The sequence below is a fragment of the Pseudomonas fluorescens genome (assembly GCF_000968015.1).
GTDB classification, from domain to species: domain Bacteria; phylum Pseudomonadota; class Gammaproteobacteria; order Pseudomonadales; family Pseudomonadaceae; genus Aquipseudomonas; species Aquipseudomonas fluorescens_W.
Window position 1 is genome coordinate 1 of sequence record NZ_LACH01000001.1, and the last position, 115,343, is coordinate 115,343.

104 protein-coding genes, 2 tRNA genes and 1 pseudogene (1 of these 107 running past the window's edge) are annotated in these 115,343 nt (G+C 59.1%); 58 read left to right on the top strand and 49 right to left on the bottom strand.

From position 1 onward, the window contains the following. Positions 1-105: 105 nt before the first annotated feature. The 3 genes from VD17_RS00005 to rpmE all read right to left on the bottom strand — a co-directional run bounded on the left by VD17_RS00005 (position 106) and on the right by rpmE (position 2,602). Positions 106-1,374 carry a malic enzyme-like NAD(P)-binding protein gene (locus VD17_RS00005; RefSeq protein ID WP_046052135.1) on the bottom strand — a complete coding sequence of 423 codons (1,269 nt, stop codon included), beginning with the start codon at positions 1,372-1,374 and terminating at the stop codon, positions 106-108. A gap of 182 nt (positions 1,375-1,556) precedes the next feature. Next, on the bottom strand, positions 1,557-2,345 hold the full coding sequence (locus VD17_RS00010) for a thermonuclease family protein (RefSeq protein WP_046052326.1): 789 nt from the start codon (positions 2,343-2,345) through the stop codon (positions 1,557-1,559). A 26-nt stretch (positions 2,346-2,371) separates the two neighbouring features. Beyond that, the gene (gene rpmE, locus VD17_RS00015; protein ID WP_008080648.1) at positions 2,372-2,602 is read right to left on the bottom strand and encodes a 50S ribosomal protein L31; all 231 of its coding nucleotides are present in this window, start codon (positions 2,600-2,602) and stop codon (positions 2,372-2,374) included. Positions 2,603-2,957: 355 nt separating this feature from the next. Between rpmE and VD17_RS00020 the strand changes: the two genes are divergently transcribed. From VD17_RS00020 to VD17_RS00065, 10 genes are all read left to right on the top strand, one after another. Further along, positions 2,958-5,177 carry a primosomal protein N' gene (locus VD17_RS00020; RefSeq protein WP_046052136.1) on the top strand — a complete coding sequence of 740 codons (2,220 nt, stop codon included), beginning with the start codon at positions 2,958-2,960 and terminating at the stop codon, positions 5,175-5,177. Positions 5,178-5,397: 220 nt separating this feature from the next. Then, the gene (gene argS / locus VD17_RS00025) at positions 5,398-7,134 is read left to right on the top strand and encodes an arginine--tRNA ligase (RefSeq protein WP_046052137.1); all 1,737 of its coding nucleotides are present in this window, start codon (positions 5,398-5,400) and stop codon (positions 7,132-7,134) included. Between the two features lies 1 nt (position 7,135). Further along, positions 7,136-7,843 (top strand): SPOR domain-containing protein, encoded by a 708-nt coding sequence (locus tag VD17_RS00030; RefSeq protein ID WP_008149545.1) that lies wholly within the window; start codon positions 7,136-7,138, stop codon positions 7,841-7,843. Between the two features lie 253 nt (positions 7,844-8,096). After that, positions 8,097-8,627, top strand: a complete 531-nt coding sequence (gene hslV / locus VD17_RS00035) for an ATP-dependent protease subunit HslV (protein ID WP_007899242.1) — start codon at positions 8,097-8,099, stop codon at positions 8,625-8,627. A 55-nt stretch (positions 8,628-8,682) separates the two neighbouring features. Next, on the top strand, positions 8,683-10,023 hold the full coding sequence (hslU, locus tag VD17_RS00040) for an ATP-dependent protease ATPase subunit HslU (RefSeq protein ID WP_008149543.1): 1,341 nt from the start codon (positions 8,683-8,685) through the stop codon (positions 10,021-10,023). A gap of 144 nt (positions 10,024-10,167) precedes the next feature. Then, positions 10,168-10,545, top strand: coding sequence for a gamma-butyrobetaine hydroxylase-like domain-containing protein (locus VD17_RS00045; RefSeq protein WP_008149540.1), 378 nt, complete (start codon positions 10,168-10,170; stop codon positions 10,543-10,545). Positions 10,546-10,802: 257 nt separating this feature from the next. Next, positions 10,803-12,482 (top strand): class II poly(R)-hydroxyalkanoic acid synthase, encoded by a 1,680-nt coding sequence (gene phaC / locus VD17_RS00050; RefSeq protein ID WP_046052138.1) that lies wholly within the window; start codon positions 10,803-10,805, stop codon positions 12,480-12,482. A gap of 137 nt (positions 12,483-12,619) precedes the next feature. Further along, on the top strand, positions 12,620-13,474 hold the full coding sequence (phaZ, locus tag VD17_RS00055) for a poly(3-hydroxyalkanoate) depolymerase (protein ID WP_046052139.1): 855 nt from the start codon (positions 12,620-12,622) through the stop codon (positions 13,472-13,474). Positions 13,475-13,588: 114 nt separating this feature from the next. After that, complete coding sequence (gene phaC / locus VD17_RS00060) at positions 13,589-15,271, top strand: class II poly(R)-hydroxyalkanoic acid synthase (protein ID WP_046052140.1); 1,683 nt, start codon at positions 13,589-13,591, stop codon at positions 15,269-15,271. A 27-nt stretch (positions 15,272-15,298) separates the two neighbouring features. Continuing rightward, positions 15,299-15,919 carry a TetR/AcrR family transcriptional regulator gene (locus VD17_RS00065; protein ID WP_046052141.1) on the top strand — a complete coding sequence of 207 codons (621 nt, stop codon included), beginning with the start codon at positions 15,299-15,301 and terminating at the stop codon, positions 15,917-15,919. Positions 15,920-16,184: 265 nt separating this feature from the next. Here VD17_RS00065 and VD17_RS00070 read toward each other — a convergent pair whose 3' ends face one another. From VD17_RS00070 to VD17_RS00080, 3 genes are all read right to left on the bottom strand, one after another. Continuing rightward, positions 16,185-17,003, bottom strand: a complete 819-nt coding sequence (locus tag VD17_RS00070) for a phasin family protein (protein ID WP_046052142.1) — start codon at positions 17,001-17,003, stop codon at positions 16,185-16,187. 10 nt (positions 17,004-17,013) lie between these two features. Further along, complete coding sequence (locus tag VD17_RS00075; RefSeq protein ID WP_033055346.1) at positions 17,014-17,436, bottom strand: phasin family protein; 423 nt, start codon at positions 17,434-17,436, stop codon at positions 17,014-17,016. A 243-nt stretch (positions 17,437-17,679) separates the two neighbouring features. Next, positions 17,680-17,955, bottom strand: a complete 276-nt coding sequence (locus tag VD17_RS00080; protein ID WP_046052143.1) for a polyhydroxyalkanoic acid system family protein — start codon at positions 17,953-17,955, stop codon at positions 17,680-17,682. Positions 17,956-18,110: 155 nt separating this feature from the next. Between VD17_RS00080 and ubiE the strand changes: the two genes are divergently transcribed. The 11 genes and pseudogenes from ubiE (at position 18,111) to VD17_RS33000 (ending at position 26,296) form a co-directional block, all read left to right on the top strand. Then, entirely contained in the window at positions 18,111-18,881 is a 771-nt protein-coding gene (ubiE, locus tag VD17_RS00085) for a bifunctional demethylmenaquinone methyltransferase/2-methoxy-6-polyprenyl-1,4-benzoquinol methylase UbiE (protein WP_007948968.1), read from the top strand. Continuing rightward, complete coding sequence (locus VD17_RS00090; protein ID WP_046052144.1) at positions 18,881-19,504, top strand: ubiquinone biosynthesis accessory factor UbiJ; 624 nt, start codon at positions 18,881-18,883, stop codon at positions 19,502-19,504. Before ubiE ends, VD17_RS00090 begins: the two co-directional genes overlap by 1 nt. Further along, positions 19,501-21,105 (top strand): ubiquinone biosynthesis regulatory protein kinase UbiB, encoded by a 1,605-nt coding sequence (gene ubiB, locus VD17_RS00095; RefSeq protein ID WP_046052145.1) that lies wholly within the window; start codon positions 19,501-19,503, stop codon positions 21,103-21,105. Before VD17_RS00090 ends, ubiB begins: the two co-directional genes overlap by 4 nt. A gap of 79 nt (positions 21,106-21,184) precedes the next feature. Then, a complete protein-coding gene (gene hisI, locus VD17_RS00100) occupies positions 21,185-21,586 on the top strand; it encodes a phosphoribosyl-AMP cyclohydrolase (protein ID WP_046052146.1) in 402 nt (133 codons plus the stop codon). Then, positions 21,579-21,911, top strand: coding sequence for a phosphoribosyl-ATP diphosphatase (locus VD17_RS00105; RefSeq protein ID WP_008047820.1), 333 nt, complete (start codon positions 21,579-21,581; stop codon positions 21,909-21,911). The genes hisI and VD17_RS00105 overlap by 8 nt, the downstream gene beginning before the upstream one ends. 25 nt (positions 21,912-21,936) lie before the next feature. Next, positions 21,937-22,209, top strand: a complete 273-nt coding sequence (locus VD17_RS00110) for a twin-arginine translocase TatA/TatE family subunit (protein ID WP_033055338.1) — start codon at positions 21,937-21,939, stop codon at positions 22,207-22,209. A gap of 10 nt (positions 22,210-22,219) precedes the next feature. Then, positions 22,220-22,663 carry a Sec-independent protein translocase protein TatB gene (gene tatB / locus VD17_RS00115; protein ID WP_046052147.1) on the top strand — a complete coding sequence of 148 codons (444 nt, stop codon included), beginning with the start codon at positions 22,220-22,222 and terminating at the stop codon, positions 22,661-22,663. Then, on the top strand, positions 22,660-23,454 hold the full coding sequence (gene tatC, locus VD17_RS00120) for a twin-arginine translocase subunit TatC (protein WP_046052148.1): 795 nt from the start codon (positions 22,660-22,662) through the stop codon (positions 23,452-23,454). Before tatB ends, tatC begins: the two co-directional genes overlap by 4 nt. Beyond that, entirely contained in the window at positions 23,451-24,158 is a 708-nt protein-coding gene (locus VD17_RS00125; protein WP_046052149.1) for a 16S rRNA (uracil(1498)-N(3))-methyltransferase, read from the top strand. Before tatC ends, VD17_RS00125 begins: the two co-directional genes overlap by 4 nt. A 221-nt stretch (positions 24,159-24,379) precedes the next feature. Next, positions 24,380-25,438, top strand: a pseudogene (locus VD17_RS32995) (methyl-accepting chemotaxis protein); the annotation flags it as partial. Positions 25,439-25,582: 144 nt separating this feature from the next. Then, a complete protein-coding gene (locus VD17_RS33000) occupies positions 25,583-26,296 on the top strand; it encodes a methyl-accepting chemotaxis protein (protein WP_440130551.1) in 714 nt (237 codons plus the stop codon). A gap of 157 nt (positions 26,297-26,453) precedes the next feature. On the opposite strand, the gene VD17_RS00135 is transcribed toward VD17_RS33000, so the two are convergent. From VD17_RS00135 to hutC, 21 genes are all read right to left on the bottom strand, one after another. Further along, positions 26,454-27,188: an amino acid ABC transporter ATP-binding protein gene (locus tag VD17_RS00135; RefSeq protein ID WP_046045596.1), complete on the bottom strand. Its 735-nt coding sequence runs from the start codon at positions 27,186-27,188 to the stop codon at positions 26,454-26,456. Then, complete coding sequence (locus VD17_RS00140) at positions 27,181-28,140, bottom strand: amino acid ABC transporter permease (RefSeq protein WP_046052151.1); 960 nt, start codon at positions 28,138-28,140, stop codon at positions 27,181-27,183. The genes VD17_RS00135 and VD17_RS00140 overlap by 8 nt, the downstream gene beginning before the upstream one ends. Before the next feature lie 129 nt (positions 28,141-28,269). Further along, positions 28,270-29,067 (bottom strand): transporter substrate-binding domain-containing protein, encoded by a 798-nt coding sequence (locus tag VD17_RS00145; protein ID WP_046052327.1) that lies wholly within the window; start codon positions 29,065-29,067, stop codon positions 28,270-28,272. A gap of 208 nt (positions 29,068-29,275) precedes the next feature. Next, on the bottom strand, positions 29,276-31,846 hold the full coding sequence (gene mdoH, locus VD17_RS00150; protein ID WP_046052152.1) for a glucans biosynthesis glucosyltransferase MdoH: 2,571 nt from the start codon (positions 31,844-31,846) through the stop codon (positions 29,276-29,278). After that, positions 31,839-33,695 carry a glucan biosynthesis protein G gene (locus tag VD17_RS00155; protein ID WP_046052153.1) on the bottom strand — a complete coding sequence of 619 codons (1,857 nt, stop codon included), beginning with the start codon at positions 33,693-33,695 and terminating at the stop codon, positions 31,839-31,841. The genes mdoH and VD17_RS00155 overlap by 8 nt, the downstream gene beginning before the upstream one ends. A gap of 321 nt (positions 33,696-34,016) precedes the next feature. Continuing rightward, complete coding sequence (gene dtd / locus VD17_RS00160) at positions 34,017-34,454, bottom strand: D-aminoacyl-tRNA deacylase (protein WP_008149496.1); 438 nt, start codon at positions 34,452-34,454, stop codon at positions 34,017-34,019. Beyond that, on the bottom strand, positions 34,451-35,422 hold the full coding sequence (gene pip, locus VD17_RS00165; RefSeq protein WP_046052154.1) for a prolyl aminopeptidase: 972 nt from the start codon (positions 35,420-35,422) through the stop codon (positions 34,451-34,453). Before pip ends, dtd begins: the two co-directional genes overlap by 4 nt. Positions 35,423-35,535: 113 nt before the next feature. Further along, positions 35,536-36,456: an alpha/beta hydrolase gene (locus tag VD17_RS00170; RefSeq protein ID WP_046052155.1), complete on the bottom strand. Its 921-nt coding sequence runs from the start codon at positions 36,454-36,456 to the stop codon at positions 35,536-35,538. Further along, entirely contained in the window at positions 36,456-37,403 is a 948-nt protein-coding gene (locus tag VD17_RS00175) for a choline ABC transporter substrate-binding protein (protein WP_046052156.1), read from the bottom strand. Before VD17_RS00175 ends, VD17_RS00170 begins: the two co-directional genes overlap by 1 nt. A 268-nt stretch (positions 37,404-37,671) precedes the next feature. Beyond that, entirely contained in the window at positions 37,672-38,475 is an 804-nt protein-coding gene (hutG, locus tag VD17_RS00180; RefSeq protein ID WP_046052157.1) for an N-formylglutamate deformylase, read from the bottom strand. A 10-nt stretch (positions 38,476-38,485) separates the two neighbouring features. Beyond that, positions 38,486-39,691, bottom strand: coding sequence for an imidazolonepropionase (hutI, locus tag VD17_RS00185; RefSeq protein ID WP_046052158.1), 1,206 nt, complete (start codon positions 39,689-39,691; stop codon positions 38,486-38,488). A 17-nt stretch (positions 39,692-39,708) separates the two neighbouring features. Beyond that, positions 39,709-41,118 (bottom strand): amino acid permease, encoded by a 1,410-nt coding sequence (locus VD17_RS00190; protein ID WP_008149483.1) that lies wholly within the window; start codon positions 41,116-41,118, stop codon positions 39,709-39,711. A gap of 125 nt (positions 41,119-41,243) precedes the next feature. After that, positions 41,244-42,776: a histidine ammonia-lyase gene (gene hutH, locus VD17_RS00195; protein WP_046052159.1), complete on the bottom strand. Its 1,533-nt coding sequence runs from the start codon at positions 42,774-42,776 to the stop codon at positions 41,244-41,246. Positions 42,777-42,907: 131 nt separating this feature from the next. Further along, entirely contained in the window at positions 42,908-44,431 is a 1,524-nt protein-coding gene (gene hutH, locus VD17_RS00200) for a histidine ammonia-lyase (RefSeq protein ID WP_046052160.1), read from the bottom strand. A 169-nt stretch (positions 44,432-44,600) separates the two neighbouring features. After that, on the bottom strand, positions 44,601-45,431 hold the full coding sequence (locus VD17_RS00205) for a quaternary amine ABC transporter ATP-binding protein (RefSeq protein WP_052962672.1): 831 nt from the start codon (positions 45,429-45,431) through the stop codon (positions 44,601-44,603). Further along, positions 45,428-46,279 (bottom strand): ABC transporter permease, encoded by an 852-nt coding sequence (locus VD17_RS00210; protein WP_033055315.1) that lies wholly within the window; start codon positions 46,277-46,279, stop codon positions 45,428-45,430. The genes VD17_RS00205 and VD17_RS00210 overlap by 4 nt, the downstream gene beginning before the upstream one ends. 70 nt (positions 46,280-46,349) lie before the next feature. Next, complete coding sequence (locus VD17_RS00215) at positions 46,350-47,318, bottom strand: ABC transporter substrate-binding protein (RefSeq protein WP_033055314.1); 969 nt, start codon at positions 47,316-47,318, stop codon at positions 46,350-46,352. A gap of 69 nt (positions 47,319-47,387) precedes the next feature. Continuing rightward, positions 47,388-48,860, bottom strand: coding sequence for a purine-cytosine permease family protein (locus VD17_RS00220; protein ID WP_046052161.1), 1,473 nt, complete (start codon positions 48,858-48,860; stop codon positions 47,388-47,390). 145 nt (positions 48,861-49,005) lie between these two features. Then, positions 49,006-50,694, bottom strand: coding sequence for a urocanate hydratase (gene hutU, locus VD17_RS00225; RefSeq protein ID WP_046052162.1), 1,689 nt, complete (start codon positions 50,692-50,694; stop codon positions 49,006-49,008). A 463-nt stretch (positions 50,695-51,157) separates the two neighbouring features. Continuing rightward, the gene (locus VD17_RS00230; protein WP_046052163.1) at positions 51,158-51,727 is read right to left on the bottom strand and encodes a HutD/Ves family protein; all 570 of its coding nucleotides are present in this window, start codon (positions 51,725-51,727) and stop codon (positions 51,158-51,160) included. A 10-nt stretch (positions 51,728-51,737) separates the two neighbouring features. Further along, positions 51,738-52,448: a histidine utilization repressor gene (gene hutC, locus VD17_RS00235; protein ID WP_177326944.1), complete on the bottom strand. Its 711-nt coding sequence runs from the start codon at positions 52,446-52,448 to the stop codon at positions 51,738-51,740. Between the two features lie 146 nt (positions 52,449-52,594). Between hutC and VD17_RS00240 the strand changes: the two genes are divergently transcribed. Beyond that, positions 52,595-53,959, top strand: coding sequence for a formimidoylglutamate deiminase (locus VD17_RS00240; RefSeq protein ID WP_046052165.1), 1,365 nt, complete (start codon positions 52,595-52,597; stop codon positions 53,957-53,959). A gap of 118 nt (positions 53,960-54,077) precedes the next feature. Here the strand turns inward: VD17_RS00240 and VD17_RS00245 are convergent, their stop codons facing one another. Both VD17_RS00245 and VD17_RS00250 read right to left on the bottom strand, forming a co-directional pair. Then, positions 54,078-54,647: a lipocalin family protein gene (locus VD17_RS00245; protein ID WP_046052166.1), complete on the bottom strand. Its 570-nt coding sequence runs from the start codon at positions 54,645-54,647 to the stop codon at positions 54,078-54,080. Between the two features lie 31 nt (positions 54,648-54,678). Continuing rightward, on the bottom strand, positions 54,679-54,933 hold the full coding sequence (locus VD17_RS00250; RefSeq protein WP_046052167.1) for a lipoprotein: 255 nt from the start codon (positions 54,931-54,933) through the stop codon (positions 54,679-54,681). A gap of 30 nt (positions 54,934-54,963) precedes the next feature. On the opposite strand from VD17_RS00250, the gene VD17_RS32080 reads away from it, so the two are divergent. Next, positions 54,964-55,116, top strand: a complete 153-nt coding sequence (locus VD17_RS32080) for a hypothetical protein (protein WP_185753080.1) — start codon at positions 54,964-54,966, stop codon at positions 55,114-55,116. Between the two features lie 79 nt (positions 55,117-55,195). Next, positions 55,196-57,088 (top strand): methyl-accepting chemotaxis protein, encoded by a 1,893-nt coding sequence (locus VD17_RS00255; protein ID WP_221174426.1) that lies wholly within the window; start codon positions 55,196-55,198, stop codon positions 57,086-57,088. 135 nt (positions 57,089-57,223) lie between these two features. Here the strand turns inward: VD17_RS00255 and VD17_RS00260 are convergent, their stop codons facing one another. From VD17_RS00260 to VD17_RS00280, 5 genes are all read right to left on the bottom strand, one after another. Then, a complete protein-coding gene (locus VD17_RS00260; RefSeq protein WP_046052169.1) occupies positions 57,224-57,826 on the bottom strand; it encodes a DUF924 family protein in 603 nt (200 codons plus the stop codon). 3 nt (positions 57,827-57,829) lie between these two features. Further along, the gene (locus VD17_RS00265; protein WP_033055301.1) at positions 57,830-58,840 is read right to left on the bottom strand and encodes a class 1 fructose-bisphosphatase; all 1,011 of its coding nucleotides are present in this window, start codon (positions 58,838-58,840) and stop codon (positions 57,830-57,832) included. A gap of 239 nt (positions 58,841-59,079) precedes the next feature. Continuing rightward, on the bottom strand, positions 59,080-60,453 hold the full coding sequence (locus VD17_RS00270; RefSeq protein ID WP_046052170.1) for a DUF3999 domain-containing protein: 1,374 nt from the start codon (positions 60,451-60,453) through the stop codon (positions 59,080-59,082). After that, positions 60,450-64,022 carry a DUF2339 domain-containing protein gene (locus VD17_RS00275; RefSeq protein WP_046052171.1) on the bottom strand — a complete coding sequence of 1,191 codons (3,573 nt, stop codon included), beginning with the start codon at positions 64,020-64,022 and terminating at the stop codon, positions 60,450-60,452. The genes VD17_RS00270 and VD17_RS00275 overlap by 4 nt, the downstream gene beginning before the upstream one ends. Before the next feature lie 185 nt (positions 64,023-64,207). Next, positions 64,208-66,658, bottom strand: coding sequence for a glycogen/starch/alpha-glucan phosphorylase (locus VD17_RS00280; RefSeq protein ID WP_046052172.1), 2,451 nt, complete (start codon positions 66,656-66,658; stop codon positions 64,208-64,210). Positions 66,659-66,912: 254 nt separating this feature from the next. Between VD17_RS00280 and VD17_RS00285 the strand changes: the two genes are divergently transcribed. Beyond that, entirely contained in the window at positions 66,913-67,356 is a 444-nt protein-coding gene (locus VD17_RS00285) for a YkgJ family cysteine cluster protein (protein ID WP_046045571.1), read from the top strand. 217 nt (positions 67,357-67,573) lie between these two features. Here the strand turns inward: VD17_RS00285 and typA are convergent, their stop codons facing one another. Together typA and thiI are read right to left on the bottom strand one after the other, a co-directional pair. Then, positions 67,574-69,394: a translational GTPase TypA gene (typA, locus tag VD17_RS00290; protein WP_046052173.1), complete on the bottom strand. Its 1,821-nt coding sequence runs from the start codon at positions 69,392-69,394 to the stop codon at positions 67,574-67,576. Positions 69,395-69,533: 139 nt separating this feature from the next. Continuing rightward, a complete protein-coding gene (gene thiI / locus VD17_RS00295) occupies positions 69,534-70,988 on the bottom strand; it encodes a tRNA uracil 4-sulfurtransferase ThiI (protein ID WP_046052174.1) in 1,455 nt (484 codons plus the stop codon). Positions 70,989-71,319: 331 nt separating this feature from the next. Between thiI and glnA the strand changes: the two genes are divergently transcribed. The 5 genes from glnA to ntrC all read left to right on the top strand — a co-directional run bounded on the left by glnA (position 71,320) and on the right by ntrC (position 76,904). Continuing rightward, on the top strand, positions 71,320-72,726 hold the full coding sequence (gene glnA, locus VD17_RS00300; protein WP_008149440.1) for a glutamate--ammonia ligase: 1,407 nt from the start codon (positions 71,320-71,322) through the stop codon (positions 72,724-72,726). 302 nt (positions 72,727-73,028) lie between these two features. After that, the gene (locus VD17_RS00305) at positions 73,029-73,538 is read left to right on the top strand and encodes a DUF4124 domain-containing protein (RefSeq protein WP_046052175.1); all 510 of its coding nucleotides are present in this window, start codon (positions 73,029-73,031) and stop codon (positions 73,536-73,538) included. After that, positions 73,535-74,155 (top strand): DUF4124 domain-containing protein, encoded by a 621-nt coding sequence (locus tag VD17_RS00310; protein WP_046052176.1) that lies wholly within the window; start codon positions 73,535-73,537, stop codon positions 74,153-74,155. The genes VD17_RS00305 and VD17_RS00310 overlap by 4 nt, the downstream gene beginning before the upstream one ends. Positions 74,156-74,385: 230 nt before the next feature. Next, on the top strand, positions 74,386-75,471 hold the full coding sequence (gene glnL, locus VD17_RS00315) for a nitrogen regulation protein NR(II) (RefSeq protein WP_046052177.1): 1,086 nt from the start codon (positions 74,386-74,388) through the stop codon (positions 75,469-75,471). Beyond that, entirely contained in the window at positions 75,468-76,904 is a 1,437-nt protein-coding gene (gene ntrC / locus VD17_RS00320) for a nitrogen regulation protein NR(I) (protein ID WP_046052178.1), read from the top strand. Before glnL ends, ntrC begins: the two co-directional genes overlap by 4 nt. Before the next feature lie 553 nt (positions 76,905-77,457). Here ntrC and VD17_RS00325 read toward each other — a convergent pair. Then, positions 77,458-77,898 carry a hypothetical protein gene (locus tag VD17_RS00325; protein WP_046052179.1) on the bottom strand — a complete coding sequence of 147 codons (441 nt, stop codon included), beginning with the start codon at positions 77,896-77,898 and terminating at the stop codon, positions 77,458-77,460. Between VD17_RS00325 and VD17_RS00330 the strand changes: the two genes are divergently transcribed. Beyond that, on the top strand, positions 77,897-78,352 hold the full coding sequence (locus tag VD17_RS00330) for a tRNA (cytidine(34)-2'-O)-methyltransferase (protein ID WP_008068783.1): 456 nt from the start codon (positions 77,897-77,899) through the stop codon (positions 78,350-78,352). The two genes, VD17_RS00325 and VD17_RS00330, sit on opposite strands and share 2 nt — an antisense overlap. A 114-nt stretch (positions 78,353-78,466) precedes the next feature. Here VD17_RS00330 and secB read toward each other — a convergent pair whose 3' ends face one another. From secB to VD17_RS00345, 3 genes are read right to left on the bottom strand one after another with little or no spacing between them, the layout of a single operon-like run. After that, complete coding sequence (secB, locus tag VD17_RS00335) at positions 78,467-78,952, bottom strand: protein-export chaperone SecB (RefSeq protein ID WP_007897410.1); 486 nt, start codon at positions 78,950-78,952, stop codon at positions 78,467-78,469. Between the two features lie 41 nt (positions 78,953-78,993). Continuing rightward, positions 78,994-79,248, bottom strand: a complete 255-nt coding sequence (gene grxC, locus VD17_RS00340; RefSeq protein WP_008149430.1) for a glutaredoxin 3 — start codon at positions 79,246-79,248, stop codon at positions 78,994-78,996. Position 79,249: 1 nt separating this feature from the next. Further along, positions 79,250-79,663, bottom strand: coding sequence for a rhodanese-like domain-containing protein (locus VD17_RS00345; RefSeq protein ID WP_046052180.1), 414 nt, complete (start codon positions 79,661-79,663; stop codon positions 79,250-79,252). Between the two features lie 153 nt (positions 79,664-79,816). Here VD17_RS00345 and gpmI point away from each other — a divergent pair, with 153 nt between their 5' ends. The 5 genes from gpmI (at position 79,817) to VD17_RS00370 (ending at position 86,372) form a co-directional block, all read left to right on the top strand. After that, complete coding sequence (gene gpmI / locus VD17_RS00350; protein ID WP_046052181.1) at positions 79,817-81,346, top strand: 2,3-bisphosphoglycerate-independent phosphoglycerate mutase; 1,530 nt, start codon at positions 79,817-79,819, stop codon at positions 81,344-81,346. A 243-nt stretch (positions 81,347-81,589) separates the two neighbouring features. Then, on the top strand, positions 81,590-82,888 hold the full coding sequence (locus VD17_RS00355) for a murein hydrolase activator EnvC family protein (protein WP_046052182.1): 1,299 nt from the start codon (positions 81,590-81,592) through the stop codon (positions 82,886-82,888). Positions 82,889-82,919: 31 nt separating this feature from the next. Continuing rightward, on the top strand, positions 82,920-84,239 hold the full coding sequence (locus VD17_RS00360) for a S41 family peptidase (RefSeq protein ID WP_046052183.1): 1,320 nt from the start codon (positions 82,920-82,922) through the stop codon (positions 84,237-84,239). A gap of 1 nt (position 84,240) precedes the next feature. Continuing rightward, on the top strand, positions 84,241-85,032 hold the full coding sequence (locus VD17_RS00365; protein ID WP_046052184.1) for a divergent polysaccharide deacetylase family protein: 792 nt from the start codon (positions 84,241-84,243) through the stop codon (positions 85,030-85,032). A 146-nt stretch (positions 85,033-85,178) separates the two neighbouring features. Further along, positions 85,179-86,372: a trypsin-like serine peptidase gene (locus VD17_RS00370; RefSeq protein WP_259674520.1), complete on the top strand. Its 1,194-nt coding sequence runs from the start codon at positions 85,179-85,181 to the stop codon at positions 86,370-86,372. Positions 86,373-86,375: 3 nt separating this feature from the next. On the opposite strand, the gene VD17_RS00375 is transcribed toward VD17_RS00370, so the two are convergent. The 7 genes from VD17_RS00375 to VD17_RS00405 all read right to left on the bottom strand — a co-directional run bounded on the left by VD17_RS00375 (position 86,376) and on the right by VD17_RS00405 (position 92,191). Next, positions 86,376-87,131, bottom strand: coding sequence for a substrate-binding periplasmic protein (locus VD17_RS00375; RefSeq protein ID WP_046052186.1), 756 nt, complete (start codon positions 87,129-87,131; stop codon positions 86,376-86,378). Positions 87,132-87,209: 78 nt separating this feature from the next. Further along, positions 87,210-87,980 (bottom strand): imidazole glycerol phosphate synthase subunit HisF, encoded by a 771-nt coding sequence (gene hisF, locus VD17_RS00380; RefSeq protein WP_046052187.1) that lies wholly within the window; start codon positions 87,978-87,980, stop codon positions 87,210-87,212. Between the two features lie 9 nt (positions 87,981-87,989). Continuing rightward, positions 87,990-88,727 carry a 1-(5-phosphoribosyl)-5-[(5-phosphoribosylamino)methylideneamino]imidazole-4-carboxamide isomerase gene (gene hisA, locus VD17_RS00385; protein ID WP_008149420.1) on the bottom strand — a complete coding sequence of 246 codons (738 nt, stop codon included), beginning with the start codon at positions 88,725-88,727 and terminating at the stop codon, positions 87,990-87,992. A 42-nt stretch (positions 88,728-88,769) separates the two neighbouring features. Continuing rightward, the gene (locus VD17_RS00390) at positions 88,770-89,027 is read right to left on the bottom strand and encodes a DUF2164 domain-containing protein (RefSeq protein WP_046052188.1); all 258 of its coding nucleotides are present in this window, start codon (positions 89,025-89,027) and stop codon (positions 88,770-88,772) included. Further along, the gene (gene hisH / locus VD17_RS00395; RefSeq protein ID WP_033058292.1) at positions 89,028-89,666 is read right to left on the bottom strand and encodes an imidazole glycerol phosphate synthase subunit HisH; all 639 of its coding nucleotides are present in this window, start codon (positions 89,664-89,666) and stop codon (positions 89,028-89,030) included. Then, a complete protein-coding gene (gene hisB / locus VD17_RS00400; RefSeq protein WP_003218037.1) occupies positions 89,666-90,259 on the bottom strand; it encodes an imidazoleglycerol-phosphate dehydratase HisB in 594 nt (197 codons plus the stop codon). The genes hisH and hisB overlap by 1 nt, the downstream gene beginning before the upstream one ends. 267 nt (positions 90,260-90,526) lie before the next feature. Continuing rightward, positions 90,527-92,191 (bottom strand): OFA family MFS transporter, encoded by a 1,665-nt coding sequence (locus VD17_RS00405; protein ID WP_046052189.1) that lies wholly within the window; start codon positions 92,189-92,191, stop codon positions 90,527-90,529. A gap of 220 nt (positions 92,192-92,411) precedes the next feature. Here VD17_RS00405 and VD17_RS00410 point away from each other — a divergent pair, with 220 nt between their 5' ends. From VD17_RS00410 to VD17_RS00430, 5 genes are all read left to right on the top strand, one after another. Further along, on the top strand, positions 92,412-92,816 hold the full coding sequence (locus VD17_RS00410) for an acetyl-CoA sensor PanZ family protein (RefSeq protein ID WP_046052190.1): 405 nt from the start codon (positions 92,412-92,414) through the stop codon (positions 92,814-92,816). Positions 92,817-92,894: 78 nt separating this feature from the next. Further along, positions 92,895-95,111, top strand: a complete 2,217-nt coding sequence (locus VD17_RS00415) for an AsmA family protein (protein ID WP_046052191.1) — start codon at positions 92,895-92,897, stop codon at positions 95,109-95,111. After that, a complete protein-coding gene (gene mutY, locus VD17_RS00420; RefSeq protein ID WP_046052192.1) occupies positions 95,108-96,175 on the top strand; it encodes an A/G-specific adenine glycosylase in 1,068 nt (355 codons plus the stop codon). Before VD17_RS00415 ends, mutY begins: the two co-directional genes overlap by 4 nt. Further along, the gene (locus VD17_RS00425; protein ID WP_008149405.1) at positions 96,172-96,444 is read left to right on the top strand and encodes an oxidative damage protection protein; all 273 of its coding nucleotides are present in this window, start codon (positions 96,172-96,174) and stop codon (positions 96,442-96,444) included. Before mutY ends, VD17_RS00425 begins: the two co-directional genes overlap by 4 nt. A gap of 103 nt (positions 96,445-96,547) precedes the next feature. After that, positions 96,548-96,623 (top strand) — tRNA-Phe (locus tag VD17_RS00430). Positions 96,624-96,701: 78 nt separating this feature from the next. Here VD17_RS00430 and VD17_RS00435 read toward each other — a convergent pair. Beyond that, positions 96,702-97,151 carry a hypothetical protein gene (locus VD17_RS00435; protein WP_046052193.1) on the bottom strand — a complete coding sequence of 150 codons (450 nt, stop codon included), beginning with the start codon at positions 97,149-97,151 and terminating at the stop codon, positions 96,702-96,704. Positions 97,152-97,412: 261 nt separating this feature from the next. Here VD17_RS00435 and VD17_RS00440 point away from each other — a divergent pair, with 261 nt between their 5' ends. From VD17_RS00440 to vapC, 6 genes are all read left to right on the top strand, one after another. Further along, positions 97,413-98,471 carry a PDDEXK nuclease domain-containing protein gene (locus tag VD17_RS00440; protein ID WP_046052194.1) on the top strand — a complete coding sequence of 353 codons (1,059 nt, stop codon included), beginning with the start codon at positions 97,413-97,415 and terminating at the stop codon, positions 98,469-98,471. A gap of 69 nt (positions 98,472-98,540) precedes the next feature. Further along, positions 98,541-99,515, top strand: coding sequence for an alpha/beta hydrolase family protein (locus VD17_RS00445; protein WP_046052195.1), 975 nt, complete (start codon positions 98,541-98,543; stop codon positions 99,513-99,515). 37 nt (positions 99,516-99,552) lie between these two features. Beyond that, a complete protein-coding gene (locus VD17_RS00450) occupies positions 99,553-99,969 on the top strand; it encodes a hypothetical protein (RefSeq protein WP_033058308.1) in 417 nt (138 codons plus the stop codon). Between the two features lie 6 nt (positions 99,970-99,975). Further along, on the top strand, positions 99,976-100,428 hold the full coding sequence (locus VD17_RS00455) for a hypothetical protein (protein ID WP_033058309.1): 453 nt from the start codon (positions 99,976-99,978) through the stop codon (positions 100,426-100,428). A 186-nt stretch (positions 100,429-100,614) separates the two neighbouring features. Beyond that, positions 100,615-100,845, top strand: coding sequence for a type II toxin-antitoxin system VapB family antitoxin (vapB, locus tag VD17_RS00460; protein WP_046052196.1), 231 nt, complete (start codon positions 100,615-100,617; stop codon positions 100,843-100,845). Continuing rightward, positions 100,845-101,252, top strand: coding sequence for a type II toxin-antitoxin system tRNA(fMet)-specific endonuclease VapC (gene vapC, locus VD17_RS00465; protein WP_046052197.1), 408 nt, complete (start codon positions 100,845-100,847; stop codon positions 101,250-101,252). Before vapB ends, vapC begins: the two co-directional genes overlap by 1 nt. A 76-nt stretch (positions 101,253-101,328) precedes the next feature. Here vapC and gabP read toward each other — a convergent pair whose 3' ends face one another. Continuing rightward, complete coding sequence (gene gabP, locus VD17_RS00470; protein ID WP_046052198.1) at positions 101,329-102,720, bottom strand: GABA permease; 1,392 nt, start codon at positions 102,718-102,720, stop codon at positions 101,329-101,331. A gap of 563 nt (positions 102,721-103,283) precedes the next feature. On the opposite strand from gabP, the gene VD17_RS00475 reads away from it, so the two are divergent. The 11 genes from VD17_RS00475 to VD17_RS00525 form a co-directional block, all read left to right on the top strand. Then, complete coding sequence (locus VD17_RS00475) at positions 103,284-104,057, top strand: ABC transporter ATP-binding protein (RefSeq protein ID WP_046052199.1); 774 nt, start codon at positions 103,284-103,286, stop codon at positions 104,055-104,057. 13 nt (positions 104,058-104,070) lie between these two features. Next, complete coding sequence (locus VD17_RS00480) at positions 104,071-104,817, top strand: ABC transporter substrate-binding protein (RefSeq protein ID WP_046052200.1); 747 nt, start codon at positions 104,071-104,073, stop codon at positions 104,815-104,817. Between the two features lie 78 nt (positions 104,818-104,895). Further along, positions 104,896-105,591 (top strand): ABC transporter permease, encoded by a 696-nt coding sequence (locus tag VD17_RS00485; protein ID WP_046052201.1) that lies wholly within the window; start codon positions 104,896-104,898, stop codon positions 105,589-105,591. Continuing rightward, positions 105,588-106,277 carry an ABC transporter permease gene (locus VD17_RS00490; protein WP_033058324.1) on the top strand — a complete coding sequence of 230 codons (690 nt, stop codon included), beginning with the start codon at positions 105,588-105,590 and terminating at the stop codon, positions 106,275-106,277. The genes VD17_RS00485 and VD17_RS00490 overlap by 4 nt, the downstream gene beginning before the upstream one ends. Beyond that, complete coding sequence (locus VD17_RS00495) at positions 106,258-107,487, top strand: methyltransferase (protein WP_046052202.1); 1,230 nt, start codon at positions 106,258-106,260, stop codon at positions 107,485-107,487. Before VD17_RS00490 ends, VD17_RS00495 begins: the two co-directional genes overlap by 20 nt. Before the next feature lie 298 nt (positions 107,488-107,785). After that, positions 107,786-109,027 carry a nucleoside deaminase gene (locus VD17_RS00500; protein ID WP_046052203.1) on the top strand — a complete coding sequence of 414 codons (1,242 nt, stop codon included), beginning with the start codon at positions 107,786-107,788 and terminating at the stop codon, positions 109,025-109,027. A 130-nt stretch (positions 109,028-109,157) separates the two neighbouring features. Next, positions 109,158-109,233 (top strand) — tRNA-Thr (locus VD17_RS00505). Positions 109,234-109,404: 171 nt separating this feature from the next. After that, complete coding sequence (locus VD17_RS00510; protein WP_046052204.1) at positions 109,405-110,727, top strand: tyrosine-type recombinase/integrase; 1,323 nt, start codon at positions 109,405-109,407, stop codon at positions 110,725-110,727. 1,171 nt (positions 110,728-111,898) lie between these two features. Then, entirely contained in the window at positions 111,899-113,434 is a 1,536-nt protein-coding gene (locus VD17_RS00515) for a class I SAM-dependent DNA methyltransferase (RefSeq protein ID WP_046052205.1), read from the top strand. Then, on the top strand, positions 113,427-114,995 hold the full coding sequence (locus VD17_RS00520; protein ID WP_052962673.1) for a restriction endonuclease subunit S: 1,569 nt from the start codon (positions 113,427-113,429) through the stop codon (positions 114,993-114,995). The genes VD17_RS00515 and VD17_RS00520 overlap by 8 nt, the downstream gene beginning before the upstream one ends. A 14-nt stretch (positions 114,996-115,009) precedes the next feature. After that, positions 115,010-115,343 carry the 5' end (the start) of an AAA family ATPase gene (locus tag VD17_RS00525; RefSeq protein ID WP_046052206.1) on the top strand. Its footprint extends 1,250 nt past the window's final position, so 334 of the gene's 1,584 nt are visible here — the first part of the coding sequence; the start codon lies at positions 115,010-115,012; the stop codon falls past the right edge of the window.

Sequence of the window (115,343 nt, forward strand, 5' to 3'; positions counted from 1 at the left end):
AAAGCCCTGCAAGCGTAAACCTGCAGGGCTGCTCGGTCAGGCTGCCCATCTCATTAAGCCCCGACTCGCAAGAGCCGGGGCCTTTGATTGAAGCGCTACAACGACTTAGCCGTTGAACACGTCATCCACGCTTTTCAGCGGGTAGTTCTTCGGATACGGCAGGGTCGCTACGCCGGTCTCGATTGCAGCCTTGGCCACGGCATCGGAGATCACGGTGATCAGACGGGCATCCATTGGTTTCGGAATGATGTACTCACGACCGAACTCCAGTTTGATGCCGCCGTAGGCGTCGCACACTTCCTGAGGAACCGGCAGCTTGGCCAGTTCACGCAGGGCGTTGGCCGCAGCGACTTTCATTTCTTCGTTGATGCGCTTGGCGCGAACGTCCAGGGCACCACGGAAGATAAACGGGAAGCCCAGCACGTTGTTGACCTGGTTCGGGTAGTCCGAACGGCCGGTCGCCATGATCACGTCGTCACGGGTGGCGTGAGCCAGTTCCGGGGAGATTTCCGGATCAGGGTTGGAGCACGCGAACACGATCGGGTTGGCCGCCATGGACTTCAGGCCTTCAGCGCTCAGCAGGTTCGGGCCGGACAGGCCAACGAACACGTCCGCGCCTTTCAGGGCGTCGGCCAGTGTGCGTTTTTCAGTCGCGTGAGCGAAAACAGCTTTGTACTGGTTCAGGTCGTCACGGCCGGAGTGGATCACGCCGGTACGGTCAACCATGAAGATGTTTTCGATGTTGGCACCCATGCTCACCAGCAATTTCATGCAGGAGATGGCGGCAGCACCGGCGCCCAGGCAGACGATCTTGGCGTCAGCGAGGGTTTTGCCAGCGATTTCCAGGGCGTTGATCATGCCGGCCGCAGTAACGATCGCGGTGCCGTGCTGGTCATCGTGAAATACCGGAATGTCGCACTGCTCGATCAGAGCACGTTCGATCTCAAAGCACTCAGGTGCCTTGATGTCTTCCAGGTTGATGCCACCGAAGGTGATGGAGATGCGCTTGACGGTATCGATGAAGGCTTGCGGGCTTTCGGAATCGACTTCGATGTCGAAAACGTCGATGCCGGCGAAACGCTTGAACAGTACGCCTTTACCTTCCATCACTGGCTTGGAAGCCAATGGGCCGAGGTTACCCAGGCCGAGAATCGCGGTGCCATCGGAAATGACTGCAACCAGGTTGCCTTTGCCGGTGTATTTGTAGGCCAGCTCAGGATCGCGAGCGATTTCGCGTACTGGTTCGGCTACGCCGGGGCTGTAGGCCAGCGACAGGTCGCGGGCGGTAGCGGTGGCCTTGGTGAGCTCGACACTCAGCTTACCTGGACGAGGATGGGCGTGATATTCGAGAGCGGCAGTTTTCAGATCAGACATGGGGGCATTCCGCTTTTACTGTTGGACAGACTGGTCAGCGAGGATACGCGCCTCGCAAAATCCCCACAAGACTGACCAGTCACCCCTGTCAAGCGCCCGGCCCTACGACTTTGGGCCAAGAGCCACGGAACACAAGGGATAGACTGTTCACAATCACAATAAAAAATGTCTACAATTTTTTATCACTGCGCCATCTGAAGCATCGCCGGGTCGGTCAATGGCAAAAGCCAGCGCGCCTGCCCTTCTTTCAGCCCACCACGCCGCGAACGGTCCAGCACCCAGCCACGGGCCTCGATCTGCCTGCCCTTCAACCGCTCGAGATTCGCAACATCGAACCGTCCCAGCAAATTGGGTGCAACGCGCAATACAACCGAATCCTGCAACTCGATCCAAACTCCACCGCGATTGCGCTGAACCTTGCTCACACGACCACTTAGCACAGCGAAACCGGAAGTGCTGATCTGATCCGCTTTCAGTACAGGGGATTGACGCCACAACCCGAGTCCGGCCTGACGGGCGCTATGTTCCGCCGCTTGCTGGCAGTCGACCAGATCGACATTCGGCGCGACCGCCACCTGAAAACCGAGTCCTTCAGCGAGCATCTGCGCTTCAAGGTTGGCGCCATCGGCGCTGTAGACATGGGCCAAGGTGCGGCCGTAATGATCTTTGCTCTCTTTACCGGGCAATAAACCGACCCGCCCATCGCTGGCGGCCACCAGAGCCTCCAGACGTTGGCGCGCGACCACCGCGAACGGCTCGTCGGAGCGGCCTTTCTTGCCCAGCTCCGGCGTATTCAAACCGATCATGCGCACGCTGCGGCCATCGCTCAAGCGCAGCGTGTCACCATCCACCACCCGTTGCACCACAACGGGTGTCAGCCCGCTCGGCGCCGGGCAGAAGGCCTGGGCAGCGGAAAGCCAAATCGCAGACACAAAAAAGGCGCCCGCGAGGGACGCCTTTTTCATCAGCAAGGTAAAGCCCATGGGGCTTTGCAACCTTACTCTGCAGCAGCAGGAGCTTTCTTGCCGAAAGCACCGAAGCGGTCTGCGAAGCGCTGTACACGGCCGCCAGTATCCAGAGTCTTCTGCTTACCGGTGTAGAACGGGTGGCACTCGTTGCATACGTCAGTACCCAGTGGCTTGCACAGGTTCGAACGAGTTTCGAACTTGTTGCCGCAGCTGCAAGTTACTTCGATGGTTTCGTACGCTGGATGGATATCGGCTTTCATGGTGTATTCCTCAGGCTAGTGTGCCGCCACTCAACACTATTGTTGAATACCGCACATAATTAGGCCGCGGATTCTACCAGACCTTTGCAATCACGCAAGCTGTCCCTTACACCGACCGTCTGCTAGGCTCCCGGCCCAAAGCGCCGTCCCTGTGGGAGCACTGTGGCGAGGGGATTCATCCCCGTTGGGTCGCGAAGCGGCCCTGAACCTGTGATTACGGTGTTTCAGAAAAACCGTATTCACCTGGTTTGCGACTGCTTCGCAGCCGAACGGGGATAAATCCCCTCGCCACACAGGCTCGCTCCAACAAGTCATGGCCCTGCTGTTTATTTTCCGCTTATCGAGACCCCCCCGCGTGCCCAACGCCATTCTGCGCCTCGCCCTGCCTTCGCCCCTGCGCCGTCTGTTCGATTACCGTGCCCCGGCCGGGGTCCTGCGTGCCCAGTTGCAGCCGGGCATGCGCCTGCGGGTACCGTTCGGCCGACGGGAGATGATCGGGATTCTGGTGGAGGTGACCGATCACAGCGAAGTGCCGGTAGAAAAGCTCAAGCCGGCCCTGGCCCTGCTTGATGCCACGCCGCCGCTGCCGCCAGCGCTGTTCAAACTGTGCCTGTGGACCTCCCAGTATTACCAGCACAGCCTCGGCGACACTTTGAGTTGGGCGTTGCCGGTGTTGCTGCGTCAGGGTGAGCTGGCCGAAGCACGGCAGGAACGCTTCTGGTCCGCCGCGCCCGGCGCCAGCCTTGATGACCCGCGCATCGCTCGTGCCCCGCGTCAACGGGAGGCACTGGCGACCCTGGCCCAACATCCCCACGGCGTCGCCCACCAGTTGCTGAGCAAACTGATGCTGAGCAAGGACAGCCTGGATTTGCTGCTGGCCAAGGATCTGGTGCACGTCGAAATCCGCAAGCACGCCCCCGACGCCCGCCATGAACACTGGCTGGCGCAGCCGGAGCTGCCGCTCAACCCGGAGCAGCGTGCGGCTTATGAGGCGATTCGCGCCGGCTTCGACAGCTATCACGCGTTCCTGCTGGCCGGCGTCACCGGCAGCGGCAAGACCGAAGTCTATTTGCAGCTGATCCGCGAAACCCTCGAGGCCGGCAAACAAGCGCTGGTGCTGATCCCGGAGATCAACCTCGGCCCGCAGACCCTGGCGCGCTTCGAGCAGCGTTTCAATGCGCGCATCGCGCTGATCCACTCGGCGGTCAACGACCGCGAACGCCTCGAAGCCTGGCTCGCCGCCCGGGACGGTGACGCCGACATTATTATCGGCACCCGTTCGGCGCTGTTCACGCCGATGAAGAACCCCGGCCTGATCATCATCGATGAAGAGCACGACGGTTCCTATAAACAGCAGGAAGGCCTGCGCTATCACGCCCGCGATCTGGCGCTGGTGCGCGCCCGCCAGGAAAACATCCCGATTGTCCTCGGCTCTGCCACGCCTTCGCTGGAAAGCCTGCACAACGCCTACACCGGTCGATACGGACTCTTACGCCTGAACGAGCGCGCCGGTGGCGCCAAACAGCCGCGTTTCTTACGCCTGGACGTGAAAAGCCGTCCGCTGGACAGCGGCATTTCCGGGCCGATGCAGCAGGCCATCGGTCAGACGCTGGCCGCCGGCCAACAAGTGTTGGTGTTCCTCAACCGCCGCGGTTTTGCCCCGACCTTGCTGTGTCACGACTGCGGCTGGATGTCCGAGTGCCAGCGCTGCGATGCGCGCATGACTGTGCATCAGCGCTCCGGTGAACTGCGCTGTCACCATTGCGGCTACGTCGAACGCGTCCCTCGGCATTGCCCGAAATGCGGCAAAGTCGATTTGCGACCAGTCGGCGCCGGCACCGAGCGCGCCGAAGAACGATTGGGGATTTTGTTTCCGGACGTCCCGGTGCTGCGGGTCGACCGCGATAGCACTTCGCGCAAAGACGCCATGAATCAGCTGTTCGCGACCATCCAGAAGGGCCAACCGTGCATTCTGGTGGGCACGCAAATGCTTGCCAAAGGGCACCACTTCCCACGGGTGACGCTGGTGTCGATTCTCGATGCCGACGGCGGGCTGTTCTCCGGCGACTTCCGCGCCAGCGAGCGCATGGCGCAGTTGATCGTCCAGGTTGCCGGGCGCGCAGGCCGGGCTGAAGAGCCGGGCAAAGTGATCATCCAGACCCATTTGGCCGACCATCCGCTGCTGGTGCAATTGACTGAACAGGGCTATTTCGCCTTTGCCGAACAGGCGTTGAGCGAACGGCGCTCGGCGGGGTTACCGCCGTTTGCGCACTTGGCGCTGCTGCGGGCCGAAGCGCACAAACCGGGGCAAGCTGAAGGCTTTCTTGATGAGGCGTGCAGCGAGGCTGAACGTTTGCTGGCCGAACAGAACCTGACCGGGATTGAACTGCTAGGGCCGGTGCCGGCTCCGATGGAACGCCGGGCCGGTCGTTATCGTGCGCAGTTGTTGCTGCAAGCGACGGCCCGGGCGCCGCTGCATCGACTATTAAGCAGCTGGTTGCTGGTGTTGGAGCAGATGCCGAGTGGGCGGGCGGTGCGTTGGTCCCTTGATGTCGATCCTGTGGATTTGTATTGATTTAGAGATCGCCATCGCGAGCAAGCTCGCTCCCACAGGGATCTACGGCATTCAGCGAACCAATGTGGGAGCCAGCCTGCTCGCGAAGAGGCCCTAATAGTCACCACATATCCATAACCTGCCCGCTATAGTTGGCAAGCCCGTCTTCGCAACGGATAATGCCCAGTTTTTCCACTAGCGCATCCAGGCGCCGCCGCGCTTGCGGTCGAAAGAGAACACCATGAAAGACACCATTCGCCAGCTGATCCAACAAGCCATCACCCAACTCGTCAACGAAGGTGTGTTGCCTGAAGGCCTGTCGCCGGCGATCCAGGTGGAAAACTCCCGTGACAAGACTCACGGCGATTTCGCCAGCAACATCGCAATGATGCTGGCCAAACCGGCCGGCATGAAGCCGCGTGACCTGGCAGAGAAAATCATCGCCGCGCTGCCGGCTGACGAAAACGTCACCAAGACCGAAATCGCCGGCCCCGGCTTCCTGAACTTCTTCCAGAACACCCAGGCCCTGGCCACTCGCCTGGACGCCGCCCTGGCCGACGCCCACATCGGCGTGCGCAAGGCCGGCCCGGCGCAGCGCACCGTCGTCGACCTGTCGGCACCGAACCTGGCCAAAGAGATGCACGTCGGCCACTTGCGCTCGACCATCATCGGTGATGGCGTGGCCCGGGTGCTGGAGTTCCTCGGCGACGAAGTGATCCGGCAGAACCACGTCGGCGACTGGGGCACCCAGTTCGGCATGCTGATGGCCTACCTTCAGGAAAACCCGATCACCAGCGATGAGCTGTCGGACCTGGAAAACTTCTACCGCGCCGCCAAGCAACGCTTCGACGAATCCGAAGAGTTCGCAGATCGCGCCCGTGGTCTGGTGGTCAAGCTGCAAGCCGGCGACCCGGACTGCCTGGCGCTGTGGACCAAGTTCAAAGACATCTCGCTGTCGCACTGCCAGAAAATCTACGAACTGCTGAACGTCAAACTGACCATGGCCGACGTGATGGGCGAAAGCGCCTACAACGACGACCTGATCAACGTAGTCAACGACCTCAAGGCCGCTGGCCTGCTGGTCGAGAGCAACGGCGCCCAGTGCGTGTTCCTCGACGAATTCAAGAACGCCGACGGCGACCCGCTGCCGGTGATCATCGTCAAGGCTGACGGCGGCTACCTCTACGCCACCACCGACCTGGCGGCCGTGCGTTACCGCAGCGGCAAGTTGAAGGCTGATCGCGCGCTGTACTTCGTCGACCAGCGTCAGGCCCTGCACTTCCAGCAAGTGTTCCAGGTCGCGCGCCTGGCCGGCTTCGTGACGCACCCGATGGACATGGAACACATGGGCTTCGGCACCATGAACGGCGCCGATGGCCGTCCGTTCAAGACCCGTGATGGCGGCACCGTGAAGCTGATCGACCTGCTGACCGAAGCCCAGGAGCGCGCCTACAACCTGGTGAAAGAAAAGAACCCGGAACTGGCTGAAGACGAACTGCGCAACATCGCCAAGGTCGTGGGCATTGGCGCGGTGAAATACGCCGACCTGTCCAAGCACCGCACCAGCGACTACAGCTTCAACTTCGACCTGATGTTGAATTTCGAAGGCAACACCGCACCGTACCTGCTGTACGCGTACACCCGCGTGGCCGGCGTGTTCCGCAAACTCGGCAAGGACTTCAGTGAAGTCGAAGGCCAGATCGTCCTCGAAGCCCCACACGAACACGAACTGGCGGCGAAGCTCGCGCAGTTCGGCGAAGTGCTGAACAACGTTTCCGACAAAGGCACGCCGCACATCCTGTGCACCTACCTGTACGATGTTGCCGGCCTGTTCTCCAGCTTCTACGAGAACTGCCCGATCCTCAGCGCCGACACCCCGGCGCAAATGCAGAGCCGTCTGCGCCTCGCCGCGCTGACCGGCCGCACACTCAAGCAAGGCCTGGAACTCTTGGGTCTGGAAACTCTGGAGCGTATGTAAGTTGGCTGCCAAGAAAAAACCTGCACCCAAGCGTGGCGCCAGCCGTTACCAAGCTCCTGCAAAACAACCGATCCCGGGCTGGCTGTGGATGGCCATCGGCCTGACGGTCGGCGCGTTTATTGTGTTCCTGATGAAGCTGGAACCGGGCAAGGGCAGCGAGAGCGTCAAGCGCGAGAAGATCGAGCAGCAGAAAGCCACCAAGATCGCCGAGGCCAACAAGACTCCGCCGAGCCCGACGCAACCGGTGAAGCCGAAGTACGACTTCTACACCTTGCTGCCGGAATCGGAAGTCATCGTGCCGCCGGATGCCGTGCCGGAGAAAACCCTGCCGACGCCACAAGTACCGGCCATTCCGACGACGCCGGTCACCCCAGAGCAAGCGGCGAAGATCGATACCGCGCGGGCTCAGGCAGCACTGGCCGGGATTACCCCGCCGCCAGCGCCACCGGTGTCCAAAGCGGCGCCAGTGACCAAGTTTTTCCTGCAGGCCGGCTCGTTCCGCAAGGAGGCTGATGCGGACAAGGTTCGGGCGCAGATCATCTTGCTCGGTCAGGCTGTGGCGGTTGAATCCGGCACCGTGAAGGACGAAACCTGGTATCGGGTATTGGTCGGACCGTTCAGCAACCGCGAACAGCTGACCACGGCCCAGAAACAACTGGCCGGCAGCGGGTTCAGCAACTTGTTGTTACAACAACGCCAAAGCCGCTGATCCTCTGCCACCGCAGCTCCCGCAGGAGGCACGAATCCTGTAGGAGCTGCCGCAGGCTGCGATCTTTTCGAGGCTTGCAGGGTGTTCCGTCTTACCCATGAACAAGAGCAAGATCAAAAGATCGCAGCCTTCGGCAGCTCCTACGCGCCTCGCACCGCTCGTCCCCTCTCCCTCTGCGCAGTTGAAATACGCTCCACCACCCCCATATGAGTTGGCATAAGGCATTTTCGCCCCGCTGCGTGGAGACTCTCCCTTGACCACCATCGTTTCAGTTCGCCGCCACGGCAAAGTCGTCATGGGCGGCGACGGCCAGGTTTCTCTCGGCAATACCGTGATGAAAGGCAACGCGAAGAAAGTTCGCCGCCTGTATCACGGCCAGGTGATCGCCGGCTTTGCCGGGGCCACCGCTGACGCCTTCACCCTCTTCGAGCGTTTCGAAGGCCAGCTTGAGAAACATCAGGGCCACCTGGTTCGCGCCGCTGTCGAACTCGCCAAAGAATGGCGCACTGACCGCTCCCTCAGCCGCCTCGAGGCCATGCTCGCGGTCGCGAACAAAGACGCCTCTCTGATCATCACCGGTAACGGCGACGTGGTCGAACCTGAAGAAGGTCTGATCGCCATGGGCTCCGGTGGCGGTTACGCCCAGGCCGCCGCCAGCGCGCTGCTGAAGAAAACCGATCTGTCGGCCCGGGAAATCGTCGAAACCGCCCTCGGCATCGCCGGCGACATCTGTGTATTCACCAACCACACCTTCACCATTGAGGAGCAGGACCTCGCTGAGTAAGCCTGTTTTGGCCACCACGCCACGGCTCACTTTTACCTGAGGACCGCCAATTACTATGTCCATGACTCCCCGTGAAATCGTCCACGAACTCAATCGCCATATCATCGGCCAGGACGATGCCAAGCGCGCCGTCGCCATCGCGCTGCGTAACCGCTGGCGCCGGATGCAGCTGCCTGAAGAGCTGCGCGTTGAAGTCACGCCAAAAAACATCCTGATGATCGGCCCAACCGGTGTCGGTAAAACCGAGATCGCTCGTCGCCTGGCGAAACTGGCCAACGCGCCGTTCATCAAGGTCGAAGCGACCAAGTTCACCGAAGTCGGCTATGTCGGCCGCGACGTTGAATCGATCATTCGTGACCTGGCCGACGCGGCGATCAAGCTGCTGCGCGAACAGGAAATGACCAAGGTTCGCCACCGCGCCGAAGACGCCGCCGAAGAACGCATCCTCGACGCCTTGCTGCCACCCGCACGCATGGGCTTCAGCAACGATGACGCCGCACCGTCGGCCGACTCCAACACCCGTCAGCTGTTCCGCAAGCGCCTGCGCGAAGGTCAGCTGGATGACAAAGAGATCGAAATCGAAGTCGCCGAAGTGACCGGTGTCGATATCTCCGCGCCACCGGGCATGGAAGAGATGACCAACCAGTTGCAGAGCCTGTTCGCCAATATGGGCAAGGGCAAACGCAAGAGCCGCAAGATCAAGGTCAAGGAAGCACTGAAACTGGTGCGTGACGAAGAAGCCGGCCGCCTGGTCAACGAAGAAGAGTTGAAGGCCAAGGCGCTGGAAGCCGTCGAGCAGCACGGCATCGTGTTCATCGACGAAATCGACAAGGTCGCCAAGCGCGGCAACTCCGGTGGCATCGACGTCTCCCGTGAAGGCGTACAGCGCGACTTGCTGCCGCTGATCGAAGGCTGCACCGTCAACACCAAACTGGGCATGGTCAAGACCGACCACATCCTGTTCATCGCGTCCGGTGCGTTCCACCTGAGCAAGCCGAGCGATCTGGTGCCTGAGCTGCAAGGTCGCCTGCCGATTCGTGTCGAACTCAAGGCGCTGACGCCTGAAGATTTCGAACGCATTCTCAGCGAACCGCACGCATCGCTCACCGAGCAGTATTGTGCCCTGCTGAAAACCGAAGGCCTGGTGATCGAGTTCCAGCCGGACGGTATCAAGCGCATCGCCGAGATCGCCTGGCAGGTCAACGAGAAGACCGAGAATATCGGTGCCCGTCGCCTGCACACGCTGCTTGAGCGTCTGCTTGAAGAGGTGTCGTTCAGCGCCGGTGACCTCGCCAGCGCCCACGACGACAAGGCGATCCTGATCGACGCCGATTACGTCAACAGCCACTTGGGCGAATTGGCGCAGAACGAAGACCTGTCCCGTTATATCCTGTAAGCCATACTTACAGCGGTAGCGAACCTGTGGGAGCGAGCCTGCTCGCGATGACGGCGGTACATTCAACCCTTGTGTTGACTGTCACACCGCTATCGCGAGCAGGCTCGCTCCCACAAGGTTCCACACATAACGGAAGTGCCGGTCATGACCCAACTCCCCACCGATATCAAACTGCACAAAGCCTCGAAAACCCTGTCGCTGAAATACGCGTCCGGCGAGGAGCATCACCTGCCCGCCGAGTTCCTGCGCGTGCACTCTCCTTCCGCCGAGGTCCAGGGCCACGGCAAACCTATCCTGCAATTTGGCAAGATCGGCGTAGGCCTGACCAAGGTCGAACCGGCCGGTCAGTACGCACTGAAATTGACCTTCGATGACGGCCACGACAGCGGCCTGTTCACCTGGGAATATCTGTACCAGTTGGGCGTGCGCCAAGAGGATCTCTGGAACGATTATCTTGCCGAACTAAAAGCCGCCGGAAAGACCCGCGATCCGAACGAATCCATCGTCAAGCTGATGCTCTAAATCAGGCCTTTCGCTCATTAGAAGGCATTTTCTAATTCCATCTGTTTGAATGCTCCGCTTCCGGGCCGGCGATTGGCCTGCTTGCGAAAAAAATTAAACTCGGGTAACCAATGGAGCTGGCAAGGTACCTGCAGTGCTCTCTGAACTAAAAAGCAGCGATGCAGAATTAACGGTCACCCGAGTAGTAGTACCTGGCATTGGCTGTGGACTGCACAGCTGAACCCAGGTACTCGTCTCAGGACAATGGAGCGTCGTAGATGAGTAACAAGAATAACGATGACCTGAAAGTTCAGGCCTCGGAAAATACCTTGGGGCTGAATCCGGTCGTTGGACTGCGTAGAAAAGATCTGTTGGGCTCTGCCCGCATGGTGCTGACCCAGGCCATCAAACAACCGATTCACAGTGCAAAGCATGTCGCTCATTTCGGCCTCGAACTGAAGAACGTGCTGTTCGGCAAATCCGCGCTGCAACCGACAAGCGATGACCGTCGCTTCGCCGATCCGGCCTGGAGCCAGAACCCGCTCTACAAACGTTATTTGCAAACTTACCTGGCGTGGCGCAAGGAGCTCCACGACTGGATCGGCGAAAGTAACCTCTCGCCCAAGGACGTCGCACGCGGGCATTTCGTGATCAACCTCATGACCGAAGCCATGGCCCCCACCAACAGTGCGGCCAACCCGGCGGCGGTCAAACGCTTCTTCGAAACCGGTGGTAAAAGCCTGCTCGACGGCCTCTCCCATCTGGCCAAGGACCTGGTGCACAACGGCGGCATGCCGAGCCAGGTCAACATGGGCGCGTTCGAGGTCGGCAAGAGCCTGGGCGTCACCGAAGGCGCGGTGGTGTTTCGCAATGATGTGCTGGAGCTGATCCAGTATCGGCCGACCACCGAACAGGTGCATGAGCGCCCACTGCTGGTGGTGCCACCGCAGATCAACAAGTTCTATGTTTTCGACCTGAGCCCGGACAAGAGCCTGGCGCGCTTCTGCCTGCGCAACAACATGCAGACGTTCATCGTCAGCTGGCGTAACCCGACCAAGGAGCAGCGCGAGTGGGGTCTGTCGACCTACATCGAAGCGCTTAAGGAAGCGGTCGACGTGGTCACCGCGATCACCGGCAGCAAAGACATCAACATGCTCGGCGCCTGTTCCGGCGGCATCACCTGCACCGCCCTGCTGGGCCACTACGCCGCGCTCGGAGAGAAAAAGGTCAACGCCCTGACGCTGCTGGTCAGCGTGCTGGACACCACCCTGGACAGCGACGTGGCACTGTTCGTCGACGAGCAGACCCTCGAGTCCGCCAAGCGCCACTCTTATCAGGCCGGCGTCCTGGAAGGCCGCGACATGGCGAAAGTTTTCGCCTGGATGCGCCCCAACGACCTGATCTGGAACTACTGGGTCAACAACTACCTGCTGGGCAACGAGCCGCCGGTGTTCGACATCCTGTTCTGGAACAACGACACCACACGGTTGCCCGCAGCGTTCCACGGCGACCTGATCGAGATGTTCAAAACCAACCCGCTGATCCGTCCTGACGCACTGGAAGTGTGCGGCACACCGATTGATCTGAAGCAGGTCACTGCCGACATCTTCTCCCTGGCCGGCACCAACGACCACATCACTCCGTGGAAGTCCTGCTACAAGTCGGCGCAACTGTTCGGTGGCAAGGTTGAATTCGTGCTGTCCACCAGCGGGCATATCCAGAGCATTCTGAACCCGCCGGGCAATCCGAAATCGCGCTACATGACCAGCACCGAGATGCCAGTCAAGGCTGAGGAGTGGCAAGAAAACTCCACCAAACACACCGATTCCTGGTGGCTGCACTGGCAGGGATGGCAAGCCGAACGTTCCGGCAAGCTGAAGAAGTCTCCAAGCAGTTTGGGTAACAAGGCTTATCCGGCGGGCGAAGCTGCACCAGGCACCTATGTGCATGAGCGGTAACTGACCCTGTGGGAGCGAGCTTGCTCGCGATAGCGGTCTAACAATCAACTTCAATGTTGAATGTGATGACCTCATCGCGAGCAAGCTCGCTCCCACAGTAAAGAGAGACAGCGACCCAATTCCACAGGGCTTGAAGCATGCCGCAACCGTTCATATTTCGTACCGTCGACCTGGATGGCCAGACCCTCCGCACGGCGGTACGCCCCGGCAAGCCTCACTTGACGCCCTTGCTGATTTTCAACGGCATCGGCGCCAACCTGGAGCTGGTGTTTCCGTTCGTCGCGGCGCTGGACCCGGACCTGGAAGTCATCGCCTTCGACGTCCCCGGTGTCGGCGGTTCGTCGACGCCAAGGCGACCGTATCGCTTTCCGGGCCTGGCGAAACTCACGGCGCGGATGCTCGACTATCTCGACTACGGGCAAGTCAATGTAATCGGCGTTTCCTGGGGAGGCGCCCTCGCCCAGCAGTTCGCTTACGACTATCCCGAGCGCTGCAAGAAACTCGTTCTAGCGGCCACGGCGGCTGGCACGGTGATGGTGCCGGGCAAGCCGAAAGTCCTGTGGATGATGGCCAGCCCACGACGCTACATCCAGCCGTCTCACGTGATTCGCATCGCACCGATGATCTATGGCGGTGCGTTCCGTCGCGATCCAACCCTCGCCGCCAGCCATGCCGCCAAGGTCCGCTCGGCCGGCAAGCTCGGATACTACTGGCAGCTGTTCGCCGGCCTCGGCTGGACCAGCATTCACTGGTTGCACAAGATCCACCAGCCAACCTTGGTACTGGCCGGTGACGACGACCCACTGATCCCGTTGGTCAACATGCGGTTACTGGCCTGGCGGATTCCCAATGCCCAGTTGCACATCATCGATGACGGGCATCTGTTTTTGATTACCCGGGCCGAAGCAGTGGCACCGATCATCATGAAATTTCTCGAAGAAGAACGTCAGCGTGCCGTGATGCATCCGCATCCGGCGCCATTGGGCGGCTAATCGGCCCATTGTCAGTCGGGAAGACGCAGTGCCGCGCAACAATCCGCAACAGCGTCTATGGTGTTCTGGTTCGATGTATCTGTATTTGGCCTGAAGACGAAGGAGTGTTGATTCATGCGCGAAAAACCAGCGAGGGAATATTTGCCCACTCCCGCCGCGTTCATCAACGCACAGAGTGCGATTACCGGCCTGCGTGGTCGGGATCTGTTTTCCACCCTGCGAAGCGTTGCTGCCCATGGTTTGCGCAACCCGGTGCACACCGCCCGACACGCCTTGAAGCTGGGCGGTCAACTGGGCCGTGTACTGCTGGGCGAAACCCTGCACCCGACCAATCCGCAGGACAATCGCTTTGCCGACCCGGCGTGGAGCCTCAACCCATTTTATCGCCGCAGCTTGCAGGCCTACCTGAGCTGGCAGAAGCAGGTCAAACACTGGATCGACGAGAGCAACATGACCCCGGACGATCGCGCCCGCGCGCACTTCGCGTTCGCCTTGCTCAACGACGCCATGGCACCGTCCAACAGCCTGCTTAATCCGCTGGCGATCAAGGAGATTTTCAACTCCGGCGGCAACAGCCTGGTGCGAGGCATCAGCCACCTGGTCGACGACTTCCTGCACAACGACGGCCTGCCCAGACAAGTCACCAAGCACTCTTTCGAGGTCGGCAAAACGGTCGCCACCACGACGGGCTCCGTGGTGTTTCGCAATGAACTGCTGGAGTTGATCCAGTACAAGCCAATGAGCGAAAAGCAGTATTCCAAACCGCTGCTGGTGGTGCCGCCACAGATCAACAAGTACTACATTTTCGACCTGAGCCCGCACAACAGCTTCGTCCAGTTCGCCCTGAAGAACGGCCTGCAAACCTTCATGATCAGTTGGCGCAATCCGGATGTACGTCATCGCGAATGGGGGCTGTCGACGTACGTTGAAGCCGTGGAAGAAGCGATGAATGTGTGCCGGGCGATCACCGGCGCTCGTGAGGTCAACCTGATGGGCGCCTGCGCGGGCGGACTGACCATCGCCGCCCTGCAAGGCCATTTGCAGGCCAAGCGACAACTTCGGCGGGTGTCCAGCGCGACCTATCTCGTGAGCCTGCTCGACAGTCAGATGGACTCGCCTGCGACCCTCTTCGCCGACGAACAGACGCTTGAAGCGGCCAAGCGTCGCTCCTATCAGAAAGGCGTGCTGGACGGCCGCGACATGGCCAAGATCTTCGCCTGGATGCGCCCCAACGATTTGATCTGGAGCTATTTCGTTAACAACTACCTGTTGGGCAAGGAGCCGCCGGCGTTCGACATCCTTTACTGGAACAACGACAACACACGTTTACCGGCAGCCTTGCATGGCGACTTGCTGGACTTCTTCAAACACAACCCGCTGAGTCATCCGGGTGGTCTGGAAGTGTGTGGCACGCCGATCGACTTGCAGAAAGTCACCGTCGACAGTTTCAGCGTGGCGGGCATCAATGACCACATCACCCCGTGGGATGCGGTGTATCGCTCGACCCTGCTGCTGGGTGGCGAGCGACGCTTCGTGTTGTCCAACAGCGGTCATGTACAGAGCATTCTCAACCCACCATCAAACCCGAAAGCCAACTTCGTCGAGAGCACGAAGCTGAGCGGTGATCCACGGGCCTGGTATTACGACGCCAAGCAAGTCGACGGCAGTTGGTGGACACAATGGTTGAGCTGGATTCAAGAACGTTCAGGCGCGCAAAAAGAAACCCACATGGCGCTTGGCAACCAGAACTACCCACCGATGGAGGCAGCACCCGGTACTTACGTGCGTGTGCGCTGACGTTCAACGAACCATTAAGAAGACTGGATGAAAACCCGCGACCGGATTCTCGAATGTGCTTTGCAGTTGTTCAATCAGAAGGGCGAGCCGAACGTCTCCACCATGGAAGTTGCCAACGAAATGGGCATCAGCCCAGGCAACCTCTACTACCACTTCCACGGCAAGGAACCGTTGATTCTCGGACTGTTCGAGCGCTTCCAGGCCGAACTGGTGCCTCTGCTCGATCCACCGGCCGATGTGGAACTTGCACCGGAAGATTACTGGCTGTTCCTGCACCTGATCGTCGAGCGCCTGGCCCATTACCGGTTTCTGTTCCAGGACCTGTCAAACCTCGCCGGGCGCTTGCCGAAACTGGCCAAGGGCATACGCAACCTGCTCAACGCGTTGAAGCGCACGCTGGCTTCGTTGCTCGCTCGATTGAAGGCTCAGGGGCAATTGGTCAGCGATACCCAGGCGCTGGGGCAGTTGGTGGAACAGATCACCATGACGCTGCTGTTCTCGCTGGACTATCAGCGGATTCTTGATCGCGAGGGTGAGGTGAGATTGGTGGTGTACCAGATCATGATGCTGGTGGCGCCGCATCTGCTGCCGCCGATCAAGGTCGCAACCGAGCAGTTGGCGCTTCAATACCTCGAAGAACACGAGTGAATCAGTTGAAACCACCCCTCACCCTAACCCTCTCCCCAGGGGGTAGAGGGGACTGAACAAGGTGTTCTTGGAGCTACATCGACCTGAAAGTCCACAGTCGAACTCAGGATCTGAAAACTCCCCGATCGGCTCCCTTTCCCCCTCTCCCCCTGGGGAGAGGGCTGGGGTGAGGGGTGGATCTTGAAACCACCAATTCCCTCATTGCAAACCACCCAAACGAAAACGCCCGACCTTCACAGGCCGGGCGTTTTCTTGAGCCCTGAAATCAGGACTGACTGGTTGGCGTCGAAGGAGCTGGCGCGACAGTCGGGGTTACAGCAGGGGTCGGCGCAGTAGCGGAGTTCGATGCGCTGACCGGAGCCGGGGTTGCCGGTTTGGCGGCAGCCACTGCTGGTTTTGGTGCAGCCGCTTTCGGAGCTGCCGGCTTTCTCACCGCTGGCTTCTTCGCTGCGGCAGGTTTGGCCGCTGGCTTGGTAGCGGGTTTGGCCGCTGCAGTTTTGACAGCCGGTTTAGCGGCTGGTTTTACTGCTGCTTTGGCCGCTGGCTTGGCTGCTGCAGGTTTCGCTGCGGCAGTTTTGGCCGCTGGTTTAGCGGCAGCTTTAGCCAATGGTTTGGCAGCGGGCTTCGCCGCAGGTTTGGCCGCCGCGGTTTTCGCCGCAACAGGCGCCACCTTGGCACCGGTGAGTTTTTCGATTTGCTTGGTCAGGGTATCGACCTTGCTGTGCAGTGCTTTGACTTCATTTCGGCTCGGTACACCCAGGCGCGAAATGGCGCTGTTCAGACGCTTGTCGAAAGCCCCTTCCAGCTCATCCCACTTGCCCAGTGCGCGATCTTTCACGCCGCTGATGCGCGACTTGGCCGACGAAGCAGAGTCCTTGGCAGCATCGACTTTCTTGCCGACAGCGCTCTTGGTGAGCTTCTCGGCCTTCTCGCCGTCTTTAACCAATGTATCGAAGAGTTTGCTGCCGTCAGTGTCGATCTTCGAGTACACGCCTAAACCAGCCAGCCAGATTTTGCGGGAGTAGTCTTCGACTTTCCCGATCCACGAGCTGCCTTCTTTTTCGGTGTTCTTTTTACCAGCCATCCCGTTCTCCTTAAGATTTACGCGCGACGCGTTCGAGCAATGCCGTCAGCTCATCGAGCTTGGCAGAGAGTGTCTCAACGTCATGTTTAGACGGAATGCCGATACGATTCAAGGTACTTGCGACACGCGAGTCAAAAGCCTTCTCGACCTTGTCGAGTTGAAGTTCGACCTTACCTTTGAAAGTAGTGACTTCACTCTTGGCTTCATCGATCTCGGCATTGGCCGCTTCAAGTTTCTCGGCAACTACTTTTTTGCCTTTCTTTTCAACAGTTTGACCAGCCTTGATCAACTCTTGAAAGTACTCGCTGCCCTCTTGGCCGACCTTGGCGTAGGCACCCAGGCCTGCCAGCCAGATCTTGCGGGCATAAGATTTAACGTCGCTCAGAGCAGTCGTCGAAGCGTCGATTTTTTTCTTCAAAATAACTTTGGCCATGGTGCACCTCACGCGCAGAAGGTTTGAGGAACTGCCCGCGAAAGAGTCGGGCTCAGGCACAAAGTAGTGAGAATAATTAGAAACGGCACCCTAACAACTGACACAAAACCTTGGGCACACCGCAAAACAAATGTGGGAGCGAGCCTGCTCGCGATAGCGGTCTGTCAGCCAAAATTGATGTCGACTGACAGACTGCTATCGCGAGCAGGCTCACTCCTACAAGAGTTGCATCTCACGCGAAAATCAGACCAACGCTTTATCGAGGGCCTTTTCGATTTCCGATTTGATCGTGCCGCTCATGGCCGACATCAACAGGCCAAGTTCGACATCGACCTTGATCGAACTCTCGCCCACATACACCGCGCCTTTCACACCGGAACGCTTGAGGTTCAGAGTGTCGCCAGACCATTGCGGCTCCAGGCCATATTGATCGGACAGTTTCTGCGCCAACTGGTCGGCCTTCTCGCGCGCCGCTTCCTTACCCAGGCCGTGGGAACGCTCAACACTAATACGGGCCATCGAATGACTCCTGCTTTATGAATACTTTCCTGAAGCATCTTGACCGCTACTGCGGCAAAACGTCCCGGTGGTTACCTATCTTACCTGCAGCCTTGCCAAGACAAAGCAGGCCACCGGGATTAGAATGTCCCGCATTCTATTTTGGTGACAGCGATATGACTGATCAGCGCAAAGGCAGCGATGCCGAACCCACCACTCACTTCGGCTTCAAAAACGTTCCGGAAAGCCAGAAAGCGGAAAAAGTCGCTGAAGTTTTCCACTCGGTAGCCGCCAAGTATGACTTGATGAACGACCTCCTGTCGGGCGGCATGCACCGTCTGTGGAAGCGTTTCGCGATCGAGCTGTCGGGCGTTCGCACCGGTAACCGAGTGCTGGACATCGCTGGCGGTACCGGCGACCTGACCAAGAAGTTCTCGCACCTCGTTGGCCCGACCGGCCAGGTCGTGTTGGCTGACATCAACGAATCCATGCTCAAGGTCGGTCGTGACCGCCTGCTGGATCTGGGTGTGGCCGGCAACGTCGAATTCGTTCAGGCCGACGCTGAAAAGCTGCCGTTCCCGGACAACCATTTCGACTGCGTGACCATCGCTTTCGGCCTGCGCAACGTTACGCATAAAGAAGACGCCCTGCGTTCGATGCTGCGCGTGCTGAAACCGGGCGGCCGTTTGCTGGTGCTGGAGTTCTCCAAGCCAACCAACGCGCTGATGTCCAAAGCCTACGACGCCTACTCGTTCGCCTTCATGCCGCTGATGGGCAAGCTGATCACCAACGACTCGGAAAGCTATCGCTACCTGGCCGAATCGATCCGCATGCACCCGAATCAGGAAACCTTGAAGTCGATGATGGTCGAGGCCGGTTTCGACCGCGTGACCTACCACAACATGACCGCAGGCATCGTCGCCCTGCACCGCGGCATCAAACCCTGATGTTGCTGGCCGGCCTGCTCGCCAGCGTTGAACTCGGTCTGAACCGGGTGCTGCGTCTCGACAGCACGGCGTTGCCGCGGCTGGCGCATTTGAGTGGCAAGGTGATTGCCGTCGATTGCCGCAGCCCGGCGCTGCAAGTGTTCATCCTGCCCAGCGAAGAAGGCTTGATGCTGGCTTCCCACTGGGAAACCGGTGCCGACTGCACCTTGCGTGCACCGGCCTCCAGCCTGTTGAAACTGGCCATGAGCAAGGACAAGACTTCGGTCTTGCATGCTCCTGAAGTCGAACTCGACGGCGACAGCGGCGTGCTGCTGGAACTGGCGGCGATCCTTCAGGACCTTGAGCTGGACTGGGAGTATGAACTCTCGCGCTGGCTGGGACCGGTCGCCACGCAACTGGTCGGCGGTCACCTGCGCAGTCGCGCACGCTGGTATCAGCAAGGGTTCGCCAGCCTGAACCAGAATCTTGGCGAGTACCTGGCCGAAGAATCGCGCGCCCTTGTCGGTCAGCGCGAAGCCGAAGCCCGTTTCAGTGAACTGGACCAGATCAAGCTCGATCTGGAACGTCTCGAGGCGCGCTTCGAGCGCCTTTCCCGATCCCTCGACCCAAGCGATAACGCATGAAGCTGCTTGCCGTCCGCCGTTTGTTGCGCATCCAGCGCGTTGTGATTCGCTACCGCCTCGATGATCTGTTGTTCGCCCTGCCACTGCCGTGGTTTCTGCTGGCGCTGCGCTACGCCTTGCCGTGGCGCTGGTTCCCGCGCAAGACGCTGGACCTGAGCCGTGGCGCGCGATTGCGTCTGGCGTTGCAGGACCTTGGGCCGATTTTCATCAAGTTCGGGCAAATCCTGTCCACCCGCCGCGACTTGCTGCCGGAAGACATCGCCGATGAGCTGATGAAGCTGCAGGACCGCGTGCCGCCGTTCGACTCGCAAGTGTCGGTCAATCTGATCGAAGAACAGCTCGGCAAAAAGATCAGCGAAGTCTTCAGCCGCTTCGACGTCGAACCGCTGGCCTCGGCCTCGGTGGCGCAAGTGCATGCCGCGCAGCTGAAAACCGGTGAAGAAGTGGTGGTCAAGGTCATCCGCCCGGGCCTCAAGCCGATCATCGCGCAGGACCTGGCGTGGCTGTTCATCCTCGCCCGCGCCGCCGAAAAGCTCTCGGCCGACGCGCGCCTGCTGCACCCGGTGGACGTGGTCCAGGACTACGAAAAAACCATCTACGACGAACTCGACCTGCTGCGTGAGGCGGCCAACGCCAGCCAGTTGCGGCGCAACTTCGACGGTTCGCCGCTGCTCTACGTGCCGCAAGTCTATTGGGACTGGTGCCGGCCGAAAGTGCTGGTGATGGAGCGCATCTACGGCATTCAGGTCACCGACCTTACGACCCTGGCCGATCAGCGCACCGACATGAAAATGCTCGCCGAGCGCGGCGTCGAGATTTTCTTCACCCAAGTGTTCCGCGACAGCTTCTTCCATGCCGACATGCACCCCGGCAACATCTTCGTCAGCACCGTTAACCCGTGGAGCCCGCAGTACATTGCGATCGACTGCGGCATCGTCGGTAGCCTGACCCCGGAAGACCAGGATTATCTGGCGCGCAACCTGTTCGCGTTCTTCAAGCGTGATTACCGTCGCGTCGCGCAGCTGCACATCGACTCAGGCTGGGTGCCGGCGGAAACCAAACTCAACGAATTCGAGGCGGCGATCCGCACCGTGTGCGAGCCGATCTTCGAAAAACCGTTAAAAGATATTTCCTTCGGTCAGGTGCTGATGCGCCTGTTCCAGACCGCCCGGCGCTTCAACATGGAAGTCCAGCCGCAGCTCGTTTTGCTGCAAAAAACCCTGCTGAACATCGAGGGCCTGGGCCGTCAGTTGTACCCGGACCTCGATTTGTGGAACACCGCCCAGCCGTTCCTCGAACGCTGGATGCGCGAGCGTGTCAGCCCCAAAGCCTTGATCGGCAACGTGCAGAGCCAGTTCGAACAGCTGCCGCACCTGGCCAACATGGCCCGCGACCTGCTCGAGCGCATGTCCCAGCCTCATGCCTACGACCCGCCGCCACCGTGGCACCGCCGCAAGGACGATTGGCTACTGCGACTGCTCGGCTGTGCGCACCTGGCCGGCGGCACCATACTCGCTGCCGGTGGGCCGCTGAACGAACTGGGTCATTGGCCGGCCGGGATCATGGTGGCCGTCGGCTTGTATCTGGTCGTTCGCCGATAGCCAGAGCCCCCGCACGCTGGCACACTGTTTCAACGCCTGCCCGACTAATGAAGTGTCGGGCCCGCTGTCGGAGTCGAAGATGAAAAACTGGCTGGACGAGATCAAGTGGGACGCAGATGGCCTGGTGCCGGCGATTGCCCAGGATCACAAGACCGGGCGCGTCCTGATGATGGCCTGGATGAACCGTGAAGCGCTGGAACTGACCGCTGCCGAGAACCGCGCCATTTACTGGTCACGTTCCCGTGGCAAGCTATGGCGCAAGGGCGAAGAGTCCGGTCACGTGCAAAACCTGCATGAGATGCGCCTGGACTGTGACGCCGACGTGATCATCCTGATGGTCGAGCAGATCGGCGACATCGCTTGCCATACCGGCCGTCAGAGCTGCTTCTACCGCGTCTTCGAGAACGGCGACTGGACAACTGTCGACCCGGTGCTCAAAGATCCGCACGCTATCTATTCCTCAGGACACACCCATGAGTGACACGCTGACCCGTCTGGCCGAAGTGCTGGAAGAGCGCAAAGGCGCCGCCGCCGACAGCTCGTATGTCGCCAGCCTGTACCACAAGGGCTTGAACAAGATTCTGGAAAAAGTCGGCGAAGAGTCGGTCGAAACCATCATTGCCGCCAAGGATGCCGCCATCAGCGGTGACTGCAGCGATGTGATCTACGAAACCGCCGATTTGTGGTTCCACAGCATGGTCATGCTCGCCCAACTGGGGCAGCATCCACAGGCTGTACTCGATGAACTGGACCGTCGTTTCGGTCTGTCCGGACACGCCGAGAAAGCCTCGCGTCCGTCCGCCTGAACAACTATTAGAGAGGAGCAGCGACATGGGCATTTTTGACTGGAAACACTGGATCGTCATCCTGGTTGTTGTCGTGCTGGTGTTCGGCACCAAGAAACTGAAAAACCTGGGCACTGACGTGGGTGAGTCGATCAAGGGCTTCAAAAAAGCCATGAACGATGACGAAAAACCGGCCGATCCGACCGCAACGCCGTCCCAACCGGTACCACCGGTTCAGCCGCAGAACTCGGTGAACCAGCCGCACACCATCGACGTGCAGGCGCAAAAAGTCGAAGAGCCGATCCGCAAAGACGTGTGAGCACTGACTAATGTTTGGTATCAGCTTCTCTGAACTGCTGCTCGTCGGCCTCGTGGCCCTGCTAGTGCTGGGCCCCGAGCGTCTGCCGGGTGCTGCGCGCACCGCCGGCCTGTGGGTCGGCCGTCTGAAGCGCAGCTTCAACGCGATCAAACAGGAAGTTGAACGTGAAATCGGTGCCGACGAGATTCGTCGGCAGCTGCACAACGAGCACATTCTGTCGCTGGAGCAGGAGGCGCGGAAGATTTTCACGCCGACTCAGCAGGAGGCTACACCGGTTCAGCCGGTTGAACCCGTGGCAGAGCAGACGATTCTTGCTCCCGCCGCTGCGCCTGTTGCAGTGGCTGCGGAACCTGCGCCCGTTGTTGCAGCGCCCCCGGTTGAACCTGTTACGCCTGCGGCTGCGCCTGTTGCGTCGGCCCCTCATGACCCAACACTGCCGCCGCGAGCCCCATGAGCGATCTCCCAGAAAACGACCAGCACATGCCGCTGGTTTCGCACCTCACCGAGTTGCGTACCCGCCTGCTGCGCTGCGTAGCGGCGATATTCATCATCTTCGCCGGGTTGTTTGCCTTCACCCAGCAGATCTACACCTTCGTCTCCACGCCGCTGCGCCAATACCTGCCGGTAGGCGCGACGATGATCGCCACCGACGTGTCATCGCCGTTCCTGACGCCGCTCAAGCTGACCATGATGGTCTCGCTGTTCCTGGCCATCCCGGTGATCCTGCATCAGATTTGGGGCTTTATCGCACCGGGCCTGTACAAGCATGAAAAACGCATCGCCGTACCCTTGCTGGTATCGAGCATCATGCTGTTCTATGCCGGCATGGCGTTCGCCTATTACCTGGTGTTCCCGCTGATCTTCAAGTTCTTCGCCGCAGCCACCCCGGCCGGCGTGGAAATGATGACCGACATCAGCAGCTACCTCGACTTCGTCATGACGCTGTTCTTCGCTTTCGGCGTGGCGTTCGAGATCCCCGTAGCCGTGGTGCTGCTGGTGTGGATCGGCGTGGTCGACGTCAAATACCTGAAGAAGATCCGCCCGTACGTGGTCATCGGCTGCTTCGTGGTCGGCATGATCCTGACGCCACCGGACATCTTCTCGCAGACGCTGCTGGCCGTGCCGATGTGGCTGCTGTTCGAGATTGGCATCCTGTTCGGCGGCCTGATCAGCAAACGCGGCGAACATCCGGACGACCAGCAGGCCGACGATCACAACGACCAGCCGCCAGCGACCCAACCGTGAACCTGTTGCTCCTCGAAGAAGCCGATTTCATTGCGGCTGACCGGGTGATCCTGCGCGATCGCCGGTTGACGCACATGCAGGAAGTCCATCGCTGTGTCGTCGGCGACAGCATGCGGGTCGGGCGTATCGGCGGGCTGATGGGCTCGGCCGAAGTGCTGCGCCTGGACGCCGATGAGGCCGAACTGCGCGTCACCCTCGACCAGCCACCACCGGCCAAGCTGCCGCTGACCCTGGTGTTGGCGCTGCCACGACCGAAAATGCTGCGTAGGGTGTTTCAGACCGTGGCGGCCATGGGTGTGCCACGAATCATTCTGGTGAACAGCTATCGCGTCGAGAAGAGCTTCTGGCAAACCCCGTTCCTGGAGCCCGAGGCGATTCGCGAGCAGTTGATTCTCGGCCTCGAACAGGCCCGGGACAGCGTGCTGCCGGAAATCGTCATTGAAAAACGCTTCAAGCCGTTCGTCGAGGATCGTCTGCCGGCGATCACCGAGGGCACCCTCGGCCTGGTCGGCCACCCCGGAAATTATCCACCCTGCCCTCGCGGCCTGGACGAACCGGTGACACTGGCCATCGGTCCAGAAGGTGGCTGGATTCCTTACGAAATCGACCTGCTCGGCAAGGCCAGCCTGCAACCGGTGCAGCTCGGCGACCGCATCCTGCGGGTCGAAACCGCCGTCACTGCGCTGCTCGCACGCCTCTTCTAAACCCAGACACTATCCCTGTGGGAGCGAGCTTGCTCCGGGCGGCGATCCGACGATGGCGGACTGCCAGTTAACCCATGCGTTGACTGACCCACCGCTATCACGAGCAAGCTCGCTCCCACAGGAAAATTCGTCGCCCCAACCAATGTGTGCGCCTACAGGTTCCCGCCCGCCAGCCGATACAGTCCCCATAAAACCAACGAATGGTTCGAGGGAGTTGCAGCATGTACCGATGGCTAGCCGAGAAACTGGGGAACGTCAGCGTCAACCGCAAACTGGGTGTCGGCTTCGGTCTGGTGCTGCTGCTTACCTTGTTGATCACCTTCACCGGCTGGACCGGCCTGAGCGGCGTGATGAGTCGCGGCGATAAGCTGGGGTTTATTGCCAGCCTTAATGACCTGACCAAAGACCTGCGCCTGGCCCGTCTGGATTACGAAATGCGTCGCGGCGAACAAGGCCCCGGTGCGGTCAACGATCTGCTCGGCCAACTCGATACCGGCCTGAAAACCGCGCGCACGTTGATCGAACAACCGGCCGACGTGGCCATGATCGACCAGCAACTGGCCGCCGTCAGTGAGTACAAACAAGCCTTCACGGCCATGACCCAGGCTGGTGCCACCCGCGAAGACGCCCGCGGCAAACTCGGCGCCACCGCCGACAACGCAGTGGCCCGTGTTGCCGAAGTTGAAAAATCCATGCTGCAAGGTGACAGCGTCGCCGATTTCAACAGCGTGATCGACCTGAGCAAACTGATCCAGCAAGCGCGCTTCCAGGTTCGCGGTTATACCTACAGCGGTAAAACCGAGGCCGAGAAACCTGCTCTCGACGCCATCGACAACGCGCTGAAAAACCTCGAAAGCCTGCCTTCCAAACTGCCTGAACAGCACATCGCCAACCTGCAGCAAGCGACGGATTCGTTAAAAGCCTACCGCGCCGCCGTCAGCCAGTTCCGCGACTCTCAGGTCGCCAGCGCCGCAGCCCTCCAACGCATGGCCGATCAAGGCCAGATCCTGCGCGACACCAGCAAAAAACTCACCGTGTCGCAAACCATCGTCCGAGACACCGACGCCGCGCACGCCAAAAACCTGCTGCTGCTGGCCACCGTCCTGGCGCTCGCCTTTGGCATGCTTGCCGCGTGGGCCATCACTCGCCAGATTGTGATTCCCCTGAGCCAGACCCTCAAAGTAGCGGAGCGCGTTGCTGCCGGCGACCTGACCCAAAACCTTATCTCTGAACGTCAGGATGAACTCGGTCAGCTACAGCGTGCCATGCAGAGCATGACCCTGGGCCTGCGCGCGTTGATCGGCGGCATCAGTGACGGCGTCACGCAAATCGCCAATGCCGCCGAAGAACTGTCGGCCGTCACTGAGCAGACCCGCGCCGGGGTCAACAGCCAGAAAGTCGAGACCGACCAGGTGGCCACCGCCATGAACGAAATGACCGCCACCGTTCAGGAAGTCGCGCGTAACGCCGAAGAAGCCTCCGAAGCCGCCGTCGCCGCTGACCAGCAGGCCCGCGAAGGTGACAAAGTGGTCGGCGAAGCCATCGCCCAGATCGAGCGTCTGGCCAAAGAAGTCGGCAACTCCACCGAGGCCATGGGTCATCTCAAACGCGAAAGCGACAAGATCGGCAGCGTGCTCGACGTGATCAAATCCGTGGCTCAGCAAACCAACCTGCTGGCCCTCAACGCCGCCATCGAGGCCGCGCGTGCCGGTGAGGCTGGGCGCGGTTTTGCGGTAGTCGCCGACGAAGTCCGCAGCCTCGCTCAGCGCACCCAGAAGTCCACTGAAGAAATTGAAGAGTTGATCGTCGGCCTGCAAACGGGCACCCAGCAAGTGGCGACCATCATGGACAACAGCCGCAGCCTGACCGACAGCAGCGTCGAACTGACCCGCCGCGCCGGTGGCTCGCTGGAAAGCATCACCCGCACCGTGTCGGCGATTCAGTCGATGAACCAGCAGATCGCTGCCGCTGCCGAGCAACAGACGGCCGTGGCTGAGGAGATCAACCGTAGCGTGCTGAACGTGCGCGACGTGTCCGAACAGACCTCGGCCGCCAGTGAAGAGACCGCAGCGTCTAGCGTTGAGCTGGCACGGTTGGGGACGCACCTGCAGATGCTGGTGGGACGGTTCAAGGTTTGAGGTGATGCGAGGGCCTCGGTTCGCTTGGGACCGAGGTGAAGCGATCGCGAGCAGGCTCACTCCCACAGGGGGCAGGTGTCAGACACAAATTTTGTGTGCTCCACCGACCAATGTGGGAGTGAGCCTGCTCGCGATTGCGGTCTAACAGGCGCTGAAGTTAGAGAACCTGGCGCAAGAAGGCCTGAGCCCGCGGATCCTTCGGTGCATCGAAGAATTCGGCCGGTGAAGCGTCCTCCAGCAATTTGCCGTGATCGAAGAACAGCACCCGATCCGCCACTTCCCGGGCGAAACCCATTTCGTGGGTGACGCAAACCATGGTCATGCCTTCCACCGCCAAGGTTTTCATCACGTCCAGCACCTCGCCGACCATTTCCGGGTCGAGCGCCGAGGTCGGCTCATCGAACAGCATGACCTTCGGCTCCATGGCCAATGCCCGGGCGATGGCCACGCGCTGTTGCTGACCGCCGGACAGTCGCGACGGAAACTCGTTGGCCTTCTGCGCAATACCGACCTTTTCCAGCAACGCCAAGGCCTTGGCCTCGCGCTCCTTCTTGCCACGCTTGCGCACGACTTTCTGGGCCAGGCAGAGGTTTTCCAGCACGGTCATGTGCGGGAACAGGTTGAAATGCTGGAATACCATGCCGACTTCACGGCGGTAGGCATTCACATCGGTTTTCGGGTCGGCCAGTTGCAAGCCGTCGATACTCACCGAGCCCGAATCGAACTCTTCCAGGCCGTTGAGGCAGCGCAGGAAGGTCGACTTGCCGGAACCGGACGGGCCGATCACCACCAGCACTTCGCCCTTGGCCACGTGCGTCGAAACGTTGTCCACCGCGCGAACCACGTGGCCGCGGGTGTCGAAAACTTTTACCAGATCGCGAACTTCAATCACTTTGCGCGAGCCTCCGCTCAAGCCGGCTGGCGATTTTCGACAGCGGCAGGTTGATCAACAGGTACAGACCGGCCACGCAGAACAGGATTTCGAACGGCGAGAACGAGGTAGTGATGACTTCGCGGCCGCTTTTGAGCAGCTCGGTAATGGCGATCACCGACACCAGCGAGGTGTCCTTGACCAGACTGATGAACTGGCCGGCCAGCGGTGGCAGCACCCTTTTGAACGCTTGCGGCAGCACCACGTGGCGCATCGACTGGCCAGCGCTCAGACCCAGGGAGCGCGCGGCTTCGTTCTGGCCACGGGCGATGGATTGCACGCCGGAACGGATGATTTCCGCCACATAAGCGCCAGTGAACAGCGACAGCGCGGCGATCCCGGCGAACTCCCGGGAGAGGTTCATCACCGTGCCGATGAAGAAGTAGAAAATGAAGATCTGCACCAGCAGCGGCGTACCGCGCACCAGTTCGACGTAGATCGTCGAGAGATCGCGCAAGGTCGGGTTGCTCGACAGTCGGCACAGGCCCGTGGCCAGGCCGATCAGCAGACCGAGCACTCCTGAAACCACGGACAACCATAAGGTGGTCCAGAGCCCCCACATCAGCGGTCCGGCGGCCCAATGGCGAGTCACGCCAATCACGTCGCCTTCAGCCACGTCATCACCTTGGGCGACTTGCAGGCTGTTGTCGTCGACGGTCAGGCGCTGCTCGACACCGGCATCATTGCGCAGGGTGACTTCAGCCTTGTCGCCCTTGCGCACCAGTTCGCTGACGGTGGAGATATCGGCGGCACGCTGGGATTCTTCGGCGTGATAGGCGAAGTATTGCGGCACACGGTTCCAGCGCCATTCGTAGGACATCAGCGAGGTGGCGTAATACAACGCGCCAGCCAGGCCGATCAGCACCAGCACGGTTAACACGTGCCACGGCCATTGGGCTTTTTTCTGTTTCATTGCAGGTTCCGGATTTGTGTTGCCTTGGAGGCACTCATCGCGAGCAGGCTCACTCCTACATTGGAATGCGCTCCCCTGTAGGAGTGAGCCTGCTCGCGATTGAGGCGACGCGGTCAGTCTGACCGGCGCTTATTCCATGTCCTTGAGCCAGGCGGTGTCTTTGAACCACTTGTCATGGATGCGATCGTAGGTGCCGTCTTCATGGATCTGGCGCAGGAAGTTGTTGATGAAGTTGATGCTGTCGTAGTCACCCTTCTTCAGACCGAAGGCCAGCGGTTCGTAGGTGAACGGCTTGTCGAGGAACACCAGTTTGCCGGCACCGACCTTGTTCACGGCCACGACGTTGTAAGGCGCGTCGTAGATGAAGGCGTCGGCCTTGCCGTTGACCACGTCGAGCACGGCTTCCTGCTCATTGTCGTAGCCGTGGTAGTTGGCTTTGGAGATGAGCTTTTTGGCCACCATCTCGCCGGTGGTACCGAGCTTGGAAGTGATGCGGTAGTCGGCGGTGTTCAGGTCTTTATAGGACTTGATGGTGCCTTCCAGCTCCTTGCGGATCAGCAGGGTCTGGCCCACCACGATGAACGGTTCGCTGAAATTCAGGCGCAGGTTGCGTTCCTGGGTCAGGGTCATGCCGCTGCCGATCATGTCGAACTTGTCGGTGAGCAGGGCCGGGATGATGCCGTCGTAGCCGGTGGAAACCATCTCCAGCTTGACGCCCATGGCCTTGGTCATGGCTTTTAGGAGGTCGACTTCGAAGCCGATGATCTCGCCGCGCTTGTTGGTCATTTCGAACGGCATGTAGGTCGGGTCCATGCCGACTTTCAGCGTGCCGCGCTTGACCGCGTCATCGATGGCACCGGCGTGCGCCGCGTTGACTGCAACCAATGCCGTGACGCCGACCAGCAGCATCGAGAGATACTTCTTCATCATCAAGTCCCCAAAACCATCGCGTTGTGAGGCGCGCAAACCGCAGATTTTCCTTGGAAAACCGGCAGATACGAACAGAAAGTTGTCCGGGCGCACCAATTCGGGGACGGATGCTAACGCACTCGTTCGTTTGCACAAGGGTTTAAGCAGGAATTGTTGTTCGACGCTGATCAGCGCAAAAAAAACCCCGCTTTCGCGGGGTTTTTTATTAGGCCAACTGAGGCTGCGCACTCAACGGCTTGAGCGGCAACAGCGGCGCATGGGGATCGGCTTTCACCGATTTACGCCACGCCTCCAGCCACTCGGATTGACCTTCGTTCCAGATCTGCTCATGCAGGCGACCCAGTGCTACCGGATCACTGAGCAGTTGCACGCGCTCATTGTTGTTCAGACCCTCAGGCCCGACTTTCAGCGCATGACGCACCCGTTCGATCCTCAACCATTCGATAGGCTCGGCCTCACGGTGGCGTGAAGTCGCCAGCGAGCACGCCAAGGCGTTCTGCTGTGGATCGACCACTGCCCGGACGAAGCCGTCGTTCAGTGCATGCCAACGGTTTTCGTGGGTGTACTGGTCAGTCGCCAGCAGCGCCTGTGGCGGATTGTATTCCTCAGGGATCAGGAACAGGCTCTCGTCACGGGACTTGAGGCCCAGGCCAACTCGACTGGAGATCACCGACACCGGAATCGACAGCATCAACGAACCGACGATCGGCACCAGCCACCAGAGGAAGCTCGGGTTCAGCCAGATCACCAACAGGGCCCAGAAGAAGCCCAGCAAAGTTTGCGGACCGTGGCGCTTGACCGCTTCGCTCCATGGTGTGGAGTCGTCGTCACGTTGCGGCGAGTTCCAGGTCGCGGCCCAGCCGAGGAACGCGGCGAGTACGAAGCGGGTGTGGAAAATCATCCGCACCGGCGCCAGCAGCATGGAGAACAGCATCTCCAGCAGCATCGACAGGGTTACCTTGAACTTGCCACCGAACTCTTTCGCGCCTTTGGCCCAGATCAGGATGATGCTCAACAACTTCGGCAGGAACAGCAGCACGACGGTGGTCGAGAACAACGCGATCGCCTTGTCCGGGTGCCATTGTGGCCACAACGGATAGAGCTGACGTGGCTCAAGGAAGTACTGCGGCTCCATCAGCGTGTTGACCGCCAGCAGCGCCGTCGACAGCACGAGGAAGAAGAACCACAACGGCGCCGACAAGTAAGACATCACGCCCGTCAGGAACACCGCACGGTGCACCGGGTGCATGCCTTTTACCAGGAACAGCCGGAAGTTCATCAGGTTGCCGTGACACCAGCGACGGTCACGCTTGAGTTCGTCCAGCAAGTTCGGCGGCAATTCTTCGTAGCTGCCCGGCAAGTCGTAGGCAATCCACACGCCCCAGCCGGCACGGCGCATCAGCGCCGCTTCAACGAAGTCGTGGGACAGAATTGCACCGGCAAACGCGCCTTTACCGGGCAACGGCGCCAGGGCGCAGTGCTCGATGAACGGCTTCATGCGGATGATCGCGTTGTGGCCCCAGTAGTGGGATTCGCCCAGCTGCCAGAAGTGCAGACCGGCGGTAAACAGCGGACCGTACACGCGGGTGGCGAACTGCTGCATGCGTGCATACAGCGTGTCCATGCCCGAAGCGCGCGGCGCGGTCTGAATGATCCCGGCGTCCGGGGTGGCTTCCATCAAGCGCACCAGACTGGTCAGGCAATCGCCGCTCATCACGGAGTCCGCGTCGAGCACGACCATGTACTTGTAATCACCGCCCCAACGACGGCAGAAGTCGTCGAGGTTACCGCTTTTACGCTTGACGCGACGGCGACGGCGACGATAGAAGATCTTGCCGAAGCCCTTGGCTTCACGGCAGACGTCCAGCCAGGCTTGTTGCTCGGCGACGCAGATATCGGCGTCGTTACTGTCGCTGAGGACAAAGAAGTCGAAGCGATCCAGGTTACCCGTGGCCGCAACCGACTCGAAGGTCGCCCGCAAACCGGCAAACACCCGTGGCACGTCTTCGTTGCAGATCGGCATTACCAGTGCGGTGCGAGCGTCCGTAGGGATCGGCTCGTTACCGGCGCTTTTACCGGAAATGCGGTATTTGTCGTGACCGGTGAGCAACTCGAGGAAGCCCATCAGTGCCGTCCAAAAACCCGCCGACACCCAGCAGAACAGAATCCCGAACAAGATCAGGATGCTGGTTTGCAGTGCATACGGCAGCACTTGCGTAGCCGTCTGCGACAGCGGTTGATGCAGCACTTCGTTCAAGTCGACGAACGACCAGCCCTGATACGGCATGATGCCTTTCATGTACCAGCCGGCGACGATGGTCTGGCCGAGCATCAGCACCAGCAGAATGTAGCGGCGGATCGAACCGACGGTGCGCCAGCGAGCAGCCGGCAGCACACGCTCATCCTTCGGCGGGGCCGGCGGATTGGTGCGACCGGTCAGACGACGCCAGCCACGCACCAGAATATTGGTGCGCCACGGCTCCGGCACGACTTTGGTCCGACGAATCGGCGGGGTTGCCCGCAGGCAAACCCGGCCGCTGGCGTCGAGCACCAGCATTTCAGCGTCGGCCAGTTCTTCGGCGGTGTTCAAGGTCAAACGACGCCCCACCGAAGCTTGAGCAGCCTCGGTCGGCGCGTCGAACGTCGAGGACGACAGGCGCTCATGCAATTCGCTGAACGACTTGCAGCCCGCGAGTTCCGCGCGCTGCTCGTCAGTCATCGGCAGATGCGCCAGATACTCGGCAAGAGTCTCTGGCTGTACTTGAGAATTACTCATCGGCAGGCAACTGGTAGCTCCAGGTCTCGGTCAGGACTTCTTCAGTCGGTGCCGATTCCGGTGTGGCTGGGGCCGCTTCGGCAGCAACAGGCTGCTTGGCGTCTTTGTTGTCCTTGTCCTTGGAAACTGCGGCTGGCTTGGCTTCTACCTGCTTGGTTTCAACCTGCTTGGCCTCAGCTTGCTTGGTTTCCTTCGCTTCCTTGGCTTCCTTGGCTTCCTTGTCCAGCTTCTCCTGCTGCCGTGCGGCAATCTTGTCAGCCTTGGCGACGGAAGAATTGGAGGCTGGAGACGATGCTTTGGCCAGGTCGGCAGTCACGATGTTCTTGACCAGAGCAGCACGCATCTCGGTAGGCTTGCCCGGATCCTTGATTTTCATCCGCAGCGTCAGGCGCCAGCCCTTGGTTTCAGGGTTGTAACGGACGCTGTTCTCGACCAGCTCGGCATTCTCGCCAACGCTGACCTGGCTACGAACGTCCGTATCATCCGGCAATGCCGCAAGGGACGGGCCTTCGAAGTCCACCAGATAAGCAACGCTGCCGTCTGGCTGACGAATCAGGTTGGACTGCTTCACGTCACCCGTGGAGCGCAGGGTCTGTTGAACCCAGGCGCTGTCCGGTGCGTGAAGCGCGGCTTCGTCGATAGTCCAGTGCAAGCGATAAGCGACGTCCAGCGGCTGGCCAGGCTCAGGCAGTTTTTCCGGACTCCAGAACGCAACGATATTGTCGTTGGTTTCGTCGGCAGTCGGAATCTCTACCAGATCGACGGAGCCCTTGCCCCAATCGCCTTTTGGTTCGATCCAGGCACTTGGGCGCTTGTCGTAGCGGTCGTCGAGGTCTTCGTAGTGGCTGAAGTCGCGGCCACGTTGCAGCAGGCCGAAACCGCGAGGGTTCTCGATCGAGAAGTTGCTCACCGCCAAGTGTTTCGGGTTGTTCAGTGGGCGCCAGATCCACTCGCCATTACCGGCATGGATCGACAGACCGCTGGAATCGTGCAGTTCACGACGGTAGTTCAGCACTTTCGACGGCTGATTGGCGCCGAACAGGAACATGCTGGTCAGCGGCGCAACGCCAAGCTTGGTGACCTTGTCACGCAGGAACATCTTGGCCTTGACGTCGACAATGGTGTCGCTGCCCGGACGCAGGGTCAGGCGATAGGCACCGGTAGCGCGTGGCGAATCCAGCAGGGCGAAGATCACCAGTTGCTTGTCACCCGGTTTCGGCTGTTGAATCCAGAACTCGGTGAAACGCGGGAATTCTTCGCCGGACGGCAACGCGGTATCGATGGCCATGCCGCGAGCGGACAAACCATAGGTGTGACCCTTGCCGACAACGCGGAAGTAACTCGCGCCGAGCATGGTCATGATTTCGTCTTGCTTGTCAGCCTTGTTGATCGGGTACAGCACACGGAAACCGGCATAACCCAGTTGTTCGGTGGCTTTAGGATCGAACTTCAAGTCGCCGAAATCGAAACGACTTGGATCGTATTTGATCTCTTCGACGGTGTTAGCTGTGATTTCGTTGATTTTCACCGGTGTATCGAAATGCATACCCTGGTGATAGAACGACAGCTTGAACGGGGTCTTCTGATCGGCCCACTCGGCTTTTTCGGTCAAGAAGCGAATTTTTTGATAGTCCGCGAATTTCATCTCGCGGAACTCGTTCGGCAGGTTACTGCGCGGAGCTTCGTACTTCTGCCCGGCCAGCTCTTTTGCCTTGACCGATACATCATCCAGGTTGAATGCCCAAAGCTGACCGGCGCTGAGCAGGCAGAGCAGTGCAGAGCCCGCTACCAGAGCGCTTCGTAACCGTTTGGCAGACAATTTTGGTGCATTACAGGGACTAACAATCACGAGCAACCCTCGCCGAAAACAGATCAAAAAACCAACGGCCAGTTAAAGTGCCTGTGAGGTGTGCGGCATGAAAAAACCGACCCTACAGACCACTCTTGCCAAGTTGGCGAGCATTGTTCCGACTCCTATGGGGCTAAATGATTCCCCAAGAGGTCCAGGACAAGTCTCTACCTAAGTCAAAATGGACCAACGAACGCTGATCCCCGTAGCGCGCGATTATCTAGTAGGCCGCGTTACAACGCATCAGGGGTAACAAAGTATTTATCGCGAAAAACCCCTGTTTTCAGTCGAAAAGCCCTTAAAAACTTGTTTCAAGCGCTTTCAGGTCTGTAACAGGAAGGTTACCGGGCCATCGTTGACCAGGTGCACCTGCATATCCGCGCCGAATCTACCTGATGCCACAGTGCCATGCACCTGTTTCGCTTTGCCTAATAGATAGTCGAAAAGTTCCTCACCCAGGGCCGGAGGGGCCGCGGTCGAAAAACTCGGACGCAACCCGCTCTTGGTATCGGCGGCCAGGGTGAACTGTGAGACCAGCAGCAACCCACCGCCTACATCCGCCAGGGACAGATTCATCTTGCCCTCGGCGTCACTGAACACACGATAGTTAAGCAGCTTCTGCAGAAGTTTGTCGGCGCTGGCCCGAGTATCCTCGGGCTCGACCGCCACCAGCACCAGCAATCCCTGATCGACGGCGCCAACCACCTCCCCCGCTACCTCGACTCGCGCGCCACGCACGCGTTGCAGCAGGCCCTTCATGCTTCTTCAGGGGCCAGGTCGAGCAAACGACGGGCCATCAGATTAGCGGCGCGAACCAGTGCGTCGGTAATGCCAGGTTCGGAGGCGGCATGGCCGGCGTCACGGATCACCTGCAATTCACTGTTCGGCCAGTTCTGATGCAGTTCCCAGGCGTTGTCCAGCGGGCAGATCACGTCGTAGCGACCGTGGACGATCACGCCAGGCAAATGGGCGATCTTGCCCATGTCGCGGATCAGCTGGTTTGGCTCAAGGAACGCATTGTTGGTGAAGTAGTGACATTCGATACGGGCGATGGACAACGCGCGCTGAGGCTCGGAGAAACGATCGACCACCATCGGGTTCGGGCGCAGGGTGGCCGTCCGGCCTTCCCAGGTGGACCAAGCCTTGGCCGCGTGCATCTGGGCAATCTGATCATTGCCGATCAGGCGCTTGTGGAAAGCCGAGAGCAAGTCTTCGCGCTCGTCCAGCGGGATCGGCGCGATGTAGTCCTGCCAGTAATCGGGGAACAGACGACTGGCGCCACATTGGTAGAACCACTCGATTTCCTGCGGACGGCAGAGAAAAATCCCGCGCAGAATCAGACCGTGCACACGCTCCGGGTGGGTTTGCGCATAGGCAAGCGCCAGGGTCGAGCCCCACGAACCGCCGAACAGCACCCATTTATCAATGCCAAGGTGCTGGCGAATTCGCTCAAGGTCGGCGACCAGATCCCAGGTGGTGTTGTTTTCCAGGCTGGCGTGAGGCGTGGAACGACCGCAACCGCGCTGGTCGAAGGTCACAATGCGATACAGGTTCGGATCGAAATACCGACGGCTCTGGGCATCACACCCGGCGCCGGGGCCACCGTGGATGAATACAACCGGCAAACCTTCCGGCGAACCGCTTTCGTCGACATACAGCGTGTGGGTTTCATCGACGGCCAGATCGTGCCGGGCGTGGGGTTTGATCTGCGGGTACAAAGTCTGCATTGCGCGCTCCGTAAGGGGTCGAGGTCATCCCTGGGGGGACTTCTATTATTCTGCCGTCCGGCATCATAAACCCGAATTACGCCAATGAGCATGCCTTGCAGAGTCAGAGTTTTTCAGCCCGTTTTTTCAGACAAATAGCCGAGCAGCGTTTCATAGAGTGCGTCGACCTCGGCGACCTGCCCCCGAGCCCGCAAACAGCCGTGAACCAACCCCTCCCCGTAATAGAGCGTCGCCGACACACCTGCTGCGTTCAGTCGCTCGGTGTAGAGCATGCCGTCATCGCGCAACGGATCGAATTGCGCGACGGCGATCAAGGCCGGCGGCAACCCACTGAAATCCTCGGCGAGCAACGGCATCGCGTAGGCACTTGGCTGTCCAGTGCCGCGCAAGTACAGGGCGTGATAACAATCCAGGTCGCTGCTGCTGAGCAAGGGAGCATCGATGCATTCGCTGCGCGACGGCAATCGGTGATCACCGCCCAGCCCCGGATAAATCAGCACCTGCGCAGCCGGCAATGGCTCCCCCGCATCGCGCAACGCCAAGCACAACGCCGCCGCAAGGTTGCCTCCGGCGCTGTCCCCGGCCACCAGCGTTCGCTCAGGATCGAGCCGGAATGGCCCGGTCCGTAGCGCGCGCCAGACACCCAGACAATCCTCGAACGCCGCTGGAAACGGATGTTCCGGCGCCAACCGATAATCGACGGCAATCACCAGCACACCGAGCGTCGACGCCAGTTCGGCGCAGATGAAGTCGTGGGAATCCAGGTCCCCCACCACCCAACCGCCGCCGTGCAGATACACGATGCACGGGCAACCGTTGGTCGGTGGCGAAACCGGCGGTTGATAAGACCGCACCGGCACACCGGCCAATTCAAAATCGACCACATAAAGCCCGGCGGGACGTGACGGAGTGAACGCCCGGCACATGTCGCTATAAGCCTGGCGCAGACCACCGAGGCTGCTGTCGGTGCTGTTGAAGCTGACGGTTTTCTCGACGAAAGCCGTCATCTGCTCGGATAACGGATAGGAACTCATCAAAGTTTCAAACGGGTCTGAACGGTCGCCACGCCATCCTTGCCATCAAAACTGGTGACACCCGCCAGCCAGCGCTGCAGATCCTCGGGATGATCACGCAACCATTGTTTGGCAACATCCTGCGGCGTCTTGCGCTCCATGATCGGCACCATCAACTGGCTTTCCTGGGCGGCGGTGAAGGTCAGGTTTTCCAGCAGGCGATTCACGTTCGGGCAGCGCTGGGCGTAGTCCGGGGCGGTCACGGTGGAAACGGTGGCGGCGCCTTCGTTCGGGCCGTAAACGTCTTCGCTGCCGGTCAGGTAGGCGATCTTCATATTGATGTTCATCGGGTGCGGGGTCCAGCCGACGAACATCACGAATTCCTTGCGATTCACTGCCCGCTGAACGGCGGCAAGCATTCCGGCCTCACCCGACTCGATCAGTTTGAAATCCTTCAAGCCAAATTGATTGGTCTCGATCATGGTTTTGATGGTGGTGTTGGCGCCGCTGCCCGGCTCGATGCCGTAGATCTTGCCGCCAAGTTGATCCTTGAATTTGGCGATATCGGCGAAGGTTTTCAGACCTGCTGCTGCGACATACTCAGGTACGGCGAGCGTTGCCTGGGCGTCGGCCAGGCTCGGTTTGTCCATCACCTTCACCTGATTGGCGGTCACAAACGGCGCGATGTTTTTGTCCATCGCCGGTTTCCAGTAACCGAGGAAGATGTCGAGGCGCTTGTCGCGGATGCCGGCGAAGATGATTTGCTGCACGGCGCTGGTTTGCTTGCTTTCGTAGCCGAGGCCGTTGAGCAGCACGTCGGCCATGCCACTGGTGGCGATCACGTCGGTCCAGTTGACCACGCCCATGCGCACGGCTTTGCAGGAAGCGTCGTCACTGGCCAGGACGCTGGTGCTCAGCAGAGCAGTGCCGCAGAGGATTGAGAGACAGCGGGTAAACAGTCTTTTCATTGGGAGGATCTCGTGCGGCAGCGGATTATTGTGGGCCCGGTGTCTTTGTGCACCGTGCCCAGAACATTACGCAGCGTCGAGAGGGTAAAAGCGAACTGTGGCGACCGTGTTTTGCACGGTGGCGACTTCATGGCGAAGTGCTTTACCTGTGGGAGCGAGCTTGCTCCGGGCGGCGTTCCGACGATGGCGGACTAGCAGGCAACATTAATGCTGAATGTCATGGCCTCATCGCGAGCAAGCTCGCTCCCACAGGGTTATGCGCCAGGTTCTAACGTTTGTAGTGCTTCTCGCCCCAGGCCAGCAGCCCTTGCAGCAATTCCTTGAGCACCACCTGCGTCGGCGCCGCCAGGTCCGGGCGATAACGGAACGGCTCGAACTCTTCCATGTACGTGCACTGGCCCAACTCCAGTTGCACCGCATGGATGTTCTCGGCCGGATTGCCGTAATGCCGAGTGATGTGGCCGCCCTTGAAGCGACCGTTCAGCACATGGCTGTAATCGCCGTGGCGCGCGCAGATGGCTTCCAGCTGAGTGGCCAACTGTGGATCGCAACTGGCCCCGTTGAAGGTGCCGAGGTTGAAGTCCGGCAGCTTGCCGTCGAACAGGTGCGGGATGATCGAGCGGATCGAGTGCGCATCGAACAGCAGCGCGTAGCCGAACTCGGCTTTCAGTCGCGCCAGCTCGTTCTGCAAAGTGCTGTGGTACGGCGTCCAGATCTGCTCCAGGTAAGTCGCGCGTTCCGCCGCTGACGGCTCATGCCCTTCGCGGAACAACGGAATACCGTCGAACAGCGTGGCCGGGTACAGACCGGTGGTCGCGCCGACATACAAAGGCTTGTCGTCAGACGGTCGATTCAGGTCGATGACAAAACGCGAGTACTCGGCGGCCAGGGTGCTGGCACCCAGCTCGGCAGCAAATTCGTAGAGCTGCGGGATATGCCAGTCAGTGTCCGGCAGGCTTTTCGCGTCGGGGATCAACCCGGCTTCGACCGTCGGGGTCAGGCGCAGGCCGGCGTGGGGCATGCTGATCAGCAGCGGCACGCGGCCTTGTTTGAAGTTCAGAACCTTATCCACAACTGTTCTCCTAAATGCTCACTTCAACGCCGTGACGCACGACGCGTTTTTCCAGGTCACCGCCCAGCCAATACGACAGGTCGGCCGGACGATCGATTTGCCAGGCGACGAAATCTGCACACTTGCCGACTTCCAGCGAACCGTGGGTTTCAGCCATGCCCAGCGCCGTGGCGGCATGAATCGTTGCACCCGCCAGCGCTTCTTCCGGGGTCATGCGGAAACAGGTGCACGCCATGTTCAGCATCAAACGCAACGACAGCCCCGGTGAGGTGCCTGGGTTGAGGTCAGTGGCGATGGCGATTTTCACGCCGTGTTTGCGCAAAGCTTCCATCGGCGGCAATTGGGTTTCCCGCAGGAAGTAAAAGGCGCCGGGCAGCAATACTGCGACGGTGCCGGACTTGGCCATGGCGATGGCGTCGTCTTCGGTCATGAATTCCAGGTGATCGGCCGACAGTGCGTGGTAACGCGCGGCCAGACTCGAACCATGCAACGACGACAACTGTTCGGCGTGCAGCTTTACCGGCAAACCGAGTTTCTGCGCGGCGATGAATACCCGCTCGACCTGCGCTGGCGAAAACGCCAGGTATTCGCAGAACGCGTCCACCGCATCCACCAGCCCTTCGGCGGCCAGGGCCGGGAGCATCTCGGCGCAGATGTGATCGATGTAGTCGTCGGCACGGTCCGCGTATTCCGGCGGCAAGGCGTGAGCCGCCAGGCAGGTGCTGCGCACGCTGACCGGCAGTTCGGCGCCGAGACGGCGGATGACCCGCAGGATTTTGCGTTCGCTGGCCAGGTCCAGGCCGTAGCCGGATTTCATTTCGACCGTGGTCACGCCGTCGCGCATCAGGCTCTTCAGACGCTTGGCGGCGCTGGCGAACAGCTCATCTTCAGTGGCCGCGCGAGTGGCGCGCACGGTGCTGGCAATGCCACCCCCGGCCGCTGCGATTTCTGCATAGCTGACGCCTTGCAGACGCTGTTCGAATTCACCGCTGCGGTTACCGCCGAACACCGTGTGGGTGTGGCAGTCGATCAGGCCCGGCGTCACCCAGGCCCCGTTAAGATCATTGACTGCCGGGTACTCGCCCGACGGTAGCTCAGCGCGTGGGCCGATCCACTCAATGTGCGCTCCTGACGTCACGATGGCCGCATCCTCGATGATCGAGTAGGCGCCTTGCGCCATGGTTGCGACGTGGCAGTGTTGCCAGAGAGTTTTCATCCGTGGCCTCCGTTAGGTTATCGATGAGAAAAAGAAGGTTCCCGCTCCACGGGTACTGCTTTCCCTGCCGCCGGTTTCACCCACGTCAGGTAGGCCAGCACCAGCAATACAATCCAGACCACGCCGACGATCAGAGCCGCCTGGGTGTCCGGGAAATAGCCCAGCACGCCAAAGATGAACAGCATGAAGGCAATCGCCGCCATCGGCGCATAAGGCCAGAACGGCACCGGGAATTTAAGTTGCGCGACCTGCTCGGCACTCATGGAGCGACGCATGGCCACTTGGGTGAACAGAATCATCAACCAGACCCACACTGTCGCAAAGGTGGCGATAGAGGCAATCAACAGGAACACGTTTTCCGGAATCAGGTAGTTCAGCAGCACGCCCAGCAGCAGCGCGACACTCATTACCACCACGGTCATCCATGGCACGCCATTGCGCGACAAGCGGGCGAAACCTTTGGGCGCATGCCCTTGCTGGGCCAGACCGTACATCATGCGGCCAGCGCCGAAGATGTCACTGTTGATCGCCGACACTGCCGCCGAGATCACCACGATATTGAGAATGGTCGCCGCCGAGCTGATCCCCAGGTTGTCGAAAATCTGCACGAATGGGCTGCCTTGGCTGCCGATCTGCTGCCATGGAAAAATCGACATCAGCACAAACATCGTCAGCACGTAGAACAGCAGGATACGCAACGGTACGGCATTGATCGCCCGGGGCAGCACGCGCTGCGGGTCTTTGGCTTCACCGGCGGTCACGCCGATGATTTCAATGCCGCCAAACGCAAACATCACCACCGCGAACGAAGCGATCAGGCCGCCCACGCCATTGGGCATGAAGCCGCCATGGCTCCAGAGATTGCTGATGTCGGTCGCCTGGGCGCCAGGCGCGGTGCTGATGCCGAACAGCATGATGCCGAAGCCACCGAGGATCATCGCGACGATGGCCGCGACTTTGAGCAGCGACAGCCAGAACTCCATTTCACCGAAGACTTTGACGTTGCACAGGTTCAAGCCACCGACCACTGAAACGATGCCCAGCACCCAGATCCAGCGGGCGACTTCCGGAAACCAGAAGCCCATGTAAATACCGAACGCGGTGACGTCGGCCATGCCGACGATGACCATTTCAAACGCATAGGTCCAACCGAGGATGAAGCCCGCCATCGGCCCAAGATAGGTGCTGGCGTAGTGACCGAAAGAGCCGGCCACCGGGTTGTGCACCGCCATCTCACCGAGGGCGCGCATGACCATGAACACCGCCGCGCCACCGATCAGGTAAGCGAGCAGGACCGCAGGACCGGCCATTTGAATGGCCGAGGCAGAACCGTAAAACAGCCCGGTGCCGATCGCCGACCCCAGCGCCATGAAGCGAATATGTCGGGCAGAGAGCCCGCGTTTCAAACCCTTTTCTGACTGCTGCATTGCTCGTCCTTATTTATTTTTATTCGACGCATAATCGAATCGCGAGCAAGTCGAATCGTCGCACCGTCGCTCCCACATTGGATTGCGTAAACCCTGTGGGAGCGAGCTTGCTCGCGAAGGGACCATTACAGGCTAGGCAGCAACTTCGCCGAAACCAGCTCGTTCAGGCAACGAGTCGCCAGAAGCTCGCTAGCAGCATTGATGTCCGGCGCAAAGAAGCGATCCTTCTCATAGAACGGCACTTCAGCACGCAGGATGGCGCGAGCCTTTTCCAGCTTGGTCGAAGTCTTCAGACCGTCACGCAGGTCGAGGCCCTGAGCTGCCGCCAACCATTCCACCGCGAGGACGCCGCGAGTGTTTTCGGCCATTTCCCACAGGCGCTTGCCGGCAGCCGGGGCCATGGAAACGTGGTCTTCCTGGTTCGCGGAAGTCGGCAGGCTGTCCACCGAGTGCGGATGGGACAACGCCTTGTTCTCGCTGGCCAGAGCCGCTGCGGTCACCTGGGCAATCATGAAGCCGGAGTTCACGCCGCCATTGGCCACCAGGAAAGGCGGCAGTTGCGACATGTGCTTGTCCATCATCAGCGAGATACGACGTTCGCTCAGGGAACCGATTTCAGCGATGGCCAACGCCATGTTGTCGGCGGCCATGGCGACCGGTTCGGCGTGGAAGTTACCGCCGGAGATCACATCGCCTTCAGCGGCGAATACCAGCGGGTTGTCCGAAACGGCGTTGGCTTCGATGGCGAGCACTTCGGCGGCCTGACGAAACTGGGTCAGGCAAGCGCCCATGACTTGCGGCTGGCAGCGCAGGGAGTACGGGTCCTGCACTTTTTCGCAGTTTTCGTGGGAGTCGGACACTTCACTGCGCTCGCCCAGCAGATCGCGGTAAGCGGCAGCGGCGTCGATCTGGCCTTTCTGGCCACGAGCGGCGTGGATGCGCGCGTCGAACGGCGAGCGCGAGCCCAGCACGGCTTCAACAGTCATACCACCAATGGCCAGGGCGCCAGCAAACAGGTCTTCGCCTTCGAACAAACCGCGCAATGCATAAGCGGTAGAAACCTGAGTGCCGTTGAGCAGCGCCAGACCTTCTTTGGCAGCCAGGGTCAGCGGAGTCAGACCGGCGACTTTCAGCGCTTCGGTTGCTTCCATCCACTCGCCTTTGTAGCGAGCTTTACCTTCGCCCAGCAGCACCAGCGACATGTGGGCCAAAGGCGCCAGGTCACCAGATGCACCGACCGAACCTTTCAATGGGATATGCGGGTAAACCTCAGCATTGATCAGGGCGATCAGCGCGTCGATGACCTTGCGACGAATGCCGGAGAAGCCACGGCTCAGGCTGTTGACCTTGAGCACCATGACCAAGCGAACCAGTGCGTCGCTGATCGGCTCGCCGACACCGGCGGCGTGGGACAGCACCAGCGAGCGCTGCAGGTTTTCCAGGTCTTCGCTGGCGATACGGGTCGACGCCAGCAGGCCGAAACCGGTGTTGATGCCATAGGCGGTGCGGTTCTCGGCGAGGATCTGTTCCACGCAGGCAACGCTGGCTTCAATCTGGTTCGAGGCGCTGTCATCGAGGGTGATTTTGACCGGCTGCTGATAGACATCACGCAGTTGGGCAAGGCTCAGTTGGCCGGGAATAAGGTTTAACGCAGTCATTTCGTGCTCCTTTTGAGAGTTTGTCTTCTCTTAGGTGAAGAGTACTCACCAGACGCTCCGGAAGTGTCCGTTGTCCGTCGCGTCTCGCCTTCTGGGGAGCCGCGCCTTGGCACGCTGGTGTTTTGTAAAAATCAGTTCAAGTTTGGTAACGCGCTGTGCAGCAAAATCGGGTCTTTCAAAACGGCGGCGGCACTGGCGATGTCTGGTGCCAGCCAGCGGTCCTGGTCGTAGGCCGGAACTCGCTCGCGCAGCAGACGCCAGGCGGCATCGGTGCCGGCGCCGAAGCGTTGCTCTTTCAAGAATTCAAACGCCTGAGACGCCAGCAGGTACTCGATGGCGAGGATCTGCGTGCAGTTTTCCAGGGCGCGATGCAGCTTCAGCGCGGCGTTGGTGCCCAGGCTCAGGTGGTCTTCCTGCAGGCCCGAGGTGACGTAGTTGTCGAGCACCGCCGGTTGCGCCAACTGACGGTTTTCCGCACACAACGAAGCAGCGACGTACTGGACGATCATCATTCCGGAGTTCACCCCCGGATTGGCCACCAGGAATGCCGGCAAACCGCTGACATGCGGGTTGATCAGGCGGTCCAGACGACGCTCGGCGATGGAGCCGATTTCTGCCATGGCCATCGCCAGCAAATCAGCGGCGAGTGCGACCGATTGGCCGTGCGGGTTGGCCTGGGACATGACGCGGAAGTTGTCCGGCGTGCCCAGCAGCATCGGGTTGTCGGTGACGGAGTTGAGTTCGGTTTCGATCTGCTTTATGGCGTGCTCAAGCTGATCGCGAGCGGCGCCGTGAACCTGCGGAATCGAGCGAATGCTCAGCGCATCCTGAGTACGAATGCCTTGGCTGCTGGCAATCACTTCACTGCCATCGAGCAGTGCCCGCAGGTTGATGCCGACTTGCTGCATGCCCGGGTGCGGCTTGAGGGCAATGATCTCGGCATCGAACGCGGCAATCTGGCCGCGCTGGGCTTCGAAGCTCATGGCGCCGATGACATCGGCCCACTGCAGCAGACGCGTGGCGTCGGCGATTGCCAGGCAACTGAGGCCGGTCATGCACGGCGTGCCGTTGACCAGGCACAGGCCATCTTTGGCGCCGAGCTGAACCGGTTGCAGGCCTTCTTCCGCCAGGGCTTGCTGTGCGGAAACGATCTGCCCGCGATAGCTGACATTGCCGACACCCAGCAGCGCGATGCTGACGTGGGCCATGTGGGTCAGGTAACCCACCGAACCCTGGGACGGCACTTGCGGGGTGATGCCGCGATTGAGCAGCGCCAGCAAGGCTTCGACCACTTGGCGATGAATGCCGGATTTGCCCTGGCTATAGTTGCGAATGGCGGCGCAGATGATTGCGCGGGTCTGTTCGTCGGCCAATGGTGCGCCGACGCCACAGGCGTGACTGAGCAGGGTGTTGCGCGACAGTTGGCTGAGCTGTTCGTCTTTGAGCGAGACATTGCACAGCGCGCCGAGGCCGGTGTTGACGCCATATGCGCGCTCGCCGCTGACGACGATGCGCTGGACGATCGCCTGGGCATTTTCGATCCGCGCCCAGACCTGTGGCGACAGTTCAAGCTGTGCGCCATGACGGGCTACGGCGACCACATCCTGCCAACGCAACGGGGCGTCGGCGATAACGATTTTTTCAGCCTGGGACATCTTTGACCTCAACCGTACAACTTGAATATTGATGCAGCTTCACCGGCCTCATCGTCGGAACGCCGCCCGGAGCAAGCTCGCTCCCACATTGGAATGCGTACCCCTGTGGGAGCGAGCTTGCTCCGGGCGGCGTTCCGACGATGGGGCCAGTAAACTCACCGCAAATCTCTTAAACCACCGCAGCCCGCCGCTGTACGAACCGGTCCACATACTCATCCGCCGGCGAATGCAGGATCTCTCTTGGCGTGCCCACCTGAATCAGGCGGCCATCCTTGAGAATCGCAATGCGGTTGCCGATGCGCACGGCCTCGTCGAGGTCGTGGGTGATGAAGACGATGGTCTTGTGCAGGGTCTTTTGCAGTTCCAGCAACTGATCCTGCATCTCGGCGCGGATCAGCGGGTCGAGGGCACTGAAGGCTTCGTCCATCAGGATGATGTCTGTGTCCGCCGCCAAGGCGCGGGCCAGGCCCACACGCTGACGCATGCCGCCCGAGAGCTGATGCGGGTATTTGTTTTCGTAGCCCTTTAGGCCCACGGTGTTGATCCAGTGCAGCGCGCGCTCGGAGCACATTTGCTTGGTCTCGCCACGCACTTTCAGGCCGTAGGCGACGTTATCCACCACGGTCTTGTGCGGCAGCAGGCCGAAGCTCTGGAACACCATACTGATCTTGTGCCGGCGAAATTCGCGCAGGGCTTCCATGTCGTATTGCAGGATGTCCACACCGTCCACCAGGATCGCGCCGCTGGTCGGGTCGATCAGGCGATTGAAGTGGCGCACCAGCGTCGACTTGCCGGAACCCGACAGGCCCATGATCACGAAGATCTCGCCGGTGCCGATGCTCAACGACAGGTCGTTCACGCCGACCACGCAGCCGGTTTCGGCCAGCACCTGATCTTTGGTTTTGCCCTGGCCAATCATGGCCAGCGCATCCTTGGAACGGTTGCCGAAAATCTTGAAGACGTTTTTGACTTCGATCTTGCTGATGGCTTCGTTGTTCATTTGCTCACCTCATGCCGTGCCCGACCATACGCCTGAGTAATACGGTCGATAACCACTGCCAGAATCACGATCGCCAGACCGGCCTCAAGACCACGTCCGACGTTGAGGGTCTGAATCCCCACCAACACGTCTTCGCCAAGACCACGAGCACCGATCATCGAGGCGATTACCACCATCGACAGGGCCATCATGGTGGTCTGGTTAATCCCGGCCATGATGCTCGGCAGGGCCAGCGGAAGTTGCACGCCAAACAGTTGCTGCCAGCGGTTGGCACCGAAGGCGTTGATCGCCTCCATCACTTCGCCGTCGACCTGGCGAATGCCCAGATCAGTCAGGCGGATCAGCGGTGGTGCGGCGTAGATCACGGTGGCGAAAATCGCCGGGACCTTGCCCAGGCCGAACAGCATCAGCACCGGGATCAGGTACACGAAACTCGGCATGGTCTGCATGATGTCCAGCAGCGGCATCAGGATCGAACGCAGGCGATTGCTGCGTGCTGAAAGAATGCCCAGAGGAATGCCGATCATCACCGAAATGATGGTCGCCACCATCATCAGCGCCAGGGTCTGCATGAGCTTGTCCCAGAGGCCGACTGCACCCACCAGGAACAACAAGCCAACGATCACGGCGGTGGTCACGACTTTGCGGGTCGCGTGCCAGGCAACGCCCGCCACGATCGCCAGCATCAGCCACCAGGGCGCCGCACGCAGCAGCCCTTCAAGATTGACGATGGCCCACAACAGGGTGTCGGAGATGCTGCGGAACACATCGCCGTAGTTGGTGACCAGTGAATCGACCCAACTGTTGACCCAGTCGGCGATGGAAAAGGTAAAGCTTTCGGGAAACATAAGAGACTCTCAATCAAGGGGTTGCGATCAAGCGTCCGACTGCCGCTCAGGGCAGCCGGAGAGGCTCAACCTACAAGGCCGCGTCGATTTTCTTGGCTGCGTCGTCGCTCACCCATGCGTGCCAGACTTCAGGATGTTCCTTCAAGAAGATCTTGGCCAGTTTTGGTGACTCGATCCGCTCTTTGGCCATGCGCCCGAGGTTCTGGTTGAGCAGGTCGATTGGCAGGTTGACCTTTTCCAGCACAGCCACCAGTTCCGGGGCTTGCTCGTGGAAGGTCTTGGACAGGCCGACCTTGATGGTCACTTGCTTGTTCACACCTGGTTTCTCATCGAGTTTGACCAGATCCACCTGGCCCATCAGCGGGGTTGGCGACCAGTAGTAGAACAGGATCGGCTCGCCACGCTTGTAGCTCGACAGCACCGCGGCATCCAGCGCCGGGCCGGTGCCCGGACGGAAGTTGGTGTAGGTGCTTTCCAGGCCGTAGCTTTTCAGCATTTCGCTGTTGTCGAGTTCACAGGTCCAGCCGGCCGGGCAGTTGTAGAAACGGCCCTTGGATGGCTCTTCGGCGTCCTTGAACACGGCGGAATACTTGCCCAGGTCAGCAATGTTTTTCAGGTCCGGCGCCTTGGCTTCCAGCTTGCGCTTGGCATCGCCTTCGATCACGTAACGCGGCACGTACCAGCCTTCGACAGCACCCACCACAGGAGCGCCGACACCGACGACCTTGCCGGCCTTCTCGGCCTTGTTCCAGACTTCGCTACGACCGACCCACTCTTCGGCGAAGATTTGAATGTCGTTGCTGCTCAGGGCGTTTTCCATGGTGATGGAGTTGCCCGGCAGGCTGTCAGTCTTGCAGTCGTAGCCTTTCTCCAACACGACTTGCAGCACGTCGGTCAGCAGCATGGCGCTTTCCCAGTTCAGGCCGGCAAATTTCACCGGTTTGCCCGACTCGCACCAACCCGCCGCCTGAGTGGCGCCGGCACTGGCCAGCAGGCCCATGGAAAGCAATGTGGTCAGCAGGGTCTTGTTCGATTTCATTGTAGTGACGCTCCTAATCATGAGTTGGCTTACGGCAGTCAAGAGGCATCCAGCCCTGTCCACGTCCAATCAGGCCTGCGCCGCAGCGCGACCGGCCCCGCTTGTTATAGGTGCTGCATTGCTGTCCTGCTCGACCGGCAGAATCAGGTGATCAGGTACGGAGCCGTGCCATTTTTTTGCGCACACGTAGTACAGGGCGGCGGGAATCACCAGACCGATGATCCAGGAAATATCCACATCACCCAGGGCCGCTACCAGCGGACCGGTATAGAACTTGGTGGAGATGAACGGCAACTGCACCAGCACACCGAACACATAGACGCTGATACCGAGGGCGTTCCACCGGCCGTAGCGACCATTCGGATCGGCCAGCGCCGGTACGTCATAGCGCTCGCGGGTGATGCAGTAGTAGTCCACCAGGTTGATCGCGCTCCATGGCGTAAAGAACGCCAGCAAGAACAGGATGAAGGACTTGAACGCACCGAGGAACGAGTGCTGACCGAGCAACGCCATCAGGGTCGCCGCACCGACGATGACCAGCACGAAGACCAGACGCTGCAAACGCGAGACCTTCAGTTCACCACGGAAGCCGCTGATGATGGTCGCAATGCACATGAAGCTGCCGTAGGAGTTGAGCGTGGAGATGGTGACCTTGCCGAACGCGATGCTGAAGTACAGCAGCGCAGCGGTGGCACCGGTTCCACCCAGACCCACGATATAGGCCACTTCGTGGCCGGCGAATTGCCCGTTGGCCGAAGCGGCAGCGAACACGCCGAGGACCATCGCCACCTGGGCGCCAATGACCGAACCTGCACCTGCGGCAAAAAAAGTTTTCACCGAGGAAATCTTGCTCGGCAGGTAGCGAGAATAGTCCGCCACATAAGGGCCGAAAGCGATCTGCCAGGACGCCGCGAGCGACACCGCAAGCAGGAAGCTGCTCCAGCTGAAGTGACGGATTTGCAGAAGTGCACCAACGTCAACCTGACTTATCAGACGGCTGAACAGATAAACAAAGGCAATCACGCCAATGACACTGGCGACACGGCCTATCCAATGGATCACCCTATAACCGAGCACCGTGACCAGCACGATGACACTGGCGAAAAGGAGGATACCGACGGTGTCGCTGACCCCGAACAACTGGCCCAGCGCCTGGCCGGACAGCACGGTGCCCGTGGCGGTGAAGCCAAGGTACATCAGGCACACCAGCACAATCGGGATAGCGGCGCCGTAAACGCCAAACTGAACGCGGCTGGAGATCATCTGCGGCAGGCCAAGCTTGGGCCCTTGCGCCGCATGCAGCGCCATGACGCCACCGCCGAGCAGTTGACCGATCAACAGACCGATCAACGACCAGAACACGTCACCGCCCAGCACCACGGCCAGGGCCCCGGTGACAATCGCGGTGATTTGCAGGTTGGCACCCATCCACAAGGTGAACTGGCTCAACAGACGACCGTGTCTCTCCGCTTCCGGGATGTAGTCGATCGAACGTTTCTCGATCAACGGTTTACTGCCTGCACGATCGCTGTTAACAGCCATGATTCAACCTCTGTGGATTGTTATTCTTGGTTTCACTCAAATTTCTGTAGGAGCTGTCGAGTGAAACGAGGCTGCGATCTTTTGCTTTTAAGAAGATCAAGATCAAAAGATCGCAGCCTGCGGCAGCTCCTACAGGTTTTGCGTTTTATTTGCCGGTAATCATCGGCAGGTTCAGACCCTGCTCCTTGGCGCAGTCGATCGCGATCTGGTAACCCGCATCGGCGTGACGCATGACACCGGTAGCCGGGTCGTTGTGCAGGACGCGAGCGATACGCTCGGCCGCTTCGTCAGTACCGTCGCAGACGATTACCATGCCCGAGTGCTGGGAGAAGCCCATGCCGACGCCGCCGCCGTGGTGCAGGGAAACCCAGGTCGCGCCGCTCGCGGTGTTGAGCAGAGCGTTGAGCAGTGGCCAGTCGGACACGGCATCGGAACCGTCCTGCATCGATTCGGTTTCGCGGTTCGGGCTGGCGACCGAACCGGAGTCCAGGTGGTCGCGACCGATCACGATTGGCGCGGACAATTCACCGCTGCGAACCATTTCGTTGAACGCCAGACCGAGCTTGGCGCGCAGGCCCAGGCCAACCCAGCAGATACGTGCCGGCAGACCCTGGAAGCTGATGCGCTCGCGCGCCATGTCCAGCCAGTTGTGCAGGTGGGCATCGTCCGGGATCAGTTCTTTGACCTTGGCGTCGGTTTTGTAGATGTCTTCGGCGTTGCCCGACAGTGCAGCCCAACGGAATGGACCGATACCGCGGCAGAACAGCGGACGGATGTAAGCGGGTACGAAGCCAGGGAAGTCGAATGCGTTTTCGACGCCTTCTTCTTGGGCCATCTGACGGATGTTGTTGCCGTAGTCGAAGGTCGGAATGCCCATCTTCTGGAATTCGAGCATCGCTTTAACGTGCACGGCCATCGATTGCTTGGCGGCTTTGACCACGGCAGCAGGCTCGGTCTTGGCGCGAGCGCGGTACTCTTCCCAGGTCCAGCCGGCCGGCAGGTAACCGTTGAGTGGGTCGTGGGCGCTGGTCTGGTCGGTGACCATGTCCGGGCGCACGCCACGCTTGACCAGTTCCGGCAGGATTTCAGCCGCGTTACCCAGCAGGGCGATGGAAATCGCTTTGCCTTCCTTGGTGTATTTGGCGATACGTGCCAGAGCGTCGTCGAGGTCGGTGGCTTGCTCATCGACGTAACGGCTGTTCAAACGGAAATCGATGCTGACCTGCTGGCATTCGATGTTCAGCGAGCAAGCGCCGGCCAGGGTCGCGGCCAGTGGCTGAGCGCCGCCCATGCCGCCGAGGCCTGCGGTCAGGACCCAACGACCTTTCAGGTCATCGTTGTAGTGCTGGCGACCGGCTTCCACGAAAGTTTCGTAGGTGCCTTGAACGATGCCCTGGCTGCCGATGTAGATCCAGCTGCCGGCGGTCATCTGGCCGTACATGGCCAGGCCTTTGGCGTCGAGTTCGTTGAAGTGTTCCCAGCTCGCCCAGTGTGGCACCAGGTTGGAGTTGGCGATCAGTACGCGCGGGGCATTGCTGTGGGTCTTGAACACGCCGACCGGCTTACCGGATTGCACCAGCAGGGTCTCGTCGTCATTCAGGTTGGTCAGGCTTTCGACGATCTTGTCGTAGCATTCCCAGTTACGCGCCGCACGGCCGATACCACCGTAAACCACCAGTTCTTTAGGGTTCTCGGCGACTTCCGGGTCGAGGTTGTTCATCAGCATGCGCAGCGGCGCTTCGGTCAGCCAGCTTTTGGCGGTCAGCTTGTTACCGCGAGCGGCACGAATTTCAACGTCACGAAACTTAGTAGGTTTCTGGGTATTGTCAGTCACGAAAAAGACTCCTCAGCGATCAATCCAAACCAACCCTGGCGGTGGGTAAGCCAGCCTGTGCGCGTCAAAGCGACACAAGCGAATCAGTGGACGTTGCGAGGAGTCTCGATCGACTCATACGCATACGTCTTTACTTGTACATACAAGCATATGCAATCAAGCGGCCAACTTGCTGGATGAGTGTTCAAGAAAAGTTTTGAAAGGGCTGGAAGGCGCCTGAATCAAGGGTTCTGGCAAAGATGAAATTTTTCGGGGGGATTTTGCGAGGGGTGTGACTGCTGTTACCTGAACGTGGTTTTGCGCCACGCTGGGGCGTTCGGTAACAAGTTGGTGCGCAATGGGGAACGTTGGAACGCAAAAAGATCGCAGCCTCGTTTCACTCGACAGCTCCTACTGGAGAATGGCGTTCATCCTGTAGGAGCTGTCGAGTGAAACGAGGCTGCGATCTTTTAAGAACGTTGAATCAGCGTGCGATCAGTTCGATCACGCAGCACGGTCCATTGCTGGAGACTTCCAGCAGGCCGACGTTACCGTCGAGTTGCAGGCAATCATGGCGACCGAGTTGTGCGGCACTGTTACCGACCTTCACTTCAAGCTCGTCGGTGACACTAAACACCAACACAGTCCCGGCCGAGCTGAAAAACCGTTGCCCGCCGTCCAGCCACTGCAATCGCGCGTTATAACGCTGCGGCGCATAAATCAAATTGAAGTCGCGAATCGGCCCACCGAGCAATGTGCAGGAAACCTGGCTCTCGCCGCTGAAGGCAAACGGGTCCAGCGGTAACAGTGGCTTTGTGTCCTGGCCATCAACCCGCAAGGTCATGCCGTCGCCTTGCAGGACAGTGATCACTCGCTCATAGCCGGCGAATGTCGAGAAGCCGCCCGACTCGCCGATGTCGGCAATCGACAGACGCCAGCCGAAACCCTCAAGGCCGGCGCCTCCATCACGGGTGATTTCTTCAGTGCTGCCGCCGCCGTTTTTCCATGGCATGCGTGGGTAATCAACGGCGCGTAAAACCTTCAACTCACTCATTTATGGCTCTCTATTTATGGAACCGCCCTTCCAGACGATGACGGGAACCGGGGTGGATCAAACGGGCGGCGGTCACTGGCTGACGGCCGGACCAGGTGCGGCGACGAATCAGCAGGCACGGCTCGCCCTTTTCAATCTGCAGCAACTTGCACTCGCTGGCCTCGGCCAGAATCGCCTCGACCACGTGCTCGCCTTCGGTCAGCGGCGCGACCTGGTTCAGATAGGCGTATGGCGTTTGCAGGGTGAAGTCCTGCTTGAGGTAGTCCGGCGCCACCAGCGCGTTGACGAAACGGTCTTCGATTTGCACTGGAATATCATTTTCGAAATGCACGATCAGCGAGTGAAAGACTTTCTGGCCTTCGCGCATGTCCAGCGCCAGTGCCCGCTCGGAACCGGCAGCCTCTTCTTCGAGGGTGATGACCTTGCAGGTGTGGCGATGGCCACGGGAGGCGATTTCGTCGGCGATGTTGTGGACTTCAAACAGCGCGGACTGACTTTTCGGCTCGGCGACGAACGTGCCGACACCCTGCATGCGCACCAGCAGACCGTCGGCGGTCATCTCGCGCAGGGCGCGGTTGATGGTCATGCGGCTGAAACCCAGCTGGTTGACCAGCTCGCTTTCCGACGGAACGCGGTAGTGCGGCGGCCAGTTTCCACTGTCGATTTGCTGGGTGATCATCTGTTTGACGCGGGCGTACAAGGGCGCCGGACTGTCGCCCATGTGTGCGGCCAACGGAGAGACTGCAGGCGGAGTCGGCACGGTTAATCCTTGTTCATTTGGTAGAGGTTGCTAGCTTGCCGGAGTTTACCGAGCAGGCAAACGTCTGTATATGTATATACAAATAACACACGATGGGGTGCTGAACCATGTCCGCCTTCTTTGCCGAACGCGCGCTGCTGCCTAGTGGATGGGCCAATAATGTACGTCTTGAGGTCAGCGCCGATGGCGTATTGACCCATATCCAGGCCGATTCCAATGCAGATGGCGCCGAACGGCTAAGCGGTCCGCTGCTGCCGGGTATGCCGAATTTACACTCCCACGCCTTCCAGCGCGCCATGGCCGGGCTGGCGGAAGTGGCGGGTAATCCGAATGACAGTTTCTGGACCTGGCGCGATTTGATGTATCGCCTCGTCGGAAAAATCAGCCCGGATCAACTCGGCGTCATCGCCCGTCAGCTGTACATCGAAATGCTCAAGGCCGGTTACACCTCGGTCGCGGAATTTCACTACGTGCACCACGACACCAACGGCCAGCCATACGCGGACCCGGCCGAACTGGCGCTACGCATCAGCCAGGCCGCCAGTTCCGCCGGGATCGGCCTGACCCTGCTGCCGGTGCTCTACAGCCATTCCGGTTTCGGCGGCCAGGCCCCGAACGACGGTCAGCGCCGCTTTATCAACAGCACCGAAAACTACCTCAAGCTTCAGTCGCGCTTGCAGCCGATCCTGGCGCAGCAACCGGCGCAGTCGTTGGGTTTGTGTTTCCACTCGTTGCGCGCGGTAACACCGCAGCAGATCAGCGAAGTGCTGGCGGCCAGCGACAAGCAGTGCCCGGTGCACATCCACATCGCCGAGCAGCAGAAGGAAGTCGATGACTGCCTGAGCTGGAGTGGCCGCCGTCCGCTGCAATGGCTGTACGAAAACACCGAGGTCGATCAGCGCTGGTGCCTTGTTCACGCAACCCACGCCAACCCGGAAGAAGTCACGCTGATGGCCAAGAGTCGCGCCATCGCTGGCTTGTGCCTGACCACCGAAGCCAACCTCGGCGACGGGATTTTCCCGGCGGTGGATTTCCTCGCTCAGGGCGGGCGCATGGGCATCGGTTCCGACAGCCATGTGTCATTGAGCGTGGTGGAAGAATTGCGTTGGCTGGAATACGGCCAGCGTCTGCGCGACCAACGGCGTAATCGTTTGTATGGCGCGGATCAGCCGATGGTTGGCCGCACGCTGTACGACGCTGCGCTGGATGGCGGGGCTCAGGCGTTGGGTCAGCCGATTGGTGCGCTGGAAGTTGGCAATCGTGCGGATTGGCTGGTGCTGGATGGCAACGATCCGTACCTGGCGACGGCCAGTGGCGACGGAATTCTCAATCGTTGGCTGTTCGCCGGCGGTGATCGTCAGGTGCGGGATGTGCTGGTCAATGGCCAGTGGGTTGTGCGCGACGGGCGTCATGCCAGGGAAGAAGAAAGCAATCGGGCGTTCACCCAAGTCCTGCGAGATCTGTTGGGCTAACGCAAAAAACTGTGGGAGCGAGCTTGCTCGCGATGGGGCCATCAGCCTCAACAATGATGTTGACTGATAGACCGCCATCGCGAGCAAGCTCACTCCCACATTTGTTCTCTACTAGCCGTCAGTCCGAGGTCTTGGCCATCTGCGTATCGGTCGCGCGCCAGATCAGCCGCGTAGTGTCGTAGCCCTGCTGACGCGCCTTGCTCAGCAGTTCCTCACGCACTACACCATTGACCGTCGGGGTCCGTGACAGCAGCCATAGATACTTGCGGCTCGGATCGCCAACAATGGCGGTCTTGTAGTCATCGCTGACATACAACACCCAGTACTCGCCCTTCGCCGCACCCGGAATCAGCCGCGAAAACCAGGTATCGAACTCGACCCATAGCTTGTCGGTTTTGCCCGGTTCCTGTGGCCAGGCCACGCCTTTGGCCTCTTCCCATTGCCAGTCAGCCGTCAGGCAGCGATTGAGCACCAACACCTTGCCGTCAGGCTTGAGCGTGTAATGGGCTTCGGATTGCGCGCAGTTGCGCTGGAAATACATCGGCAGACGAGCCAACTCGTACCAGGTCCCTTGGTACTTCTTGAGATTGACGCTATTGGCAGTTTTCGGTGCCAATGGATCTACGCCGGAAGTGGCGCAGCCGGCCAATACCAGGCCGGCAAAAAGGAGTATCAATAACCGCTTCATTGTTTTTCTCCCGTGGGCGTGTAGCCCCGGTTTACTTCAGGCCTTGGCCGGAAAACATCAGTACTTTGTCACCGGCGTACTGCACGCTGATAAAGCTGTTCTTGTCACCCCATGTGCAACTGGACATGCCGAGCGCGCCCGAGCAATCGGCGGGTTTGCCCAGCAAGGTTTCTACTTCGGCCTTGGGCATGCCTGACGACAGCTTCGAATAGTTTTCCTGATTAACCTTGCTGCACGCAGCCAACAACACGCAGAACGAAAGCAGGGCAATAGAACGCAGCGACATGGTGTAGCTCCTGGGGCGAAGGGGAATGGCATGGCTGCCAAGCTGAAGCTTAGAAGAGAAAACCCCTTTCTGGTTCCCTGGTCGGCCGGCTATTTATCAGGCCGCTCGTCTGCCTTTTTTCGAAAAATCAGCAACTTTCTTTCGCTATTGAGTATTTCGTCGGTTTTCGCAAAAGCCGCCTAATCTTTGGCGCCAGCTGGTCGACATAAAAGCAACGCAAGACGCCCTTTTTGATTAGCCCCCCTCCGCGGTAGCTCATTTAATGACCAGAAACATGAAGTTCAGCCACAAGATCTTGTTGGCTGCCGCCCTTGTGGTGGCCGTTGCATTCGCTTGTTTCATCCTCTTCAACGACTACCGCCAGCGGCAAACCCTGCGCAGCAGTACCGAATCCTCGATGCAGGAACTCGGTAGCCTGACCACCAGCAACATCCAGACGTGGCTGGAAAGCCGCATTCAGTTGCTGCAATCACTGTCCCAGCAGATCGCCGTGGACGGCAGCGCCCCGGCCAACCTCAAGCGCGCCATTGACCTGCCGGCCTACACCAGTAATTTTCAGCTGAGCTACTTTGGTGGCACCGATGGCGTGATGTTCTCGGTCCCGGCCGGCAATCGTGCCGCGGATTACGACCCTCGCGCCCGTGGCTGGTACAAGGCGGCCAACGGTGCGCAACAGACCATCGTCACCGAACCGTACATTGCCGCGTCATCGGGAAAACTGGTGATCACCGTCGCCACCCCAGTGAAACATCAGAATCAAATGATCGGCGTCGCTGGCGCAGACATTGACCTGTCCAGCGTCAGCGCAATCATCAACTTGCTGAACTTCGGCGGCCACGGCCACGCGTTCATCGTCAGTGCCGACGGCAAGATCCTGATCCACCCGGACAGCAAACTGGTGCTCAAGAGCCTGACCGACGCCTACCCGAACGGCGCGCCGAAAGTCAGCCCGGGCATGAAAGAAGTCGAACTCGACGGCAAGACCCAATTCATCTCCTTTACCCACATCAACGGTGTGCCTTCGGCAGACTGGTACGTGGCGCTGGTGCTGGATCAGGACACCGCGTTCTCGATGCTCAGCGAATTCCGCACCTCGGCGATCATCGCTATGGTCATTGCCGTAGTGATCATCATCGCGTTGCTGGGCATGCTGATCAGCTTCTTGATGCAGCCGCTGTTGACCATGGGCCGCGCCATGCATGACATCGCCGAAGGTGAAGGTGACCTGACCAAACGCCTGACCATCCACGGCCAGGACGAATTCGGCGCTTTGGGCACCTCGTTCAACCGCTTTGTAGAGCGTATTCACACCTCGATTCGCGAAGTGTCCTCGGCCACCGGCCAGGTCAACGAAGTCGCCTTGCGTGTGGTTGCCGCGTCGAACTCGTCGATGTTCAACTCCGACCAGCAAGCCTCGCGCACCAGCAGCGTCGCCGCCGCTATCAACGAATTGGGCGCCGCCGCCCAAGAGATCGCCCAGAACGCCGCCCTCGCCTCTCAGCATTCGAGCGATGCTCGCGCATTGGCCGAGGACGGCCAGCAAGTCGTGGATAAAACCATCGCGGCGATGCAGCAGCTCTCGGCGAAGATCAGCGATTCGTGCGGCAACATCGAAACGCTCAATAGCAACACCGTGAACATCGGGCAGATTCTGGAAGTGATCACCAGCATCTCCCAGCAGACCAACTTGCTGGCACTCAACGCCGCCATCGAAGCGGCCCGTGCCGGTGAAGCCGGTCGTGGTTTCGCCGTGGTGGCAGACGAAGTGCGTAACCTCGCGCACCGTACTCAGGATTCGGCGCAGCAAGTGCAGAAGATGATCGAGGAACTGCAAGTCGGCGCCCGGGAAGCCGTGATCACCATGACCGACAGCCAGCGCCAAAGCGAAAGCAGCGTCGGCATCGCCAACCAGGCGGGCGAACGTCTGGGCAGCGTGACTCAGCGTATCGGTGAGATCGACGGGATGAACCAGTCGGTGGCCACGGCGACGGAAGAGCAGACGGCGGTGGTGGAGTCGATCAACGTCGACATCACCGAGATCAACACGCTGAACCAGGAAGGCGTGGAGAACTTACAGTCGACGTTGCGTGCGTGTTCAGACCTTGAGCAGCAGGCGGCGCGGCTTAAACAGTTGGTGGGTAGTTTCAGGATTTAAGCCGCTCTCACTGGCCCCTTCGCGAGCAAGCTCGCTCCCACAGTGGATCTCTGTCGTGCACAAAATTTGTGTCCAACGGAGATCAAATGTGGGAGCGAGCTTGCTCGCGAAGGCGGCATCAGCCGCGATGAAGATTCAGAACCTTGAACCAGGTCCCGAAAGAAACGCCAACTCCTCAGCCGTAGACTCCCTTCCCAACACCGCATTCCTGTGCGGAAACCGTCCAAACCGCGCAATCACCCGCTGATGTTTCTCGGCATAGCTCAGGTAATCGGTAAACAGTGCTCGATCAGCCTCCGGCTGTTGGGCAACCAGATCGATGTACCGCGAAACCGCTTCGTTCTGCACCGCCAGATTCTCGCAATGCTCAAACACCAGGTAGATGAACACCCGATGGATCGGCCGCAACTGCCGATCGAAATCCGCAGCAATACCTTGCGCTACCAGTGCCTGAGCCCTGAGATCGCCTGAAAAGGATTTGGGAGTGTCACGAAAGATCATTCGTGGGAGTTGATCGAGTAACAGCACCAGAGCCAGCCAACCTTCGGGGCGTTGCGCCCATTCGGTCAATCCGCCGGCCAGTGCCTGCTCGACCCAGTCCCCGAAACGCGTGCGCGCTTCGAGGTCCTGGCTGTCGCGCTTGCCGAACCATAACTTGCCCTTCTCAGCCGCTATTTCGTTGGGGGATTCGAGCGTTCCGAACCACCATTCGAGCAACGGCTGCCAGGGCGCGGTCATGGTTTATTCCTTGTGGTAAGCCGTGACGCGTGCGACTTCTTCTTTCGAGCCGAGGAACACCGCTACGCGCTGGTGCAGGCCGTCAGGCTTGATGTCGAGGATGCGCTGATGGCCATCGGTGGAAGCGCCGCCAGCCTGTTCAACCAGGAACGACATCGGGTTGGCTTCGTACATCAGACGCAGCTTGCCCGGCTTGGAGGGTTCGCGGCTGTCGCGTGGGTACATGAACAAGCCACCACGGGTCAGGATGCGGTGTACATCGGCAACCATCGCGGCGACCCAGCGCATGTTGTAGTTCTTTTTCAGCGGGCCTTCATCGCCCGCCAGCAATTCGCCGACGTAGCGTTGTACCGGGGCTTCCCAGTGACGCTGGTTGGACGCGTTGATCGCGAATTCCTGAGTGGATTCCGGGATCGTGATGTCTTCATGGGTCAGCACAAAGCTGCCCATTTCACGGTCCAGGGTAAAACCTTTTACGCCGTCGCCCAAGGTCAGCACCAGCATGGTCTGCGGGCCGTAGATAGCATAACCGGCAGCTACCTGCTCGGTGCCTGGCTGCAGGAAGGCCTTTTCGTTCAAGGCTTCGTTCTGACTCAGGTATTCGCTCGGGCAACGCAGCACCGAGAAGATCGTACCGACCGGCGCGTTGATATCGATGTTCGACGAGCCGTCCAGTGGGTCGAATACCAGCAAGTACGCGCCTTTCGGGTATTTGCCCGGGATCTGGTAGGCATTGTCCATTTCTTCGGACGCCATGCCGGCCAGGTGACCGCCCCATTCGTTGGCTTCGAGCAGGATCTCGTTGGAGATCACGTCGAGTTTCTTCTGCACTTCGCCTTGGACGTTTTCGGTGCCCATGCTGCCCAGAACACCACCGAGGGCGCCCTTGGACACGGCGTGGCTGATTTCCTTGCAGGCGCGCGCCACCACTTCGATCAGGAAACGCAGATCGGCAGGGGTGTTGTTGCTACGGGTCTGCTCAATCAAATAGCGACTCAGGGTAACGCGGGACATGGAAGGCTCCGGTGGAATGGGGGGGCTAAAAACCCGCGCAGTTTAACGCGAGTCGGGGCGCATTTCCTCCTATCAGACGTGTTACACCCAATAGAGTTCATGCGCCCGGTTGAGCGTAGTTCGAAACCGGCTTTTTTACCGACCGATAAACCGCCTTCGCGAGCAGGCTCGCTCCCACAGAGGAATGCGGACCTTGTGGGAGCGAGCTTGCTCGCGATTGGGGTGCGCGGCACCCGCCTTCAGGGTTTGACCGGCGGCTTGCGCAACAGACTGAACGCCATCGAGGCCAGAAACAAAACACTGAGCAGCAACACCGCCCACAACCCGAGTTTCTTCCAGTTGATGTCCGTCGGCGCAGCCGTTGTCACGGTCGACGCTGGAGTGGCCACCGCCGCGCCTTCGACCGTAGCCTTGCCCAATGTCGCCAACTTTGCAGCGCTGTAATCCGGAATCAACGTCGACAGCGGCAGGCTCGCCGCCTTCACCGTGGCACTTCCCAGCGCTAGCGTATAAGGCCCTGCCCCGCGCGCCAGAAACACCAATTGAATGGAGCGCACGGCGAATCGCACAGTCGGCGCCTCGGCACCCAGACCGCCGCCGCGCTCGTCCACCGTCAGCTTCAACTGCTGCACGGTTTGCCCTGACAGCTGCAATTCGTTCTGCACCACGTCCTGGCCACTCTGGGTCAGGCGATAGAGCAAACCGTTGCTCAGCGGCTGCCACGGCAGGCTACTTTCCCGACGACCGGACAAGGTCACGGGCGCCAAACTGTTGGGCTGACTCAACTCGACCTGCAAGCGCTCGACATTCAACCCCATGGGTAATTGCCAGGTGTATTCACCGGCCTTCACGCTGCTGCCGGCCAGCGGTTGCGACCAGACAAGCGGTAGCGGCAGGCTACGGGTCTTGGCGCTTTGCAGTTGCGCCGAGGTCAATGTCGGGGCCGATTGCGGCGTGTTCCACAGCAATCGCAGATAACGGGCCGACTGACCTGGCAGAGTGACTTCATGTTGCTCGACCTGCTCGTCGGCAAACGTCAGGCGTGCCACCTGCCCTTCGCCCCAAGACTGCCAATGCTGCAGGTCGTCGCTGGCTTCGATGGTGAAACGCTGGAAACCGTCGCGTTCGCTGGTCCAGTCGAGAATCAACTGCTGCAACGGTGCTTTGATGCTGCTGGCGTCGAGCAACCAACCGCGCAGCATTTCTTCGCCCGCCTCCAACTGACTGGACGGCTGCACTTCGACCAGCGTGCCATTGGCGCTCGATTGCACCCGCACGCTCGGTGCGTGCTCGGTGGAATCCGCCGAGTTGTACAGCGGGAACCACTTCACGTCGGTCAGGGTACGGTTATCGCTGGTCTGCGCCGGCGCGCGCGCCAAGGCATACGCCTGAGCCTCACCGGCGGCATTGAATACGCGCACATCGCTGAGATCGGTTTGCCGCGCATTCAATTGCACGCTCAACGGCAATTCGAGGCGATACCACGGACCTTCGCCGCTGATCGACAACGGCACCTGTGTGGCGAAGTCCGCCAATTTCTCCTGAGCACTGGCCGACAGCACCACACCCAGCGCAACAGCGCCCAACCAGACACGGTTCAGCTTCTGACTCAAGACGACACTCCTTCGGTTTGCGGGGCCGGTTTTTCAGCCTCCGGCACAGCCTCGGCACGTTTGGGCGGCAACGGGGCGAAATAGCCCACCACCAACAGCAACACGCCAACGCCGATAAACGAGACGATCCGGGCGAGTCCGCCGCGGTTACTCAACTCGACAAAGAACAGTTTGGCCACCACCACACCGATCAGCGCCGCACCGATCAGCCAGACTTCGCGACGATGACGCAGATGGCCGCCGATCATCAGACTCAGGGCCATCAAGGTCCAGACGATGGACAGACCGGCCTGCACCAGCATGGATTCGAGCAACGCATTCAGCTCGAACGGCACACCGCCCCAATGGTGGGCCGTGCGCATCACCAGCGCAGTAAAGAACACAAACAGCGAGGCGCCGGCGATCAGTTGCGTGGCGTGATCACAGTAGTCCTTGCGAATCGCCAGTTGCGTCACGGCGCTGCGGGACCACACGTAGACGCCGAACAGCGCGAACAGCAGACCCAACTCCAGCGGGTTGATCAGCGGCACGTAAGGCAACGGCTCGGCAGTGCCGTCGCTGACAACGTTCGCCAACCAGAACCAGCCGAGCATCAGCAAGGCCAGCGGTGCCGCCGCGTACACACGGTATTCGCGTGAATAAGCCGACACCGGCCATGGCCAGGCCCGGGGTGCCGCCATCAGCACCAGATACAGGCTCGGCAGAATCGCCCAACCCAACCAGCGCCAGGCGTTGTACTGCTCGGACAACAGCAACAGGCCGTAACGCAACTCCAGGGCCAACACACCGATCAACAGCCAGCAGCCGAGCACGTGCGCGGTACTGAGGGCGCGCACCGGCAACATCGGCGCCAAACGCCGCAGGGAGATGAAGTGCACAACGAACACGGCCGCCCATGCCAGCCAACCGACGTTGGCCGCCGGGTGATAACGCGAGTGCCACGCAGCCAACAACACCAAACCGGCCGCAGGCATCAGCAAGGTGCAGAGCAAGCCCAGCGATGGCCATTTCAGGCGCAGCGCCAATACGGTCCACAGCGCCACGCTCAGCGCCGCGACCGCCAGCAACAACGTCGCGTGCAGATTCAACGGTGCGAAGCGCAGGACTTCACTCACCCACGCCAGTGCCCACCAACCCGCGCCCCACACCAGCAGCACTTCGGACAAACGCTGCAAGCTCAGCACATCGAAGGCTGAGGCATGGTTGCCGAGCTGCAAGCGCCAGGCGCCAACCATCGCGGCCAAACCCAACACCAGCGGCGTCCAGAAACCGCTATGAGCCAGAGGCTTCAACCCTTCGCTCGCAAGCGGCCCGAGCAAATCAGCCCCTGCCATCAGGAACGCCGCGCCGCCGATGACTTGCAACAGCAGACCGAAGACAAAACTCACGCGCTGCTTCAGGTACAGACTCAGCCAGATAATGAACAGACCGCTGGCCGCCCATACCGCACTCGCCGTTTGCCAAGGCAGGACGAACAGCACCGCCAGATTGATCAACACCAGACCGGCCAGCAGCACCACCGACAAGCCGCGCAGCAATCGCATGTCGCTTCGGACCATCTCATCGCGTGCCGCCAGCAACATGCCAACAATCAGCGCCAGGCCGATCAACGACGCGCTCAGCAGACCGCTCCAACCCGCACTGAACACGGCGCCAGACTCACCGCTCGAACCCTGTAGCCGCAGCAGGAACAACGCACCGCCGAGCAACTGCACGGCGAATGCGGTGAACAGGAACGTGCGCGATTGCAGACGCAAGCCAACAAACAAGGTCGCCAACCCCGCCAGCGCCCAACTGATCGCTGTGCCATGAGTGAAGAAAAACAACGGCGCCAGCAGATAGAGGAAGGTCAGACCGAGGCAAGCCAATACCGGCGGCCCTTTGCGCTCCCATTTCGACGTCTGCTCGGGCAAGGCTTTGCGCAACTGGTAGAAGCTGAACAACAACGCCACGCCGAGCATCAACGCACCGAGCGGCGCACCGTCGAGCAGGCTGCTTTCGCCGATCCGCAGTTCGCTGATAAACGCCAGCGCCGAGCCCAGTTGCAGCAGCAAGGCAAAGGCTCGGGCCAGCGGTCGTTGCTGACGCAGACCGAGCCAGAAGATGCCGGCGCCTTCGACGGCCCAGGCCGCAGCAGTCCAGCGCGCATCGAGCCCCAACGGAATCGCCAGGCTGGCGAAGATCACCCCCAGCGCCAGACAGGTTTCCGCCAACAACAACGCTCGTCCGCCCATCAACAGCCGCGCCAGGCCCATATAAATCATGCCCAACGCCAATGCGCTGAAGGCTGCGGCGAATTCCAAGTGCTGGACCAACGCGAACTGCAAGCCGAAGCCCACCAACGGAGGACCGAACAGCATCGTGCCGTCGACGTAATCGCCCTTGCGCGCCGACCAATGCAGCAGCGCCTCACGGCTATCGTCCTCAGGTGCGTCGCTCATTTCCAGCAACTTGCGCCGGGCGAACAGCAGACCGATGGCCAGGTACATCAGGAAAAACACAATCAGGAACGGCTCGGTGCTCCACAGCAGTTCCGGGGTATAGGAACGCAGGCCCCAGGCGAAACCGATGCCGAAGGTGCCGACGAACCCAATCAGGTTGAGCAGCCGCCAGGCCTTGAACCAGGCGATGGCGAGGATGCCGGCGTTGAGCAAGGCGAAGTAGCTGAACAGCGCGACATGGTTGCCGGCGCCGGTGGAGGTCAGGATCGGCGCGGCAAAACCGCCCAATGCTGCAGCGGCAGCCAGGCCCAAGGCATCCTGAGTGATGGCGAGGATCGCCGAGAACACCGTCACCGCGACCAGCAGGCCTAACGCCGCCGTGGGATCAAGCAGCGGATGCAGGCGCATCGCGGCAAACACGGTCAGGTACAACACCGCGATCCCGGTGCCTTGCAGCATCAACGCGTAATTGCTGTTGCGCGTCCTAAGCCACCAACCCAACCCCAGAAGACCCAATGCCGCCGCCGCAACACCGGCGTAACGCAACTCGATCGGTACCACCATGCCTTCGGTGGCGTAACGCAGCAGGAAGGCCAGGCCGAGAAACAACAGCACCACACCGACCCGCAGCACCGTGTTGCCGCCGAACAGCCAGTTGCGGGCGCCACTGATGGCGCGGTCGATGAAGTTCGGGGCGCGAGGGGTGGCAGGTTGTTGCGGCTCGCGGGCAACCGGTTCGGGTTTCCAGGCATCGACGGGCACTGGACGGCTGCTTTCGGCGGCGGCCGCGGTGATCGGTTCGAGTTCGGGAGGGAGCTCCCAGATCAGCTCCGGGGTCTCGGCAGGGATTTCGTCGAGCGTGAACTCAGGAGACGGTGCGGGTTCGTGGGTTTCCGGCGTCTTGACGCCTGACACCTCCAGCAATGACAGCCGTTGCTGCACCGCATTCAGCGCGATCTGAGCCTGATCCAGTAGCTTACGTTGCTCGGCGGCCTGTGAACCCAAGCGGCCGATGTGAATGGCCTGGCCAATACCCAACCCGAGCAGCGCGCCCAGCAGCGCATCGCTGAACGACTCGTCGAGTACCCAGCCCAGCACCAGCCCAATCAGCATGAACATCCATTGCATGGTCGATATCCCTAAACGCAGTGGCCAATCCAAGAAGATTAGCGCAGCCCGTACAGCAAAGATCGCAGCCTTCGGCAGCTCCTACACCGACCGCGTTTACCCAATGTTAGGTGAACGCTGACTGTAGGAGCTGCCGAAGGCTGCGATCTTTTCCGGGGCGCCAGTATATCGATCCGAGCGAAGGCTTACTCCAGCGCTTTCCAGATATCCGTGGCGTACTCGCGAATGGTCCGGTCGGACGAGAACCAGCCCATCCGGGAGGTGTTCAACACCGCCGAACGCCACCACTCCTTCGAATCGTGCCAATGGGCTTCAACCCGCATCTGCGCGTCCCAGTAAGCGTCGAAATCGGCGCAAACCAGGAAGCGATCGTAGTCGATCAGCGAATCGATCAATCCTGTGTAACGGGAAGGATCATCCGGCGAGAACACCCCGCCGCGAATCGCTTGCAGCACGTCATTCAGCCGATGGGACGCGGCGATATCCGGCGTCGCGTTGAACTCATGGTTCTGCTTGCGCGCTTCAACCTGCTGAGCGCTGAGGCCGAAGATGAACATGTGTTCGGCGCCGATGCGTTCGCACATTTCGACGTTGGCCCCGTCCAGGGTGCCGATGGTCAGCGCGCCGTTGAGGCCGAACTTCATGTTGCTGGTGCCCGAGGCTTCGAAGCCGGCGGTGGAAATCTGCTCCGACAAATCCGCTGCCGGAATGATGCTCTCCGCCAGACTGACGTTGTAGTTGGGCAAGAACACCACTTTCAGTAAACCGCGCACGGTCGGGTCGTTGTTCACCACCCGGGCGATGTCGTTGGTCAGTTTGATGATCAACTTGGCCTGGTGATAACTGGCCGCCGCCTTGCCGGCGAAGATCTTCACCCGCGGTACCCAATCGATTTCCGGCTCGGCACGAATGGCCTGATACAGCGCAACGGTGTGCAACAGGTTCAGCAGCTGACGTTTGTATTCGTGGATCCGTTTGACCTGCACGTCGAACATCGCCGCCGGGTTGACCGCAACGCCAAGTCGCTCATGAATGATGTACGCCAGGGCTTTCTTGCTGTGCAGGCGCTGTTCGGCGAACGCCTTGCGGAACGCGGCTTTCTCGGCGAACGGTTCCAGGCCGAGCAAACGCTCCTCTGGGTTGTCCAGCAGATCCGGGCCGAGCGCGTCGACCATCATCGAGGTCAGCTCCGGGTTGGCCTGGTAGAGCCAGCGGCGGAAGGTGATGCCGTTGGTCTTGTTGTTGATCCGGTCCGGGTAGAGTTTGTGCAGTTCGGAGAACACCGTTTTGCGCATCAGCTGCGTGTGCAGGCCGGACACGCCGTTGACGCTGTGGGAGCCAAGGAACGCGAGGTTGCCCATGCGCACCCGACGACCGTTGTCTTCCTCGATCAGCGACACCGCGCGCAGCACTTCGAAGTCATGGATACCCTTGGCCCGCAACGAATCGATGTGCTGGGCGTTGATCAAATAAATGATCTGCATGTGCCGCGGCAACATCCGCTCCATCAAACCGACCGGCCAGGTTTCCAGCGCTTCCGGCAGCAGCGTGTGGTTGGTGTAGGACAGCGTGTCGACGGTGACCTGCCATGCCGCATCCCACGCGACGTCGTAAACGTCGACCAGTTGTCGCATCAACTCGGCCACGGCAATCGAAGGGTGGGTGTCGTTGAGCTGGATCGCGGCATGATCGCCCAGGGTCAGGACCGAGGTGTGCATGTTGCGATGGCGGCGCAGCAAATCCTGCAAGGACGCGGCGACGAAGAAATATTCCTGACGCAGGCGCAGTTCCTGGCCCGCTTCGGTGCTGTCCGCCGGGTAGAGCACCCGGGAAATACTTTCGGCCCGGGCGACTTCTGCCACGGCGCCCAAGTGGTCGCCCGCGTTGAAGCGTTCCAGGTGCAAATCTTCCATGGCCCGGGCGCGCCACAGGCGCAGCGTGTTGACGCTCGCCCCGCGCCAGCCGACAACCGGCGTGTCATACGCAATCGCGCGAACGGTTTCCGCCGGGGTCCAGACTTGCTTGGACTTGCCGGTTTCGTCGGTGACGGTTTCGACACTGCCGCCGAAGCCGATCGGGTAAACGACCTCTGGTCGTTCGAACTCCCAAGGGTTACCGAAATCCAGCCAGTGTTCGGTCTGTTCCTGCTGCCAGCCGTCGACGATGGCCTGGCGGAACAAGCCATGTTCATAACGAATGCCGTAACCGTGACCGGCGATTCCGAGGGTCGACATGCTTTCCATGAAGCACGCGGCCAGACGACCGAGGCCGCCGTTGCCCAGCGCTGCGTCGGGTTCCAGCAGGCGGATGCGCTCAAGGTCGACGCCGAGCTCCGTCATGGCTTCACGGGCGACGTCCAGCAGACCAAGGTTGCTCAGGCTGTCGTAGAGCAGACGGCCGATCAGAAATTCGAGGGAGAGGTAATAAACCCGCTTTTGACCTTTGCGGTAGATCTGCCGGGTGTGATCCATCCAGTGCTCGACCATGTGATCGCGCGCCGCCAGGGCAATGGCTTCGAACCAGTCGTGGTCGAAGGCGTGATCCGGGTCTTTGCCCACCGCGTAGGTGAGTTTGGTCAAGACGGCGTCGCGAAATGCGGCCACCTCTGCTTCGCGAACAAGTGGTTCTTGAGTCATTGATAGGACCTCGAGCGAGCGTGGAGTAGTTGAGCCTAGACGGTCTGACAGGCCGTTGGAACTCTGGTTCGGCAGTTTTTCCTTATAGAGCGAGATAGATCGACATTACGACGTCATGTACCGGAAAGAATGCAGGGCCCGTGCCGGAATAACGGTGTTATTGGGCGGCACACGAAAAAATCTGGCGAAAGGTTGTTCAAAAATCCACCAGTCCCGGTATGATCGCGCGCCCTGATGCACGCTGGTAACAACCGATGATGAAGTCCAACCTGATCGCCGCCGCGGAGATCGATCGCCTCGATACCTGGGCCAAGTACTCCGCCCCGATGTGTGGTTCGTGCGTTTCCAGCTGCTGCACCCTGCCGGTCGAGGTCAAGATCAAGGATCTGATCCGTATCGGCATCGTCGATGAATTCGAGCGCGGCGAGCCGCCAAAGAACATCGCCAAGCGTTTGCAAAAGGAAGGGATCGTCGAGCGTTACAACCAGAAGTCCGAGATCTTCACCCTTCAGCGCATGAGCAACAACGATTGCCTGTACCTGGATCGTAAGAGCCGTCTGTGCACTATTTATGAAAAGCGCCCGGATACTTGCCGCAACCACCCGAAAATCGGGCCGCGGCCGGGGTATTGCGCGTATAAGCCGAAAGAAGTGGCGCGCGAGAGCAGCGAGAGCCGTCGGACCCTCGAGAAGTTCTGATCCAGAATCTCGCTGCCTGACCGGGCCTCATCGCGAGTAAGCTCGCTCCCACAGGGGAATGTGTCGTACACAATATTCGTGTGTCAGTGCAGAACCCTGTGGGAGCGAGCTTGCTCGCGATGAGGCCGGCACAAACACCGCATAACCCCCAGACAAACAAAAACGCCCCCGACCTTGCGGTCGGGGGCGTTTTTTTAGCTGCTAACTAAGTCGAAACTCAGTTACCGGCTTTCTTGGCAGCGCGGGTACGCTCGCTTTCGCCCAGGATCTTCTTACGAAGACGGATGGACTTAGGAGTGACTTCGCACAGTTCGTCTTCTTGCACGAACTCAAGAGCTTGTTCCAGGGTGAAACGGATAGGCGGAACCAGAGCGATGGTTTCGTCTTTACCCGAAGCACGCATGTTGTCGAGCTTCTTGCCTTTGGTTGGGTTAACGCCCAGGTCGTTGTCGCGGCTGTTGATGCCGACGATTTGACCTTCGTACACGTCTTCACCGTGGCCCAGGAACAATTTGCCGCGAGCTTGCAGGGTTTCCAGCGAGTAAGTCAGAGCCTTACCGGTAGCAACCGAAACCAGCACGCCGTTCTGACGGCCGGACATGTCGCCGGACTTCATCACGTCGTAACGGTCGAAGATCGAGGTCAGGATGCCTGCACCGGAGGTCAGGGTCAGGAACTCGTTACGGAAACCGATCAAGCCACGAGCCGGGATGTTGTACTCAAGGCGCACACGGCCCTTGCCATCCGGAACCATGTTGGTCAGGTCGCCTTTACGGATACCGATCTGTTCCATGATCGAACCTTGCGATTCTTCTGGCAGGTCGATGGTCACGTTTTCGTACGGTTCGTGCTTGACGCCGTCAACCATGCGGATGATCACTTCCGGACGACCAACACCCATTTCGAAGCCTTCGCGACGCATGGTTTCGATCAGTACCGAGAGGTGCAGCTCACCACGGCCGGAGACTTTGAACTTGTCGGCGGTGTCGCCTTCTTCAACGCGCAGGGCAACGTTGTAGAGCAGTTCTTTGTCCAGACGTTCCTTGATGTTACGGCTGGTGACGAACTTGCCTTCTTTACCGCAGAAAGGCGAGTCGTTTACCTGGAAGGTCATGGAAACGGTTGGTTCGTCAACGGTCAGCGGCTTCATCGCTTCGACGTTCAGTGGGTCGCACAGAGTGTCGGAGATGAACAGCTGGTCGAAGCCGCTGATGCAGACGATGTCGCCGGCAGCTGCTTCTTCAACGTCGATACGGTGCAGACCGTGGTGACCCATCAGCTTCAGGATACGACCGGTACGCTTCTTGCCGTCGGCGTCGATAGCGACAACCGGAGTGTTCGGCTTGATGCGACCACGAGCGATACGGCCAACGCCGATAACACCCAGGAAGCTGTTGTAGTCCAGAGCGGAGATTTGCATCTGGAACGGACCGTCACGGTCGACTTTCGGCGCAGGTACGTTGTCGATGATCGACTGGTACAGCGGGGTCATGTCTTCAGCCATGTCGGTGTGTTCCAGACCGGCAATACCGTTCAGGGCCGAGGCGTAGACGACTTTGAAGTCCAGCTGTTCTTCGGTAGCACCCAGGTTGTCGAACAGGTCGAAGATCTGGTCCAGAACCCAGTCCGGACGCGCGCCTGGACGGTCAACCTTGTTGATGACCACGATTGGACGCAGGCCGGCTTCGAAAGCCTTCTTGGTCACGAAACGGGTTTGCGGCATAGGGCCGTCTTGAGCGTCAACCAGCAGCAGAACGGAGTCAACCATCGACATTACACGTTCAACTTCGCCGCCGAAGTCGGCGTGGCCCGGGGTGTCCACGATGTTGATGTGGTGGCCGTTCCAGTTGATGGCGGTGTTTTTCGCCAGAATGGTAATACCGCGTTCTTTCTCCTGGTCGTTGGAGTCCATCACGCGCTCGTCGTTGAGCTCGTTGCGCTCCAGGGTGCCGGATTGACGCAAGAGTTTGTCTACCAGGGTGGTCTTACCATGGTCAACGTGAGCAATGATGGCGATGTTGCGTAGATTTTCGATCACTTGTGTATCTCGATCAGAGGATTCGGTGTGCTGACAAGTCTTGGCAGCGATTTACAGTAGAGTCAGGCCTTGCCGTTACAGCTTGACGGCAGAGTCGGGGGGCCGGTGACGCAGGCCACAGGCATACAGCCCCGGGCTCTTAGCTCGGTCGATAAACGCGCACATTGGCATGCCCCTCACTGAGCAAATGGTGGGCATGCAGGCGACTCATCACGCCTTTGTCGCAATACAGCAGGTACTGGCGAGTAGGGTCCAGTTCCTTGAAACGAGCGTTCAATGCATAAAACGGCATCGCTTGTACCTCAATGCCAGCCAAGTCCAGCGGGTCATCTTCAGCGGCATCCGGATGACGGATGTCGATGACGATCTGACCAGCCAGCGCTTCACTGACTTCTTCGATCTGCAAGTCCTGGCCCAATTCGTCGATCACGCGATCGATCGGCACCAGTTTGGCGTTCTCGAGCGCACGCTCAAGTACTGCCATGTCGAACTGTTGTTCTTCGTACTCCACGCGTGGACGCTTGGCGTGGGTCTTGGGGTTCACCGAGATGACCCCGCAGTATTCCGGCATGTGCTTGGCGAAGTCGGCAGTACCGATTTCGTTGGCCAGGTCGATGATGTCCTGCTTGTGACTGGCGATCAGCGGACGCAAGACCAGCTTATCGGTCACGCAGTCGATCACGGACAGGTTCGGCAGCGTCTGGCTCGACACCTGGGAAATCGCTTCGCCGGTGACCAGCGCTTCGATGTCCAGCCGATCGGCAATACGGGAAGCAGCGCGCAACATCATACGCTTCAAAACTACGCCCATATGACTGTTATCGACTTTCCCGAGAATTTCTCCCAGTACTTCCTCGAACGGTACACTCACAAATAACACGCGTTGGGAGCTGCCGTACTTCTTCCAGATGAAGTGCGCGACTTCCATGACGCCCAGTTCATGGGCTCGTCCGCCCAGATTGAAGAAGCAGAAATGGCTCATCAGCCCGCGGCGCATGATCTGGTAAGCGGCGACGGTGGAATCGAAGCCACCGGACATCAGCACAAGCGTCTGTTCCAGGGCACCCAGCGGATAACCGCCGATGCTGTTGTGCTGGCTGTGGATCACAAACAACCGTTTGTCGCGAATTTCGATGCGAACTTCGATTGCAGGCGTTTTCAGCGAGATTCCGGCGGCGCCGCACTGACGACGCAGTTGACTGCCGACGTATTTCTCGACGTCCATCGAGCTGAATTCATGCTTGCCGGCACGCTTGCAGCGCACCGAAAAGATCTTCCCGGCCAATGCATCACCGAAGTGCTGCTTGCACTTGGCGACGATGTCATCGAAGTCGCCCAGCGGGTATTCGTCGACTTGCAGGAAATGCGCGATGCCCGGCATGCAGCTCAGGCGCTCGGTCATCTCCTTCAGGGCTTTGGGCTCGCTGACGCGGGTTTCCAGCTCGAGATTGTCCCACACACCGTTCACCACCACAGCCGGGTCCAGGTCGCGGAGCACGGTACGGATGTTTTTAGCCAATTGGCGGATGAAACGCATCCGTACCGGGCGGCTCTTGATGGTGATCTCGGGGAAGACTTTTACGATTAGTTTCATGAAAACAGCGCGCGCTGGGCCAGCCGAAAAAGGGGGGCGCGGATTATAGCGGAAATTGCTCAAGGTTTAACCAGTTAATGTACAGAAGGTTTTGCGCGCACCAAAACGGGTCATTTGTTGGATTTGACGCTACATTACGGGGCGCTATTTCCAGCTTTGCTCCGGTTTGCACCTTTATAAGCGTGAATTTGGGGCAAAAAACCCATGGTGGGGCACTGGCATGCAATTTGCTCCCTTGTGAGGCAGGTTGCCTTGGCAGAGTATTCGCGCCGGCATCACCCACATTCTAAGGGCATCCACTACTTAAGCCCGAAGCCACCCGGAGGACACTATGTCGAAGTCGGTTCAACTCATCAAAGATCATGACGTCAAGTGGATTGATCTGCGCTTCACGGACACCAAAGGCACTCAGCACCACGTGACCATGCCGGCTCGCGACGCGCTGGATGAAGCTTTCTTCGAAGAAGGCAAAATGTTCGACGGTTCCTCCATCGCTGGCTGGAAAGGCATCGAAGCCTCCGACATGATCCTGATGCCGGACGACAGCACTGCCGTTCTCGACCCGTTCACCGAAGAGCCAACCCTGATCCTGGTTTGCGACGTGATCGAGCCTTCGACCATGCAAGGCTACGACCGTGACCCACGTGCGATCGCCAAACGTGCCGAGGAATACCTGAAGTCGACCGGTATCGGCGACACCGTATTTGTTGGTCCAGAGCCTGAATTCTTCATCTTCGACCAAGTGAAGTTCAAGTCCGATATCTCTGGCTCGATGTTCAAGATCTACTCCGAACAAGGTTCGTGGATGTCCGACCAGGACGTGGAAGGCGGCAACAAAGGCCACCGTCCAGGCGTCAAAGGCGGCTACTTCCCGGTTCCGCCGTTCGACCACGACCACGAAATCCGTACCTCCATGTGCAACGCCATGGAAGAAATGGGCCTGGTCATCGAAGTTCACCACCACGAAGTGGCAACTGCTGGCCAGAACGAAATCGGCGTGAAGTTCAACACCCTGGTTGCCAAGGCTGACGAAGTTCAAACCCTGAAGTACTGCGTACACAACGTTGCTGATGCATACGGCCGCACCGCGACCTTCATGCCTAAGCCGCTGTACGGCGACAACGGTTCGGGTATGCACGTTCACCTGTCCATCGCCAAAGATGGCAAGAACACCTTCGCTGGCGAAGGCTACGCCGGCCTGTCCGACACCGCTCTGTACTTCATCGGCGGCATCATCAAGCACGGTAAGGCACTGAACGGCTTCACCAACCCGTCGACCAACTCTTACAAGCGTCTGGTCCCAGGTTTCGAAGCTCCGGTAATGCTGGCCTACTCGGCTCGCAACCGTTCCGCGTCGATCCGTATTCCTTACGTGTCCAGCCCTCGCGCTCGCCGTATCGAAGCTCGCTTCCCGGATCCAGCAGCCAACCCGTACCTGGCCTTCGCTGCCCTGGTAATGGCCGGCCTGGACGGTATCCAGAACAAGATCCACCCTGGCGATGCTGCTGACAAAAACCTGTATGACCTGCCGCCTGAAGAGGCGAAAGAGATCCCACAAGTTTGCGGCAGCCTGAAAGAAGCCCTGGAAGAGCTGGACAAAGGTCGTGCGTTCCTGACCAAAGGCGGCGTTTTCAGCGACGACTTCATCGACGCTTACATCGCCCTGAAAAGCGAAGAAGAAATCAAAGTACGCACCTTCGTACACCCACTGGAATACGAGCTGTACTACAGCTGCTAATCCGGGTAGCGCCTGCGCAAGCGGCGTGACAAAAAAGAGGCCTCCTTCGGGAGGCCTTTTTTGTGGGCACGATTTAGCGATCACCGCAGTTTCCATGTAGGAGCGAGCCTGCTCGCGAAGGCGCCAGGTCAGTCAATATCAATGTTGAATGATCGATCGCTATCGCGAGCAGGCTCACTCCTACAAGGGTTTTGTGGCGCCTGGGAGATCTCTGCAATTCATGCCCAAATGTTAACGAGCTGGGTCAATAGCCACCCTCTGACCTATGCTGCAACCCAACGCCTTCGCTTCCGGTCAATTTTATGGGTCGTGGTTTTCTACTGATTTTGCTGTTGATCACCCTGCCCGCCGTCGCGCAGATCTATAAGTACACCGACGCCGACGGCAACACCGCCTACAGCAATCAACCGCCCGATGGCGTGAAGGCTCAGCCGGTCGAGTTGCCACCGCTTAACAGGGTTGAGCCCCAAGCCCCTTCTGCGCCACCTGTCGAAGCCACCAGCCGCGAACAGCCGCGTAGCGCTTACGAGGTGCTGGAGTTGACAAACTTACCCACCACCGAAGCCCTGCGTGCCAACAACGGCACCTTCACCGTCAACGTTCTGATCAAACCCCGCCTGCAAGGCCCTCATCTGTTCAGGCTGTTGCTGGACGATCAACCTTACGGCCAGCCGAGCAACGTGCCGATCCTGCAACTGCTCAATATTGATCGCGGCACACACAGCCTTGCGGTGCAGGTGATCGATGGAGAGAACATCGTGCAGCAAAGTCCCACCGTGACGTTCACCGTACAACGGGTGCATAAGCCGTGAGGCTGTGGCTGCTGATCACCTGCTTGATCGCCCTGCCGGTGACGGCCGAGGTGTTCACCTACATCGACGCCCAGGGCAATCGGGTCTACACCGACCAGCCGGGCTCCGGCAATGCCAAGCGCGTGCCGATGGCGCCGGGTAATCGCATGTCCGCCAACCCTGGCGGCGCAGCACCGGCGAATGCTGGAAAGAAGACCGAAACAAAACCACTGTTCCACTACGACATGTTGAGAGTACTGGTGCCGGAGCCAGACGCCACGGTGCGCAGCAGTGCTGGCGAGATTATCGTCAGCGTCACCAGCGAGCCCGGCCTGCAACGAGGCCATCGCTACCAACTGCTACTTGACGGCCAACCCACCGCAGCGCCCGGCCTGAGCCCGGTATTCGCCCTGAGCAATATCGATCGCGGCAGCCATAACCTCTCCGTGGAAATCCTCGACGAGCAGGGCCGCACGGTCGAGCGCACCGCCAACCAGCCGTTCCACATGCTGCGCATCTCCCTCGCACAGAAGCGTCAGGTCAAACCCTGCGCCCTCCCCGATTACGGCCAACGGCCGGAATGTCCGCTCAAAGACAAACCACCAGAAGAAAAAAATCCCTTCCTGCGCTTCTTCTAACGCCATTCAGCTTTGCGCACTATATTGGTGCGATTAGTTGCACCGTACCCACATACCAACCCATTTTGGTTCGAAAGTTCCCGTCAACGCTGGCAGAACGCCACGCAAACGAGCGTCAAACGCCCGTTTCAGGCCTTAAACGCTTCTTTTCGGAGCCTTGGTTTGGTTTTTGCATTTTCCCTGCATCAGCGCTGTATTCATGCGCGCGCCCTGCTCCAAAAGAGGTCCTGATGACCATTAGCGACGCACTGCATCGATTGCTACTCGACAACCTGACCACCGCCACCATTCTGCTCGACGCTGAACTGCGCCTCGAGTACATGAACCCGGCGGCGGAGATGCTACTGGCCATCAGCGGTCAGCGTAGCCATGGGCAGTTCATCAGTGAGTTGTTCACCGAATCTACCGAGGCGCTGAACTCCCTGCGCCAAGCGGTTCAGCAGGCGCATCCGTTCACCAAGCGCGAAGCGATGCTCACCGCCCTCACCGGCCAGACGCTGACCGTCGACTACGCGGTAACGCCCATCCTGGCCAACGGTGCCACGATGCTGCTGCTGGAAGTCCACCCTCGTGACCGCTTGCTGCGAATCACCAAGGAAGAGGCGCAACTATCGAAGCAGGAAACCAGCAAGATGCTGGTGCGCGGCCTAGCTCACGAAATCAAGAACCCTCTCGGCGGGATACGCGGCGCGGCGCAATTGCTCGCCCGCGAACTGCCGGAAGAAAGCCTGCGCGACTACACCAACGTGATCATTGAAGAGGCCGACCGCCTGCGCAATCTGGTCGATCGCATGCTCGGCTCCAACAAGCTGCCGTCGCTGGCGATGTGCAACGTCCACGAAGTTCTGGAACGCGTTTGTCATCTGGTGGAGGCCGAAAGCCAGGGTTGCATCACTTTGGTGCGCGACTACGACCCAAGCATTCCCGACGTGTTGATCGACCGTGAACAGATGATTCAGGCCGTGCTGAACATCGTGCGCAATGCGATGCAGGCCATCAGCACCCAGAACGAGCTGCGACTTGGCCGCATCAGCCTGCGTACCCGCGCCATGCGCCAGTTCACCATCGGCCACGTGCGCCATCGACTGGTGACCAAGATCGAAATCATCGACAACGGCCCGGGCATTCCCGCGGAGTTGCAAGAAACCATCTTCTTTCCCATGGTCAGCGGCCGTCCGGACGGTACCGGGCTGGGCCTGGCCATTACCCAGAACATCATCAGCCAGCACCAGGGCCTGATCGAATGTGACAGCCATCCAGGCCACACCACCTTCTCGATCTTTCTGCCACTGGAACAAGGAGCCACATCGACATGAGCCGTAGTGAAACCGTGTGGATCGTCGATGACGACCGTTCTATCCGTTGGGTCCTGGAAAAAGCCTTGCAGCAAGAAGGCATGACCACGCAAAGCTTCGACAGCGCCGATGGCGTGATGAGCCGCCTGGCGCGCCAGCAGCCGGACGTGATCATCTCCGACATCCGCATGCCGGGTGCCAGTGGCCTGGACCTTCTGGCGCGGATTCGCGAACAACACCCACGGCTGCCGGTCATCATCATGACCGCTCACTCCGATCTGGACAGCGCTGTCGCGTCCTATCAGGGCGGCGCGTTTGAATACCTGCCCAAGCCGTTCGACGTCGACGAAGCGGTGTCGCTGGTCAAACGCGCCAATCAGCACGCCCAGGAACAGCAAGGCCTGGAAGTCCCGGTCGCCCTGACGCGTACGCCAGAAATCATCGGTGAAGCGCCGGCGATGCAGGAAGTGTTTCGCGCCATCGGACGCTTGAGCCACTCCAACATCACCGTGCTGATCAACGGCGAATCCGGTACCGGTAAAGAACTGGTGGCGCATGCCCTGCACCGTCACAGTCCACGGGCGGCTTCTCCGTTCATTGCGCTGAACATGGCGGCGATCCCGAAAGACCTGATGGAATCCGAGTTGTTCGGCCATGAGAAAGGCGCGTTCACCGGCGCCGCCAACCTGCGTCGCGGGCGCTTTGAGCAGGCTGACGGCGGCACGCTGTTCCTCGATGAAATTGGCGACATGCCGGCAGACACCCAGACTCGTTTGCTGCGAGTATTGGCGGACGGTGAGTTCTATCGCGTCGGCGGCCATGTGCCGGTGAAGGTCGATGTGCGAATCATCGCCGCGACTCACCAGAATCTGGAAACCCTGGTGCACGCCGGGAAATTTCGTGAGGACTTGTTCCACCGCCTCAACGTGATCCGCATCCATATTCCACGGCTGTCGGACCGTCGCGAAGACATCCCGACCCTGGCCAAGCATTTCCTCAGCCGCGCCGCGCAAGAACTGGCGGTGGAGCCGAAGCTGCTGAAAAGCGAAACCGAGGAATACCTGAAGAACCTGCCGTGGGGCGGCAACGTGCGTCAGCTGGAGAACACCTGCCGCTGGATCACGGTGATGGCTTCGGGCCGCGAAGTGCACATCAGCGACCTGCCGCCGGAGCTGCTGAACCTGCCGCAGGATTCGGCACCGGTGACCAACTGGGAGCAAGCGCTGCGCCAGTGGGCCGATCAGGCGTTGGCTCGCGGTCAGTCGAGCCTGCTCGACAGCGCTGTACCGGCGTTCGAGCGGATCATGATCGAAACCGCCCTCAAACACACCGCCGGCCGCCGCCGCGATGCCGCGGTTTTGCTGGGCTGGGGGCGCAATACCCTGACGCGCAAGATCAAGGAATTGGGGATGAAGGTTGATGGTGGGGATGATGATGAAGGGGAAGAGGGTTAAGCAGCCTTTAGCTCGTCGCTGACAGTTACATCCAATCGCGAGCAGGCTCGCTCCCACAGTGGACTTTGGGTGTTTTCACAATGGCGTGAACACCGCTAAACCTTGTGGGAGTGAGCCTGCTCGCGATGCTTTCGGGGCCATCGTGCACCGACTGAATGCACCGTGAACCGCAATCGCGCACGGCAACAGATCCGAAATCCCGCCTGAGTTCGCAATCGAACCCCTACCGAAAAAACACGAAAGCCCCGGAATACGGGGCTTTCGACGTTTCAGCGCGACATTCTGTTTCAACTTGTTAAAACCTGGCACGCCCCCTGCAATAGTCCATTCAGTGATTCAGTTCACTACCCGGTTTCGGGGACCTTGGTACAGGCAGGCCGGGGATTCCCCTCTTTACATCGGGCTCACACCGCACAAGCGACGAGCCCAAGCAGTTTTGGGGCCCTTGATACAGGCAGGTCAGGGGTTCCTTCTTTACACCGGGCTCACGACGCAATGCGCGAGCCCTGCCGTTTTGGGGACCTTGGTACAGGCAGGCCGGGGATTCCCTCTTTTATTGCTCTCGGAGATGGATCTCCAGCCGCCAGCGGTCATCGACCTCGCTACCGGCCCACTCGCCCTGCAGTGGCCGAGCCGCCACCACCGTCAGCAACAACCCCCCATCACTCAAACGCACGCGCCAGTTCACGCTCTTGTCGTTGATTTTGAGCTGACCTTTCTGCGCCTTGCCTTCAGCCTCGAACAACAGCGCGAGGCTACCGTCGACGAACTCGCCGTGAGCCTTGGGTTCGTTGTTGAACCACACCACCAGCCCGTCGTTCGTCACCTCGACCTGCTGCAGTTCGCTGGGGTCGGGCGTGGTCAGGCGACCGATCATCAGCCCCACCATCACCCCGACAATCGCCAGCGAAGCCATCACTCGTGGGAATAGCTTCGAACGCGGGTCAGCTTCAGGCGTAGAATGCCGTTCATCTTTACCTTCGGAGCCGTGCATGTTTCACGTCATCCTTTTCCAACCAGAAATTCCGCCGAATACCGGCAACGTTATCAGGCTGTGCGCCAACAGTGGCTGCCACCTGCATTTGATCGAACCGCTGGGCTTCGAGATGGACGACAAGCGTCTGCGCCGGGCCGGCCTCGATTACCACGAGTATGCCACCCTGCAACGCCACGCAGACCTCGCCAGCTGTCTGGAAAGCCTCGGTCATCCTCGGTTGTTCGCCTTCACCACCAAGGGCTCGCGGCCGTTCCACGATGCCAGCTTCGCCGAGGGCGATGCGTTCCTGTTCGGCCCGGAAAGCCGTGGTTTGCCAGCGGAAGTGCTCGATGCGCTGCCCAGCGAACAACGCCTGCGCCTGCCGATGCGAGAAGGCTGCCGCAGTCTGAACCTGTCGAACACCGTGGCGGTCGCCGTGTACGAAGGCTGGCGCCAGCTCGGGTTCAAATAACGCGGCATAAAAAAATGTGGGAGCGAGCTTGCTCGCGATGGCGGTGTGTCAGTCAACATTAATGTTGAAGCTGATGACCTCATCGCGAGCAAGCTCGCTCCCACATTGGACCGCTTATTGTACGGTTGGAGTTTCGCCAGCCGCCTGCATGCGTTGCAGTTCTTGTGCGTACAGCGCGTCGAAGTTCACCGGGGCCAGCATCAGGGCCGGGAACGAACCACGGGTCACCAGGCTGTCCAGGGTTTCGCGAGCGTACGGGAACAGGATGTTCGGGCAGAACGCGCCGAGGGTGTGGCTCATCGAAGCGTCGTCGAGGTTCTTGATCAGGAAGATACCGGCCTGTTGCACTTCAGCAATGAACGCCACTTCTTCACCGTTTTTCACGGTAACGGACAACGTCAGAACGACTTCGTGGAAGTCGCCTTCCAGCGCCTTTTGACGGGTGTTCAGATCCAGACCGACGCTCGGTTCCCACTGCTGGCGGAAGATGGCCGGGCTTTTCGGGGCTTCAAAGGACAAGTCACGTACGTAGATGCGCTGCAAGGAGAATTGCGGTGCGGTTTCTTCTTCGCTAGCGGCAGTGTTCTGTTGGTCAGTCATCTCAGATCCTTTCTGATCTTGGGGTCTTATAGGGAACGCATTCAGGCCTTGAGCATGGCGTCGAGCTTGCCGGCGCGCTCAAGGGCAAACAAATCATCACAACCACCCACGTGGGTGCTGCCGATCCAGATCTGCGGCACGGACGTACGTCCGGCCTTCTGAGCCATGGCGGCACGCACCTGCGGCTTGCCATCGACCTTGATCTCTTCGAAGGCCACGCCTTTGTTCTCAAGCAGGTACTTGGCTCGCGAACAGTAAGGGCAGTAATCGCTGGAATAGACGACGACGTTGCTCATATCACTTCACCAGCGGCAGGTTGTCGCCTTTCCAGCTGGAAATACCGCCGGAGAGCTTGGCGGCGGTGAAGCCGGACTTCATCAGTTCGCGGGCATGCGTGCCGGCTGTCTGGCCCATGGCATCGACCAGGATGATGGTCTTGGCCTTGTGCTTTTCCAGTTCGCCGACGCGAGCAGCCAGTTTGTCGTGAGGAATGTTCACCGCGCCAACAATGTGACCGGCGGCGAAGTCTTTGGTCGAACGAATGTCGATCACAACGCCCGCGTCCTTGTTGACCAGCCCGGTCAGTTCACCGGTGCTCAGGCTGCGGCCGCCGCCTTGCATCTGATAAGCGATCAGCAACGCCAGCAGTACGACGAAGATACCGACGAGCAGATAGTGGTTAGTGGCAAATTCAATCAGGTGAGCAACCATCGAAGGAGGTTCCAGGGCGTTAAAATGTCGGCCAGTATACACAGCCACTATGGTGGGCCAAACCCCGTCCGGCGGTGACGCGGCCGGAACTTCGCTTTAAACTGCCACTCCCTTTTCCATCGCCCTCTTTTAATTCAGCCACGAGTGGAATCCATGACTACCACGCCTAAACCTTTGGTCCTGATTATTCTCGACGGCTTCGGTCACAGTGAGAGCCCTGAATCCAACGCTATCTTTGCGGCGAAGAAGCCCGTACTGGATCGTCTGTGGGCCACCGTGCCGAACGGCCTGATCTCGGGCAGCGGCATGGACGTCGGCTTGCCGGATGGCCAGATGGGCAACTCCGAAGTCGGCCACATGAACCTCGGCGCCGGCCGCGTGGTGTACCAGGACTTCACGCGCGTGACCAAATCGATCCGCGACGGCGAGTTCTTCGAGAACCCGACTATCTGCGCCGCAGTGGATAAAGCCGTCGCTGCCGGCAAAGCTGTGCATTTCATGGGCCTGCTGTCCGATGGCGGCGTTCACAGCCACCAGGACCACCTGGTTGCCATGGCTGAACTGGCTTTCAAGCGCGGCGCCGAAAAAATCTATCTGCACGCCTTCCTTGATGGTCGCGACACGCCGCCGAAAAGCGCTCAGTCGTCCATCGAACTGCTGGATGCGGCCTTCCAGGCCCTCGGCAAAGGCCGGATCGCCAGCATTGTTGGCCGCTACTTCGCCATGGACCGCGACAATCGTTGGGACCGCGTGTCCCAGGCTTACAACCTGATTGTCGATGGCAACGGCGAATTCAACGCCGCCACCGCTCAGGAAGGCCTGCAAGCCGCGTACGAACGTGGCGAAAGCGACGAGTTCGTCAAAGCCACCTCCATCGGCGAGCCGGTGAAAGTCGAAGATGGCGACGCCGTGGTGTTCATGAACTTCCGCGCCGACCGCGCCCGTGAACTGACCCGCGTATTCGTCGAAGACGATTTCAAGGAATTCGAACGTGCCCGCCAGCCGAAACTGGCCGGCTTCGTCATGCTGACCCAATACGCCGCCAGCATTCCTGCGCCATCGGCCTTCGCCGCAGGCAGCCTGGATAACGTGCTGGGCGACTACCTGGCGAAAAACGGCAAGACCCAGCTGCGCATTGCCGAAACCGAGAAATACGCCCACGTAACCTTCTTCTTCTCCGGCGGCCGCGAAGAACCGTTCCCGGGTGAAGAACGCATCCTGATCCCGTCGCCAAAAGTCGCCACTTATGACTTGCAGCCGGAGATGAGCGCCCCGGAAGTCACCGACCGCATCGTCGATGCCATCGAAAACCAGCGTTACGACGTGATCGTGGTCAACTACGCCAACGGCGACATGGTCGGCCATAGCGGCGTGTTCGACGCGGCCGTCAAAGCCGTTGAATGCCTCGACCTGTGTGTCGGTCGCATCGTCGATGCGCTGGAAAAAGTCGGCGGCGAAGCGCTGATCACTGCCGACCACGGCAACGTCGAGCAAATGTCTGACGAATCCACTGGCCAGGCGCATACCGCCCACACCACCGAACCGGTGCCGTTCATCTATGTCGGCAAGCGTGACTTCAAGGTTCGCGACGGCGGCGTGCTGGCGGATGTGGCACCGACCATGCTGATGTTGATGGGCCTGGAGAAACCGGCCGAGATGACCGGCACGTCGATTCTGGTGTAACTCGCCCTTCCAAACACCACCAAACCCTGTGGGAGCGAGCCTGCTCGCGATAGCAATCTAACAGCCAACAACTATGTTGAATGTCAGGCCGCCATCGCGAGCAATCGAGCGTCGACCGGCTGCTCCCACATTGGTTTGTGGGTGTTTTTGGGTCCAGTCATCACGCAGCCCCAATTGGGCGTTTTTTTTGCAGCGCTTGGCGGGCATACTAGGCTGTCCCTTTCCCTGGTGCCGCCCGCCTCTATGCTTCGCGTCCTGATAGCCCTTGCTCTGACATGCCTGCTCCAACCGGCCTTTGCTGACGAGCGCGCGCAAACCCAACAACAGTTGGACGCCACGCGTCAGGACATTGCCGAGCTGAAAAAACTGCTGGGCAAGCTCCAGGAAGAAAAATCCGGTGTGCAGAAAGACCTCAAAGGCACCGAGACCGAGATGGGCAAGCTTGAGAAGCAGGTCGAAGCCCTGCAAAAAGAGCTGAAGAAAAGCGAATCCGAGCTGCAGCGACTCGATACCGAGAAAAAAAAACTCCAGAGCGCGCGCATTGAACAGCAGCGACTGATCGCCATTCAGGCCCGCGCGGCCTATCAGAACGGCCGCCAGGAGTACTTGAAGCTGCTGCTCAACCAGCAGAATCCGGAAAAATTCGCCCGCACCCTCACCTATTACGACTACCTGAGCCAGGCCCGCCTGGAGCAGCTGAAGAATTTCAACGAAACCCTGCGCCAACTGGCCAATGTCGAAAAAGACATCGCCATGCAACAGGCGCAATTGCTGGTGCAGAAAAGCAGCCTCGACAGCCAGCGCGACGAACTCGACAAAGTCCGCAAGGAGCGTCAGCAAGTCCTGGCCAAGCTCAGCGACGACGTGAAGGCTCGCGATCAGAAACTGGCAGCCCGCGAGCAGGATCAGGCAGACCTGTCTAAAGTCCTTAAAACCATTGAAGAAACCCTGGCCCGTCAGGCCCGTGAGGCAGAAGAAGCGCGGCAAAAAGCGCTGATCGCCCAGCAGGAAGCCGAAAAAAAGCGTTTACGTGAGGCTCAGGCTGCAGCAGATGCTGACGCCACTGACGCCCCACGCAATCCCGTTAAATCGACACCTGGCGCGCTGGTTTCAAGTTCAGGCGAGACCTTTGGCGGCCCCTTTGCTTCAAGCCGGGGAAAACTTCCGTGGCCCGTTGATGGTCGACTGCTGGCACGCTTTGGCGAAACCCGTGGCGACGACGCCCGCACCAAGTGGGACGGCGTGATGATCAGCGCCTCCGCCGGCAGCCAGGTGCACGCCGTGCATGGCGGTCGCGTGGTGTTCGCCGACTGGTTGCGTGGCGCCGGGCTGCTGGTGATTCTCGACCACGGCAACGGTTTTTTGAGTCTTTATGGTCACAACCAGACGCTGCTCAAGTCTGCGGGTGACGTGGTAAAAGCCGGTGAGTCCATCTCCACTGTCGGCAACAGTGGCGGGCAGGACACGCCAGCGCTGTATTTCGCTATTCGTCAGCAGGGTCACCCGAGTGATCCGGCGCAATGGTGTCGTGCGCAAGGATAAGTACGCCATCTACTTCAGGAGTTCGTTCGACATGCTGCATCTGTCTCGCCTTACCTCGCTGGCCCTGACGATCGCCCTGGTGATCGGCGCGCCTCTGGCGTTCGCCGCTCAACCTGCTCCGGCCGTCGCGCCTGCGGGCACTGCTGCGACCACCAAGGCGCCATTGCCGCTGGAAGAGTTGCGCACCTTTGCCGAGGTCATGGATCGGATCAAGGCAGCCTATGTCGAACCGGTGGACGACAAGACCCTGCTGGAAAACGCCATCAAGGGCATGCTCAGCAACCTCGACCCCCACTCCGCCTACCTGGGCCCGGAAGACTTCGCTGAATTGCAGGAAAGCACCAGCGGCGAATTCGGCGGCCTGGGCATCGAAGTGGGCGCCGAAGACGGTTTCATCAAGGTGGTTTCGCCAATCGATGACACCCCGGCCTCCAAGGCTGGCATTCAGGCTGGCGACTTCATCGTCAAGATCAACGGCCAGCCGACTCGCGGCCAGAGCATGACCGAAGCCGTCGACAAGATGCGCGGCAAGATCGGCCAGAAAATCACCCTGACCCTGGTGCGCGACGGCGGTACACCGTTTGACGTGACCCTGGCCCGTGCCATCATTCAAGTGAAGAGCGTGAAGAGCCAGCTGCTGGAATCCGGCTACGGCTACATCCGCATCACCCAGTTCCAGGTCAAGACCGGCGACGAAGTTTCCAAGGCCCTGGCCAAGCTGCGCAAGGACAACGGCAAGAAGCTCAAAGGCATCATCCTCGACCTGCGTAACAACCCGGGCGGCGTGCTGCAAGCGGCGGTGGAAGTGGTCGACCACTTCATCACCAAGGGCCTGATCGTTTACACCAAGGGCCGTATCGCCAACTCCGAACTGCGCTTCTCCGCCACCGGCAAGGACGAAAGCGAAGCCGTGCCAATGGTCGCACTGATCAACGGCGGCAGCGCCTCGGCCTCGGAAATTGTCGCCGGCGCCTTGCAGGATCAGAAACGCGCAGTGGTCATGGGCACCACCAGTTTCGGCAAGGGCTCGGTACAAACCGTGCTGCCGCTGAACAACGACCGCGCACTGAAGATCACCACGGCGCTGTATTACACGCCGAACGGCCGCTCGATCCAGGCTCAGGGCATCGTCCCGGACATCGAAGTGCGCAAGGCCAAGATCACCAACGAGGCGGACGGCGAGTACTTCAAGGAAGCCGATCTGCAAGGTCACCTGGGCAATGGCAACGGCGGCGCCGACAAACCGACCGGTTCCAGCGGCAAAGCCAAAGCGATGCCGCAGGATGATGATTACCAATTGGCCCAGGCCTTGAGCCTGCTCAAAGGGTTGAGCATCACCTCCGGCCGCTGAGATGCGCCTGCGGTTAATCCTCGGCTTGTTGTGCTGTCTGGCGGGTGTTGCTCACGCATCGCCCGTCGCGACGGCACCGCAAAAGGCCTATCTGAGCCTGATCATCGATGACCTGGGGCAGAACCTGCCGCGGGATCGCCGCGTGCTGGCCCTGCCCGGCCCGGTCACCACGGCGATCATGCCCGATACACCCCACGCCACCGAATTCGCCCGCGAGGCCCATCGCGCCGGCAAGATTGTCATCCTGCACATGCCCATGGACCCGGCCACCGGCCCGTTTGCCTGGCACCCCGATTTGCCCATCGAAGAGCTCGAAAAGCGCCTGATCGCGGCGTTCCACGTTGTGCCGTATACCGCTGGTATCAACAACCACATGGGCAGCCGCATGACCGTTCAGCAACCGGCCATGGCCTGGCTGATGGCGGACTTGCAGCGCCGACACAAGTTCTTCGTCGACAGCCGCACCAGTGCGCAAACCGTGGCGGCCGCCGAGGCGCAGAAGATTGGTTTGGCGAGCGTTTCGCGGGATGTGTTCCTGGATGACGAGCCCACTGAAGCCGCGATCCTTACTCAGCTACAGACGGCGATCAGCCTGGCGCGCAAACAGGGCTCTGCGGTGATGATCGGGCATCCGTATCCGCAGACATTGGCGGTACTTGAACGTGAACTACCCAAGCTCAAGGCTCAGGGCATTGAGTGGATCGACATCAAACAGATGATCAGCGTGCGCGGCAATCGTGCAACGGCAGCGCACGGCAAGGATGGCCAGTACCGCCTCCCGACCGCCCGGTAATTGCTCGCAGCCCACTCCATTTCGCGATAACTATTTATACCTGCCGGTACACCGCCGCGTGCCACGATAGCGCTCACCCTGAATTTCATCACCAAGGAATGGACATGAAATACCTGAGCTTCTTTTGCTTCGCAGGCCTGATTGGCTTGCTGGCTATTTCCGCAGCGCAGGCCCGCGATCTGGGCGAAGGCGCCGTCAACGACTCACCGTCAAGGGCACTGCAAAACAGCGAACACTCTTATGAAATCTGGAGCGGCGTGGGACTACTCAGTCTCCAATCGGGCTTGACCTGCAGCGCCGTTCTGCTGGATACGCGAAACCGGCAAGGCCGAGCCACCGGCCCTGCTTACCTGCTCACCAGCGGTCATTGCGTGTTGTTTCAGTACGGTTCGGCACGGACTAATCTGCCTTTGAAAGCCAGCATCACCTTCCACTACTTTCATGACATGCCACAGCGTAAGCGCCGATACGCCATCCGGACTGCCCGATGGAGCAGTCTGGTCGGGACCGATCTTGCAGTACTGGAGGTCAACGCAACATTGGCGTCGCTGATACAGGCCGGGGTCAACCCGCTCAAGCTGGCGTCCCATCAAACCGACGAGAGTCATGCTGCGCTTAACATAGGCGCGCCGAGCGGCTTTACCGAACAAGGGCTTCGATTGAGTGCCTGCACTGAACAAACCGCCGGAACGTTCATCGATCACCCCGGGGTGTTTCCTTTGGCCATGAAAAACAGCTGCGACCTTCACGGTGGCAGCTCCGGCAGCCCGATGCTGAACCGCCGCACCAATGAAATCACCGGCATCGTCAGTAAAGTCGTGACCTCGCGCAACACCCCAGCGCCGCTTGGTTGTGAGCACTCGACGTCTTGCAAGGCCGCCCGTTTCAACTACAGCTACCCGGCCAACTTTCTGCACACGTGCTTTATTGACGGTGTCTTCACCAGCGATGGGGCGAACTGTTCGTTGGAGCCGGTCGAGCTGACTGTCACGGAGCCCTGGAAGCTCAAGTCATACATTCATAGAACGCAAAACGCGAGTGAGCAGGTCGTATTGCCTACATGGGACTTCAGGTTCTCCCTCGAGGCACCCTTCTATCGCTACAAAACGGTCCATAACGCCAGGGACTGCAAAGCTCCCGACCATTACAGCCCCGCCATCAGCGCTGAAGATGCTTACATCAATACTGAAATCGGGCCACAAAGCGGCGCACATGCACTGTGCATTATCGGCGTCGCCTCAGGGGAACTGCAGCTGACAAGGGCAATGTTGAATAACGTGTTTACAAGTGCCGTGTACTTGAGCGCGACACCGGCTCCGTCTCAGGTTGTATCGAAGTGATGGTTACAGATACTTCGCCATGATGTCGTCCACCACGCCTTCCTTGCGCAGTTGATCCAGCGCTGCCTGGAGCTTGGCGACGACGTCATCCGGCACGTCTTTGTTCAATGCCAGGTACAACTCGGCGCTGTTGAAGCGCAGCACGGTCTTGAGCCCGGTCACCCCGTCCTGGCGAGCCAGGTAACGTCCGGCCGGATCACCCGTGGCCCACAGATCAATCTGGCCATTGACCAGCTTCTTCGCGTTGTCCTGATCCCGCAGCACGACTATCGGATTCAACCCCTGCTTGGCCAACGTCTCGGCAATCGCATCGCCTTTATACGCACCAATCTTGTATTTGCGCGCCTGCTCCAGCGACTCGAGGCTGATCTTGCTATCGGCCTTGGCCAGCATGATCCAGTCATCCGGCCCGATCGGGCCAACCCACTTGAACAGGTTCTCGCGGTCCGGCAACCGTGCCATCACAAATACGCCGTAACCGGGCTTCTCCAGGGCGAGCTTGTAGATTCGCTCCCAAGGAAAACGCAACGTCAGGCTGTAGGTGACGTCGGCGCGTTTAAACATCTCGCGGACGATGTCCACCGCGATGCCATTGATGTTTTCGTCCTGAGCGAAGTTTTTGCCGTTCTTCGCCATGTTGTACGGAGGGAAATTTTCAGTCAGCAACACCAGGCCGGTGTCGGGATTTTCTGCGGCATGTGCTCCATTGACGAGCAATAGAGAAGCGCTGGCGAGGACAAGAAGAAGGCGTTTAAACATGTCTGGCTACCGAAATCCATGGCGTGCCCAAGAGTGCCCTGAGCCCGCCATGATGTCCACTGGCCTGTATCGGTTTGTTTAACGCATCACGATGCCGCGATGAGCCATGTAGGCCTTGGCTTCCTGCACGGTGTATTCGCCAAAGTGGAAAATACTCGCCGCCAATACGGCGCTGGCGTGGCCTTCGATGATGCCGTCGGCCAAATGCTGCAGGTTGCCGACACCGCCCGAAGCAATCACCGGGATACCCAGCGCATCGCTGATGGCGCGGGTAACGCCCAGGTCGAAGCCGTTTTTCATGCCGTCCTGATCCATGCTGGTCAGCAGGATTTCGCCCGCACCGAGGCCTTCCATCTTCTTCGCCCATTCAACGGCGTCGAGACCGGTAGGCTTGCGACCGCCGTGGGTGAAGATTTCCCAGCGAGGGGGCTCGCCCGGACCGGAAACTTTCTTCGCGTCGATGGCAACGACGATGCACTGCGAACCGAAATGCTGAGCCGCTTCACCAACAAACTCAGGATTGAATACCGCAGCAGTGTTGATCGAAACCTTGTCCGCGCCGGCATTCAGCAGGTTGCGAATGTCCTGCACGGTACGCACGCCGCCGCCCACGGTCAGCGGGATGAACACCTGGCTGGCCATGCGCTCGACGGTATGCAGCGTGGTGTCGCGACCGTCGACGCTGGCGGTGATGTCGAGAAAAGTAATCTCGTCGGCACCCTGCTCGTCGTAGCGACGGGCGATTTCCACCGGGTCGCCGGCATCACGGATGTTCTCGAACTTGACGCCCTTGACCACCCGGCCGTTATCCACGTCCAGGCAAGGGATGATGCGTTTGGCCAGCGCCATGGTCAGTCCTCAGCCTTTGTACGAATCGCAGAAAGCTTGCGCTTCAGCGACATCGAGAGTGCCTTCGTAGATCGCCCGACCGGTGATCGCGCCGATGATGCCTGGTGCTTTCGCGTCGAGCAGCGACTTGATGTCACCCAGGTTGTGGATGCCACCGGAGGCAATCACCGGGATCTTCGTCGCGGCGGCCAGCGCAGCGGTGAACGGTACGTTGCAGCCCTGCATCATGCCGTCTTTGGCGATGTCGGTATAAACGATCGCGGACACGCCATCAGCTTCGAATTGCCTGGCCAGGTCGATCACCTGAATGGTGCTGATTTCAGCCCAGCCGTCAGTGGCGACAAAACCGTCTTTGGCATCCAGACCGACGATCACTTTGCCCGGGAACGCGCGGCAGGCTTCGGCGACGAAGGCCGGATCTTTCACGGCTTTGGTGCCGATGATCACGTAGCTCACGCCGGCCTTCACGTAGTGCTCGATGGTTTCCAGGGAACGGATACCGCCGCCGATCTGGATCGGCAGGTTCGGGTAGCGCTTGGCGATGGCGGTGACCACTTCGCCGTTGACCGGCTGGCCTTCGAAGGCGCCGTTCAGGTCGACCAGATGCAGACGACGGCAACCGCCCTCCACCCACTTGGCAGCCATGCTCACCGGGTCATCGGAGAACACCGTGGAATCTTCCATGCGGCCCTGGCGCAGACGAACACAGGCACCGTCTTTAAGATCGATAGCGGGAATAATCAGCATCTGGCAAACCTTCAAATTCGATTGTTCAGCTTCGCTCGAAAATCAGTTTTTCTCGAGCGCCCACAGGTCGCTTTCGATGCTTTCGAACCTCTCTTTGAGGTGCGTCTGCACATCGAAAATCGCCCTGTTGTAATAGTGCGGCGCAATTTCACGGGTAAACAGCTCAAGGATTTCAGCCGCTTCGAACGAACCCAGGTCCAGTTCGAAGCGATCCTCCATGAAGCGTTTGATCTTCTGGTTGGCCTCGTTCTCCTGTTCAGGAGAGAGGGTCAGGATCGGTGGCTTCTTCTTGACGGCCATTTACCAGCGACCATCCCACGCGGCGAAGTTCTGCAGCAATTGCAGGCCATGGGTATGGCTCTTCTCCGGGTGGAACTGCACGGCGAAACGCGAGCCATCGGCCAGCGCCGCAGCGAAATCGACACCGTAGTGACCGCCACCCACCACTTGCCGCGGGTTGCCGGCAGCGATGTAGTAGCTGTGCACGAAATAGAAACGCGCCAGGTCCGGAATGTTGTGCCACAGCGGATGACTCACCGTCTGCTTCACTTCGTTCCAGCCCATGTGCGGGACTTTCAGGTGTTCGCCATCTTCGTGCAGGTCTTTGCCAAAGAACTTCACCGCACCCGGAAACAGGCCGATGCAGTCCACGCCGTCGTTCTCTTCACTGCTGTCGAGCAAGGCTTGCATGCCGACGCAAATGCCGAGAAACGGACGGTCCTGGCTGACTTCGCGCACCAGCGAATCGAAGCCCAGTCGACGAATCTCCGCCATGCAATCGCGAATCGCGCCGACGCCGGGGAATACCACCCGGTCGGCCTCGCGAATCACATCGGCATCGCTGGTGATCAGGACCTTGCCGGCACCGACGTGCTCGAGGGCCTTGGCCACCGAGTGCAGGTTGCCCATGCCGTAATCGATAACCGCGACCGTCTGCATTACAGAACGCCTTTGGTCGACGGCATCTGACCGGCCATGCGGTCATCCAGCTCTACCGCCATGCGCAGTGCGCGGCCGAAAGCCTTGAACACGGTTTCGATCTGGTGGTGGGTGTTGGTGCCACGCAGGTTGTCGATGTGCAGGCTGACGAGGGCGTGGTTGACGAAGCCCTGGAAGAATTCCTGGAACAGGTCAACGTCGAAGCCGCCGACGGTGGCGCGGGTATAGGGGACATGCATCTGCAGGCCAGGACGACCGGAGAAGTCGATCACCACGCGCGACAGCGCTTCATCGAGCGGCACATAGGCATGGCCGTAGCGACGGATGCCTTTCTTGTCGCCGATGGCTTTGGCGAAGGCCTGACCCAGGGTGATACCGACGTCTTCCACCGTGTGGTGGTCGTCGATATGCAGGTCGCCCTTGCTGACAATATCCAGGTCGATCAGCCCGTGACGGGCGATCTGGTCCAGCATGTGCTCAAGAAAAGGTACACCGATATCAAATCGGGCCTTTCCGGTGCCATCCAGGTTGATCGAGGCTTTGATCTGGGTTTCCAGAGTGTCGCGCTCGACTGACGCCTTACGTTCGGCCATCACCAGCTCCGCAAAATCATTGGGCGAAAAAGGCAACCATTATAGGGGCGCGGGCGCGAAACAGAAACACGGGAGGTGATATCACTGACGGATAGAACCCCCGGCTGTCGCGGGTAGACATGTCCATACAAGCCATTTCAGACACCCCAAAACAACTGTAGGAGTGAGCCTGCTCGCGATGAGGCCCTCCCATTCAACATTTCTGTCGACTGTCAGACCGCTATCGCGAGCAGGCTCACTCCTACAAGGGTGATGCGTTTGCCTGGCTTAGTGGAACAACACTGCGGTCTTCTGCAGCGTCACCCAAACACCCCACGCCAACGGAATACCCACCACCAGCCACGCAGCCACTGCCAACGGCTTGGTACCCGCAGCCGCTTTCCACTCCAATACGGTGCTGCTGTCAGCGCCCTTGTCGTGGCCCAGCGCCTGTTCGGCGGCCAGTTCAGCGTCGGTCATGAAATACTTGTCAGCCACCGGACGCACCAGCAGGTTACAGATGAAACCCAGCACCAGCAGGCCCGCGAGGATGTACAAGGTGATGTCGTAAGCCGCGGCGCGTTCAACGCCGATGCTCAACTGATACTCACGCAGGTAGTTCACCAACACCGGCCCCAACACGCCCGCCGCTGCCCAGGCCGTCAGCAGACGACCGTGGATCGCGCCGACCATTTGCGTACCGAACAGGTCCGCGAGATACGCAGGAACAGTCGCAAAACCACCGCCGTACATCGACAGGATGATGCAGAACGCCGCCACGAACAGTGCAACGTTGCCCAGGTGACCGAGGTTCGGGATCAACGCGTACAGCGCAAAACCAAGAGCGAAGAACACGAAATAAGTGTTTTTGCGGCCCAGGTAATCCGAGAACGAGGCCCAGAAGAAGCGGCCACCGATGTTGAACAGACTCAGCAAACCGGTGAAACCGGCAGCAATCGCCGCGATCGAGGCCAGTTGCGAAGCGTCCAACTGACCGAATGTCAGGCCGTTACCCAACAACGTGCCAGCAAATACTTCCTGCAACAGCGGCGAAGCCATGCCGAGGATGCCGATACCCGCCGATACGTTCAGGCATAGCACCAGCCACACCAGACGGAATTGCGGGGTTTTCCACGCCACGTTCACGTGGACGTGACGGTGGGTGATCATCGCGTTGGACGCTTTCTTCGCCGGAGCGGTCCAGCCTTCAGGCTTCCAGCCGGTTGGCGGAACGCGGTAGGACAGTGCACCACCGATCATGAACACGAAGTAAATCGCGGCCATCACCAGGAAGCTCTGCCATACGCCGACGCTGGTTGGCGAAGCGAAGTGGCCCATCAAGGCTGCGGCCAGCGGAGCGCCGACCATCGCGCCACCGCCGAAACCCATGATCGCCATGCCGGTCGCCATGCCGCGCTTGTCCGGGAACCACTTGATCAGGGTCGAGACCGGCGAGATGTAACCCAGACCCAGGCCGATACCGCCAATGACCCCGGAGCCGATCCACATCAGCCATATCTGGTGGGTATAGACCCCCAGCGCTGAAATCAGCAGACCGCCACACCAGCACAGCGCCGATACAACGCCAGCCTTGCGCGGCCCGGCGTGTTCCAGCCAGCCGCCCCAGATGGCGGCCGAGCAACCGAGGAAAATGAAGAACAGGGTGTAGATCCAGCCGAGCATCGAAATCGGCCAGTCGCATTGGGACGAGAAGACTTGCGAGATGAAGCTCATGTCCGGCGCGCAGGCCACTGCCTTGGTCACGCCCAGGGCTTTGGACAGTGGCAACCAGAACACCGAAAAGCCGTAGGCCATGCCGATGCACAGGTGGATGGCCAGGGCGGCCGGTGGTACCAGCCAACGGTTGAAACCGGGCTTGGCGATGATGCGCTCCTTGGACAGGAACGCGGGCTGGTCGGCTTTGAGGCCGTCCGCCGTAATGCTCGTGGTCATTGTGTATCCCCCAATTATTAGAATGGTTCGTCAGCGCTCCTCACCCCCAGCCTTTATGCGCACGCATGACCGTTTTTGAGGTGAAGCTCCATTTTGGTGCGACATCACGTCGCAGAAGGACGGACGAACCGGCAGAGGTTACCATCTGTACGTGACAGAAAAATCAAAGTGCTATCACCTTTTGTATGTCGTCAGTTCTCGTACCACTGAAGGAGCCCTCATGCCGATCATTGTCGAGCCGCTAAACGAAGCCACTTATCAGGATCAGCAAGATCTGCAGAAGATCTACCGCGATGCGCCGGACTGGCTGTTTGCCCCGTTTGCCGGAGATTTTCAGCTGATCGAAGCCTGCCTGCTGGACGGCTCGCTGATCGCTGGCCGCTTCAACGATCGGCTTTTGGGCGCGGCACGTCTGCAACGGCACTCGGATGTCTGGCATCTGTCCCAATTATGTGTACGAAAAATTACCCGTCGTCGTGGCGTGGCCGAGCGCCTGGTGAATGAAGCGCAGAAAATGGCGTCGCAATCGGGCGCGACATTGCGCTTGCTGGCGCCTGCCGGGCATCTGGAGGCTCAAGCGCTGGCGGCCAAACTGAAAATACCGCTGGATGTATTGCCGACGTGATCGCTGACCGGTCGTCCGCTGCAGAGCGCTATACTCCCCGGCTAAATTTCGAATTCGACTAACTACAAGGACTCGCCCATGAAAGCGTTCGGCAAAATCCTGGGTCTGGTACTTCTCGGGCTGTTGCTGATCATTGTGGCGCTGGGCTTTGCCCTGACCCACCTCTTTGATCCCAACGACTACAAAGACGAGATTCGCCAGATAGCCCGCGACAAGGCCCACATCGAGCTGACGCTCAATGGCGATATCGGCTGGAGCCTGTTCCCGTGGCTGGGCCTGGAGTTGCACGAAGCCAGCGTCGCGACTCTGGCCAAGCCCACCGAGCCGTTCGCTGACTTGCAGATGCTTGGCTTGTCGGTCCGTGTCCTGCCGCTGCTGCGCCGTGAAGTGCAGATGAGCGATGTACGCGTCGAGGGCCTGAATCTGCGCCTGACCCGCGACAAGGACGGCCACGGCAATTGGGAAGACATCGGCAAGGTACCGGCGCCGGCCACCCCGCCCGCGACCACCGGCGAACCAGCGACCGAGACCACCGCCCAAGCGGAAAAACCGGCCCAGCCGATTCGCCTGGACATCGACAGCCTGACCGTGAACAACGCCCGCGTTGAATACAGCGACGAGAAAACCGGCAAGCAATTCAGCGCCGAAAGCATCCAGCTGAGTACCGGCCCGGTGCATGACTCCACGAACATCCCGGTCAAACTCACCGCGTTCCTGGGCACCAACCAGCCGGTCTTGCGTGTCCGTACCGAGCTCAACGGCGAGCTGCGTTTCGAGCGCGCACTGCAGCGCTACAAACTCGAAGACATGAAACTCTCTGGCGAAGTGGCTGGCGATCCGCTGCAAGGCAAAATCATGACCTTCGCCGCACAGGGCCAGTTGCTGCTGGATAAAGCCGCGAACGTCGCCGAATGGACTGGCATCAAGATCTCTGCCAACCAACTGCGCGCATTGGGCGAACTGAAAGTCAACGACCTCGACAAAACCCCGCAAATCAGCGGCGGGCTGTCGATCGCCCAGTTCGATCTGGCGAAATTCGTCGACAGCATCGGCCAGAAGCTTCCGGCGATGGCTGAAGGCAGCCTGAGCAAAGTCGAGTTGGTCAGCCGCCTGGCTGGCACGCCGACCAGCGTGGTGCTCGACAACATCAATCTGAAAGTCGACGACAGCACCTTCAGTGGCCGCATCGCCGTCGAGGACTTCGCCAAACAATCGCTGCGGGCGACCCTCAAGGCCGACACCTTCAACGTCGACCGTTACCTGCCGCCAAAATCTGCCGAAGCCAACAGCGCTACGCAGGTGCGTAAGGCCGAAGTGGCCAGCACCGAAGCCGATGCCCTGGCCGGTGCGGGCAGCACGCCGCTGCCGCAAGCACCGACCAAAGACGCGTGGAGCAATGAGCGCCTGCTGCCAGTGGAACGCCTGAGCAAACTCGACGTAGACGCTGACCTGACCTTCGGCCAACTGACCCTCGATAAATTGCCGATCCAGAACGCTGCGCTCAAAGCCACAGGCCAGGGCGGCCTGCTGACACTCGAAAGCCTTCGCGGCGACCTGTACGACGGCAACTTCGACGCCAAAGGGACGCTCGACGTGCGCCAGCAGGTGCCAGCGCTGAACATGCAGACGAGCATCATCAAAGTACCGGTGGAAAAAATCCTCGAGAGCCAGGGTAAAAATCCGCCGGTCAAAGGCCTGGTGACGGTCAACAGCAACCTGACCAGTAGCGGCAACAGCCAGAAAGCGCTGATCGAAACCCTCAACGGCAACGCCAGTTTCGTCATCAACAACGGCGTGCTGCTCAATGCCAACCTCGAACAACAGCTGTGCAAAGGCATCGCCACCCTGAACCGTAAATCCCTCAGCGGCGAACCACGGGGCAAGGACACACCGTTCCAGGAGCTCAAGGGCAACCTGACCTTCCGTAACGGCGTGGCCAGCAACCCGGACATGAAAGTGCGCATCCCGGGCATGACCGTCAACGGCGACGGCGATGTCGATCTTCGGGTGTTGGGCATGGACTACCGCGTAGGCGTTATCGTCGAAGGCGACAAGAGCGACATGCCGGACCCGGCCTGCCAGGTCGGTGAGAAATTCGTCGGCATCGAGTGGCCACTGCGCTGCCGTGGCCCGCTGGAACTGGGCGCCAAGGCTTGCCGCCTCGATAACGAACGCATGGGCCAGGTCGCGAGCAAACTGGCCGGCGAACGGATCAGCGAAAAAATCGACGAGAAGCTTGGCGACAAGGTCAGCCCTGAATTGAAAAACGCGTTGAAGGGGCTGTTCAAGCGATGAGAGCCGAGCAGTTTTCATCGGCGGTGCTGGACTGGTACGACCGCCACGGCCGCCACGACTTGCCTTGGCAACAAGGCATCACCCCATATCGGGTGTGGGTCTCGGAAATCATGTTGCAGCAGACCCAGGTCAGCACGGTGCTGAACTACTTCGACCGCTTCATGGCCTCGTTGCCGACGGTCGAAGCCCTGGCCGCTGCGCCGGAAGACGAAGTCCTGCACCTGTGGACTGGCCTGGGTTACTACACCCGTGCGCGCAATTTGCAGAAGACCGCGAAGATTGTGGTCGAGCAGTACGCTGGCGAGTTTCCCCGCGCTGTGGAAAAGCTGGTTGATCTGCCGGGTATCGGCCTGTCCACAGCCGGCGCCATCGCCAGCCTGAGCATGGGCCTGCGGGCGCCGATCCTCGACGGCAACGTCAAACGCGTGCTGGCGCGCTTTACCGCGCAAGAGGGTTACCCGGGCGAGCCTAAGGTCGCCAAACAGCTGTGGGCGAACGCTGAGCGCTTTACGCCGCATGATCGGGTCAACGCCTACACCCAGGCGATGATGGATCTGGGCGCGACGCTTTGCACCCGTAGCAAGCCGAGTTGCCTGCTCTGCCCGCTCGAAAAGGGCTGCGAAGCGCACATGCTCGGCCTGGAGACGCGCTACCCGATCCCCAAACCGCGTAAAGCCGTGCCACAGAAGCGCACGCTGATGCCGATGCTCGCCAACGGTGACGGCGCGATTCTGCTTTACCGTCGACCTTCCACGGGCTTGTGGGGCGGTTTATGGAGCCTGCCGGAACTCGATGACCTCGACGACCTGCAACATCTGGCTTCGCAGCACTCACTGGAGCTTGGCAGCCAACAGGCGCTGCCGAGCCTGGTACACACCTTCAGTCATTTTCAGTTGTCCATCGAACCCTGGCTGGTTCAGGTCCAGGAGGCCGGCCATCACGTGGCCGAGGCCGACTGGCTCTGGTATAACCTCGCCACCCCGCCGCGCCTGGGCCTTGCCGCCCCGGTCAAAACCTTGCTCGAACGCGCGGCCGCCGTATTGAACGCAGGAGAGTCGTCATGACCCGCACCATCATGTGCCGCAAGTACAAAGAAGAATTGCCCGCCCTGGAGCGCGCTCCATTTCCAGGCGCAAAAGGTCAGGACATTTTTGACCACGTCTCGGCCAAAGCCTGGGCAGACTGGCAAAAGCACCAGACTCTGCTGATCAACGAAAAACGCCTGAACATGATGAACGCCGAAGACCGCAAATATCTTCAGGGCGAGATGGACAAGTTCTTTTCCGGCGAGGAATACGCCAAGGCTGACGGCTACGTTCCGCCGGCTGAATAATCCCGCTTTTTCGAGGGTCGGAACGTAAGCGACGGTAATAATTAAAATTTTTTTGAAAACTTTCTTGACGACCCCCTGAAAAACCAGTTTAATGCGCCCCGTTGCCCAGATAGCTCAGTCGGTAGAGCAGGGGATTGAAAATCCCCGTGTCGGCGGTTCGATTCCGTCTCTGGGCACCAAATACCGAAAACCCTGAATCGCAAGATTCAGGGTTTTTTTATGCCTGCGATTTAGCTGATGACGTTTCGCAGTCGTCGCTAGTTCTCAGTCCCCCAGTGGAAGACCAGGTTACGAGCGGCGCCGCCGCCTACATCCGCCATATCACGCCGCACTTCACCTCTATGCGTGGCGACAACGGTGTACTTGCCGGGAGGCAGCTGAACGTAGACCAGCGGACCAGCCTCACTCAGCGTCAGCACGGGCTGCCCTTGGGCTTTCTGAATGATTACATCCACGTCGGGAATGTATTCGCTCGCAGGCCCGGTGGAGAAGGTCATGTGCAGGTTGTACCCAGTGGTTTGCTGGATGGCCTTTGACTCATCCTCGCCAACACCGCCGGACAAGTAAGCGATCCCGTTTTGCTCTTGCCTCTGGACTTGCACACCTGAGCTGTCGATGGGCTCCAGGCTGGCGGCCGGTGAAATGGCTGGAAACATCAACACGCCGACTGCGGCGATGGGCAACATGAGTGAATGGACGTACTTCATGATGGCGACTCCCGGGCTCCACAGAGCCCTACCGTTACTCCTTTTAGATTTCTCGCTGAATGCTCAAGTTTTAGATTGATTAGTACTTGGTTTCACTGCGAATCGGACTACACGTTGTATTCCTCAAGCGCGGATTGTCGTCGGCGTGATCCCGCAAAACCAGTCGGACTTTCCTTCCGGTTTACCAGCCGCGCCCTGCAGCGCTGACCAAGCTCCTCCTGCAATCCTCTTCTGCCTGTTCATCCAGCCGCGGAAGACTTCATGAGCGCACTCAAACCTGATAACACCCAAGACCCACAACTCGCCTCGCTACTGGGCAATCTTGGTGAACTGATCCGCCAGGCGCGGCAGAAGGTGCTACGTGCGGTCGATACCGTCCAAGTGCAAACCTGCTGGCAGATCGGGCGGCATATTGTGGAGTTCGAGCAGGAGGGGGCCCGACGGGCGGGTTATGGCAAGCAGTTGCTGGCATCGTTGGCAAAGGTGCTGACTGCGGAGTTCGGGAAAGGTTTTGATGAGACTAACTTGCGAAAAATGCGATTGTTTTATCAGACGTTTCCAATTCGAGACGCACTGCGTCCCGAATTGAGCTGGACCCACTACCGCAGACTGCTGCGAGTCGATAGTGACACGGCACGCAAATGGTATATGGACGAATCAGCCAACCAAAACTGGTCAAGCCGCGCCCTGGAACGCCAGATCAGCACGCTCTATTACGAGCGCCTGCTGATGAGTCGGGACAAGCTTACCGTCATGGAAGAAGCCGCTACTAACATCCATGCGATGAACGACAGCCCTCGAGAATTCATCCGGGATCCCGTGATGCTTGAATTTCTCGGCCTGCCCAATGCAGGAGTTGTTCTGGAAACCGAACTTGAACAAGCACTCATCGAGCAACTTCAAGGCTTCCTGCTTGAGCTGGGCAAAGGTTTCGCTTTCGTCGCCCGCCAACAACGCATCAGTACCGAGGGTAGAGACTTCTACATCGATCTGGTGTTCTACAACTACCTTCTCAAATGCTTCGTCATCTTCGATCTCAAGCGAGGCGAATTAACTCACCAGGATGTCGGGCAGATGGACATGTATGTACGTATGTATGACGACCTCAAGCGCAACGACGAGGACGGGCCGACCGTCGGCATCATCCTTTGCGCGCAAAAAAACGAGTCAGTGGTGCGTTACTCGATGTTGCAGGGCAACGAACAACTGTTCGCCAGCAAGTACAAGCTGGTGCTGCCAAGCGAGGAGGAGCTTCGTACGGAACTGGATCGGGAGCGGGCGGCAATTGAAGAGAGACTGCTCGACCAGTTACCCGAATAAACACCGACGGATTGTTCATACGCTGCGCGAAGACTATCGTTGGCAGCTACCCGCAAAGGTCCGACGCCGATGAATTTGCAGGACATGCCCTCACTGGCACCCACTCAAACCGAGTTGCCACCGCGAATATCTACGGCGGGCGAACCGTTCAAGGAACCCGCCGCCGACGGTTTCATCCTTGGCGGCTTCACCTGGCGGCATGCGCATCAAGACTCGACCCGTCCTGTGGTGATCATCAACGCCGCCACCTCAGTCCGCTGTCGCCACTACTCGCGCTTCGCCGATTACCTGTACGCCAACGGCTTCGACGTGATCACTTACGACTACCGTGGCATCGGCGAATCGCGACCCGCGTCGCTGAAAGGGCTTCGGGCTTCATGGTCAGATTGGGGCGCGCTGGACTTTGAGGCGATGCTCAAGCGCGCTCAGCGTGAATTTCCCGGACAACCCATCGATGTTGTCGGTCACAGCTTTGGAGGCTGTGCAGCGGGCCTGGGAGCTTCCGGGCATATGATTCGACGCCTGGTGACCGTCGGTGCGCAATTCGCTTACTGGCGCGATTACGCGCCCGCCCATCGCTGGCGGATGTTCGGCAAGTGGCATCTACTGATGCCGTTGATGACATTGCTTTGCGGTTACTTCCCAGGCAAACGTCTCGGCTGGCTAGAGGACACCCCCGCCGGCGTGGTTCGCGACTGGAGCATGCCCACCGCGCACTACGAGAAACGCCCCAGCGGTCGCGTCCTTCACGCAAAATCCGGGCGACTGCCCTTCTCATCCGTCACCGCACAAAACCTGGCCATCAGCATCAGCGACGATCCTTACGGCACGATTCCGGCCATCGAACGGCTGCTGGGTTACTTCACCAACAGCACGAACGCCCACTTGCGAATCGCCCCCGAAGACATCGGCGAACAAGAAGTCGGACATTTCGCCTTTTTTCGTAGCCCATACCAAGCCACACTATGGCCCATTGCATTGTCCTGGTTGCAGACCGGCAAGCTGGCCCCCGACACACCCGGGCGGCTAGTGCCACGCAACTGACTGATGCGCCCATTCAACGGAATACGGAACGACGCCCATGGCCTCAGCCAACAAGCAGAACAAACGCGCCACACGCGCCAAAGCCAAGGCCAAGCAGAACCGCACCCAACGGGCTGCCGCGCCGGTCGAGCTGGACCCGAACGATGATCGCATCGACTTCGAATCGGTGGACCTGACTGAACTGTTCAAAGAAATGATCGACGCGCAAAAGATCAGCCAACAAGCGATGTGCGCAGCGTTTCTTGAACACCCGCTGCTCGCGCTGGTGCTGGAACAGGAAGGTGAAGAAACAGCGACGGACTTCATCCTCGCGGCACTGATCGAGTATCGCCAGTGGTCCGCCGAAGTGGACGAAGCGGCCGCCTTGGCGTGGATCGAATCCCCAGCCTTCCAGGCTGACTACGTGGCGGCGTCCGACGCCATCGCGACCCAAACACAACCGAAAGCAAACTGAGTCCCCATGGCATCCCTGAACAAGCAACAGAAACGCGCCAAACGCGCCAAGATCAAAGCCAAGCAAATCAATATCCACGGCCGCAAACCCGCCGCGCTGGACGATGACCTGGGCGAAATCGGCGAGCCGATCCCGGAATACACCCTGGCGATGTTCAGCAAAATGCGCGACGCAGAAGCCACCAGCCGCAACGACATGCTGCTGACCCTGCTGTCGAACCTCGCCGGCATCATCAGCGACCACCCAGAACTGCTGGACATGGAAAACGCCGACAACGAAGCCATGGCTGCCACTCACCTGGCCGCCGACATGCTGATCGATTACCGCATGTGGGCCGACGGCATGGACCGCGACACCGCCCAGGCCTGGCTGACGGATCCGCAATTCATCACTGACTTCGGCACGGCGCTCGACAGCTATCGCGAGTCGCTGGATGCACTGGAAGAAAAGGCTGAGTAAACACTCGCCTCAGAAACAAAAACGGCCGCTTGTCATCACTGACAGCGGCCGTTTTTATTTGAGAAGCCAATACCCAAAACGATCTGACATGACCCCTCGTCAGCGGCCACGTATATCCCATTGACATATCCCTTAAGAAATCTATTCTTTGGACTCACAGCACCCACAAAAACGCAGGAGGCCAAAATGGAACAGACCACCCTTTTCATGAGTAATCGAAGCCAGGCTGTCCGCCTCCCCAAAGCTGTGGCGATGCCAAGCGATGTGAAACGAGTCAACGTAGTTGCCATCGGCAGAGCTCGCATCATCACCCCCGCAGACGAAACATGGGACAGCTGGTTCGACGGGGATAGCGTGAGTGCAGATTTCATGACCGAGCGTGGACAACCCGCCGATCAGGAGCGTGAGTCGTTCTGATGATCAAATACATGCTCGATACCAACATCTGCATCTTCACCATCAAAAACAAACCGCAAATCGTACGAGAAGCTTTCAACCGCCATAACGGGCAGCTATGCATCAGTGCTGTCACGCTGATGGAGTTGATCTACGGCGCCGAAAAATCCGCCGCACCAGAAAAGAACCTCGCAGTAATCGAAGGTTTTGTGGCACGCCTTGAGGTCTTGCCTTTCGACAATGAAGCGGCCGCGCACACCGGAATGATTCGATCCGAGTTGGCCAAGGCCGGAACGCCTATCGGGCCCTACGACCACATGATTGCCGGCCACGCGCGTTCACGTGGATTCATAGTGGTAACCAACAACCTACGAGAATTTGAACGGGTTCCAGGGCTACGCGTAGAAGACTGGGTTCACCCCGATTGATCCAGTACAACTGACAGAAACAAAAACGGCCGCTTGTCATCACTGACAGCGGCCGTTTTGCGTTATGCGGTGCAAATCAGTTCAGCACCACCGCACCCATCTTCTGCAACTTGCGACGACGAGCCACAAACAAACCGGCAGCCACCACCAGCAAACTCAGCAGACCGGTCGCGAGGATCTCCACGCGATGCGCTTCCTGGAACAGCATGATGGTCAGGGCCGCAATGATGAATATGATCACCGCGTAGGTCAGGACCGGGAACAGCCACATGCTGAAAGCGATTTTCTCGCCACGCGCCATACGCTGCTTGCGCATACGCAGTTGTGAAATCGCGATCACCAGGTACACCAGCAGCGCGATAGCGCCGGAGCTGGCCAGCAGGAATTCGAACACGGCGGCCGGCGCCACGTAGTTGGCGAAAACCGCGATGAACGCAGCACCGGTGGACAACATGACAGCCCAGTACGGCGTGCCGCTCTTGTTGGTGCGCTGGGAAACGGCCGGTGCATCACCGCGCTTGCCCAAGGAGAACATCATGCGCGATGCAGTGTAGAGCGCCGAGTTCAGGCAGCTGGTCACAGCAACCAATACCACGATGTCGACGATCAGCTTGGCATTCGGGATGCCCATGCGCTCAAGCACAGTCTGGTAAGAACCAACGCTGGCGAGGATCGGGTCGTTCCATGGCACCAGGGCAACAACGATGAAAATCGATACGAGGTAGAACAAGCCGATCCGCCAGATCACCGAATTGGTGGCCTTGGAGATTTGCTGGCCTGGGTTCTTCGATTCCGCGGCCGCGATGGTCACGATCTCGGTGCCCATGAAGGAAAACATGGTGGTCAGGATCGCGCCCAACACTGCGCCCATGCCGTTTGGCAGGAAGCCTTGGGTGTCGAACAGATGCGAAACGCCGCTGACCTGGCTGTTCGGCAGAAAGCCGAAGATCGCCAGAACGCCGAGGCCGATGAAACCGATGATCGCCACGACTTTGACCAGGGCGAACCAGAATTCGAATTCACCGTAGTTCTTCACACTGAACAGGTTTGTCACCGTCAGCAGCAAAGTGATGATCAACGTGAAGGCCCAGATCGCCACATTCGGGAACCAGGCGTGCAGGATGGTCGCGGCGGCGTTGGCTTCCAGCGGAATCACCAACACCCAGAACCACCAGTAGAGCCAGCCGATGGTGAAACCAGCCCAGTGACCGATCGCGCGATCGGCATACGTCGAAAAGGAGCCTGTGTCAGGCGAAGCGACGGCCATCTCGCCGAGCATGCGCATCACCAGCACCACCAGCATACCGGCGGCGGCGTAGGCCAACAGCACGGCCGGGCCTGCGGCGGCGATGGCGTGGCCGGAGCCGACGAACAAGCCGGCGCCGATTACCCCGGCAATCGACAGCATGGTCACATGACGCGGTTTGAGCCCCTGTTCGAGGCCATTGGAGCTTGGGGTACTGCTCATTGAAACTACCTTTGTAAGGAAAAGCGAATGCGTGCATCCCGCCTGAATTTCTTTCTCGTAAAAAGAAACCAACGGGGCGTTCTGGATTCTGTACGCAATAATTGCGCCAAAATGTTTCAAAACCGTCTACCACGGCGATCTCATCCAGACCGGACAGTCATCGCAACCCATTGAAATTAATGGCACTTTGCCAGAACGTTACCCTGCGACTCACTTTGAGAACGAATTCGCGCACCGGAAACACACCCGGAAAATGCCCGACGCACAATAAAAGTGCAGATCTGGAACGTTTGGCCGGTTAGCGCTTCCAACCCCCCGCCAAAGCTGGCAACATCGCGCCCTTTTTTGGGACCGCCCCCGCTTTTTTTATCAACAGGCAGGGTTCAAACGGCTGTTCGGTTGATAGCAGCGCGACAGTCTGCTGTACCGATGCGACAACCTGCCACAGACCACCCGTTTACCGCCCGTAGCGCTGTTGGCTGCCATTCAGACGCTATGCTAGCTTGGCCGCCTCGCCAGGAAGGCCGCCAACAGCAGGAGCGAAATACTTATGAGGAACGCACATGGCTGAGGCCACGCCCGCGCTTGAAATCCGCAACTTGCACAAACGCTACGGACAGCTTGAGGTGCTCAAAGGCATCTCGCTGATCGCCCGCGACGGCGACGTGATCTCGATCCTGGGTTCTTCCGGTTCCGGCAAGTCCACCTTCCTTCGTTGCATCAACCTGTTGGAAAACCCGCACCAGGGCCAGATCCTGGTGGCCGGCGAAGAACTCAAGCTCAAAGCCGCCAAGAACGGCGAACTGGTCGCTGCCGACGGCAAGCAGATCAATCGTCTGCGCAGCGAGATCGGTTTTGTATTTCAAAACTTTAATCTCTGGCCGCACATGAGCGTGCTCGACAACATCATCGAAGCGCCGCGCCGCGTGCTCGGTCAGAGCAAAGCGGAAGCCACCGAAGTCGCCGAAGCCTTGCTGGCCAAGGTCGGCATTGCTGACAAGCGCCACGCCTACCCGGCGCAACTCTCCGGCGGTCAGCAACAACGCGCGGCCATTGCCCGCACGCTGGCCATGCAGCCCAAGGTGATCCTGTTCGACGAACCCACCTCCGCCCTTGACCCGGAAATGGTCCAGGAAGTACTTAATGTCATCCGCGCATTGGCCGAAGAAGGCCGCACCATGCTGCTGGTCACCCATGAAATGGGCTTCGCCCGTCAGGTGTCCAGCGAGGTGGTGTTCCTCCACCAGGGCCTGGTAGAAGAGCAAGGATCGCCACAGCAGGTGTTCGAAAACCCGCTTTCGGCGCGCTGCAAACAATTCATGTCCAGCAACCGCTAACGGAGCTACCCGCATGCAGAACTACAAAAAAATCTTCCTGGCTGCTGCCGTCACCCTGGCCTTCAGCGCCGGTGCTGCCGCCGAGACCTTGAAGATGGGCATCGAAGCGGCCTACCCGCCGTTCAACAACAAAGATGCCAGTGGCAATGTCGTCGGCTTCGACAAAGAAATCGGCGACGCCCTGTGCGCCAAGATGAAAGTCGAATGCACCGTGGTCACGTCTGACTGGGACGGCATCATTCCGGCCCTGAACGCCAAGAAATTCGATTTCCTGATCTCCTCGATGTCGATCACCGACGAGCGCAAGCAAGCGGTGGACTTCACCGACCCGTACTACTCCAACAAGCTGCAATTCATCGCACCGAAAAACGTCGATTTCAAAACCGACAAGGACTCCCTGCAAGGCAAAGTGATCGGTGCACAACGTGCGACCCTCGCTGGCACCTGGCTGGAAGACAACATGGAAGGCGTTGAAGTCAAACTCTACGACACCCAGGAAAACGCTTACCTGGATCTGACCTCCGGTCGTCTGGACGGCATCCTGGCGGACAAGTACGTCAACTACGAGTGGCTGAAAAGCGACGCCGGCCGTTCTTACGAGTTCAAAGGCGACCCGGTGGAAGAAAGCGACAAGATCGGTATCGCTGTACGTAAAGGCGATGAGATTCGTACGAAGCTGAACACCGCACTGAAAGAAATCGTCGCTGATGGCACCTACAAAAAGATCAACGACAAGTACTTCCCGTTCAGCATCTATTGATTCTGACCTGCCGGGCCGGCGCCGTTATCTGACGGCGCCAGTCCCTGGCATTGCCTGCCGCGATTTGAAAAGAAATCCATGACTATCGATCTCTACGGATTCGGCCCGGCGCTCGCCGCTGGCGCGCTGATGACTGTGAAACTGGCACTCTCGGCCTTGTGCCTGGGCCTGGTGCTCGGTCTGCTCGGCGCCTTGGCCAAGACTTCCCCGTACAAGCCGTTGCAATGGCTTGGCGGCACTTATTCGACACTGGTACGCGGCATCCCGGAATTGCTCTGGGTGCTGTTGATCTACTTCGGCACGGTCAACCTGATGCGTGCCTTGGGCGAGTTCTTCGGCAACCCCGACCTCGAACTCAATGCTTTCGCCGCCGGCGTGATTGCGCTGGGGCTGTGCTTCGGTGCCTACGCCACGGAAGTGTTTCGTGGTGCAATTTTGGCGATCCCCAAAGGTCACCGCGAAGCGGGTGTGGCGTTGGGCCTGTCGAAATTCCGTATCTTCACCAAACTGATCATGCCGCAGATGTGGCGCATCGCCCTGCCCGGTCTGGGTAACTTGTTCATGATCCTGATGAAAGACACCGCACTGGTATCGGTCATCGGCCTGGAAGAAATCATGCGTCACGCGCAAATCGGCGTGACCGTGTCCAAGCAACCGTTCACCTTTTATATGGCGGCCGCGTTCATGTACCTGGGCCTGACCGTACTCGCCATGAGCGGCATGCACTTGATGGAAAAACGCGCCGCTCGCGGCTTCGCGAGGAGCACCCAATGAACTGGGAAGTCATCATCAAGTGGCTGCCGAAACTGGCCCAAGGCGCAACGCTGACCCTGGAACTGGTGGCCATCGCCGTGATCGCCGGCTTACTGCTGGCGATTCCACTGGGCATCGCGCGCTCGTCGCGCCTGTGGTGGGTGCGGGCATTTCCCTACGGCTACATCTTCTTTTTCCGTGGCACACCGCTGCTGGTTCAGCTGTTCCTGGTCTACTACGGCCTGGCGCAGTTCGATGCGATCCGTAACAGCTCGATGTGGCCGTACCTGCGCGATCCGTTCTGGTGTGCCACAGCGACCATGACGTTGCACACCGCGGCCTACATCGCCGAAATCCTGCGCGGCGCGATCCAGGCGATTCCACCGGGCGAGATCGAAGCGGCGCGCGCCTTGGGCATGTCCCGGGCCAAAGCGCTGGTCTACATCATCCTGCCCCGAGCGGCGCGTATCGGTCTGCCGGCTTACAGCAACGAAGTCATCCTGATGCTCAAGGCCAGCGCCCTGGCCAGCACCGTGACCCTGCTGGAACTGACTGGCATGGCCCGCACCATCATTGCCCGGACCTACCTGCCGGTGGAGATCTTCTTCGCGGCGGGCATGTTCTATCTCCTGATGGCTTACGTGCTGGTTCGCGGCTTCAAGCTGCTGGAGCGCTGGCTGCGCGTCGATGCCTGCCAGGGGCGTTGATTCCCGCGTGCTGACGGGCGAGGCCTTACTCGCCCGTTTCGCTGCGCTGGATGCTTTTCTGATCGAGCACCAAGCACTGTGGAAGCCTCGGCCGTTTACTCATCTGCAGCTTCCCTGGGAAGCGTCCTACCCCGAGTTGGCGACCTGGCTACGAGGGCGATCGCTGGAGGACGCGGAACACGCTCATAACAACCCAGCTCTTTTGAACGCACCGGAGCCATTTGCCTCATTGGCGGCGATGTCCCTTGAGTTGAGCGCGGTGGATGAGTTGCCAGCGCATACGCTTGAAACGGCGGGTCATCGACTGAATGTTGATGTGCCGGGGCGCAAGTGGCAGCAGATCGAAGCCTTCGCCAGTCGCTTGCAGTTTGCTGACGCGCCGAGCCATTGGCTGGACTGGTGCTCGGGCAAAGGCCACTTGGGTCGACGCCTGCTGCAAACCGGGCAACAACTGACCTGCCTGGAATACGACCCGGCGTTGGTCGCCAGTGGTCAGGCACTCAGCCAGCGTCATCAATTGCACGCACTGCATGTCGAGCAAGATGTACTCGCTGCCGATACTGCCTTTTTCCTGAATGCTGACCACACGCCGGTAGCGCTGCATGCCTGCGGTGATCTGCATGTGCGGCTGATCCAGCTCGCCAGTGCGTCTGGCTGCAAACAATTGGCCATCGCGCCTTGCTGCTATAACCGGATCAGTCTGAGCGTGTATCAGCCGCTTTCCTCGTCGGCCAGGCGCTCCGACCTACCGTTGTCCCTCGATGATCTTTCGCTACCGATGAGCGAAACCGTCACCGCGGGCGCTCGCGTCCGACGTCAGCGTGACACCTCCATGGCCCGACGCCTGGCCTTCGACCTGCTGCAGCGGCAACTGCGCGGCATTGACGAATACCTGCCCACCCCTTCCCTCCCCAGTGCCTGGCTGGATAAATCCTTCGCTGATTACTGCCATCATTTGGCCGCGCTTAAAGAGTTATCCACAATCGGCCCGCAGGATTGGTCAGCACTTGAAGCCGCTGGTTGGCAGCGATTGGCCGAAGTACGCAATCTGGAACTGCTGCGCGGACTTTTCCGACGCCCGTTGGAACTGTGGCTGGTACTCGATCGAGCCCTTTTCCTATTCGAGCAAGGGTTTGCGGTTCGCCTCGGTACCTTCTGCGAAACCCCACTGACACCGCGTAATTTCCTGATCCTGGCTGAGCGCCCTTAAAGCACCTCAGCCTGTGGATAACTCTGGGGATGAAATTATCGTGGATCCAATATATACGGCTGTTTCGGGGCTGAAACACAACTGTTCAATTTTCGTACACCTGTAAAAAAATCGGAAAAACAGGCATTTGCGATCAAATGAGAACGGCTCCACAAATTTGCCTCTAAGCAGGTGCGGTAGAGATCCCGTTGTGCATAAGCGTTCAGCCAAAACAACATAAACGACCTGCGAAACCTCGACTATCTTTGCCAAACGCCAGAATTGCCTGGCGCTCAAACAGCAAGGAGCTGGGAAAAACATGAGCACATTGAACAGTGCACAGGAAGCCGTCGATACCGTCGCCAACCAAGCCATTGATGCTGCGCTGCAGCAAACCTTCGCGGTGGGTGGCGCCATCATCAACAACGCAACGGGCGAGGTCATCGCCGCGCTGCACAACAACGTGCTGATGCCTTTCCCCGGCAGTGGCACCACGTACTTTCTACCTCATGATCCGACCGCCCACGGCGAGCGGCAATTGGTGGACTGGTACTACGAAAACGTCGCGCCATTGAACTTGCCACCGCCCAATCAGTTGACCGTTGTCACCACTCTGGACCCCTGCGCCATGTGCGCCGGTTCGCTGCTGACGGCAGGATTTAACGTCGCCGTCAGTGCGATCGATGACTACGCAGGCATCAACTACAACAGTCAGTTCACCTTTCCGTCGCTACCACCGCAGATCCGCCAACAGGCGCAAGACACCTGGGGTTATTACGCGATTGCGGCGCCTGTCAGCCGGGCTTATCAGGGTTCGACCAGTCCGGTGTTCGGCGGCCAGACCATCGACTCGGCGGCTTACTTCCTCACCAGCTCGATCTTCTCCGCCAGCGTCAACACCGTGCGCGAGGCCAGCAACAACAGCGGTCTGCCGCCGGATCAACTGCAAAACCCTGCAAACCTCCCGGCCAACAGCAAAGTCCGCCAGGCACTGACTGCGCTCAGCCCGTTTGCGCTGACCGTGCAATCGGCCAACCCACGCGACCCCGGCGCAGAACTCGCCCCGCCACTGTTACAAACCGCACAGCACAGCCCGGTGTTCAACTCGGTGGCCCTCATCGATCCGTTCGGCAACCTGCTGGTGTGCCTGGGAGGCGTCGAGAACCAGTCGCCGATTCGTACAGCGTTCATGGAAACCACCCGCAACTACGCGGTCATGCGCTGGACCCTGATGAACGACCCCGACCCGGCGGTTCGCGCACAGGCCGAGCAATACCTGACGCATCCGAAATACGGCACCTTCGTCTTCCTCTACGCCCCCGACCCCACCACCCCGCAGGCCGTGATGACCTTCGGCGCGTACGGTTCGACCATGGAAGGCCCCGTGCCCCAGAGCTATCCGTCCAACCTCCAATACGTGCTGCTGCCGGGCAACACCACCGCACAAGCGCTGTCGACACTGGCCCAAAACCTGCCGCCGTTCTACACGCAAAGCGTGCAAGTGGCACCCGCGCAGGTGTTGAGTCAGGACCTGATCAACGCGGTAAAAAACGGCGTGTAATGCTTTAAAGCAATCGCACAGACCGGTCCCGCAGAAGCGTCCGCGGGGCCGGTCTGACGCTTGCGCAAAAATAGTCTGAATTCAGGGGTTTACAGAACCAATCCAATCGCTATAATCGTCGCCCTAACACGCCGGTATAGCTCAGTTGGTAGAGCAACTGACTTGTAATCAGTAGGTCCCGGGTTCGACTCCTGGTGCCGGCACCATACAAGGTTCCATAGAAGGCTTTCAAAATCTCTGGAACCCCCGAAAAACCCGCCTTCTGGCGGGTTTTTTCGTTTTGGGGTTCTGTCGGGTTACGTCAAAATCTGGTGGATTCCAGCCGTTTTAGGGGTAATGTTAGGGGTAAGGTAATTCGATAAAGGGGGAGTACCCTTATGTCGCGCACCACTGCTCCACTCTCCGATTCGGCTTGCCGCTCAGCCAAGCCCACCGACCGCGCCTACAAGCTTTTCGACGGCGACGGCCTCTACCTTCTAGTCCAACCCAATGGCCGTAAAGGCTGGCGTCTCAGGTATGTCAAACCTGATGGACGCGAAGGACTGACCTCGTTCGGCAGCTATCCCGTGGTCGGCCTCGCCGATGCGCGCAACAAGCGCCTGGAGGTCAAGCGGATGCTGGCGAAAGGCATCGACCCCATAGAGACCAAACACCAAACCAAGACGCAGGCCGCAATCAAAGGCCGAACCTTTGAAAGCGCCGCACTGGACTGGCACAAAGCGATGTCTGCCAAATGGGCTCCGGGCCATGCCAAGACCGTCCTGAGCCGTCTCAAAACCCATGTCTTCCCGCTGATCGGCGCTCGCTCTATTGTCGATCTGGACACCCATGACCTGATGCAACCTCTGGAAGCGATCCAGAAACGCGGCACGATTGACGTCGCTTTAAGGGTACAAAACTACCTGCAAAGCATCATGCGCGAGGCGAAACGTGCTCGACAGATCGCGGCAAACCCTGCCTCCGACCTTGAAGGTTTGATCAAAGCTCCTAGGGTGATTCACCGCCCTGCTTTATCCTTATCGCGTCTGCCTGAATTGCAGGAGCGTATCGACACCTACAGAGGCCGCGCACTTACCCGGCTGACGGTCATGCTCTCGCTGCATGTGTTCGTCCGCTCCAGCGAACTGCGCTTCGCCCGCTGGAGCGAGTTCGACCTCAAGCGCGGCACCTGGGAGATACCGGACACTCGACCCGCGTTGGACGGAGTACCCTTTTCAACAAGGGGTACGAAGATGGCCGGCGACATCCACCTTGTACCCTTATCGCCGCAAGCCGTGACCCTGCTTGAACAGATCCACGTCCTCACCGGCAAATTCGACTTGGTGTTTGCAGGCGATGCCAAGCCCTGGAAGCCCATGTCTGAAAACACGGTGAACAGCGCACTCAGAAAGATGGGCTACGACACCAAAACTGAAATCTGCGGCCATGGCTTTCGCTCAATGGCCTGTAGTGCGCTGATTGAATCTGGACTGTGGTCCGAGACCGCCATTGAAAGACAGATGAGCCACAAGGAACGCAACAACGTCCGCGCCGCTTACATTCACAAGGCAGAGTTCATCGAGGAGCGTAGGCTGATCATGAACTGGTGGAGCCGGTATCTGGAGGCCAACCGGCAGGAGCACGTCACTCCACATGAATTCGCGAACCAGACCGGAGCGAACGTTACTCGCCTAAAAGCAAAACGTGGCGCAACCGAGTAAGCGCTCGGTCTTCATATCTCAGTGATCCGCTTGTCCACGCGGGTCCATCCAAACAGGGCTGCAAAGCCGCCCTGCTTGGATGGACCTCACTAAAAAAATATAAAGCCCACGCAACTGTCTGTGGAAAACCACTGATTTCCACCGGTGGATAATTTCATCCACAGCCGCAGAACTCCCGAAAATTCGAGCCTTGACCCAAATTATCCACAGGCGTAGAAAAGATCAGGCAAAGCGCTGTCGTTGACAGCAACCCAGGTAGCCAGAACCTTTAAGGCTACGCCACACCGTGGTGGTTCTCCCAAAGTGCGATTAGCGTCCGGCAGCTCGCACGGTCACAGCGATGTGATGGATGCCTACTTCTACCAGAGTGCCACTGCGGCAACTCATCCCCCTTCATAGCTACCCTGCAGCAACCTATCCGCTTGGCCATTTCATTGCGCCAACCTGCGCCCGTCTCTTTCTTCCGGAAAGAGACGGGCGCTTCTACCACTGCTGCAGCCCAACTCGTACAAGGCTTTGCGGCATTCCCCCTCGTGACAATCGGCGTGACAAACACCGAAGTCACCGGCAACAGCAATGCAGATGATGGTGCCGCAGCCCAAGGAATGGGTTGCACCTGACTGACAGTCAGGCATGCCCCGGTCATCTCATCACTGCCTTCACCCGACTCAGGATCTCGCGGCGCTGATCTCGTCAGCCAGTGCAGCCTCCACCCGCCCACTTCTTCGGAAGTGCTCAGGAGGTCAGATCATGAGATGCCCAAGCTCCCGGTCGTAAAGAGCCGCCAGTCCCGCGTTAGTGGACAACCCTCACAGGTCGCAGGGACCTTGATCCCTGATAACACTCAACATTCTTGGCGGGATGACGTGGGGGAAAAACGGATCTCTGGATGTCTTAGCTGTTTTTAGATGATGCCTTGGACCGGCTGTATTTCGGAGTAACCCGACAAAGATCTACCGTGATTTTCAGAGCTACTGAGGGAATCTTCACGCCCAAGCACAAGCGTTCCCGCTATACTTCTGCTTAGCCTACGACCGGCAGAATACGAGCGTTCACCTCCGAAAAAGCTTCGATAGCTGAAGCCGCTACCCCATAAAGGTCCCGTTTCAGCTTTGGTTCCACGATCACCCGGCCTGGCTAACCCTTGCCCGCCACCATCAGCGATTACCCCATGACTAACAGCGACATCGTCCAAAAACTCTGGAATCTTTGCGACGTTCTCCGGGACGACGGCATCAACTACAGTGACTACGTCACCGAGCTAGTCCTGCTGCTGTTCGTCAAAATGGAGTATGAACAAGTTCAGAATAACGACGATTTCGCTCATAAACTACCAGAAGGAATGCGTTGGCCTGATCTTGCCAGTAAATCGGGCCCCTCCTTACTCACCCACTACCAGAAAATGCTAAAAACGTTAAGTGTCCATCCTGACAAATCGATAGCAGCCATTTACTCAGACGCACAGACACGCCTAAAGGAACATCACCACCTAGAACAGCTAATAAAAGGACTAGATCGACTCGATTGGTTCAGTGCTCGAGCCGATGGGCTTGGAGATCTTTACGAAGGGCTTCTAGAAAAAAACGCAAATGAAACTAAGTCTGGCGCCGGCCAATACTTCACTCCTCGCCCACTAATCGATAGTATCATTCGCTGCATTAAACCTAAGCTTGGAGAAACCATCCAAGATCCAGCAGCCGGTACCGCTGGCTTCTTGATTGCAGCGGACACATTCATAAAAAGCACGACAAATAATTTTCAGAATTTAGATGCGGAAGATATAAACTTTCAGCGCAACCATGCATATATTGGTATTGAGCTTGTACCAGGCACACGTCGCTTAGCATTAATGAATACCTTGCTTCATGGGATCGATGGCACAGTACACCTAGGTAATGCCTTGGGTGCCGAGGGAGAACGGCAATCAAAAGTTGACATAATTCTTTCAAACCCACCTTTTGGAACTGCGAAAGGTGGTGGTGGAACCACTCGCGGGGACATCCAGTACAAGACAAGCAATAAACAGTTGGCTTTTCTCCAACACATATATCAAGGGCTTAAACCTGGCGGACGTGCAGCGATTATAGTACCGGACAATGTTCTATTTGAGTCTGGTGTTGGTGTCGACGTGCGGCGAGACCTAATGGAAAAATGCAACTTGCATACCATACTTAGGTTGCCAACGGGCATATTTTATGCCCAAGGAGTGAAAACAAACGTCCTATTTTTACAAAAGGGTAGTACAACCAACCCTCTTCAAACGATAGGATGTACTGAGAACACTTGGGTTTACGATATGCGAACCAATATGCCAAGTTTCGGAAAGCGAACACAGCTTGGGATCCAGCACCTGCTTCCATTTGAACGGGCTTATGGTTTAGATCCAAATGGGAACAGCATTCGCAGCGAGTGTCTAGATGACAATGACGGTTCTAGTCGATTCCGCAGTTTTACACGCGAGCAGATCCGTGAGCGAAATGATTCTCTGGATATCATTTGGCTGAAAGACGCAGGTTGGGCTGATAGTAATCTGCTGTCATCACCCGAAATCTTGGCCGGCGAAGTTATGGGCGAATTGACACAAGCCTTACTAGAGATTGAGGCTCTGATGAAATCCTTAGGGGCCACAGAAGAAATATTTTTACAAAAACAATTGCTGGCCGAACTGATGGAATTATCTATGCCTATGGACACTGGTGATGAGTGAATTACCCTACGGCTGGCATCCGGTAAGGCTAGGTGATGTTCTGACACTTGTGAACGGAAGAGCATACAAAAAGCAGGAGATGCTAAATAACGGCACTCCTATACTCCGTATACAAAATTTGAACAATGGTCAAAATTGGTTTTACTCAGATCTGGAGTTGCCAGTCGAAAAATATGCCACAGATGGTGACCTTCTGTACTCTTGGTCCGCGACATTTGGTCCATATTGGTGTACCTGGGAAAAAGTAATTTTCCATTACCACATCTGGAAAGTTGTTCCAACGGAGCTTATCAATAAACGGTTCGCATACTATGAATTGCTCCGAATCACTGAAGATATAAGAAACGCGGCTCATGGGGTCGCCATGCCCCATATGACGAAGGAAAGAATGGAAAACTGGGAGATAATACTCCCTCCTATCTCTGAGCAGATCCGCATAGCAGATTTACTCGACGACCTATTGAGTAAAATTCATTCTCTGACTGACCGATTAAACAATTTGCCGATATTACTAAAAAAATTTCGACAGTCTGTTTTAACAGCCGCAGCATCGGGCCAATTATCCGATAACTGGGGGGATCGCTCAAAAAAAGAATGGTCATATGAGCGCGCGGGCGATGTATGTGAAAAGGTACAAAGTGGCGGGACGCCCAAAGAGGGCTTTGCCGAGTCGGGGATCCCTTTCCTTAAAGTCTACAACATAGTTAATCAAAAAGTAGATTTCCAATATCGCCCACAATATATAAGCGAACAAATTCACACGGGCCCATCCGCTAAATCAATTGCGAAGCCTGGCGATGTGCTAATGAATATAGTGGGGCCACCACTTGGGAAAATTGCAACAATCCCCGACTTCGCCCCCGAATGGAATATAAACCAAGCCATAACACTTTTTCGGCCTAACTCGAGAATCATAGGGGATTGGATTTCTATTGTTCTTGAAGGCGGTGATAGCCTACAGAGCATACTTAGTGAAACGAAAGGCTCTGCAGGACAGGTGAATATTTCCCTATCTCAATGCCGAAATTTTATGTTCCCGATCCCACCAATCTACGAGCAAACTGAAATCGCCCAACGCGTTGACAAGCTTCTTAAGTTTGCAGAGCGCCTTCTGAAAAAATCAGAACAGGCAAAAAATCTGTTAGCGAAGACATATAACAGTTTGCTGATACAAGCGGCGAACGGCGAACTTACCGCAAAATGGCGTAGCACTACAACCTTGACTCCATGGGATGCAAGTACATTTAGGGACCAAGTAACGGCTGCTAAACTTAAAGGTAAGCCAAGGACCCGACAAGCCGATAAAAATGAAAGCCACCCCAAACAGAAGGTTCGGCCCCAGATGAGCAGATCAACTTCGGGTATAATTAAAGCACTTGAGTCCTCGGAAACTCCGCTTTCAGGACAAGAGCTTATGAAAGCGGCTGGTTATCCGAATGACAGCACTACAGAGCTATTGGAGTCGTTTTTCCTCGAGTTGCGAGAGGCGCTACGAGATAAAAAAATCCAAAAACTTCCCCGCGACAACGACAAACAAGACTGGTTTTCACTAGTTAATTAATACAGGGACGTTTGATGAAAGTAGATAAGCTACATATTCGGTCGCAATTCAAGAACCTCGAAAATGTCGTTGTCGATTTTGACGAGCACAACCTCATGACTGTGATTGTTGGCCGTAACGGATCTGGCAAGTCTAACGTATTGGAAGCTTTAGTAGCGATTTTTCGAAATCTCGACTTAGGCGAAGAAGCGCCCTTTTCTTACCACTTGACTTACCGGCTTGGCCAAAAAGAATCCTCACGTTGGCAAGAAATCCAAATTGACGCGGATCCGTCACGTGGCAGCCTGGCAAAACAGTACACAAGTAGATATAGAAATCTGATTAAAAACGATGAAACCGAGTCGTCAA

Bases quoted from the DNA above. Each gene is read 5' to 3' on its own strand.
- VD17_RS00005 (WP_046052135.1), bottom strand. From the start codon at position 1,374: ATGTCTGATCTGAAAACTGCCGCTCTCGAATATCACGCCCATCCTCGT.
- rpmE (WP_008080648.1), bottom strand. From the start codon at position 2,602: ATGAAAGCCGATATCCATCCAGCGTACGAAACCATCGAAGTAACTTGC.
- argS (WP_046052137.1), top strand. From the start codon at position 5,398: ATGAAAGACACCATTCGCCAGCTGATCCAACAAGCCATCACCCAACTC.
- hslU (WP_008149543.1), top strand. From the start codon at position 8,683: ATGTCCATGACTCCCCGTGAAATCGTCCACGAACTCAATCGCCATATC.
- VD17_RS00045 (WP_008149540.1), top strand. From the start codon at position 10,168: ATGACCCAACTCCCCACCGATATCAAACTGCACAAAGCCTCGAAAACC.
- phaC (WP_046052138.1), top strand. From the start codon at position 10,803: ATGAGTAACAAGAATAACGATGACCTGAAAGTTCAGGCCTCGGAAAAT.
- phaZ (WP_046052139.1), top strand. From the start codon at position 12,620: ATGCCGCAACCGTTCATATTTCGTACCGTCGACCTGGATGGCCAGACC.
- phaC (WP_046052140.1), top strand. From the start codon at position 13,589: ATGCGCGAAAAACCAGCGAGGGAATATTTGCCCACTCCCGCCGCGTTC.
- VD17_RS00065 (WP_046052141.1), top strand. From the start codon at position 15,299: ATGAAAACCCGCGACCGGATTCTCGAATGTGCTTTGCAGTTGTTCAAT.
- VD17_RS00070 (WP_046052142.1), bottom strand. From the start codon at position 17,003: ATGGCTGGTAAAAAGAACACCGAAAAAGAAGGCAGCTCGTGGATCGGG.
- VD17_RS00075 (WP_033055346.1), bottom strand. From the start codon at position 17,436: ATGGCCAAAGTTATTTTGAAGAAAAAAATCGACGCTTCGACGACTGCT.
- VD17_RS00080 (WP_046052143.1), bottom strand. From the start codon at position 17,955: ATGGCCCGTATTAGTGTTGAGCGTTCCCACGGCCTGGGTAAGGAAGCG.
- ubiE (WP_007948968.1), top strand. From the start codon at position 18,111: ATGACTGATCAGCGCAAAGGCAGCGATGCCGAACCCACCACTCACTTC.
- VD17_RS00090 (WP_046052144.1), top strand. From the start codon at position 18,881: ATGTTGCTGGCCGGCCTGCTCGCCAGCGTTGAACTCGGTCTGAACCGG.
- ubiB (WP_046052145.1), top strand. From the start codon at position 19,501: ATGAAGCTGCTTGCCGTCCGCCGTTTGTTGCGCATCCAGCGCGTTGTG.
- hisI (WP_046052146.1), top strand. From the start codon at position 21,185: ATGAAAAACTGGCTGGACGAGATCAAGTGGGACGCAGATGGCCTGGTG.
- VD17_RS00105 (WP_008047820.1), top strand. From the start codon at position 21,579: ATGAGTGACACGCTGACCCGTCTGGCCGAAGTGCTGGAAGAGCGCAAA.
- VD17_RS00110 (WP_033055338.1), top strand. From the start codon at position 21,937: ATGGGCATTTTTGACTGGAAACACTGGATCGTCATCCTGGTTGTTGTC.
- tatB (WP_046052147.1), top strand. From the start codon at position 22,220: ATGTTTGGTATCAGCTTCTCTGAACTGCTGCTCGTCGGCCTCGTGGCC.
- tatC (WP_046052148.1), top strand. From the start codon at position 22,660: ATGAGCGATCTCCCAGAAAACGACCAGCACATGCCGCTGGTTTCGCAC.
- VD17_RS33000 (WP_440130551.1), top strand. From the start codon at position 25,583: ATGAACGAAATGACCGCCACCGTTCAGGAAGTCGCGCGTAACGCCGAA.
- VD17_RS00140 (WP_046052151.1), bottom strand. From the start codon at position 28,140: ATGAAACAGAAAAAAGCCCAATGGCCGTGGCACGTGTTAACCGTGCTG.
- VD17_RS00145 (WP_046052327.1), bottom strand. From the start codon at position 29,067: ATGAAGAAGTATCTCTCGATGCTGCTGGTCGGCGTCACGGCATTGGTT.
- mdoH (WP_046052152.1), bottom strand. From the start codon at position 31,846: ATGAGTAATTCTCAAGTACAGCCAGAGACTCTTGCCGAGTATCTGGCG.
- dtd (WP_008149496.1), bottom strand. From the start codon at position 34,454: ATGAAGGGCCTGCTGCAACGCGTGCGTGGCGCGCGAGTCGAGGTAGCG.
- pip (WP_046052154.1), bottom strand. From the start codon at position 35,422: ATGCAGACTTTGTACCCGCAGATCAAACCCCACGCCCGGCACGATCTG.
- VD17_RS00170 (WP_046052155.1), bottom strand. From the start codon at position 36,456: ATGAGTTCCTATCCGTTATCCGAGCAGATGACGGCTTTCGTCGAGAAA.
- VD17_RS00175 (WP_046052156.1), bottom strand. From the start codon at position 37,403: ATGAAAAGACTGTTTACCCGCTGTCTCTCAATCCTCTGCGGCACTGCT.
- hutI (WP_046052158.1), bottom strand. From the start codon at position 39,691: ATGAAAACTCTCTGGCAACACTGCCACGTCGCAACCATGGCGCAAGGC.
- VD17_RS00190 (WP_008149483.1), bottom strand. From the start codon at position 41,118: ATGCAGCAGTCAGAAAAGGGTTTGAAACGCGGGCTCTCTGCCCGACAT.
- hutH (WP_046052159.1), bottom strand. From the start codon at position 42,776: ATGACTGCGTTAAACCTTATTCCCGGCCAACTGAGCCTTGCCCAACTG.
- hutH (WP_046052160.1), bottom strand. From the start codon at position 44,431: ATGTCCCAGGCTGAAAAAATCGTTATCGCCGACGCCCCGTTGCGTTGG.
- VD17_RS00205 (WP_052962672.1), bottom strand. From the start codon at position 45,431: ATGAACAACGAAGCCATCAGCAAGATCGAAGTCAAAAACGTCTTCAAG.
- VD17_RS00210 (WP_033055315.1), bottom strand. From the start codon at position 46,279: ATGTTTCCCGAAAGCTTTACCTTTTCCATCGCCGACTGGGTCAACAGT.
- VD17_RS00215 (WP_033055314.1), bottom strand. From the start codon at position 47,318: ATGAAATCGAACAAGACCCTGCTGACCACATTGCTTTCCATGGGCCTG.
- VD17_RS00220 (WP_046052161.1), bottom strand. From the start codon at position 48,860: ATGGCTGTTAACAGCGATCGTGCAGGCAGTAAACCGTTGATCGAGAAA.
- VD17_RS00230 (WP_046052163.1), bottom strand. From the start codon at position 51,727: ATGAGTGAGTTGAAGGTTTTACGCGCCGTTGATTACCCACGCATGCCA.
- hutC (WP_177326944.1), bottom strand. From the start codon at position 52,448: ATGGGCGACAGTCCGGCGCCCTTGTACGCCCGCGTCAAACAGATGATC.
- VD17_RS00240 (WP_046052165.1), top strand. From the start codon at position 52,595: ATGTCCGCCTTCTTTGCCGAACGCGCGCTGCTGCCTAGTGGATGGGCC.
- VD17_RS00245 (WP_046052166.1), bottom strand. From the start codon at position 54,647: ATGAAGCGGTTATTGATACTCCTTTTTGCCGGCCTGGTATTGGCCGGC.
- VD17_RS00250 (WP_046052167.1), bottom strand. From the start codon at position 54,933: ATGTCGCTGCGTTCTATTGCCCTGCTTTCGTTCTGCGTGTTGTTGGCT.
- VD17_RS32080 (WP_185753080.1), top strand. From the start codon at position 54,964: ATGGCTGCCAAGCTGAAGCTTAGAAGAGAAAACCCCTTTCTGGTTCCC.
- VD17_RS00255 (WP_221174426.1), top strand. From the start codon at position 55,196: ATGACCAGAAACATGAAGTTCAGCCACAAGATCTTGTTGGCTGCCGCC.
- VD17_RS00260 (WP_046052169.1), bottom strand. From the start codon at position 57,826: ATGACCGCGCCCTGGCAGCCGTTGCTCGAATGGTGGTTCGGAACGCTC.
- VD17_RS00265 (WP_033055301.1), bottom strand. From the start codon at position 58,840: ATGTCCCGCGTTACCCTGAGTCGCTATTTGATTGAGCAGACCCGTAGC.
- VD17_RS00275 (WP_046052171.1), bottom strand. From the start codon at position 64,022: ATGCAATGGATGTTCATGCTGATTGGGCTGGTGCTGGGCTGGGTACTC.
- VD17_RS00280 (WP_046052172.1), bottom strand. From the start codon at position 66,658: ATGACTCAAGAACCACTTGTTCGCGAAGCAGAGGTGGCCGCATTTCGC.
- VD17_RS00285 (WP_046045571.1), top strand. From the start codon at position 66,913: ATGATGAAGTCCAACCTGATCGCCGCCGCGGAGATCGATCGCCTCGAT.
- thiI (WP_046052174.1), bottom strand. From the start codon at position 70,988: ATGAAACTAATCGTAAAAGTCTTCCCCGAGATCACCATCAAGAGCCGC.
- glnA (WP_008149440.1), top strand. From the start codon at position 71,320: ATGTCGAAGTCGGTTCAACTCATCAAAGATCATGACGTCAAGTGGATT.
- VD17_RS00305 (WP_046052175.1), top strand. From the start codon at position 73,029: ATGGGTCGTGGTTTTCTACTGATTTTGCTGTTGATCACCCTGCCCGCC.
- glnL (WP_046052177.1), top strand. From the start codon at position 74,386: ATGACCATTAGCGACGCACTGCATCGATTGCTACTCGACAACCTGACC.
- ntrC (WP_046052178.1), top strand. From the start codon at position 75,468: ATGAGCCGTAGTGAAACCGTGTGGATCGTCGATGACGACCGTTCTATC.
- VD17_RS00330 (WP_008068783.1), top strand. From the start codon at position 77,897: ATGTTTCACGTCATCCTTTTCCAACCAGAAATTCCGCCGAATACCGGC.
- VD17_RS00325 (WP_046052179.1), bottom strand. From the start codon at position 77,898: ATGCACGGCTCCGAAGGTAAAGATGAACGGCATTCTACGCCTGAAGCT.
- secB (WP_007897410.1), bottom strand. From the start codon at position 78,952: ATGACTGACCAACAGAACACTGCCGCTAGCGAAGAAGAAACCGCACCG.
- grxC (WP_008149430.1), bottom strand. From the start codon at position 79,248: ATGAGCAACGTCGTCGTCTATTCCAGCGATTACTGCCCTTACTGTTCG.
- VD17_RS00345 (WP_046052180.1), bottom strand. From the start codon at position 79,663: ATGGTTGCTCACCTGATTGAATTTGCCACTAACCACTATCTGCTCGTC.
- gpmI (WP_046052181.1), top strand. From the start codon at position 79,817: ATGACTACCACGCCTAAACCTTTGGTCCTGATTATTCTCGACGGCTTC.
- VD17_RS00355 (WP_046052182.1), top strand. From the start codon at position 81,590: ATGCTTCGCGTCCTGATAGCCCTTGCTCTGACATGCCTGCTCCAACCG.
- VD17_RS00360 (WP_046052183.1), top strand. From the start codon at position 82,920: ATGCTGCATCTGTCTCGCCTTACCTCGCTGGCCCTGACGATCGCCCTG.
- VD17_RS00365 (WP_046052184.1), top strand. From the start codon at position 84,241: ATGCGCCTGCGGTTAATCCTCGGCTTGTTGTGCTGTCTGGCGGGTGTT.
- VD17_RS00375 (WP_046052186.1), bottom strand. From the start codon at position 87,131: ATGTTTAAACGCCTTCTTCTTGTCCTCGCCAGCGCTTCTCTATTGCTC.
- hisF (WP_046052187.1), bottom strand. From the start codon at position 87,980: ATGGCGCTGGCCAAACGCATCATCCCTTGCCTGGACGTGGATAACGGC.
- hisA (WP_008149420.1), bottom strand. From the start codon at position 88,727: ATGCTGATTATTCCCGCTATCGATCTTAAAGACGGTGCCTGTGTTCGT.
- VD17_RS00390 (WP_046052188.1), bottom strand. From the start codon at position 89,027: ATGGCCGTCAAGAAGAAGCCACCGATCCTGACCCTCTCTCCTGAACAG.
- hisH (WP_033058292.1), bottom strand. From the start codon at position 89,666: ATGCAGACGGTCGCGGTTATCGATTACGGCATGGGCAACCTGCACTCG.
- hisB (WP_003218037.1), bottom strand. From the start codon at position 90,259: ATGGCCGAACGTAAGGCGTCAGTCGAGCGCGACACTCTGGAAACCCAG.
- VD17_RS00405 (WP_046052189.1), bottom strand. From the start codon at position 92,191: ATGACCACGAGCATTACGGCGGACGGCCTCAAAGCCGACCAGCCCGCG.
- VD17_RS00410 (WP_046052190.1), top strand. From the start codon at position 92,412: ATGCCGATCATTGTCGAGCCGCTAAACGAAGCCACTTATCAGGATCAG.
- VD17_RS00415 (WP_046052191.1), top strand. From the start codon at position 92,895: ATGAAAGCGTTCGGCAAAATCCTGGGTCTGGTACTTCTCGGGCTGTTG.
- mutY (WP_046052192.1), top strand. From the start codon at position 95,108: ATGAGAGCCGAGCAGTTTTCATCGGCGGTGCTGGACTGGTACGACCGC.
- VD17_RS00425 (WP_008149405.1), top strand. From the start codon at position 96,172: ATGACCCGCACCATCATGTGCCGCAAGTACAAAGAAGAATTGCCCGCC.
- VD17_RS00435 (WP_046052193.1), bottom strand. From the start codon at position 97,151: ATGAAGTACGTCCATTCACTCATGTTGCCCATCGCCGCAGTCGGCGTG.
- VD17_RS00440 (WP_046052194.1), top strand. From the start codon at position 97,413: ATGAGCGCACTCAAACCTGATAACACCCAAGACCCACAACTCGCCTCG.
- VD17_RS00445 (WP_046052195.1), top strand. From the start codon at position 98,541: ATGAATTTGCAGGACATGCCCTCACTGGCACCCACTCAAACCGAGTTG.
- VD17_RS00450 (WP_033058308.1), top strand. From the start codon at position 99,553: ATGGCCTCAGCCAACAAGCAGAACAAACGCGCCACACGCGCCAAAGCC.
- VD17_RS00455 (WP_033058309.1), top strand. From the start codon at position 99,976: ATGGCATCCCTGAACAAGCAACAGAAACGCGCCAAACGCGCCAAGATC.
- vapB (WP_046052196.1), top strand. From the start codon at position 100,615: ATGGAACAGACCACCCTTTTCATGAGTAATCGAAGCCAGGCTGTCCGC.
- vapC (WP_046052197.1), top strand. From the start codon at position 100,845: ATGATCAAATACATGCTCGATACCAACATCTGCATCTTCACCATCAAA.
- gabP (WP_046052198.1), bottom strand. From the start codon at position 102,720: ATGAGCAGTACCCCAAGCTCCAATGGCCTCGAACAGGGGCTCAAACCG.
- VD17_RS00475 (WP_046052199.1), top strand. From the start codon at position 103,284: ATGGCTGAGGCCACGCCCGCGCTTGAAATCCGCAACTTGCACAAACGC.
- VD17_RS00480 (WP_046052200.1), top strand. From the start codon at position 104,071: ATGCAGAACTACAAAAAAATCTTCCTGGCTGCTGCCGTCACCCTGGCC.
- VD17_RS00485 (WP_046052201.1), top strand. From the start codon at position 104,896: ATGACTATCGATCTCTACGGATTCGGCCCGGCGCTCGCCGCTGGCGCG.
- VD17_RS00490 (WP_033058324.1), top strand. From the start codon at position 105,588: ATGAACTGGGAAGTCATCATCAAGTGGCTGCCGAAACTGGCCCAAGGC.
- VD17_RS00495 (WP_046052202.1), top strand. From the start codon at position 106,258: ATGCCTGCCAGGGGCGTTGATTCCCGCGTGCTGACGGGCGAGGCCTTA.
- VD17_RS00500 (WP_046052203.1), top strand. From the start codon at position 107,786: ATGAGCACATTGAACAGTGCACAGGAAGCCGTCGATACCGTCGCCAAC.
- VD17_RS00510 (WP_046052204.1), top strand. From the start codon at position 109,405: ATGTCGCGCACCACTGCTCCACTCTCCGATTCGGCTTGCCGCTCAGCC.
- VD17_RS00515 (WP_046052205.1), top strand. From the start codon at position 111,899: ATGACTAACAGCGACATCGTCCAAAAACTCTGGAATCTTTGCGACGTT.
- VD17_RS00520 (WP_052962673.1), top strand. From the start codon at position 113,427: ATGAGTGAATTACCCTACGGCTGGCATCCGGTAAGGCTAGGTGATGTT.